Raw genomic sequence first — 114246 nt, 5'->3', positions numbered from 1 at the left:
GACGGCCAGGCCCCGATGGGGCTGGGCGCGGTCCTGCTCATCATCGGTGTCTTCGTGCTGACCCCGCTCCTGTCCCGGCCGCTGATCGCGGCCGCCGCCCCGCTGCTGCGCGGGTTCGGCGTCGCCGGGAAGCTGGCCCGGCAGAACTCGGTGCGCAACCCGCGCCGTACCGCAGCGACCGCCTCCGCGCTGATGATCGGCCTGACGCTGATCACCGGGATGACGGTGATGGCCGGCAGCCTGCAGAAGTCCATCGACAAGATGGCCAGCTCGGCGATCCGCGCGGACTACGTCGTCTCGATGGCCAACGGGAACGCGCTCTCGCCCGACGTGGCACGGAAGGTCGCGGCCGCCGACGGGGTGACCGAGAGCAGCCCGCTGCGCAACGCGGCCTCCCGGATCGACGGCGACACCGAGTTCCTGACCGGCGTCAACGGCTCGGCGATCGGCAAGCTGACCGACCTCACGGTGGACAGCGGGACCTTCAGGGTCGGCGGCTCGGACGTGGTCGTCGACGACGACACCGCCACCTCGCACGGCTGGAAGGCGGGTTCGGCCTTCACCGTGCACTACGAGGACGGCAAGGCGCAGCGGATGACCGTCGCCGGGGTCTACCAGGGCAACGAGATGATCCGCGGGATCATGATCGACAACGCCGTCCTGACCCCGCACCAGAAGGACCCGGCCGACATGCAGGTCATGGTCAAGACGGCGGACGGCGCGTCGGCCGCGGCCAAGGACGGCCTGGAGAAGGCCCTCGGCTCCAACCCGGCGATCAAGGTCCAGGACAAGCAGGACCTGTCCGACTCCATCGCGAAGGCGTTCACGCTGATCCTGAACATGGTCTACGGCCTGCTCGCGATGGCGGTGATCGTCGCGGTCCTCGGTGTCATCAACACCCTGGCCATGTCGGTCTTCGAGCGGCAGCAGGAGATCGGCATGCTCCGCGCGATCGGCCTGGACCGCAAGGCGGTCAAGCGGATGGTCCGGCTGGAGTCCCTGGTCATCTCGCTCTTCGGCGGGGTGCTGGGCCTCGGCCTCGGCGTGTTCTTCGGCTGGGCGGCCGGGCGGCTGGTCGGCGCGAAGATGCCCACCTACGAACTGGTCCTGCCCTGGGACAGGATGGCGCTCTTCCTGGTGCTGGCCGGCCTGGTCGGTGTCCTGGCGGCGCTGTGGCCGGCCCGGCGCGCGGCCCGGCTGAACATGCTGGCGGCGATCAAGTCCGAGTAGCCGCGGCCACGGCGAAGGGGCCCCGCACGGGAGGTGCGGGGCCCCTTCGCCGTCCTGCCGGCCTACGGGTTCCAGGTGCGGGCGCGCAGCGGCAGCCCCGATCCGCCGGGCTCGGGGGTCCGGACGGCCAGGACCTGGTTGACGCCGATCCGGTTGCGTTCGAAGGCGAGGGCGGAGGCGGCCATGTACAGCCGCCACACCCGGGCCCGGCCGGGGGTGGTGAGCCGTACCGCCCGTGCCCAGTCGGCCTCCAGGTTGGCCACCCAGCGGCGCAGGGTGAGGGCGTAGTGCTCGCGGATCGACTCCACGTCACGGACCTCGAAGCCGGCCCGCTCCAGCTGCGTGACGGTGGTGCCGACCGGGGCCAGCTCACCGTCGGGGAAGACGTACGCGTCGATGAACCGGTCGACGTGGTACGCCTCCTCGTCGCGCTGCGGGCGCCGCGCGATCTGGTGGTTGAGCAGCCGGCCGCCGGGCTTCAGCAGCGCGTACAGGTCCTTGGCGTACTCCAGGTACTTCGCCGCGCCCACGTGCTCGGCCATCCCGATCGACGAGATCGCGTCGTACGGCCCGTCCCGGACGTCCCGGTAGTCCTGGACCCTGATCTCCACCCGGTCGGTCAGACCCTCGTCAGCGACCCGTTTACGGGCGTACACGGCCTGCTCCTGGGACAGGGTGATCCCGACGACGCTCACGCCGTGCTCGCGGGCCGCGTGGATCGCCATCGAGCCCCAGCCGCAGCCGACGTCGAGCAGCCGCTGACCGGGGCTCAGACCCAGCTTGCGGCAGACGAGTTCCAGCTTGTCGCGCTGGGCGGTCTCCAGGGTGCCGCCGTCCTCCCAGTACGCGCAGGAGTACACCATCGACGGCCCGAGGACCATCTCGTAGAAGTCGTTCCCGACGTCGTAGTGGTGGCTGATGGCCTGTTTGTCGCTGCGGCGGGTGTGCAGATGGCCGCGTCTGCGCATCTCCTCGCGGGGCGGGGTGGGCGGCAGCGGCGGACCGGCGAGCCTCAGCAGCTCCCGGACGGCGGCCCGCACCTCGGGGTCGCGCAGGGCCTGGCCGAGGGTACGGCTGTCCTCCCCGCGTTCCCAGATCAGCCCGGACATCTGCGCCAGGGCGCCGTACAGGTCGCCCTCGATGTCGAGGTCGCCGGCGACCCAGGCCCGGGCCAGGCCCAGTTCGCCCGGCTTGAACAGCAGGTAACGCAGGGCACGGCGGTTGCGGATCACGATCGCCGGGGCGTCCGGCGGTCCCGCCTGTGATCCGTCCCAGGCCCGCAGCCGTACCGGGAGCGGAACTCCCAGCACCTGCTCGGCAACACTCCTCAGCCGCGACGCGGCGTCGGCCATGGCGCACACCTCCAAGACGACGATCCCGGATGCCGGTTACCACGTAAACACCGTGAGGGCAGCATCGCAGTCCCGCAAAGGAGTTACGACTGGGCAAAACAGCTGTAGCGGCCACGCAGTTGCGGGCGGGCCCGGGAACGCCGAAGGACCTCCCGCACCACGGATGGCGGGAGGTCCTTCGGACGGTACGGCGGCCCGGGGCCGAGGCCTGCGGGCCACGGCCGGGCGGCCCACGGCCCGGAGATCCGGGCCGGGAGGCCCTGGCCCTAGGAGGCCTTGGCCTTCTCCTCGGTCTTCGGGGCGGCGACCGGAGCCGGCTTGGCGGCCTCGTAGAACTCCTCGCGGGGGTTCTCCATGGCACCCAGGGACACGACCTCGCGCTTGAGGAACATGCCGAGCGTCCAGTCGGCGAAGATGCGGATCTTGCGGTTCCAGGTCGGCATCGCCAGACCGTGGTAGCCACGGTGCATGTACCAGGCCAGACGGCCCTTGACCTTGATCTTCGTCTTGCCCAGGACGATCATCGCGACGCCCTTGTGCAGACCCAGACCGGCGACCGCGCCCTTGTTGGCGTGGCTGTACTCCTTCTGCGGGAAGCCCCGCATGCCGGAGACCACGTTGTCGCCGAGGACCTTGGCCTGACGGAGCGCGTGCTGCGCGTTCGGCGGGCACCAGGCGTTCTCGACACCGGCCTTGCGGGCGGCGACATCCGGCACCTGGGCGTTGTCGCCCGCGGCCCAGATGTAGTCGGTGCCCTGCACCTGGAGGGTCGGGGCGGTGTCCACGTGGCCGCGCGGGCCGAGCGGCAGACCGAAGCGGGCGAGCGCCGGGTTCGGCTTGACGCCGGCGGTCCACACGATCGTGTTGGAGTCGACCTCCAGGCCGTTCTTCAGCACGACGTGGCCGTCCACGCAGGAGTCCATCGAGGTGGAGAGGTAGATCTCCACACCGCGGCTCTCCAGGTGCTCCTTGCCGTAGAGGCCGAGCTTCGGGCCGACCTCGGGAAGGATCTTGTCGGCGGCGTCGACCAGGACGAAGCGCATGTCCTCACGGGACACGTTCTTGTAGTACTTCGCCGCGTCGCGGGCCATGTCCTCGACCTCGCCGATGGTCTCCGCGCCCGCGAAGCCGCCGCCGATGAAGACGAAGGTGAGCGCCTTGCGGCGGATCTCCTCGTCGGTCGTGGAGTCGGCCTTGTCCAGCTGCTCCAGGACGTGGTTGCGCAGCCCGATGGACTCCTCGATGCCCTTCATGCCGATGCCCTGTTCGGCGAGGCCGGGGATCGGGAAGGTGCGGGAGACCGCGCCGAGCGCGATGACCAGGTAGTCGAAGGGCAGCTCGTACGCCTCGCCCACGAGGGGGGCGATCGAGGCGACCTTGCGGTCCTGGTCGATGGTGGTGACCCGGCCGGTGAGGACCTCCGCCTTCGGCAGCACGCGTCGCAGCGGGACGACGACGTGCCGAGGGGAGATGCTGCCGGCGGCGGCTTCGGGGAGGAAGGGCTGGTAGGTCATGTACGACCGGGGGTCGACGACCGTGACGGTCGCCTCGCCGTAGCGCATCTTCTTGAGGATGCGCCGAGCTGCGTACAGGCCTACGTACCCACCGCCTACTACGAGGATCCTGGGACGCTCCGTGGTGCTCATGGGATCGAGTATCCACCCGCCTCAGGGGGGGCGCTCGTGCGCCCCTTCACAAGGTTGCACAGGGGTCGTGCTACACTCCGCGACCCACGTGACCCAGGTCATGGTCGGCGGCGGGAACCGACTTCCGATACGACCCGTTGTCAATGCCGTGTGAGCTGCTCCTCCGGGCATTCGGGGTACCCCCGCGGCACCGGATGTCATCCGCGCGAACACCTCCCGAAACACCTCTGAAACGCTCTCCTGAGCACGCGTTCGCGGCTGTTGAGCCCCCGAACGGGCCAACAGGACCCCCTGGATCCCCCACCTGCACCGAATTCCTTGTGAAGAACTTCACGAAGTTTTCCGGCGGGGTGTCGTGGCACGGCGTGTCACACCCCCTCCAGCCCGCTCACCCGCCGCCCCGCACGCTCATCCGAGGAGGTCGGACGGGGTGGCGGGGCGGCCGCGGGAGGGTCAGGCGAGGGACCAGGCGATGCCGTCGGGCATGTCTTCCAAACCGTCACTCGGCGCGGGTGCGGTCCAAGCATGGGGTGCCTCTTCCTCCGGGGCCCAGATCGGGACTGCGCGGCATCGCGTCTCGTAGCGAGAGGGCCGCGGCCAGACGACCACGTAACGGAGGACCTTGCGGAGGATGAGGTTACGCGACAGGGCCGTGTACGTCGGCCACTCAGGCAGCACGCCCACAACCAAGGGCTTGAAGTCCTGCTGAGTCGGTACCTCGTCTTCCTCCCTCTCTTCTTCTATCTCGGCGAGCTGCGCGAGGACCTTGTCGCGCTCCGCCTCGATGTTCTTCCGGGCAGCGTCGTACGCCTCTTCCGGGTACCGCTCCGGGTGCACGGCGTAGTCGGTGACGAGCCGCGTAAGGGCGGCTTGCCACTGTGCGTGTTCCTTGGTGAGGCGGGCCCGTTCAACGGCAGGGTCGGGACCTTCCGCCGGCGGGGGCACGCTGACGTCGGTTGCCGCCGGCAGCACGTCAATGTCGCCGGCGATCTTGGCGAGGAACTCGTCGACTTCCTTCAACAGGTCGCCGTACGTCCCCTTGGCCCCAGTGCAGGCACCGCCCGCATCGGCACGGGCACACCGCCAGTAGACGCCGCCCCCACTGCTCTCGTGGCCGGTCATCGAACCGCCGCAGAGCGCACAGCGCACGAGGCCGGTAAGGTCCCAGGCCGCCACGCGGGAGCGCGGTGGCGTCTTGGCGACTGCTCGTCGCCGTTCTCGATACTCCTCCCATAGTTCGTCGGCGTCTCGGTCGATCTCGTGGTTGATGATCGGATCGTGCGCGCCGCGGAAGTAGCGCCAGTGCTGACACTTGCTCCCCTGCTTGTCCTTCTTGGGGCAGTCGCAGGAGTCCCTCACGCGCAGCAGGCCGGCAGGAAAGCCGCTGTCCATGTAGCGCAGCAGGCTGTCGGCCCGCCACGGGTTACGTCGCCCCGTGAGGTGGCCCTGCTCGTTCACCATGCGCGCGAGCTCGATGAATCCTGTTCCGTCGATGTACGCGAGGTAGAGCTCGGGCAGGAGCGGCGCGGCGTTCGGGTCAGCGGTGTACTTCTCCTCTTGCAGTCGCCAGCCGGCGGGGGCCGTCGGGTCGGGCACGCGGCGGGGTGTCCACAGGTACCCGAATCGGGGCCGGCCGGCCGAGGGGAGGCCGAGGCCGAGTCGGTGCGCGTGGACCTCGGTCCACTGTTCGCCGGCGCGGTCGCTCTCGAACGCCGAGAACTCAAGGATCATGCCGCGCTGAAACCGACCGATGGCCGTGCCGGCGTCGACTGGCTCGGTTGCCGATTCGAGCCGGCCCCCTATGTCTTCCAGTCGCGCGAGGTTGATGGCGTTGCCGGTCCGGTTGCGGCCGAAGCGGCTGTACCGCCATACGGCGATGCCGGCAGCGATCCGGCCCTCTACCGCCTCAATGCCCTTCATGATCTTGCGGCGGAAGTTGCGGCCGGTGGCGTCGAGGTCGCTTATCCATCCGATGATGCGCTTGCCGTTCCGGCGGGCCCAATCGCGGATGGCTGTCTTCTGTAGTTCCGGGCTGATCTTCTCCTCGTTCCAGCTCGACACCCTGATGTACCCAACGAACGGTTCGAGGGTGTCGAGGTCGACCGCGCCCCGGAAGGTGCCGGGGACGTCGAGTCGGGTCGGGTTCTCTATCTCGTCGACGTAGCGCAGCAGGTGCGCTCTGGATGGGGCCTTGTACTTCAAGTGCGTCCCTTCGTCATGGGAGCGCCGGTGCGCTGCCCCCGTGGCAGCGCATGGCGACCCCGGGCAGGGTCGTGCGCTGCGCGTTGGCCAACCTCACGCGCTGCGGCGCGCGTTGGGGCGGAGCTCATGAATGGTGGCTCCGGGCCCTCCGTCGCCGTTGGCCGGCGGCGGGACGAGGAGACCTCGCGCTGCGTGTTCGAGTCCGAGTCGGTACCCCTCACGACGGATGGCGTCCTTCTCTGCCTCCGTGATGCGGGTGGTACGTCGGACCCTGGCGAGGATGACGAACGGCACTGCGCCAGTGGCGATGCCCGCCCCTACGTCCGCGAGCCTGTCGAAGTCGCCCACGAGGTTGCCGAGCGCGACGACCGCGAGGCCGGTGGCGAAGGCGATGTGAGCTGCGACGGCTGCGAACTTGTCTCGGGACATAGGGCGGTGCCTTTCTCTGACTCTCTAACTGCTGCTGGTGCGCTGGTCGTCTCCGTCGTCCCGGGTGGGGCGTAGGGCGTTGACCATTGCGACGAAGGCGGCGACGGCCTGCGGCTCGGAGATCCCGAGTTCGGTGGCTGCTTGTTCGGCGCTGATCGGGTCGGGGGTGATGGGGCGGGCGGCTGCGGCGAGTTCTTCCTGCGAGGCGACGCCGGAGCGCACGAGGATCTCGCCAAGGGTGAGGCCGAGGGCCTCGGCGAGGACTTGCAGCGTGCGCAGATCGGGGAGGCCGTCAGCGCGGAGCAGGCGCGACACGGTCGCAGGGCTGATGCCTGAATCCTTGGCGAACCGCTGTTGTCCGCCGCGCTCGGAGTAGCCGCGGGCACTGAGCTGATCGCGCAACCACCGAGCGAACGTCTCGGGGGTATGAGGTGAGGGCCTGTCTTCTGTCATGCGTGAAAGATATCGCGCATGAAAGAAAGAAGCAGCACCGCCCCACGGTTGGCATAGTCCACCTCCCCCACTTTGGCGCACGCCGGCCTGTCTGGCTCGAAACCGGCTCGAACACCCGCTCGAATGAGTGTAGGGGCCCGACATCGTTCTGTCACTTCTGTAACGAGAACCTCACGGCTTGTCATGTACGTACGCGTGTTCGAGTCACGCATACGGTGACTCGCTTCACCCGTGAAAGGTTGCACGACGCCGTGCGATTTCACGTGTGAAACGAACGTGCTACGTTTCTTGCACGAGAGAACGAAATCTCTCGTGAAAGGAACAGCTATGTCCTACACCCCTGCCGCCCTGCTCGCCGCCGCCCACGAGGCCGGCGACCAGACCCCCGCCGACATGGCCCGGCGCATGAACGTGCCCTACCTCGCCGCGTACCGCTGGGCGACCGGCCGCAACGCCCCCGGGCCGGCCGGCCTCGCCGCCATCGAGCGCACGTACGGGCTGACCCCGGCCGACCTGATGCGAGAGGCGGTCGCCGCGTGATCACCACCCGCGAGCAGGCCCTCGTCGAGGCCCGGCGGGCGGTCGACGCCGCCCGAGCGCGCCGTGACGCCCTCCCGATCCGTGAAGCCGCACGGCAGGCCGCGGCCGGATCGCTCCGCACCCCCGACGAGGTCGAGCTCATCCTGCGCCGCCTGCACCGAGCTGCCCCTGCCCCCGCCCCGGCTGCGCCGGCAGCCGAGGCCGCATGAGTCCGGAGAGACCACGATGACCCGCCACACCGCCGCCGAAGCCGTCCGCGCCGTGATCGTCGCCCGAGAGCTGCGCCGCCTGGCCGGCGACGTCGACGCCGTGCAGACCACTCCCGTCTACACCGAGGCCGGCCCGCGGGGGCCGCGCATCGCCGTGCGCGTCCACCTCACCGACGTGTTGCGCCTGCCGCTCGCCGCGGACGCCGACACCCACCGCGCCGCGTACGGCGTTCTGCGCCGCGCCTTCCCCCACGCCCGGTGGGCCGAGGACGAGCACCGGTACGACGTCCGCTCGGGTGCCCTCGCGCAGGTCGCCCTCGACGAGCCGGCCGGCCTGCGGTGAGCCCCGACACCGTCCTCGTGGCGGTCGCCGTCGCGTACGCCGACGACCCCGACACCCTCGACGCCCTGCTGCGCGAGCTCGCCGAGGCCGCGCAGCACCGCGACCACGCCGCCGGCGACCCGCGCGCCACCGACTACGGGCGCGAGCTCGCCGCCGCCGCGTGCGACCGCGCCGGCGAGGACCTCGCCGCCGTCCTCGACCTTCCCGCACCGAACGGAGCCACCCTGTGACCGTCCTCCCCTTCGAGCGCCGCACGGCGCCGGCCGCGGCCGGCCCGTCGGACCTCACCCGCGAGCAGGTCGCCACGCTGCTCGCCCCCATCAACCCCAGCCGCGTGCAGAACTTGCGGGGGCAGTCCCACCTCGAAGCGTGGGACGTGCGCCGGTGGCTCAACCGCGTTTTCGGGTTCGGTGGTTGGGCTGACGAGACGCTCGAACTGGCCTGCGTGGCACAGGTCGAGATCAACCCGGGCCGCTGGACGGTCATCTACCGGGCGCAGGTGCGCCTCACGGTGAAGACGACCGACGGGCGCCTGCTCACCACCTACGACGACGCCGCGATGGGCGACTCGCGCAATCAGCCGGCCCTCGGCGACGCGCACGACCAGGCGATGAAAACCGCCCTGTCGCAAGCTCTCAAGCGGTGCGCGCACAACCTCGGCGACGCGTTCGGCCTCAGCCTCTACAACGACGGGAGCCGGCAAGCGGTCGGGCTGTGGTCCGCCGCGCACCCGGCCCCCAAGGACGACGACGCGCCGGCCGTGCCGGACGACGCGCCGGTGAAGCCCGAGCCGGCGCCGGCCGCCGACCAGCCGGCCGCGGTCGAGCAGGACACGCCCACCGCGCAGGTGCGCCGCGGCCGGCGTGCGGAGCCGGGCCCGTGGGAGCAGCAGCCGGCCCCCGCCCAACAGGGCGGCCCCTCCCGCGACTTCCTCGCCGAGGCGCGTAAGGCGAGCAGCCGGCAGCAGTTCGACGCCGTGCGGGCCGCCGCAGTCGCCGAGGGGGCGCCCGAACACTACCTCGCCGATCTCGACGGCATCGCCGCACAGCGCGAGCAGGACGCGCAGCAGGGCAAGCAGCCGGCGAAGAAGGCCGCGGCGCGCCGGCCGGCCGCGAAGAAGGCGCCGGCGAAGAAGGTCGCCGCGTCCAAGCAGGCGCCGCCGCCGGCGTCCGGCCGGCCCGAGCACGAGGTCGCCGTCGCCGACGTCCTCTCGGTTGGGCAGTCTCTCGGGCTGACCCGCGAGCAGGTCGAGGAGATCGTGCGGGCGGAAACCGGTAGCACGCTGGCCGAGGCCGATACCGAGCAGCTCGTCGCGGTCGTGGCCGACCTGCGCGCCGCCACCACGGAGGTGGCCGCATGAGCGCCGAGCAGACCCCCGAGGCCCCGAAGTACACCCCGTCGCAGATCAAGGCCGCCACCACCCGCGAGGCCGTGCTCAAGACGCTTCTTGACCAGGTCAAGGAGGCGTACGAGACCGCGCGCACCGACGTGCAGTCGATGCTCGACGAGCAGCAGAAGACGACCGGCGGGACGAAGTTCGAGGCGACCCTGCCCGACGGGACGAAGGTCGCCGATATCGGCCTCACCGGCGGGGAGCCGGCCGCGCAGCTCGTCGACGAGCAGCTGTTCGTCGCTTGGGCGCGCGAGCGGTACCCCGAGCACTCGGTCACCAAGCTGGTGAAGTCCGTCCGGCCGGCGTTCGTCGAGCTGCTGCTCGGCCAGATGACCGCGGCCGGCGTCGCGCAGGTCCTCGACGAGGACACGGGCGAGTTGCTCGACGTCCCCGGGGTGGCCATCAAGGCGACCCGGAAGCGCTCGCACTCCGTACGGTTCGCCCGCCGCAGCAAGGCGCGCGCGGACGGGCGCGAGCTCATCGCCGCCGCCTGGCGTGCCGGCGCGCTCGCCGAGCACGTGCTGCCGGCCCTCGCCCCGGCACAGCCGGCCGGCCATGACGAGGGGGGCGCCGCGTGAACCGCCGACTCGTCCGCGGACTTGACCTCTCGCTCACCGGGGCCGGCGTCGCCGGCGCCGGTTGGGCACAGACCCTCGGAAGCAAGGGCAAGCGCAGCGACACCTACGCCATGCGCCGCGCCCGCCTCGACCGCCTCGCCGGCCGGATCGTCGAGACGGTCGGGCCGGCCGAGCTCGCCGTCGTCGAGGGTCCGGCGTACAGCCGCGGCGCCGGCGCCGGCACGTGGGACCGGGCCGGCCTGTGGTGGCTCGTCGTCGACAAGCTCGCCGCGCGCGAGGTGGCCGTCGCGGTCGTCTCTCCCACCGCCCGGGCCCGGTACGCCACTGGCAACGGGCGGGCCGGCAAGCAGGCCGTACTCGACGAGGCCGGCCTGCGGTACGGGGTGGCGCTGCGCAACGACAACGAGGCCGACGCGTACGTGCTGGCCGCGATGGGGCACGACTGGCTCGGCGACCCGCTCGCCGAGGCGCCCGAGTCGCACCGCGCCGCGCTCGCCCGTGTCGAGTGGCCCGAGCTGCTGCCGCCGCCGGCCGTGCAGCTCGGCATCGGGGGCGCCGACCGGCCGTACCCCGAGACGGTCGCCGCGCCCCCTCGGCGCCGGCGCCGGCGCAAGCAGCAGCCGGCCGAGGGCCCGCTCGTCGGCCCCGGGCAGCTCGATGCGCTCGCCGAAGGGGTCGCCGCGTGAAGTGCCGGCACTGGATCGGCGACCGCCGCCGTTACTGCCTCATCCCCGGGGCCCGTCCGTACATCCAGGGCCCGCGCTGCCCCCTGCACACCCCTTCCGCCCTCGCCGGCCGGCCCGAGCCCGGAACGCTGCCGGCGACACCGCGCGAGGCGCCCCCCCGCCGCGGGCCCGAGCGCATGAACGTTTCGCCCGACCGCGGCCCGGCGCCCCGCACGGCCGCGGTCCCCCGCACTGGACTTGTAGGAGCACCACCCCCGTGACCTGGTTCAAGATCGACGACACGGCCCACTCGCACCCCAAGGTGCTCAAGGCCGGCAACGCCGCGGCCGGCCTGTGGCTGCGCTGCGGCGCCTACGCCGCGCAGCACCTCACCGAGGGCACGGTGCCCGGGGTCGTGGCGCAGCTGTACGGCACCCCCGCGCAGTCCCGCAAGCTCGTGGCCGCCGGCCTGTGGCACGAGCACGGCCACCGCTGCACGCGCTGCCCCCAGCCGGCGCCCGGTGACTTCCGGATGCACGACTTCCTCGTCTACAACCCGACCCGCGCGAAGGTCGAGGGCGAGCGCCGCAAGGCCGCGGACCGGCAGGCAAGGGGCCGCGAACGGCAGGCGAAAGCGCGCGAAGACGAGGCGAACGCGCACGGTTTCGTCGACGAACCGCCGCCCTTTGGCGACGAAAGCGGCTCGGAACGCGACGCGTTTCCCGGCTCCGCCGCAGGTCACAGGCACCCGTCACACCGTGACGCGCCGGACCCGTCACGGTGGTCCCGTCCCGACCCGACCCGACCCGCTGACAGTGGCGGGGGTAATAGAGAGAGTGCCGGCCGGCCTGCGCGAGCTTCGGGCGCTGCTGCCTCTTCTCTGCCCCCCAGTTGGGAGCCCGACGAGCAGCTGCTCGGCTGGGCGATGGTCGCCGGACACATGCAGCGCCTCGGGCCCGACGGACTCGACCACGCCACCGCCAAGTGGAAGGCGTACCGGGCTGACTCCGCCCCGCGCACCCCGGCGCAGTGGGCCGCCGACTGGCAGCAGTGGGTCACCCGCGAGCGGCTCGACGAGCCGGCCCCCGCCGGCCCCCCGCGCCTGCGCGCCCTTCCCGGCGGCGCCGACTCCGCCTCGTCCCGCTCACGGGCCGACCAGCACGCCGACGCCCTCGCCGCTGCCCTCGCCGACTTCACTGGACAGGAGACCACCGCATGACCCCGCAGGAAGTCGCCGCGCTGCTCGCCTACATGGGCCGGCTCGACCCGCGCAGCGTGCGCACGGATCGGGCCGAGGCCCGCGACCAACTCGCGCAGTGGGCCGAGCTGCTCACCACCGTCCCGGCCACGACAGCGAACGGGTGGGACGCCGCCGAGGTGATCCGCCGGCACGTGACCACCTCGCCGTACCCGCTGCTGCCCGTCGACCTCACCCGGGCGTGGAACGCACACGCCCGAGCCGTCCTCGGCCAGCACGTCGACCCCACACCGGCCGCGGACCCGGACGACCCGGTGTCGTGGCGCGCCGAGCTGCTCGGCACCCGGCACGCGGTCGCCGCCGGCACCCGGCCGCCCAACGAGCAGCGCGAGCTCACCGGCGCCATGCACGAGGACGTCGCCGCGCGCCTGGCCGAGCTCGGCCGGTACATACCGCCGGCCGTCGAGGACGTGCTCGACGAGTTCCGTCCGCGCAAGGCTGCCCGGCGCGCCGCCATCAAGGCCGGCCGGCCCGACGCCCTCGCCGTTCCCTGCGCGTACTGCAAGGCCGAGGCGAACGCGCAGTGCACCCGCGGCGCCGTCGGCCCGGACCGGCGGCGCGGCCCCCGGGCCGAGCGCCGGACCCCGCACCCGTGCCGTGTGGAGGCCGCCGCCGCTCGTCTCGTTGAGGGGGTGGCCGCGTGAAGCGCCGCGCCGGCCTCGGCCGTGACCGCACGATGAACACCAGCGGGTACCGGATCACCGGCACGTGGCCGACACGCTCGGGCCGGCCCGCGGTGAAGCCCACGCAGGACAAGCGGGCCCGCGACCGCATCGCCCGCAACATGGCCGACGCCGGCGCGCACGTCGTCGTCGAGGAGCACCTCGGCCACGGGGTGTGGGGGGTGCTGTACGAGCTCGACGGGCCGGCCGAGGCCGCCGCGCGCCGGCAGGAGCAGCTCGACGCCGAACTCGCCGCGCAGGCCGAGCGGCGCGAGGCCCTCGCCCGGGCGGAGCAGGAGCACCTCGACGACGAGGAGCGCGAGCAGGTCGAGCGGCTCATGCGGCAGGCGCCCACGAGCAGCAGGAACCGAGGCCGCGTCGCCTGCCGGCACGTTGCTGGTGGCCGCGGCATCCGGTAGCCCCGCGAAGGTGGGGCGACAGGGTCGACCCCTACCCGGTAGATTTCACACGTAAACCGAAAATGCGGTTTGCTTTCACACGAGAAACAGGAGTGCCGTTGTCCGGCGAAACCATCGTGACCGTGGTCGGGAACCTCGTCGACGACCCCGAGCTGCGGTTCACCCCGTCCGGCGCCCCGGTCGCCAACTTCCGCATCGCCTCGACCCCGCGCGTCTTCAACCGCGAGGCGAACGAGTGGACCGACGGAGAGTCGCTGTTCCTCAGCTGCTCGGCGTGGCGGCAGCTCGGCGAGAACGTCGCCGAGACGCTCACCCGCGGCGCCCGGGTCATCGTGCAGGGCCGGCTCAAGCAGCGCAGCTATGAGGACCGCGACGGGGTCAACCGCACGGTGTACGAGCTCGACGTCGAGGACGTCGGCCCCAGCCTGCGCAACGCCACCGCCACCGTCACCAAGACCCGCAGCACCAACCAGCAGGGCCAGCAACGCCCCCAGCAGCGCCGCACCAGCCAGCAGCCCGCGGGCGGCGACGCGTGGGCGACCAACGGCCAGCAGCAGCACCGCTACGCCGACGAGCCCCCGTTCTAACCCGCCGCCGCGACCGGTCGAACCGCCCCCCGCGCGCGTGAGGCCGGCCGGCCCCCCTTCCCGTCCACCTCGACCCGGAGCACTCGCCATGACCGCCGCACAGCGCCGCACCGTCCACCTCACCCGCACCGAGCACACACTGCCCCTGCCGGCCTCGCTCGTCGACGTTGCCGACACCCTCGACACCGTCCGGGCCGAACTGTCCACCGCCGGCCGGCCGTTCGGCGAGGCCGAGCTGCGCGTCACCGACGGGGCCCTCGTCGCCTCGTACGACTCCCCGCGCGTGGCCCGGGTCGCCCCATGAGCACAAAGGCCGGCCACGCCCCGGCACCCGCCCCCGTACCGCACGCACCGGAAGGCCGACCGCACATGACCACCCGCCGCAGCCGGCGCGCCGAGCGCGAGACCCTGCTCGCCGCGCGCCGCGACTCCCTGCTCGTGCTGCTCTCCCGCGTCCAGCGCGGGACGCCGCTCACCGCCGACGAGGGCGCGCTGCTGCGTACCCACGTCGAGGCCGAGCTGCGCGACAGCGACCAGTACCGGCGCACCGCCGGCGGGGCGCAGGCCGCCGCGGCGCAGCTGCGCTCCCGGATCACCGCGGCCGAGGCCGCCATCGTCGAGACGGAGCAGCGCACCGAGGAGGCCGAGGGCACCGTCGCCGCGCTGCGGGCCGAGCTGCGCGACGTACGCCTGCGGCGGGACGACGCCCGCGCCGGCCGCGACGACGCCGAGCGTGCCCTCGACCGCGAGCGTGCCGGCCGGCGTGAAGCCGAGGAGAGCGCCACCCGGTTCGCCGGCTACCTGGTGGCCGCACAGAACGCGTGCGGTGCGCCCAACTGGCCGGCGCTCCCGGAAGCGATACGGGCCGGCGCCGGCGAGGCCACCGTCGAGCGGGCCCGGTACCGCATGGCGTGGCGCAGCGCGCGCCGGCGGGCCCTCGCCGCCGAGGCCGCCCTCGCCGCCGAGCTCCCGTTCGTCGAGCAGGCCGCATGACCCCCGCGGGCGCGCCGGCCACCCGTCAGCCGGCGCGCCCCGCCCCGCACCCGCCCCGCCGCACCACAGGAGAGCAGCCCACCGTGCAGCCCCTCGCCGTCACCCGAGCCGTTGAAGACCTCGCCACCATCCGCGAGCAGTGGGCCGAGCTGCTGCTCGCCATCGAGACGCCGCCGGCCGCAGCGTGGCCGCCCCGGCAGCTCTCGCACACGATGCGGGCCGCCGACGAGCAGCTCGTCGTCGAGGAGCGCGCCCCGCTCACCCTGCGCGAGCACCCCGCCCCGCTCAACCTCGACGCGCTCGACGCCGGCCTCGCCATCGAGCGGACGCTGTTCGACCTCGCCGATACCCTCGCCGCCGCCGTGCAGCACGCCGAGCTCGACGACCCGCGCCGCTGGAACTACCGCAGCCCCACCTCGCCCGGGTCCCGGGCGCACGGTCTGCACTGGGCCGCGGTGTGGGTCGAGGGCCGGCTGCTCGCCGAGGACACCGCGCCCGAGCAGCTGCTCGACGGCACCCTCGTGTCGGCCCCCTTCGGAGAGTTGCCCGGGCACCTGGTGCACGAGGCCGCCCGGGCGGTCCGCGGGTGCGCGCGCCGGCTGCTGCGCGTGCTGGAGCTCGACGCGCGCGAGACCCCGCTCGGCCGGCCGTGCCCGTGGTGCGCCGGCGACCTCGTGCTGCACACCGAGGCCGGCCACGAGCCGTACGTCACGTGCTCGACCGGGCCGGCCTGCGGGGCGCCCGTGCCGCTCGACGACGAGGAGCGCCACCGCGTGTGGGGGTGGCACGACCTGCTCGACCTCGTCACGGCGCTGCAAGAGGCCGGCGAGCAGCGCGCCGCCGCGTAGCCCCCGCGCACCCCGGTGAGGTCAACTCGCCGCACAGGGCCCGGTGTTGGGTGCCGGGCCCTTTCGTGCGCCCTCTTGTGTACTGAGTACAGTACGAGGTACAGTCACAGACGTAACGCCGGACTGCACCCGGCACCGAGCACCACCGAGGGAGCAACCCCCATGAACGCAGCACGCTTCACCATCCCGCCGTACCCGACCGACGAGGAACACGTGCCGCTCCCGTGCGACGTGAACCTCGCCGAAGTCGTGCGGGCCGACGAGGTCCGCGAGGGTGACCTCGTCATCGGCAGCGCCGAGGAGCAGTTCGGCGTCGCCTTCCACAACGACCACTACCGGGCCGCCCCCGTCACCTACGACCGCAAGTGCGGTTGCGGGGTGTGCTACCTCTCCGCCAACGAGCAGGGCCCGGTCGTGAACCTCTCGGATGACAACCACTGGGGCGCGTGCGACTCGATGCCCGCCAACTGGCTCGTCGTCGTCATCCGGGCCGAGCACCTCGCCTGATCACCCCTCGGGGGCCGCTCGCCCGAGCGGCCCCCACCCGGCCGGACTGCACCCGGCCCCAACCTCACGGGAGCAACCCCCATGTCTCAGCTCATCCGCTACGCCATCAACGCCCGCCGCGGCGCCTACCACTACGCCATGACCGTGGCCGGTGGAATGCTCGTCCTGCTGTGCGGGCGCAGCATCGACCGCATGTCGCCCCTGCCGGTCCCCGGCTCCCGCATGACGGAGTGCCGCAGCTGCGCGGCCCGCAAGCAGGAGCAGCAGGAAGCGGCCGAGGCTCGCGTCGTCGAGCTCGCCGAGCAGATGCTCAAGGCCGTGGACCGGTCCGCGCTCGTGCCCGTGCGCATCCCCGCCGGCGAGCTGCGCGCCGGCGACCTGTACGAAGACCCCGACTTCAATACGTTCTGCTTCATCACCGAGGCCACGGTCGCCGACGGGCGCGCGACGTTCACCCTGTACTCGGTTGAGTCGGGCGTCGCCCACATCGGGTGGGGGCAGCTCGCCGACTACCCCGTGACCGCGCTGCGCCGGCCGGCCGACGTCGACCCCGCGGACGCGACCGCCGGCACCTGGCGGGAAGACTGGATTCCCGCCGAGCCGGCCCCCACCGACGGAGCGCTGTTCGAGCTCGGCGCCGCCGGCCACGAGCAGGGCGCCCTCTTCTCCTGACCACTACCGCCCGCCCCGCACCCGCGGGGCGGGCCCGTCCTACGAGAGGCACCACCATGAGCAGCGACGAACAGAGCTACGAGCGCGGACGCTCGTACTCGTCCGTGGAAATCTCCCGGATGATCAAGCGCGGGGGCGAGCAGCGTCTCACGCCCACTCCCGCGGCGCAGAGGTTCGCCGAGCAAATGCTCGCGTCCGTGGCGCAGTTCGAGGCCGAACGCCGGCAAGAGATCCGGGCCGCCGCGCACGCCGAGGCCGAGCTGCTCGCCGGCGAGGTGGCCGCGGACTACGAGCAGCCGCCCGTCGAGGCCGAGCTCACCCTCGCCGAGGCCGGCCGTATCCGGCGGGCCGCCAAGGTCGCCGAGGCCGCGCTGCCCCGCCTCGTCGTCGAGGCCGACGCCGAGGGCATGAGCGCCGCGAAGATCACGGAAGAACTCGCCGTCACCCCGTCGTACGTCTACCGCATCTTGCGCGAGTGGGTGCTCTACGAGTGGCGCCTCGACGTACACGACAGTGAGGCGGGCGCCGACTGGCAGTCGTGGGAGGCCGGCGAGGAGATCGTCGAGCGGAAGAACGTCACCCCCGCGGCCCTCGCCGAGCGCATCGTCGCCGAGGCCGGCTCGGGCCCCCGCGAGCACCGCGCCCGCGTGCTCATCTGGGAGCGCGCTCCCGGCCCCGACGAGGAAACCGTGCACTCCAGCGAGTACGCCCCGGACGCCGGCCCCGAGCAGTAACCCCAGACATAGGCCGGCCCGCCTCGGCGACTGCACCGCCGGACGGGCCTAACCACACGGGAGCAACCCCCGAATGGCTACGCACAACCCTACCTACCCCGCGGCCGGCGCCGGCGCGAGCACCACCTCGCGCGGGCCCGTGGCCGCCGCCGTCCTCGTCACGGCCTGCTTTGCCTTCCTCGCCTTCCGCCTCTCCTTCGAGGCCCTCACCGCCCTTGCCGACGAGCACGGCGTCGCCGGCGACGTGGCATGGATGTTCGCCGTACTCGTCGACGGGGGCGCCGTCGTCGGCACCGTCGGAGTGGTCGCCGCCAAGCGCGCCGGCCGACCCGTCGCCGTCTACTGGGTGACGGTCGCCTCGTTCGCCGGCGTCTCCCTGGCGTTCAACGTCGCCCACAGCGACGGCACCCCGCTGGGCGTCGCCATCGCGGTGGTGCCGCCCGTCGCGCAGCTCGTCGCCACCGAGCTACTCGTGCGGATGCTGCCGGCCGGCGACACCGTCACCGCCGTGGACACCGTCGCCCCCGCCGTCGCCCGCGCTGTCGCCGCCGCCGACGCCGCCCGCACCGCCGCCGCCGGCCTCGACGCCGCCCGGGCCGCCGCGGTCAAGGCCGCCACCGTCGCCACCGACGCCGCCGGCCGCGCCGAGCAGGTCGCCGTCAGCGTCGCCACCGTCGCCGCGCCGCCGCTCGCCCTGGTCGACCTCGCCGCCGCCGTCGCCGCCGTCGACGAGCAGCCGGCGCGCACCGTCGCCCCGACCGACGCCCCGGCGCCGTTGCCGCTCGCCGCCGTGTTCACCGCGCCGCCGCTGCCGACGCCGTCGCCGGATGACGACGAGCCGGCCGGCGACGGTCCGGGCGACGACGAGGTGACAGTCGCCGGCGACGTCCCGGCGGACGCCGTCGCCGCGTACCGCCGGCTGCGCCGGACCAGCGGGCAGCGACCGACGGCCGAGGCGCTCGGGCAGGCGCTCGGCCTCAAGCGCACCCGCGGCAGCGAGCTGCGGACCGCGGTCGAGCAGGCCCTCGGCATACGAGTTGCCGCCGTTATCAAGTCGTGATCTAATGGGCGGCGCCTCCGGCGTGCCCGGAAACTCAAGACTTGCGCCCCTCGGCCCACCCCCCCCGGCCGAGGGGCGCTCGCATGTCCGGGAGGTGATCCGATGGCCGCGCAGATCACCGACGAGGACCGCGAGCAGGTGCGCACGCTGCACGCTGCCGGCCGCTCCCGGAACGCCATCGCGCGCGCCATCGGGCGCAGCAGCTCGACCGTGTCCAAGATCGCCCGCGAGGAAGGGCTCAGGTTCGAGGGCGGCGCCCGCGTGGCACCGGCCACCGAGGCGCGACGCCTCGACCTCGCCGAGACCCGCCGGCAGCTCATCGACCGGTTGTACCGCCGGGCGTCCGCCAACCTCGACCGCGTCGAGGCCGACGAGTACGTGCGCGTAGAGCTGTTGCCCGACGGCACCACCGCCCGGGTGCGCAGCGAGGACCCGCCGGCGCAGGACGAGCGCCACCACTCGCAGGCCATCGGCTCATACCTGACCAGCGCCGCCCGCCTCGCCGAGATCGACGCCGGAAACAGCACCGGCGAGGTGCGCTCGATGCTGACCGACCTTGCCCGCGGCCTGCGCGCAGCGTTCGCGGACGACGAGGGCGAGGGGGGCGCCGACGGGGGGTGAGGCGTGCTCGACACCCTGCCCCTGTCCCGCAAGCAGCTGCGCTCCGTCGCACAGGCGACGTGCCGTATCTGCATATGGCACGGCGCGGTGCGCTCGGGCAAGACGATTGCCTCGCTGCTCGCCTGGCTGCTCGCCGTCGCCGAGGCCCCCGCGTCCGGCCTGCTCGTCATCGCCGGCCGCAGCTTGCAGACCATCGAGCGCAACGTGCTCGAACCCCTGCAAGATCCCTCGTTGTTCGGGCCCATCGCCGCGCAGGTCCGTCACACCCGAGGCGCCACCACCGCCACCGTCCTCGGGCGCACCGTCCACCTGATCGGTGCGAGCGACGCTCGGGCCGAGGGCCGGCTGCGCGGCCTCACCGCCTCGTTGGCCTACGTCGACGAGGCGACCCTGATCCCCGAGGCGTTTTGGACTCAGCTACTCGCCCGGTTGAGCGTCCCGGGGGCCAAGCTCTACGCCACCACGAACCCCGACAGCCCCCGGCACTGGCTCAAGGTCGGGTACCTCGACCGGGCCGGCGAGCTCGACCTGCGGCAGTGGCATTTCAAGCTCGCCGACAACCCCTCGCTTTCGCCGGCCTACGTCGCCTCGCTCGCCGCCGAGTACGTCGGCTTGTGGAAACGCCGGATGATCGACGGGGCTTGGGTGGTCGCCGAGGGCGCCATCTACGACATGTGGGACGAGGGCCGGCACGTCGTCGACGAGCTGCCCGTCATCCGTCGGCACTGGCTTGGCGTCGACTACGGCACCGCGAACCCCTTCTCGGCCGTGCTGCTCGGCCTCGGCGACGACGACCACCTGTACGCGGTCGCCGAGTGGCGCCACGACTCGCGCGCCGTGCGCCGGCAGATGACCGACGCGCAGTACAGCGCCGCCGTCCGCACGTGGCTGGCCGGCCTCGGCGTCGAACCCGAGTGGACGTTCATCGACCCGAGCGCCGCCTCGTTCTCCACGCAGTTGTGGAACGACGGACACCCGGGCGTGACCCGGGCCCGGAACGAGGTCCTCGACGGCATCCGCTCGACCTCGACCGCCCTCGACTCCGGACTGCTGCGCGTCCATCGCTCGTGTGAGGGGCTGCTCGCCGAGCTGCCCGGTTACGCATGGGACCCCGCCGCCGCCGACAAGGGCGAAGACCGGCCCATCAAGCGCGACGACCACTCGGCCGACGCCCTGCGGTACGCCGTGCACAGCAGCGCGCACGAGTGGCGCCACCTCATCCCCGCCCCGCCCATCGAGGAGGTGACGCCCCGTGCCGCTGCCTGACAACGGCGCCGCCTGGCCGCCGCCCAACCTCGCCGGCCTGTACCGCGAGATGCGGCTCGACGACGCTTGGTACTCCGGAGACCGCCGGCGCCTGGCCGAGGTCTACCGCACCGAGGCGCAGCGCCGGAAGGACGGCCGGCGCCGGCTGTGGGCCCGCAACCGGCCGACCCCCGGCCCGCGGCACGACGGCCGGCTGCACGTGCCTCTGCCGGCCGATATCGCCACCACGAGCGCCGATCTGCTGTTCTCCGAGCCGCCCACCTTCACCGTGGTGGACACCACCGCGCAGGCCCGCCTCGACGAGATCACCGACGCCGGCGGGGTATCCAACACCCTGCTTGAGGCCGCGGAAGTCGGGGCCGCGCTCGGCGGAGTGTTCCTGCGCGTCACCTGGGATGCCGACCTTGCCCGCCGGCCGCTGCTCACCGCCGTGCACGCCGACTCCGCCGTGCCCGAATTCCGTTGGGGGCAGCTCGTCGCCGTCACCTTCTGGCGCGAGCTCGCCTCGGACTCCGCAACCGTGTGGCGCCACCTCGAACGGCACGAGCCGGGCCGCATCGTCCACGCGCTCTACGAGGGCCGCGACGACAACCTCGGCACCCGGACGCCGCTCACCGAGCACGCCGAGACACAGCAACTCGCCGCGTCCCTGGGCGAGGCCGGCGACAGCATCGAGACCGGCCTCGACGTCCTCACCGCGGCGTACGTGCCCAACATCAAGCCCAACCGCCGGCACCGCGGCTCCGCGTTCGGGCGCAGCGACTACCAGTCGGCACACGACCTGTTCGACGCGCTCGACGAGACATGGTCGTCATGGCTGCGCGACATTCGCCTCGCCCGGGCGCGGCTCATCGTGCCCGACGGATACCTGCGCGACCACGGCCCGGGCCGCGGCGCCTCGTTCGACGAGGACCGCGAGATTTGGCAGGCGCTCAGCATCCCGCCGTCGGAGACGGGCGGGGCCGGCATCACCCTGTCGCAGTTCGCCATCAGGGTGGACGAGCACGAGAGGACCTCGGCCGCGCTCATGCGGCAGGCCGTGCAGCTCGCCGGATACGCCGCGCAGTCCTTCGGCCTCGGCGACACAACCGCAGCCACCGCCACGGAAGTTGTCGCCCGCGAGCGCCGCTCGATGATCACCCGCGACAAGAAATCGCGGTACTGGGCGCCGGCGCTCGCCGCCATGCTGCACGTGATGCTGCGCCTTGACCGGCAGTGGTTCACGCCCTCGCTCACCGTCGACGACGTGCCCACCGTGGCGTTCGGCGACTCGGTGTCCGAGGACCCGCAGTCGGTCGCGCAGACCCTCTCCCTACTCGCGCAGGCGCAGGCCGTGAGCGTCGACACCAAGGTGCGCATCCTGCACCCGGATTGGGACGACGTCGCGGTGCGCGAGGAAGTCGACCGCATCCTGACCGAGACCGGCGCCGCGGTCGAGGACCCCATGCAGGCCGGCGCCCTCGCCTGATCACACGGAGGGGGGCGCCGTGCCGATCCACCCGGGCATGGTCGAGGACCTCTCGGCCGGCGTCCGCGACCTGTACGCGGACGCCGAGGCACGGTTGCTGGGCATCGTCGCGCGGCAGCTCGCCGCCGGCCTTGAGGCGCCGGGGTGGGCCGCGGCCAAGCTGCGCGACGTCCAGCCGCTACGGCGGGCCGCGCAGGCAGTCGTCGACGCGCTCGGCTCGGCCGTACAGCTTGAGGTGTTCGACGTGGTCGCCGAGGCGTACAACACGGGGGCGCAGGCCGGCCTCGCCGAGCTCGGCGCCCTGTCCGACGTGGACCGCCGGCGCATCGCCGAGTCGACGCCGGCCACCCGCGCGGTGGACCGCATCGCGCACGAGACGGTCGAGCTCGTCACACAGACGCACCGCGGCATTCTGCGCGGCGTCGAGGACGGGTACCGGCAGGTGATCAGCGAGGTATCGGCGACGCCGGTACTGGGCATCGACACCCGCCGGCAGGCCACGCAGCGCGCCCTCGAACGGTTCGCCGACCGCGGTCTGCGCACGTTCGTGGACCGGTCCGGCCGTGCGTGGTCCATGACCGCGTACGGCGAAATGGCCGTGCGCACCGCCGTGGGGCGGACCGCGGTCGAGGCGCACGGCGACAAGCTGCGCGCCGCCGGCCTGTCCCTGGTGATCGTCTCCAACGCTCCGCACGAGTGCCCGCTGTGCCGGCCCTACGAGGGCGAGGTGCTCGCGCTCGACGGCCCGGACGGGGCCCGCACGGTCGAGGCCGAGCACGCCACCGAGGACGACCGCACCGTGCGCGTGCACGTCGCCGGCAGCCTCGACGAGGCGCGCCGGCACGGCTTCCAGCATCCCAACTGCCGTCACTCCGTGGCCGCTTACCTTCCCGGGGTGACCCGCCGGCCCGTCGAGCACTCCACCGACCCCGACGGGTACGAGGCCACGCAGAAGCAGCGCGCCATCGAGCGCGGCATACGCAAGTGGAAGAACCGCGCCGCCGCCGCGACGACCCCCGAGGGCAAGCGGGCGGCCGAGGCGCGGGTGCGCGCGTGGCAGAAGAAGCAGCGCGACCACCTCGCCGCGCACCCCGAGCTCATCCGCAAGCGGGTGCGCGAGCAGCCGGGGGCCGGCAACCTGCCGACCACCGCGCCGGTGCCCCCGTCCCGCTCGGTCCAGGCTGCGCGCGTGCGGGCCGGCGACGAGCGCACCCTGCCCGAGCTCACCGACGAGCAGCTCGCCGACGCCTACGGCTCCCGCCACCTCGACGACCGCGACCTGCGGCGCGTCGAGGCCGAGGCCGACCGGCGCGACGAGCAGCAGTTGCTCGACCGTGTCCGTCCCGCCGGCCGGCTCGCCGAGGACCTCTCGCAGTTCTCCGACGACGAGCTCGCCCGCGCGTACGCGCACCTGCCCGACGCCGACATGCTGCGCGTCATGGCCGAGATGGACCGGCGCGACCTCGACGCGTCGCTGCCGGGGGCGCGCCGGGACCTCATCGGCATGTCCGACGAGCAGCTCGCCGCCCGGGCCCGCAATGCCGACGAGGCCGAGCTCGCCGCCCTCGCGGCCGAGGCCGACCGCCGGCAGCTGCTCGCCGCCACCTTCCCCGCCGGCCGGCTCGTCGAGGACCTCTCGGCCGTGGCCGACGACGTCCTCGGCTGGGCCATCCGCTACGCCACCCGCCCCGGGGAGGCCGAGCGCATCGCCGACGAGCTCGACCGCCGGTACCCGCCCGCGCCGCTGCCCGAGGCCGCCGGCGCGCACACCGTCGAGGGACAGCTCGCCGACCGGGCCGCCCTCGACGAGGCCCTCGCCCCGGCCGGCGACCCGGACGACTGGGGGGCGCTCGCCCTCGACGTCGACCCGTACGCCGGCATGTCCGCCACGGAACGGTGGATCGCCGAACGGGAGGAAGCGGCCGAGTCCGCGCGCGCCGCGTACACCCGGGCGCAGATACGGGAGATGTACCGCGAATACGTGTGGGCGCAGCTGCTCGCCGCCGAGGAAGCCACGAACGGGTATCTCCTCAACCGCGCCGCGCGCGCGGCCGGCGTCGACCCGGCCTCGCTGTTCACGGGGCCGGCGCACGTCGCCTACGCCCGGGCGTCCGAGGACCTCACTCGCTGGTGGCAGGACCACCCGCGCACTACGCTGGCCGAGTACACAGAGCAGATCACCGGCGTGCGCAGTGAGGCCGCGGAGACCGCGCGCAAGTCCCGCACCGACCGGCAGAACCGACTATGAGCGGGGGGCGACATGGCCGAGCGAGGCGACCTCGTGCGCGCGCTGACCGCCGGCCGTGAGGCCGGCGTGAACGGTGCCCCGGTGAGCTCGTGCCCGTACCCTGCCGGCGACCTCCGCCGCTCCGCGTGGGTGCGCGGGTACGCCAAGGGCCGGCCACTCCCCGACGAGGAGTAACCGCCCCGCTTCCGCTCCAACTCCCCTTCTGGGCCCGCCACATGGCGGGCCCTTTTTCATGCCCGCACACCGCCACGGAAGGCCCCACAGCCATGCCCGAGAACCCGACCGACCCCGCAGGCGCCGGCGGCAACGGCAACGACCCGACCGCCGGCAACGGCGCCCCGCCGGCGGAACCGCCGGCCGGCGGGGGCCCGAACGCCGGCGGCACCGGTGCCTCGCCGGCCGGCGCCCCGCAGGCCGAGCAGCAGCTCGCCGAGGCCGCGCAGCGCGCCGACGAGGCCGCGGCCGAGCGTGACCAGCTGCGGGCCGCGCTGGACGCCGTGAACAAGGCCCTCAACCCCGAGGGCGACGAGGGCGAGCAGGACCCCGCCAAGCTCGCCGCCGCGGTCGCCGAGCGCGACAAGCAGCTCGGCGACCTCTCCGCGCAGCTGCGCACGGCGCAGGTCGAGCTCGCCGCGTACAAGGCCGCGGGCAAGGAAGGCGCCCGGCCCGACCGGCTGCTCAACTCCCGCTCGTTCGTCGACGCCGTCGCCAAGCTCGACCCGGCCGGCGACAAGTTCGGCGAGCAGCTGCTCGCCGCCATCAAGACGGCCGTTGACGCCGACCCCGACCTGTACCGGGCCTCGCCCGCCGCCCCGCCGCGCGGCGGTGGCGAGTTCAACGGTGCGCCGGCCGGCGACCGCCGGGCCGCCTCCCTGCACGACGCCATCGCCGCCCGCATGGGCGGCTAACCGACTGGAGATCCACCCATGCCCATCACGCTCGCCGACGCGCGGCTCAACACGCAGGACGACATCGACACGCAGGTGATCGACGAGTTCCGCAAGAGCTCGTGGCTACTCGACAACCTCACCTTCGACGACGCCGTGTCCCCGGCCGGCGGGGGCGCCACCCTCACGTACGGGTACACCCGCCTCGTCACCGAGCGGGGCGCGCAGTTCCGCAAGCTCAACACCGAGTACAGCAAGGCGCAGGCCAAGCGGCAGCGGTACTCCGTCGACCTCGGCCCGCTCGGTGGCGCGTTCGAGATCGACCGCGTGCTCGCCAACCTGGGCGCCGCGGCCACCAACGAAGTCACCTTCCAGATGGGCCAGACCATCAAGGCCGCCCGCGCGTTCTTCTCCGATCAGGTCATCAACGGCGAGCGCGTCGAGACCGAGGGCGAAGAGATCGGGTTCGACGGACTCGACGTCGCCCTCGCCGGCTCCACCACCGAGATGAACGCCGGCTCGGTCATCGACTGGACCGGCGCCACCCTCGGCGACAACCGCGGCGCCGCGAACGACGCCCTCGACCTGCTCGACGAGTTCCTCGCCACCCTCGACGGCACCCCCTCGGCCCTGCTCGGCAACAAGAAGACCATCGCCCGGGTGCGCTCCCTCGCCCGCCGGGCCGGCTACTACGACCGCACGGCCAACGCGTTCGGCCAGAACATCGAGTCGTACAACGGCGTGGTGCTCGTCGACCTGGGCGCCAAGGCCGGCAGCGAGGCCCCCGTGATCCCGGTCGAGTCCCGCGACGTCGACGGGGCCGGCAGCGGCGCGGCAGTCGCCGGCCTGTCCGACCTGTACGCCGTCCGGCTCGGCCTCGACGGTTTTCACGGCGTCTCCACCGTCGGCGGGCAGCTCGTGCGTCAGTGGCTCCCGGACTTCTCCACCGCCGGCGCAGTCAAGACGGGCGAGGTGGAGCTCGGCCCCGTGGCCACCGTCCTCAAGGCCACCAAGGCGGCCGGCGTGCTGCGCAACATCAAGGTGCAGTAGGAGGCCCCGCACATGGCGTACGCCATCACCGCCCCCACTGAGGGGCACACCGGCACCGTGGCCGGCGTCAAGTTCACCAACGGCCACGCCGAGGCCGACGAGCTGCCCGTCGGGGTGCTGCTGTACTTCCAGCGCCGCGGGTACGCCGTCGAGGACCTCGACGACAAGCCACCGCGGAAGAACAGCGCCGGCAACGGGAATGGCCCGCAGGACTCCAAGCCTGCGGGCCGTTCGCATTCCCGCACCACGAAGAAGGAGTAAGCCCCGTGGCCGGCCGCACCTACGCCACGCCCGAGCAGCTCGCCGCGTGGACCGGTCAGCCGGCACCCGACGGGGCCGAGCGGCTGCTCGCCCGGGCGAGCGAAGATATCGACTCCGCCCTGCTCACCGCGGTGTACCGCGTCGACGACGACGGAGACCCCATCGACGAGCGCCTGCGGGCCGCGCTCGCCGACGCCGCTTGCGCACAGGTCGAGTACCAACTCGCCGCCGGCGACGACGGCACCGGGGCCGGCGGGCAGTGGGACTCCGTCAGCATCGGCGGAGTGAGCCTGTCGGGCCGCTCCGGTCGCCGCGCCGGCGCGTCCGGCGTCGACCTCGCCCCGCGCGCCGACCGGGCGCTGCGCCGGGCCGGCCTCGAACCGGGCTACGTGTTCCCGTGGTGAGCCGCGTACCGGCGTACCTGCTGCGCCACCGGATCACGGTCGAGCCGTACGCCGGCGACTCCGCGTACGGCCCCCAGTACGGGCCGCCCGTCCCCCTCGTGCCAGCCCTCGTCAACCCCGCCCCGCGGCTGTTCCGCACCGCCGACGGACGCGACGTCACCGCCGCCGCAACCCTGATCGCCGCGCCGGATCTCGACTGCCCGCTCGGGTCCCGCATCACCCTGCCGGACGGCCGCACCACCACCGCGGTGGCGGTCGCCCACCACACCGCCCCGGGCCTGCCCGTGCCGGCCTGTACGGAGGTGACCTGCGAGTGACCCGCACCCCCCGGGCCCGCGTCCGCTTCAACGGCGAGCAGGTTCTCGGCCGTGCCCGCGAGGGCGCCCTGCGCGGGCTGCTGCTGGGCGCCGAGCACCTGCTCGCCGCGTCCCGCTCCGAGGTCCCCATCGACGAGGGCACCCTCGAACGATCCGGCGCCACCTCCGTGGACGACGCCAACCTCGTGGCCGCCGTCTCCTACGACACCCCGTACGCCCGCCGCGTGCACGAGGACATGTCGGCTCGGCACTCCCCGGGCCGGAAGGCGAAGTTCCTTGAGGACCCCGCCCACCGGGAGGCCGGCACCGTCGGCGAGATCATCGCCGCGCAGGTACGGCGGTCCCTCCGTGGCTGACCTGCTCGACGGCCTCGCCCGCCACCTGGCCGACGCCGGCCTGCTCACCTACGACCCGGCCGGCATCGCCGGCGACACCTTCGCCGAGACGCTCCCGCCCGAGCCGGCCGAGGCCGTTGGCCTGTGGCTGTACGGGGCTGGCGAGCAGGACTCGCGCAACGGCTACGACACCCGGCAGCTACAGGTGCGCGTGCGTGGCACCGCGGACCCCCGCGTATCCCGCCGGCGCGCCGAGGCCCTGTACGGGGCCCTGCACGGCCTCGCCGGCATCGAGCTGCCCGACGGCACGTACCTGGTGCTGTCCGTCGCGCAGCAGACCCCCACCCCGCTGGGCCCCGACTCCGCGGGCCGGCACGAGCACGTCGTGAACTTCCGCCTCGACGTCGACAACCCCACCACTCACCGCCCCGAATAGGAGGCACCCCTATGTCGCGTCCCATCGACGCGCGACGTTGGCTGTTCGAGGTGCTCGACGCCGACGCCGACACCGAGACGTGGCTGCCCATCGCCGGCCTGACGTCCTTCACCCACAACCCCGGAGAGAACGAAGAGACGGCCGAAACGGTCGCGTTCGACTCCGACGGGTATTACGAGCAGGACGTCATGCAGCGCGGCGCCACCATCGAGGTGGAAGGGCAGTACCGCATCGACAAGACCACCGGCGCGCAGGACCCCGGGCAGGCGTACGTCGATACCGTCTGGGCGTACCGGCTCGGCATCGACTCGCGCAACACCGTGCGGTGGCGCCACCAGACCCAAACCGCGTGGGTCGTGTGGGAAGCCACCGTCACCCCGGGCGAGCAGGGCGGCGAGACCAACGACAAGACGTCGTGGTCCGCCTCGTTCACCCGCTGCGGCAAGCCCACCACCGCGACCGTGGCCGGGGGTGGCGCGTGATCGAGGAGACCGACGAGCAGCTGCTCGCGCCGGCCGACTTTGACGCGTTCTTCGCCGAGCAGGCCGAGGCCGCCGAGCGCGTCTCGCTGACCCTGTTCGGGCGCGAGTATGTGTTGCCCGAGTCGCTGCCGCTCATGTTCACGTTGCAGATGGAGCGCGTACAGAACAGCTCCGACCCCGGCGACATACGCAAGATGCTGGCCACCCTGTACGGCGCCGACGCCCTCGACACCTGGGCCGAGGCCGGCATGACCGACAAGCAGCTCGGCATTGTGCTGATCTACTCCGCCGGCAACATCCGCAACCCCGGCTCGGTGTCCATGCAGCGCGCCGCCGAGCTGTACGCCGAGCAGGAGAAGGGAAAAGCCGCGGCGCCGAACCGGGCGGCTCGGCGCGCGACGACCAAGAAGACGGGGAAGAAGAAGGCGGGTTCTGGCGCGCGGTCCTGACCAACTGGGCCGCCGTCGAGTCCGACCTCGCCCGCGAGTACCACCTCGCGCCGGCTGACCTCGCCGCCCTCACCACCCGCCGGTTCCTCGTCCTCGTCGGTGGCCTGCCGGCCGAGTCCCGGTTCGCTACCGCCTGGAAGCGCACCCCGCGCGCCGTCGAGGACCCCGCAGAGATCGCAGCTATCACCGGCATTCCCGCCGGCACGACCGACGGGAGGTGACGCGCCGTGGCCCTCACCGTGGCCGAGCTGCTCGCCACAGTCTCAGTCGACGAGTCGGGCGCCGAGTCCGGCCTCGCCCGGGCCGAGGCCGCCGTCGTCGCCGCGGCCGAGGCCATCACGCAGGAAGCCGCGCGCGCCGGCGAGCAGGCCGGGCAGCGGCTCGGCGACGGGGTCGCCGACGGAGCAGAGGAAGGCGCCGGCGAGGCCGGCGGAGTCCTCAAAGAGAAGTTGGGCGCCCTCGGTTGGGCCGCGGTCGGTGCCGGCATCGGCGCCGCCGTCATGGCCGGCGTCGGGGAAGCGATGGAGCAGCAGAAGGGCAACAGCCTGCTTGCTGCTCAGCTCGGCGCCAACCCCGCACAGGCCAAGCGGCTCGGGCAGGCGGCCGGCAACCTCTACAGCCAGGGCTACACGGACAGCGTCGAGGACGCGAACGAGGCCCTCAAGTCGTTGTGGCAGCAGGGCCTCGTGCCGGCGGACGCCACGCAGAAGGAACTCGAAAAGGTCGGCGGCCGGCTCTCGCAGGTCGCGCAGATCATGGGCGAGGACGTCGGCCCGACTGCAAATGCGGTCGGACAGATGCTCAAAACCGGAATGGCGAAGAACGCTGAGGAAGCGTTCGACATTCTCGTCAAGGGCACGCAGAACGGCGCCAATAAAGCCGAGGATCTGCTCGACACTTTCAACGAGTACGGCACCCAATTCCGCGACATGGGAATTGGCGGCAAACAGGCAATGGGCCTCATTCAGCAGGGGCTCAACGCCGGCGCGCGTGACGCCGATATCGTCGCCGACGCATTCAAAGAGCTGAATATCCGCGTCAAGGACGGCAGCGCGGCCGACGGCATCAAGGCTCTTGGGCTCAACGCCGACCAGATGGCCGCCGCGTTCAACAAGGGCGGGCCGGCCGCAAATGCCGCGCTCGATCAGCTGATGGACCGACTTCGGTCCGTCAAGGACCCTTCCGAGCGCTCCAAGTTGGCGTTTCAGCTCTTGGGCTCGCAGGCCGAGGACCTCTCGGGCGCCCTGTTCGCCCTCGACCCGAGCTCGGCCGTATCCGCGCTGGGCAAGGTCGACGGGGCCGCGAAGAAGGCCGGCGACACGATGCGCGACAACGCATCGACCAAGGTCACGATGTTCACGCGCTCGCTGCAACAGGGGTTCGTCAACGTCCTGGGCTCCGCCGTCATCCCGGCACTGACCACCGCCGGCGGATACCTCGACGACTTCGGGACCGGCATCGCCACCGCCGCCGGGTTCGTCACGAAGCACAGTACGGCGTTCAGCATCGCCGCCGGCGTCATCACGCTGGTGATGCTGCCGGCGTTGATCGCGCTGGGCACGCAGGCCGTCACCACCACCGGCACGGTGGTGGCCGGCTGGATCACGCAGGGCACGGCCGGCGTCGCCGCCGGCGCCCGGTTCGTCGCCACCAACGCCATGATCGTGGCGGGGTGGATCGCACAGGGCGCCGGCGCCACCGCCGCCGCGGTGCGCACGGTCGCCGCGTGGGTCCTCATGGGTGCACAGTCCATGATTCAGGCCGCCCGGATGGCCGCCGCGTGGGTGCTCGCTATGGGCCCGGTCGGCTGGATCATCGCCGCGGTGGTCGCGCTCGTCGCGCTCATCGTCGCCAACTGGGACACCGTCGTCAGCGCCACAAAAACGGCGTGGGAATGGGTGTGGGGAAAGATCAAGTGGGTTGGGCAGATGCTGCTCGCCTTCTTTTTGAACTTCACCCTCGTCGGCATCATCATCAAGCATTGGGATTCCATCAAGTCGGGCACGCTCCGAGTCTGGAATGCCATTGTCAATTGGGTGCGCGGCATTCCCGGGATGATCGTCAATTTCTTTTTGAACTGGACGCTCCCCGGGCTGATCATCAAGCATTGGCAGTCCATCAAGGACGGCACCGCGCGCAAGGCCGGCGAGCTCGTCTCGTACGTGCGCGGGTTGCCCGGCAGAATCGTTTCCGCGGTCGGCAGCTTGGGCCACCTGCTGTACGACAAGGGCACCGACCTGATTCGAGGTCTGTACAACGGCGTTCGCAGCATGGGCGGTTGGCTGAAATCACAGCTGATCTCCTTTGCCAAGAACATGATTCCCGGGCCCATCGCCAAGGCACTCGGAATCCACAGCCCAAGTCGCGTCATGGCGCGTGACATTGGCCGCTGGATTCCCGCCGGCGTGGTCAAGGGCATCCGCTCAGGCGCCGGCGCGGTGGCGCGCACCATGCGCACGCTCGTGCCCTCCCCGTCCCTGCCCGGTGTCGGCGACCTCGCCGCGACCGCTGGCTCGTACGGCTCCGCCGGCGGCTACGGCGCGGCCGGCGGCAGCTCGCCGTCGGTCCACATCGAGCACTGGCACGGGGGCGAGCAGACGCCCGAGGAAAACGCGTCCGCCCTCGCGTGGCGCATGAAGGCGAGGGGGTGAACCGGTGGCCATCGGCGACCGCGTGACCGCGCCCGGGCACGTGCAGCTCGGCGAGCTGCTGCTCGGGCGCGGCACCCCCTATCGGTGGGGCACCCTCACCGGCTGGGGCGACCTCCCCGCCCTCGACAACGGCTCGGTGAACCGGTCCGACGCGCACGGCGCGATTCTCGGCCGGCTGCTCGCGCAACCTCGCGTGATCACGGTCGAGGGCATCGGCATCCGGGCCCGGGCCGACGAGCTCGGCTCAGTGGTGCAGCAGCTCGAAGACACCACCGCGGTGACCGATGACGAGATACCGCTCGTGGTGCAGCTCGACGAGCGCGGCCCCCGGCTGGCGTGGGTGCGCGCGACGGCCCGGGCCATCCCGGTTGAGCGCGGGTACACCGTCGGCAGCATCGCCGGCGCCGCACTACAGCTGACCGCGACCGACCCGCGCCGGTATGAGCTGCTGGAGCGCTCGGCCGGCACCACCCTGCCGAGCGCCGAGCCGGGCCTCGACTGGCACGAGAACGGGGCACAGCAGCAGCTACCCGCCGAGCAGTCCGCCGGCCTCGCCTCGGCCTCGTCCTCGTTCTGGGCCATGTCCGGCATGACGCTGGGCAGCAGCGCCGGCGCGCTCACCGTCACGGTGACCGCGGCCTCGGCCGGCCTCGCGTGGACGTCCGGCCCCGGGTCGTTCTCAGGCTTCCCGGTCGCCGCCGGCCAGCCGGTGACGTTCCTTGCCGACGCGCCGCCACTCGGCTCGGTGCTGCTGCTGCACTGGCTCGACGACGCCGGCACCTACGTAGGCAGCTCCAACGGCGTACGAGGCCGCGTGACCGGCACCGCGCCGGCCGGCGCCACACAGGTGCGCCCGGTCATGAACTGGGCGAGCATCCCCTCGCCGGCCACCGTCGCGGTGGGCCCGTCGCGCCTGCTCGTCCCCGGCCCCGACGAGGACCTCGTCGAGCCGTACGACTTCGGCCCCCCAGGCAGCACCGGCACCATGACCGCGACCAACGCCGGCAACGCGCCGGCGCACCCGCACGTCGAGTTCCGCGGCCCGGTCATCATGCCGAGCCTGACCAACACCGCCACTGGCGACGTCCTCGAATACGACCTCGCCCTCGCCGCCGGCGACGTGCTCACGGTCGACACCGCCGAGGGCACGGTCACGCTCAACGGAACCGCCAGCCGGCTCTACACCGCGACGTCCCGCTCGGCGCCCGAGGAGTCGTTCGTCCTGTGGCCCGGGACGGCCGACCTCGTGTACCGGGCCGCGCCCGAATCCACCGACCCCGCCGCGCTCGTCACCGTTCGGTGGCGCTCGGCCTACTGGTAAGGAGGCGCCGCCGTGACCGTGCGCGCCGCGTGGCTGCTCACCGGACCCCCGGACGGGCAGACACGCTCCGACACCCGCCTCGCCCCGCTCGGCACGATGGTGCCCGAGGGCGAGCTCACCTCGCGCGACGGGGTCATTGCCGGCGGCGCCCCGCTGCTGGCTACCGGCGTCGCCGCCATGCAGGTACAGCTCGGCCCCGGCCGCGCCCTCGTACAAGGCACCACCGCGCAGGGCGCCTATCCGGTCGCCGTGACCGTCCCCGAGACGCTCACCGTGGCCGACGGAGACGCGCAGTATCCGCGTATCGACTCCGTCGTGCTGCGCGTGTACGACGGGCTGTACGACCAGTCGAAGACGACCGCCGTTGCGGTCGAGCTCGTCAAGGGCCAGCCGGCCGCGGCGCCGGCCGAGCCGGTACTGCCGGCCTGCTCGCTGCGCCTGTGGTCCATCACGGTGCCGGCCGGCGCGTCCGCCGGCAACGGCGGGATCACATGGGCGAGCGCACTTGCGGACCGCCGGCGCTTCACCGCCTCGTACGGCGGGGTGATCCCGCGCGGCTGGGGGACGAGCTTCACCGGCGCGTATGACGGGCAGTTCCGCGACAACGCCGGCGTGCTGGAACGCTGGAACGCCACCACCGCCAAGTGGGAGACCTACCGGCCCCCGCTTGCTGTCGAGTCGGCGACGAGCGGGTTTGCGGTGGCCAGCGGCTACACCCTCAGCAGCTACTCGGCCCGCCGTACCGGGGGCCTGTGCACGCTCGTGTTCGAGGTAGCGCGCAAGGGCGCACAGCTCGACGTGCCGGCGGCCGGCAACATCAACGACGAGACCATTGGCACCGTGCCGGCCGGATGGCGCCCGTTCGCCGACCTCGAACTGTCGGTGTCCGACGGCTACGGCGAGGGCGCGGCCCGGCTGAGTACGGCCGGCGCGCTGATCCTGCGGACGTGGACCGGCAACGGCGCCTTGCGCAGCGACCGGTACCTGCGGACGTCGGCGACGTTCATCCTGGCTTGACGAGGGGGTGCGCGTGCTCTCGCCCCCGTACCGGCTGCTGCTGTGCGACCTGCGATCCGATCAGGTCCTCGACGCGCTGCCCGTGCAGCAGCTCTCCCTCGACGACTACATAGGCAAGCCGGGCGCCATGTCCGGGACCATCCCCATACCCAACGCAGCCATAGCAGCGCGCGCCCGGGCCGCCATCGTGCCCGGGCGTACGGCTGTGTGGCTGGAGCGGGGGCGCGAACTGTGGTGGGGCGGGGTGCTGTGGACCGCCGCCGTACAGAGCGACGACCGCGGCAACCTCTCGGTCGGCGTACAGGCCGGCACCTGGGACACCTACCTGTCGCACCGGATGCTGTACGACACCCTGACCGCGACCGCAACGGATCAGTTCGATATCGCCCGGGGCCTGCTCGACTACGTGCAGAACACCCCCGGCGGGGATATCGGCATCACCTACGACACCGCCGTGTCCGGCGTGCTGCGCGACCGCACGTACAGCCGGTACGACCTCCCCCTCGTGCGCGACCTGCTCGACCAACTCGGCAACGTCGAGGGCGGGTTCGAGTGGCGCATCGCTTCCTTCCGCGATGCCGACGGGCGCCGGGTCAAGCGGTTGCAGCTCGGCGCGCCGACCATCCGCACCGGCAACGCCGAGATCGTGCTCGACCACCCGGGCCCGGTCATGTCCTACACGTGGCCCGTCGACGCCACGGTGCGCGCGAACGCGTGGCAGAGCCGCGGCGCCACCGACAACACCAACCAGGCCGCCGACTCCGTCCCGCTCACGAGCACGTTGCAGCTCGCCGAGCAGGACGTCGCCGAGGGGTGGCCGAGGCTCGACGGCAGCAGCGACTACACCACGGTTGAGGACCGGCCGACCCTCGACGGGCACGCCGCCGCCGACCTCGCCGCGGCCCGCGCCGGCACCGTCATCCCCGAGGTGTCCATCGACATGAGCCGCGCCCCCGTCTCGCCGGCCCTGCTCGGCGCGAGCGTGCGCCTGCGCGTGCGGGACCTGTGGCACCCCGAGACCCTCGACGCCCGGTACCGGGTCGTGGGCCTGTCCATCACCCCACCCGAGCGCGGCCGGCCTGAGTCGGCGCGCCTGTACTTGGAGGCCGCCTAGTGGCAGCAGTCCCGCAGGATCTACTCGACCGCGTCCGGGCCCTTGAGCGGCAGGTGCGCGAGCTGACCGGCCGCGCGCAGATCCGGCCGGCCTTGAACCAGATCCTCAACGGCAAGGTGAGCATCGGCGAGGGCGGCACTCTGGAAGTGCGCGGCCCTAACGGCGAGTTGGCGCTGCGTACCGGGCAGTGGTCCGACGGCACGTACGGCACGTACCTGGGCCGCGACGACGGTAGCCCCGCCTGGACCGTCGGGGGGTCGGGCACCGACACCGACAACATGGTGCGCATGTGGGCGCGCGACCCCGAGTCCGCCTCGCGCGTGATCGTGATGGATGACGCGTTCAGCGACCGGTTCCTCGGCCGGCCCTGGCTCCCGCTCCCGCTCTACCCGACCGAGCGCCAGTCGTACGACGGCACCACCTATGACACCGCGTGGGCCGGCTCCGGATCGGTGCACAACGCCGTCGCCGTCATCAACCTGACCACCTACGCCAACACCGGCGGGGGGCAGGTCCGGGTCATGTGGACCCGCCCGGGCGGCAGCGAGGAGACCCTCGCCGAATACGACTGTCCGGCCAACACGTGGACGGCCCGCACCATCGAGCAGCCGCTCGACGGGGTCGAGTTCCTCGGTTGGGTGCAGTGGCGCATTCAGCACCGCAACAAGAGCGCAGGTCAGAACGTCGAAACGCGCATCTGGAACGCCTACACCCGCAACACGTACACCGCCGACGAGGCGCCCGACCTTCCCTCGCGCACCCCCGGCAGTGGCGGCACCCGCGCCATGCCGGCCGCGCAGTCCGCCGTCGTGGACACGCCCCCCGCTCCGCCGGCCGAGCCGGGCCTGCGCATCGTCGACGAGTAAGGAGCCGCGCGCACCGTGCTGCCCGAGTCCATCCCCACCGTGACCGTCACCGGTCGCTTTCTCACCCCCGACGGTAAGCCGCTGTCCGGCTCCGTCACCTTCCGCGCGCCGGCACAGCTGACCTTTCCCGAGGCCGACGTGATCCTCGGGGGCCCGGTCGCCGCGCAGCTCGACGCGCAGGGCGCCATCGCCGTGACCCTGCCGGCCACCGACGCGCCCGGCATGGACCCGTCCGGCTGGGCGTACACCGTCACCGAAGCACTCGCCGGCGTCCCGACGGGCCGCTCGTACTCCCTGCTGCTGCCCGCGGAGTCGCCGGCCGTCGACCTCGCCGACGTCGCCCCCACCGACCCCACCAAGCCCACGTACGTGGCCGTACGGGGCGACTCCGCGTACGAGGTGGCCCTCGCGCACGGGTTCGTCGGCACCGTCGAACAGTGGCTCGTCTCCCTCGTCGGCCCGCAGGGCGCCAAGGGTGACACCGGGCCGGCCGGCAGCCGCGCCTACACCGGCACCACCACGCCCGCCGGCACGCTCGGCGTCGATGGCGACCTGTACGTGCAACGCGAGTCGACCACCTTTCTCGGCGTGACCAGCGAAACCCTGTCCGTCTGGCAGCGGGCCGGCGGAGCGTGGACACAGCAGGTCCCCAACGTGCGCGGCGCCGCCTGGTACCTCAACACCACGAGCACCCCGAGCACCAGCACGAAGCCGGGCGACCTGCTGCTGCGCACCGACACCGGCGACGTCTTCCAACGCAACGCCAGCGGTTGGGGCTCGGTCGTGGGCAACCTCAAGGGCCCCAAGGGAGACACCGGCACGGCCGGCTCGACCGGCGCCACCGGTACGGCCGGCAAGGACGGGGCGCCCGGGGTCGTGCAGTCCGTCAACGGCAAGTCGCAGGCCGCCGTCGTCCTCGCCGCGGCCGACGTCGGCGCGCTCGCCACCAGCGCGGCCGGCGCCGCCGGCGGGGTGGCCACCCTGGACGCCTCCGGGAAGGTGCCGGCCGCGCAGCTGCCGGCCGCATCCGGCGGGGGCGCCGTCTCGTCCGTCAACGGCTACACCGGGGCGGTGGTCCTCGCAGCCGGCGACGTCGGGGCCGCGACCGCATCGCACACCCACACCGCGGCGCAGGTCGGCGCCCTCGCCACCACAGCGCGCGCCGCCGCCAACGGGGTGGCCCCGCTCGACTCCGCGTCCGACGTGCCGCTCGCCAACCTGCCCGACCTCGCCATACCGGCCATGTTCGCGCCGGCCGACCTCGGCCTCAAGGCATGGGCGTTCGACCCCGTCACCGCCGTGTCAACGACCGCGTTCACGGGCAACGCCTCGTTGCGCTTCACCGCGGTGGTACTGCGCCAGACCACCACCGTAAGCAAGATCGTGTTTCAGGTCGGCGGGTACGCCGGCACGATGAACGCCGGCTCGTGGGCCGCGGTCTACGACAGCGCCGGCGCGCGCAAGGGCGCCACGGCGGACATGGCCGGCGAGGCAGTCATACCCGGGGTGCACAACGCCGGCGGCGCCGCCGTCACGGCCGCACTCACGTCCAGCGTGAGCCTGCCGGCCGGCCTGTACTACATCGCGTACGTCTTCCGGTACTCGGCCAGCGACGGGCCCATGCTCTTGCAGTTGGAGAACGGCGCCGGCGCCCCGCCCAACGTCTTCGGCCCCTCGAACGTGAAGCGGTTCGGGGTCTACACCGCCACCGTGCCGACCTCGCCGCCGGCCTCCATCACCCTCGCCAACATCGACAACGGCGCTAACCGCTACTGGGCGGGCCTGGCCTGACCCTCGCCGCCCCGCCGTTCCCCTGCACGCCCCGAGCCATCCGGCCGGGGCCTTTTTTCATGTCTGGAGACACCCATCATGGCAACCCCGTTCACCCCCGACCGGCTGCTCGCCGTACTGCGCGCCGAGGGCCTGAACGTCATCGAGTACCGCTCGTGGCGCACTCACGACCGAGCCGGCCACGGCGGTTGGGGCCCCATCAACGGCGTGATGATCCACCACACCGCCAGCAGCGGCACCGACAACTCGGTAAGCCTCTGCTACGAGGGGTACGCCGCGCTGCCCGGCCCGCTGTGCCACGGCGTCATCGCCAAGAACGGCGACGTCTACCTCGTCAGCGCCGGCCGCGCCAACCACGCCGGCACCGGCGACGACGACGTGCTCGCCGCCGTTGTCGCCGAGCACAAGCTGCCGGCCACCAACGAGAACAACACCGACGGCAACGTGCACTTCTACGGGTTCGAGTGCGTGAACCTCGGCAACGGCGCCGACCCGTGGCCCGAGGCGCAGCTGCTCGCCATCGAGAAGGCCGGCGCCGCCATCTGCCGCGCCTACGGCTGGAGCGCGGCCAGCGTCATCGGCCACAAGGAGTGGACCAACACCAAGGTCGACCCGCGCGGGTTCTCCATGACCACCATGCGCGAGCGCATCGACCGCCGCCTCGCCGCCAAGCCGGGCACCCCGCCGGCCACCCCGACGTACGAGCCCTTCCCCGGGGTCGAGTTCTTCAAGAGCTACCCGAGCTCGCCCATCGTCACCGCGATGGGAAAGCGGCTCGTCGCCGTCGGCTGCTCGGCCTACCACTCCGGGCCCAGCGCGCAGTTCACCGCGGCCGACCTCTCCTCGTACGCCAAGTGGCAGCGCAAGCAGGGGTACACCGGCAAGGACGCCGACGGATGGCCCGGCCGGAAGTCCTGGGATGCCCTCAAGGTCCCCAAGGTCAAGTAGCCCAACCCGCCGGCCCGCGCCCGCGGGCCGGCCCCCTCCGAAGGAGACACCCCAGCATGAGCCCCGAGAACCGCCGCACCATCCGCACCGTTCTGCAAGGCGCCGTCGCGTTCGCCCTCGCGCTGCCGGCCATCGTCGACGCCGCAGGCATCCCCGAGTCCCTCCCGTGGGTGGCCGGCGCCCTCGTCGTCGCCGGCGCCCTCACCCGCGTGATGGCGCTGCCGGCCGTCGAGTCCCTGCTCGACCGCGTCGGCCTCGGCCTGCGCAACGACGAGGAGGCACCGGCCGAGTGAGCACCTCGATACCCGAGGGGTCCGTCGTCGTCACCCCGACCGAGGTCTACGCCGAGGTACGCGCCACGCACGACGAGGTCAAGTCCGTGTCCCTCAAGCTCGACGCCCTGCCCATCGGTGACCACGCCCGGACCCTGGAAGACCACGAGAGCCGCATTCGCAACCTTGAGCGGGCCCGTTGGCCGCTCCCGTCCTTGGCCGCCCTCGTCGCCCTCGCCTCCCTCCTCGTTGCCCTGTACGGGCAGTGGAACTGACCTGCGCCCCTGCTCGGCCTCGGCCGGGCAGGGGCGTTGTTGCCGTTTCGGGGGGCGGGCCCACCTCTGTGCGTCCTGCGATACGGTCGCGGAACACCCGAGTTGAGAGGGGCAACCGTGGCCGACTACCTCGCCGTACTGACCACGACGGACGCCAAGGAGAAGGCGGAGAAGCTCGCCGCCTCGGCCGTCGAGAAGCGTCTCGCCGCCTGCGCGCAGATCGACGGACCCGTGACGAGCGTGTACCGGTGGGAAGGCAAGATCGAGACTGACGCCGAGTGGCGCGTGCTCTACAAGACGACCGCCGCGCGGTTCGACGAGCTGTCGACGCACATCAAGGCCGTGCACGACTACGACACTCCCGAGATCATCGCTACCCCCATCACCGGCGGCAGCGACGAGTACCTCGCGTGGCTGGATGCGGAGACGTCGAGCTAGCCAAGCGCGGCGACCAGCTCGCCGCGGAGCTGCCCCGCCACGCTGTTGGTGGCGGGCAACCTCGCGGCGAGCGCGCCGAGCCGCTGTCGGCCGAGCGTCGCCTCACCCTGCCGCGTCACGGTGAGGGCCTCGCGCGCCACCTCGGCCCCACGCTCGAATTCCCCTTGCACCACGTAGGCCGTCGCCACGTCGCCAAGGATGACGGCACGAACCTTCAAGTCATCGGGGGTGAGGGCAGCGAGGGCCGCATCGCTCACCCTGCCGAGTTCCGGGTGCCCCAGCCTCCCGTACGTGGCCACGGTCATACTGTCGAGCCGGGCCTGCGAAAAGAACTTCACCCACGGCTGTTCACCTGTGGGGTTCGCGTAGTCGAACACGGCGTGCGCCCGCTCAATGGCGCGCAGAGCGCCGTCTCGGTCGCCGGCCGTCGCCCTCTCCTCCGCTTCGCGGGCAGACAGCCACGCCCGCGCGGTAGCGGCCCCCGGCCCCCTGACGTACTGCTGCGCCGCTGCGAGCATCCCGGCAGCCTGCCGAGGGTCCGTTGCCGCGTAGCTCTCGTACGCCATGACGAGGGCAAGCACGGCCGGTTCTCCGGACTCGCGCGCCGCCCTGCGTGCTACGTCGTAGTAGCCGGCCGCTGCTGCTGAGTCGCCCAAGTCGTATGCCACCCATCCGGCAAGCGCGGCCGTCTCCCCAGCCAAGGCGACGAACGGGCGAGGGTTGGTCGCCGAGTCGATCAGCAGAGACAGCGTGTTGACCTGCGCGAGAAGGTCGCCGTACACCTGGCTTGCTGGCTTCTGCGTCTCAGCGTCGAACAGGTCTGCGGATCGACGCGCCATGATTGAGACTGAGTCCCCGTCCGGCCGGCCTTGCCCGCTTAGGGCGTGCGCCAGCCGGCCCCACGGCTCAGCCACAGCGCCGGCCCCGACTGCGGCGGCGCCCAAGAACTGTCGCCGTCTCACCGAATCAACCTCCGTCCCGTAGGTTCCCTCAAACGAGGGAATGTCAACACCTACGGTAAGAGCCTTCCCCGTTTCGACGGTTCGGCGTCGCTTCGTCCGACTCAGCGCCGCAGCTCTGTGCAACAGGTCGGGATCAACGCCGTACACCGCCGCTAACCGAAACCTCGCGGGCCTCCCTGGCACTCGCACCCCGCGCTCGAACCGACTCACGTCCTGACCAGACATGGCGGAGTCCGCGGCCAACCTGCCGCAAGCCTCGGCGATCTCGGCTTGCGTACGCCCATCCTCGAAACGGAGCCGGCGCAGCAGCTCGCCGACGTCTTCACCCGTGTGTGGCACCCGGGCCCCCTTCGTGTCTGGCCTACATTCTGGCCTATCGAACGGCCTAGAGAGTGGCTGATGTGTCCCTCTCTCCACGGGAGTTCCCTGGTTTGCATGGCGTGACGAATTTGCACGACCGGCTGTCACGCTGCCCACAGCCACCAAGGGGAACCATGAAATTGGCCGTCTGGACTGCACCCGCCGCCTTTCAGGACCCGCCGCCCGCCCTGGAGTTCACCGGGATGCCGCCCGAGCCGGTTGGGGCTGCCGGATGAAGTCCCTCACCGCCTACGGGTTCATGGGCTTCGTCTGCGCGCACCGCATCACGGTTGGCGCTGTCGTCCTCGACGCCGACGAGTGGTCCATCGTGAACGAGGTCCTCGACGAGCGGCTGCACAAGGGCGCGCCAATCGTCACCTTGAGCACGCAGCCGCTCGACAGCCCCGACGGGCCCGAACACTTCCTTCACGCCCGTCCGGGCGACTCCCTGCTCATCTGCGCCGACGAGCCGCCCGAGCACTGCGGCGAGCACGCGACGCCCCGACCCTTCACCCCGTCGGCCGATTCACCGGCCTCGGGCGGCACGAGGTGATCACAGTGCCCGAACGCCGATTCTCCGCCGCCGACACCTCCGTGCCCGGCGCCCGCACCTTCGCCCGAGACACGCTCACCGAGGCGGGTGTCGCCGAGCAGCTCGACGACGTGCTGCTGCTGGTGTCAGAACTCGCCACCAACGCCGTCCGGTACGGCACCGGGGCCGGCGATGCGTTTCTGCTCCGCGTCGACACCGACGACGACCGGGTGCGCGTCGAATGCCACGACCCCCGCCGGCGCCGGCCGATCGTGCGCCACCCGAGCGATGACGACCCCCGCGGGCGCGGCCTGCTGCTCGTCTCCATCATCGCGTCGCGCTGGGGAGTTGACCCTCGCCCCTTCGGCAAGAACGTGTGGTGCGAGGTGGACCGGAAGTGCTGATGAACCTCACGGGCACGGCAACCACCGCCCCGGTGGGTGCCGGCACCCTCGCCCGAGTACAGGCTGCAACCTGGGTCGAGGACACCACAGCCGGCCCCGTCGCGCACATGGTGCTCGTGCACCCCTTGCCGCGCGCGCTGGTCGAGTCCGAGGTGACCATCGCCCGAGACATGAACGCCCTCGCCGACGCCCTCACGCTCCCCGCCGCCGGCCCCAACGTCCGCATCCGCGACGCCGGCCCCCGGCTGACGCTGCGCGACCGGACCCCGCGCCTAACTCTCGACGGGACCTCGTACAGCTACGTCGGGGCGCCCGTCTCTCCCGAATGGCGCGATGCCGTCACGGCCGGCACTCCCGTGTGCCTCTCCGTGGCGCTCGCCGCGCTCCCCCCTGGAAGCCCACACGCAGCCGTCTCCCGCTTCTTCGACGTCTGCCTGCTCTCCGGCCACCTCCGCATGGGGACGGTCGCTCTCAAGCACACCTAGCACCCCGCACCGCCGCGAAGTTCCACCCATCTACCGAGGGGAACAAGGGTGACCACATACCCCGTCTCACCTAACACGGTCCTCGCCAACGCGCTCAACGCCGCCGAGGACGTGCTCACCCCGCGAGTCCTCGACTCCGCGCCCGAGCGCGTCGTGTTCGTCGTGGGGACGCAGATCAACGGGGCCCCGCACATCGGCACGTCCCTGGTGCAGTCCCTCACCTTCGCCACCGCGGCCCGGGTCCGGGACAAGTTCGGCATCCCGGCCGAGGTCCAGTTCGGCGCACTCGACAACGCGCCGTACGCCATCGTGACGGACAAGGAGACTGGCCACCGCTACCAGCGGGCCTACGCGCAGGCTCTCGGCAAGCAGGGCATCGTGCGACAGGTCGACGAGCTGTACCGCCCCCTGTTCGCCGCGCTGTCCCAACGGCTCAGCGTCCCGTACTCCGTCGAGACATACAGCGAGCAGCAGGCCGGCGAGCACTTCCGCCGCACCTGGCTGCGAGCTCTCCCGCGGATGGACGCCGCGCGCTGGCACATCGCCCCGTCGTCCGGCGTGGCGCACGTTCGCGTGCCCTGCCCGAGGCCCGGCTGCGGCTGGGCCGAGAAGGACGCCGAGCGGACCCTCGTCCGGTCGATCAGCAGCGAGCAGGCGAAGGTCGCGGCCGTCTGCCTTCACCACGGCCCGTACGAGGTCACCATCGAGCCGGCCGGCGAGGCGTACCTCGACCTCTCCACTCTGTACCGAAACCTGATCAAGGAACTCGCGGCCACGGGCAGCACCGGCACCCTGTACGTCATGGTGAAGGGTGGCGACTGGGTATTCGGCTCACAGCTCGTCGACGGCGCCCTACAGGCACTCGGCCTCACCCGCGGGCAACTCCCCGCGCGGCTGTTCTGCCCCATGATCCTCAGTGACACCGGGGCCAAGCTGTCCAAGTCCCTCATACGCGAGGGACTCGCATCCTTGCCCGAGGGCGCCGCCCCCTGGATGCTCGACACCCGGGAGTGGCCCGGATCGTTGCACGAGTACGTCGACCGACTGCTCGGCATGGCCGCGGTCGTCCTCTCGGACCCCCGGCACTTCTTCCGCTCGTACTCGGCCGGCGAGCTCGCCCGGCTGATGACTGCACCGACCCCTAGGAGCGTTTCCGCCCCATGACGGACACCGCCGCTCGCGTCCGCGAGCTGAACCTCTTCCGGCGATACTTCGACCTCGTCGCCTCCGGGCAGAAGACGACCGAGGTACGGGTGAAGTACCCGCACCTCGCCGACCTCGCCGCCGGCGACGTGATCCGCTTCCGGATCAAGGGCACCGACGAGACATGCGACGTGTCCGTGAAGCAGGTCACCGAGTACCCCGACTTTGAGGCCCTGCTCGACGGCGAGGGGCCGGCGAACGTCAACCCGACCGCCACCCGCGAGGAACAGCTCGCCAACATCCGCAACATCTACTCGCCCGAAAAGGAAGCACTCGGGGCCCTCGCAATCAAGATCGAACTACTCACCCGCTGACGCCGGCCGCCCGCCCGGGCCTGGACCGGGCAACAGAACGCCCCCGAGGAGATCACTCCCCGGGGGCGCCGCTGTATCACCGCAGGTCAGCCCTCGTCTTCCTCCCGTTCGGCGTCGAGTGCCGTTTTGTAAGCGATGCCGTCGAGGATGTCGTGCTCGCTCACCACGACCTCCGCCGCGCCGATCCGCTCCATGATCGCCAGGAGCACGAGGGCGCCCGCGCCGATGACGTCGACGCGCCCGGGGTGCATCGAGGGGATGGCGGCACGCTCGGCGTGCGTGGAGGTCAGCAGCCGCTCGGTGATCTCCCGGACCCGCTCGTAGGGGATACGGGAGTGGTGGATGGCCGCGGAGTCGTACTCCGGCAGGCCCTGGTGGATCGCGGAGAGGGTGGTGACGGACCCGGCGAGGCCGACCAGGGTGCGCGCCTCGCGCAGCGGCACGGTCTGCTCCGCGAGGTCCAGGGCCCGCTCGATGTCGGCCCGTACGGCGGCGGTCTCCGCCTCGGTCGGCGGGTCGCTGACCCGGCCCTCGTGCACCAGGTGCCGTTCGGTCATGCGGACGCAGCCGACGTCCACGGACCGCGCGGCCCGCACCGACGTGTCGCCGACGACGAACTCGGTGGAGCCGCCGCCGATGTCCACGACGAGGAAGGGCCTGGCGAGGTCGTCCCGGCCCGCCAGTTCCCGCGTGGCCCCCGCGAACGAGAACTCGGCCTCCTGGTCGCCGCTGATGACCTCCGGCTCGACACCGAGGATGTCCAGCACCCCGCGCACGAACTCGTCGCGGTTCTCGGCGTCCCGGGAGGCGGAGGTGGCCGCGAACCGCAGCCGCTCGGCGCCGTACTCCTTGATGACGGCCGCGTACTCCCGGCAGGCGGCGAAGGTCCGCTCCAGCGCCTCCGGCGCGAGCCGCCCGGTCCGGTCGACGCCCTGCCCGAGCCGGACGATCACCATCCGCCGGTCCAGGTCCACGAGTTCGCCGGTCGCGGGGTCCGCGTCGGCGACGAGCAGCCGGATGGAGTTGGTACCGCAGTCGATGGCGGCGACACGGGTCACTGGCCGTCCTCCTCGGCAGAGGTCACGCACGCGCCCTTGGCCCACCACTCGGGCAGCAGGGCGATCGCCTCGTCGCCGAGCGGGTTCACGCCGGGGCCGGCGGCCAGCGAGTGCGCCACCAGCACGTGCAGGCACTTCACCCGGTCCGGCATCCCGCCGGCGCTGGGAAAGCCCGCCAGCACCTCGATCTCGTCCCGGCGCCGTACGTAGTCCTCGTGCGCGGCCCGGTAGGCCGCCGCCAGCTCCGGATCGCTCTCCAGCCGCGCCGTCATCTCCTTCATCACGCCGTTGGCCTCCAGGGTGCCGATGGCGGACGCGGCCTTCGGGCACGTCAGGTAGTACAGCGTCGGGAACGGCGTGCCGTCCGGCAGCCGGGGCGCGGTCTCCACGACGTCGGGCTGACCGCACGGGCAGCGGTGCGCGATCGCCCGCAGCCCGCGCGGCGGCCGCCCGAGCTGCTGCTGGAAGGCCTCGACGTCGGCGTCGGTCGGCTCGGTGCGCGGAGTGGAGGGCGGAGGCGTGTGCATGACTGTGTTCTGTGCGGCTTTCTGTCGGTTCACTGGTCGGACGCGTCGGACTTGTCGACGCCGTCCCAGACGTTCGCGTACCACGGCCGGTCGGCCGCGCCGAGGTAGGCGTGCGCCTGCTGGGCGGCAGCGGGGTCGATCACGATGTAGCCGGTCTCCCCCGGCATCACGTAGTGCAGCCGCTGCCGGATCTGCTGCTCGGCGTACGCGTCGTCCTGCCACCGGGCCTTGACGTCCCGCAGCTGCTCGACCCGCTGCCTGGCCTGCTTCTGCTGACGCTCCTGGTCGGCGATCTCGGCACGCTGGGAGACGTACTGGCGCATCGGATAGGCGAGCGCGACGATCATCGTGCACAGCACGATCGCGAGCAGCGCGGCGCGGCCGGTGAGCCGCGAGCGGCGGGCCTGCCGCTTGGTCTGGGAGCGGTAGACCCGGGCCGCCGTCTGCTCGCCGAGCAGTTTCAGCCTGGTCGCGGTGGAGAACCGGTCCCGGTCCCTCACGGCCATGTCCCCGCCTCCCGTTCACACGCGCGTACGTCCCCGCACACGGTACGGGACCGGGTACGGGGACGTACGTACGACTGGCTAAGCCTTACCCTCTACGGGCCCTACGGCTCAGCCCTTGAAGCGCGGGAAGGCGCTGCGGCCGGCGTACACCGCGGCGTCGTCGAGGATCTCCTCGATGCGCAGCAGCTGGTTGTACTTGGCGACGCGCTCGGAGCGGGCCGGGGCGCCGGTCTTGATCTGGCCGCAGTTGGTGGCGACGGCGAGGTCGGCGATGGTGACGTCCTCGGTCTCGCCGGAGCGGTGGGACATCATGCACTTGAAGCCGTTGCGCTGGGCCAGCTCGACGGCGTCCAGGGTCTCGGTGAGCGAGCCGATCTGGTTCACCTTGACGAGCAGGGCGTTGGCGGCGCCGTCCTCGATGCCGCGGGCCAGGCGCTCCGGGTTGGTGACGAACAGGTCGTCGCCGACGATCTGGACCTTGTCACCGAGCTTGTCGGTGAGGACCTTCCAGCCGGCCCAGTCGTCCTCGAACAGCGGGTCCTCGATGGAGACCAGCGGGTAGGAGGCGACGAGCTCCTCGTAGTACTCGGTCATCTCGGCGGCCGAGCGGGACTTGCCCTCGAACTCGTACTTGCCGTCCTTGTAGAACTCGGACGCGGCGACGTCGAGCGCGAGCGCGATCTGCTCGCCGGGGACGTAACCGGCCTGCTTGATCGCCTCCAGGATGAGGTCGAGCGCGGCGCGGTTGGACTCCAGGTTCGGGGCGAAGCCGCCCTCGTCGCCGAGACCGGTGGACAGGCCCTTGTTCTTCAGGACCTTCTTCAGGGTGTGGTAGACCTCGGCACCCCAGCGCAGCGCCTCGGAGAAGGACTCCGCGCCGATCGGGGCGATCATGAACTCCTGGATGTCCACGTTGGAGTCCGCGTGCGAACCGCCGTTGAGGATGTTCATCATCGGCACCGGCAGCAGGTGCGCGTTGGGGCCGCCCAGGTAGCGGAACAGCGGCAGGTCGCTGGCCTCGGAGGCGGCGTGCGCGACGGCGAGGGAGACGCCGAGGATCGCGTTGGCGCCGAGCGAGCCCTTGTTGTCGGTGGCGTCCAGGTCGAACATGGCCTGGTCGATCAGGCGCTGCTCGGTGGCGTCGTAGCCGACCAGCTCCGGGCCGATCTGCTCGATGACGGCGAGGACGGCCTTCTCGACGCCCTTGCCGAGGTAGCGGTTGGGGTCGCCGTCACGGAGCTCGATGGCCTCGAAGGCGCCGGTGGAGGCGCCGGAGGGAACGGCGGCACGACCCGTGCTGCCGTCGTCGAGGCCGACCTCGACCTCGACCGTGGGGTTGCCTCGGGAGTCCAGGATTTCCCGGGCTACGACGACGTCGATGGACGGCACGAGCATCTCCTTCTTGGGATGTGACGCTGGTTGTGCGGGCGCACGCGGGCCTTGTCGGCCCTTGCTCAGCCTTGCGACTAGAGCCTAACCGTCCCGGACCCGTCATCCGGCCTACCGACCGGCCCGTGGACACACTGACGGTACTCATTGTTCATGTACGGAACAAAGGGGGGTCCGATGAAGAACGGGAGAAGAGCGGGTCAAGAAGAGGACCGCGGGCGGCGGCCCGCACACGAAAACCCCGCCCCGGTGCGTACGGGGGAGAACGCACCGGGGCGGGGGTCCATGGGGGACGGGGGCGGCCTGCCGCCTACTTGAGGTGCAGCATCTGGCCCGGGTAGATGAAGTCGGCGTCGTCGACGATGTCCTTGTTCAGCTTGAACAGCGTCTGCCAGCCACCCTTGACCTTGTGCTTCTCGGCGATCGAGCTGAGCGAGTCGCCCTTGACGACCTTGTACTCGCCGTCGCCCTTCTTCACCTTCTTGCCGGTCGGGGTGGTGACCGTCTTCTTGGCGGCCGGGCGCTCGGCGGAGCGGGAGGCGGCCTGGCTGTCGGTCGAGCGGTCGGCGGTGCTGCCGCTCGACGAGCTGCCGGAGGAGCTGGAGCCGCCGTTGTAGGCGGCGCCGGACAGGCCCGTGCCGCAGACCGGCCAGGCACCCTTGCCCTGCGCGGCGAGGACCTTCTCGGCGATCTCGATCTGCTGCGCCTTGCCGGCCTGGTTGGCCTGCGCGGCGTACTGCGTGCCGCCGTACGCGGCCCAGGTGGAGGCGGAGAACTGCAGGCCGCCGAAGTAGCCGTTGCCGGTGTTGATGGCCCAGTTGCCACCGGACTCGCACTGGGCGACGGCGTCCCACTCGGAGGCGGTGGCCGCGGAGGCGGTGCCGGTGGCCATCAGCGGAGCGGCGATGGCGACGCCGGTGACGCCGGCGAGCGCGGCGACGCGGGTGGCCTTGGACGGACGACGGTGCTTGCCCTTGCCGGAAAACAGCATGGAGGATCCCCTCACCGACGCCTGCGAGGTGAGCTGTCGGGTTCGGGCCGAATGAGTTGCCCGGCCGCACACCTCACGGTGCGCGGCTCCACCCCTAGCCGGACACGGCGGTCTCAACCACCGGTCCCGGCACCTACCTTGGGTCCCCCGCTCCTGCCTACGGCGCTTGACGCGACGACTGTTCCCGGGCGGCCGCTGGCAGGACTCGGCGTTGCGACAACCGGGGCTCGTGGTGACGAGCGGCCTTGACCGTAAACAGGCGATCAGGTGAATTTCAAAGATGATCAGGGCCTTTGAGACTCATCCCACACTTTCACCAAAACGGACATTCAACTCGAAGCGGGGCGTCAACTCCCGCCGACACCGGTCCTATTCGGCGCCGAGCTTCAGGGTCTGACCGGGGGCGATGTCGTTCGGGTCGGTGCCGATGTCGGCCTTGTTGGCGGCGTAGAGCGCACGCCATCCGCCGTCCAGGTCAAGGGAGTCGGCGATGGAGGCGAGCGTGTCGCCGTCCCGCACGGTGTAGGTGTCCGCGCTCCGGGAGGCGTGACGGCCGGAAGAAGTCCCACTCTGACCGTTTGTCACGCTTTCGTCCGCCGAGCCGCCGCGGTGCTTGCCGCTGCTGCCGATCGCACCCGTGTCGACGAGGTCCCAGGAACTGCCCGTCTGCCACGAATTGTCCGAGTCGTCGGCTTCCGGAACGACCGGGTTCTCACTCGCCTTCGAGGTGTCCGAGCCGCCGGATCCCTTTTCGGCCGTCTTCGAGGAGGCGGCGGGAGCGTCCTTGCCGGAATCTTCGCTCGCGCTCGGCGACGGCGTGGCGGACACGGAGTCCGAGGGGTCCGCCGAGGAGTCGGAGGGGCCGGAGTCCGAGGGGGCGGATGAATCCGATGAACCAGAAGAAGAGGACGAATCCGACAGCCCGGTGGGCGCGTCGGAGGAGCCGGACGCGTCGTCCGAGCCGTCGGCGCCCGTGTCGACGTTCACCGAGGCGTCGTCCGAGGAGAGCCCGGCGAGCAGGGCGCAGGTCCGCCAGGGCTTGGTGCCCTGGTCGGCGAGGATCTTCTCGGCGACGGCGATCTGCTGCGAACGGCTCGCCTGGTCGGGCGTGCCGGCGTACTCCTGGCCGCCGTACCGGTCCCAGTCGTCCTGGGACATCTGCAGGCCGCCGTAGTACCCGGTGCCCTCGTCCATGCTCCAGGAGCCGCCGCTCTCGCACTCGGCCACCCGGTCCCAGGTGCTGCCGTCGGCCGCGTTGGCGCTCGCCGCACCGAGGAGCGGGATGGCGATGGCCGAGCCGGTCACGCCGGCTGCCACAAGGAGTGCCGGAGCCTGACGGGGGCGACGGTGACGACCGTTCCCGGAGAGCATGCGGAGACCTTTCGAGCGACAGCGGTGACCGGCACGACGGTCCTGCCGGCGCGCCGCACTGATGGGTGAACGTATAGGCAGACGATCACTTGTCACAAGTTAATGCCGCGTAGATCACGTGAAGATCACATAGTTGAACCCTGGTCATCTTTGGCGGAGATGGGCTCGGCGGGGGTGAACTCCACTGGGAGCGTGCGCAGTCCGCGCATGATGAGGCCGCCGCGCCAGCGCAGCTCGCTCTCCTCCGCCGCCAGCCGCAGGTCCGGCAGCCGGGTGAGCAGGGTGGCGAGCGCGCTCTGCCCCTCCAGGCGGGCCAGCGGGGCGCCGAGGCAGTAGTGGATGCCGTGCCCGTACCCGAGGTGCTGGTTGTCCCGCCGTGCCAGGTCGAGGGTGTCCGGCTCGGCGAACCGCTCCGGGTCCCGGTCCGCGGCGGCGAGCACGACCAGGACCGGGTCGCCGCCGGCGATGCGCTGCCCGCCGACGTCGAGCGGCTCGGTGGCGAACCGCCAGGTGGCGAGCTCCACCGGCCCGTCGTAGCGCAGGAGTTCCTCCACCCCGGTCTCCAGCAGCCCGCGCTCGCCCGCGGCCAGCGACTCTTGCAGGCGGCGGCGCTGTTCCGGGTGGGTGAGCAGGGCGTACGTGCCGTTCCCGATGAGGTTGACCGTCGTCTCGAAGCCGGCGAACAGCAGGATGAAGGCCATGGCGGCGGCCTCGTTCTCGGTGAGGTGCTCGCCCTCGTCGGAGGCGCGGATGAGCCCGGAGATGAGGTCCTCGCCGGGGGCGGGCTCGGCGGTCAGCGCCTCGCGCTTGCGGTGGATCAGCTCGGCCAGGTAGCCGCGCATCTTCTTCACGGACCGGGCGACCCCGCCCCGCGGTCCTCCGCCGTGCCGGATCATCATCCCGGCCCAGTCCCGGAAGTCGTCCTGGTCCTCGCGCGGGACGCCCAGCAGGTCGCAGATGGCGTAGATGGGCAGCGGGAAGGCGAACTCGTGGATGAGGTCGGCCTCGCCCCGCTCCGCGAACCCGTCGATGAGCCGGTCGGTCAGCTCCTGCACCCGGGGCGCGAACTCCGCGACCCGGCGCGGGGTGAAGGCCTTGCTGACGAGCCGGCGCAGCCGGGTGTGGTCCGGCGGGTCGATGTTCAGCAGATGCGTCATCAGCTCGGCCTTGCGCTCGCCCGGGATCCCGGTCTTCCCCTTCGCGTGCGCGGGCTCGTCGTGATGCGCCGGGTTCTTGGACAGCCGGGCGTCGGCCAGCGCCTGCCGGGCGTCGGCGTAGCGGGTGACCAGCCACGCCTCGACCCCGCTGGGAAGCCGGGTGCGGTGCACCGGCGCGTGCTCCCGCAGCCACGCGTAGGCGGGATAGGGGTCGGCGGCGAACTCCCAGGTGAAGAGTTCGGGGGCGGCGGTGGCGTCGGAGGCGGGCTGGTCGGTCACCTCATGACGGTATCCGGCGGCGTGCACCGCCCGAGCCACGCGGCGTCGGTCCCGGCCGGGAGGAGCCGACCGCTCCGGGCAAGCCCGCCAGCCCCGTCCGTGGCGGTCCCCTACGCGTCCACGCCTTCCGCCGCCCGTACCGCGTCCCGGTAGGCGCGGGCCGCCGCGCGCAGAGCCGCCTCCGGGTCGACGCCCTCCGTCTCGGCCCGTACCGCCAGGGCGAGCAGTTCGTACCCGATGCCCCGGTCCTGCGGGAGGGGCACCTCCAGGCCCGCCGTGTGCACGCGGGAGGCGAGCTTGGCGGCCAGGGCGAGACCGGGCTGGGCCAGGGGCACCCCGTCCGTGACGGACGCGCGGCGCTTCTCGATCGCCTTCGTGCGCAGCCAGTGCTCCTTGACCTCCTCCGGTGTCGAGGCCGTCTCGTCGCCGAAGACGTGCGGGTGGCGGTGGATGAGCTTCGTGACGATGCCGGCGGCCACGTCGTCGACCGAGAAGGGGGCCTCGGGGTCCTCCTCCGCGATGCGTGCGTGGAAGACGACCTGGAGGAGCACGTCGCCCAGTTCCTCGCGCAGTTCGTCGCGATCGCCGGCCTCGATCGCCTCGACGAGTTCGTAGGCCTCCTCGATGGCGTACTTCGCCAGCCCCTCGTGGGTCCGCCGCGAGGACCAGGGGCACTCCCGGCGGATGCGGTCCATGACCTGGACGAGGTCGAGGAGCCGGGCGCCCGGCAGGTCGTAGGAGGCGGGCAGCAGCTCCAGCTCGGGCATCGCGACCCGGCCGGAGCCGGCCATGCGGGCCAGGCCGTCGGTGAGGGCCGGCTCGCCCTCGCCCGTCGCGACGACCACCACCGTCCGGCCGCCGGCGCAGGCGTCGACCAGTTCCTCCGCGGTGGGCGCGGACTCGTCCACGGTGGCGCCGGCCTCGCGCAGGTAGGGCAGCTGCGGGTGCGCGCCGTCCGCGCACAGCACGCGGTCCGCCGAGCGCAGCGCCTGCCAGGCGGGCCAGGACAGCAGGCCCGGGGCGACCCGGTGGCTGGTGGTGAGCAGGACGATCCGGCCGGGGCCGGGGACGGGAGGGACGGAAGGCCGCGAGCTGGTGGTGTTCACGATCCGAACGTAACGCACCCGCGCCGCCCGCCCCGGGCGTTGTCCACAGGCCGGGGGTGATCAGATGCTCGTACGACCATCGGCGTCCGGCCCGCCCGTCCTACGCCGTCACCTGACCGTCCCGCGCCCCTACGCCATCGCCCGGCCCGTCCTACGCCGTCGCCTGGGTCCCCGACGACGTGACCTCCCGTACCCACGGCGTCTTGGCGTCCACCCGGCTGCTCTTCTCGACGTCCCAGGCGCCGTAGCGCGGGTTGAGGTCGACGTGGAGTTCCTCGGAGGCCTTGGACAGGGCCTTCCAGAAGGCGGGCTGGGTGGTGTCGGTGCCCAGCTGCTTGGCGAGTTTCTGCGCTTCCAGCTGGAGGCGCAGGTTGTCGTCCAGGCGCTTGGGCGCGATGCCGTACTTCTGGAGCCAGGCGTTCTGGAGCGCCGCGGAGCCGCCGGCCTGCTGGGCGAGGCCGTTGCGCATCTGCTGGATCTCCTTGCGGGTGACGCTGATGCCGTTGTCCTGGGCGGCCCGGTGCAGCACCTGGTCGAGGACCATGTTGTGCAGCGTGTCCCGGGTCAGGCTGCTGGTGGCGGCGAGCACCTGCTGGTACTGCTGGTCGTCCGGCACCGCCGCGCGCTGGGCCTGGCGCACCTCGTTGACCCGGGTCTCCAGCTGGGCGACGGTGATCCGCCGGCCGCCGACGACGGCCGCCGCGCCCGGGTGCGCCTCGCTTCCGCAGGCGGCGAGGAAGGGGACCGCGGTGGCGATCGCGGCGGACAGGACGAGCGCGGTGCGACGGCGGCGGTGCAAGGATGCCTCCCGAGGAGATTGTGCGACGGTGCACAAAGTCTTGCGGTGATCGATGGTAGGCAGTGGGCAAGCTCTGGCCAACCCATTCGACCAACGATTCACACGCGCATCCGGCACCGCCGCGCCACCCTCCGCAAGGGTTTGCGGTACGGACCGCCGCGGCGGGCGGGCTCAGCCGGTGATCGCCACCGGGGCGTCCCAGGCGTCGCGGTCCACGGTGATCGTGTAACCGCCGCGGGTCTCCTTGCTGTTGACCATGTACTGGTGCGCCCGGCTGTGCCCGGTGAACTGGGTGGCGCCGAAGGGCCAGTCGGCCGTCGTGGTGTTTTTCTTGTCCCACAGCGCGTACCAGAGGTTGCCCGGCAGGTCCGTCTTGTCCTTGGCGTTCGCGATGGCCTTGGCGCTGGAGCTGGTGAAGCCGTAGTAGCCCGCGCGGTAGGTCTTGGCGCGCAGCTGCTTGTCGAAGGAGCGCACGTAGGTGAGCACGGCGTCGTTGCACGCCGTGTTCGTCGTGTCGTACGCCTCCATGTCCAGATAGATCGGGCTGCCCGCCTTCATGCCGAGGGCGGCGGCCTTGGCGACCGCGTCGGTGGCGTCGGCGGTGCCGAGGGAGGCCGCGTTGGCGGTGGTCATCTTCTCCGGGCTGGAGCCGGTCTGGCAGGACGGCTGGGCGCCGACGTAGAGCGGGATGAGCTTCCAGCCCGTCGCGGTCACGGACTTGACCCAGGAGGCGGTGAGGTTGGGCTGCGCGCAGCCGCGGTTCTTGCCGCCGACGTAGACGGCGGCGGCCCCGTAGAGGCCGCCGTACCATGCCTTCATCGCGGCCGCCGAGGGCGCGGCGCAGGTGTCGAACGCGCGGCCGGTGTAGGTCTTCTGAGCGGGCCAGGCGGTGGCCGCCATGGAGGTCTGCGCGGCGATCCCGGCCCCGGCGACGACCGCGGCCCCCGCGACGCCCCACGTGATGTATCTGCGCTTCTTGGACTGCCGATGGCTGGACATGCCGGAACCCCACCCCTGAAATCTCTGTGTCTGTGCTGTGCGAAGGACCCTGCGGACAGCAGGTGCAGTATGAACGGTGGGCGGACTAGCCCCGCACCTGCCCCAGCCATTGCAGCGTCCGCCGGATCTCTCCGGCCATCGGATGGCCGGGCCCGTGGAGCCGTTCGACGTCGAACAGCAGCCGGGTGAAGGTCTCCTGGCCGGCCGGGCGGTCGCCGAGCGCGAGCAGCAGGTGCCCGATCCGGCGCCGTACGTCGTGCGCGAGCTGGGGGTCGCCGGCTACGTACTGGTTCTCGTAGTACGGCAGCAGCGCGCGGTACTCGGCGAGCGCCGCGGCCGGTTCGCCGAGCTGTTCCAGGCACTGGGCGGTGTCGTAGCGGAACCGCAGCGACTGCGGGTCGGCCTGCCCGGCCTCGGCGGCGCGTTCGCCGGCGAGCCGGTGCAGTTCGGGCAGCGCGCGCCGGTACTGGCCGTCGTCCATCAGGGTGGCCGCGTACTGCTTGCGCAGGGTGCGGACGACCGTGGAGTGCTCGCCGTGCTGGTCGGCGGCGACCGGCAGGATCGCGCCGAGGATGTCGACGGCCTGCGTGATGCGTCCCTCGCCGAGCAGCCGCTTCACCTCGTCGACGGCGGTGGCGACGTCGGGTCTTCCGGGCACGGCCGCCACCGGGGCCGCGGGCTGGGGCGCGGGCAGCCGCGCGCGGTCCGGCCAGGGCGCGTGCGGGCGCAGGAAGGGGCGGGTGGGGTCCAGGGGCGCGCCGGTGTGCATGCCGCGCGGGGGCAGCAGCGGGACGAGGTTCTCGTACACCTCCTGCGCCGAGTCCGGCCGGTGCTGCGGGTCCTTGGCGAGCAGCCGCAGGACCAGCGCCTCCAGCGGCTCGGGCACCTCGGGGCGGAGCCTGCGCACCGGCACCGGCTGCTCGTACAGATGGCGGTGCAGCACGCCGAGCGAGGTGGAACCGGCGAACGGCACCTCTCCGCTGAGCAGTTCGTGCAGCAGCACGCCGAGCGCGTACAGGTCCGTGTACGGTCCGACCGCGCCGCCCATGGCCTGCTCGGGCGCCATGTAGGCGGGCGAGCCGATGGGCGTGCCGGTGTGCGTGAGGCGGGTGCTGTCGGTCTCCATCACGGAGGCGATGCCGAGGTCGAGGACGGTGATGGTGCCGTCCTGCTTGACCATCAGGTTGCGCGGCTTCAGGTCGCGGTGGACGATCGGCACGGCGTGCACGGCGCTCAGCACGGCGCACAGCTGCGCGGCCACCGCGACCGCCCACGGCCAGGGGTACGGGTCGTGCTCCGCGAGGTGCCCGGCGAGGTCGGTGCCGTCCACGTACTGCATGACGAGGAACAGTTCCTCGCCCTCGGTCCCCGCGTCGTGCACGGTGACCAGGCCGGGGTGGTCGACCTGCGCGGTGACCCTGCACTCCCGCAGGAACCGGCGGCGCAGTTCGTCGGCGTCGGCGCCGGCCACCTTGTCGGGGCGCAGCAGCTTCACGCCCACGCGCCGGTCCAGCCGCTGGTCGTACGCCGTCCAGACCTGGCCCATGCCGCCCTGTCCGATGAGCGTGGACAGCTGGTAGCGGTCGGCGACGACGCGCCCGGGCGCCACGGTCACCTGCCGCCCTCGCCGGTGCCGTCGTGCTTGCGCAGGTAGTCGCTCAGCTCGTCGAGTTCGGCCCGCACCTGCTCGATCCGCGCGGGCGCCGGACGCTGCGGCGGCGCGGGTATCGGCGGCTGGGAGTGCGGCGGCCGGGCGACGGGCGGCACGGTGTGCGGGGGCGGGGTGTGCGGCGGCTGCGCGCCCATCGGCGTCGTCACCGTGGTGAACGGGGAGGAGGGCTGCGGATAGCCGTACCCGCGCGCCGCCTGCTGCGCCGCGTACGCCTCGCGCTGCCGCTGGAAGTGGCGTACGTCGGCGGCGAGGTAGTAGACGACGGTGGCCAGGAGCGCGCCGAACAGCAGCGTGATCCCCAGGTAGCCGCCGACCGTGTGCACGTCGTCGCCGGGCTCGGTGGCCAGCAGCACGATGCTCAGGATGTCGGCCGCGGCGACCGCCACCAGCAGGCCGTAGTCCGCGGATCTTCGGGTCACCGTGGCCAGCCGCAGCATCATCACCCACGCCAGGAAGCCGACGCTGAACAGTCCCATCGCCACGAACACCACGCGCAACAGGACCAGTACCGCGTCGTGCGGCGGCCGCTGCACCGGCTGCGCATGGCCCTGGCCTTGCATGATCGCTCCTGTTTTGCCTGAAATAGGGCGTACGTGCCCGCCCGGTGCGTCCGCCAGCGAACGGCACCGGTCGTGCGGTGGTCGCTTCGAGCATATGGCCCGACACCGACGTGCGGTCCGGGTTGTATCGAACCGTTGTGTGGCGATCGCCGGACGCGGCCCCGCACCGAGGGGTGCGCGGTGCCGTAGGGGCGCGCGGGGAGCATGCGCGCGCACCCCGGCCGCGGTGGACCGGGGTGCGCAGGGGGCGTCGTATCAGCGGGTCTTGAACCGGGACGGCGCCTTGGTCGGGTTGCCGCCCGTGGGGAGTTTCTGGCCGGGGCAGCTCGCGAGGACCTTCTTCATGGCGGCCTTCTCGGCGGAGGTCACCCACAGCCCGTACTTCTTCTTCACGGCCACCTGCGCCGCGACGTAGGTGCAGCGGTAGTCCTTGGCGGGCGGCAGCCAGGTGGCGGTGTCGCCGTCGCCCTTGCCGCGGTTGGCGCTCGCGTTGACGGCGAGCAGGTTGAGCGGGTCGTTGGCCAGGGCTATGCGCTTGCTGCCGTCCCAGTACTTGGCGCCCGTCTGCCATGCGTCCGAGAGGGCGACGAGGTGGTCGATGTCGACCAGGCTGCGGCCGCGCTTGTAGGTGACGTTCTTGCCGGAGTAGGGGTCCGGGTCGAGCACACCGGAGGAGACCTTGCAGTCGCCGTCGGTGAACTTCACGTCCTTGAGGTCCCGCTTGAGTATGTCGTCCCGGGTGTCGCAGGAGTTGGAGTCGGTGTCCGCCCAGGCGGAGCCGAACTTCTCCCGTGTGTAACCGGTCTTCGGCGCCCGGCCCTTGACGGTCAGCGAGTCGGCCGCGCTCATGGCCGCTCCCCCGCCGCCCGTCGCACCCTGGGCTCCCGGGCTCCCCTTGTCCTGCAGGTCCTTGCAGCCGGCCACGGCGAAGACCACGACGACAGCGATGACCGCCCCGCCCCTAAGACGCGCCACGTGCGCCCCCTCTTCCTTCCTCTTTCCGCCCCCACGCGGACGGATCTCTCCTGGCTCACGGTATCCGCCGCGCGGTTCACGCCGAACGTGCCCTAAAAGGGATGAACGACTATGAACTTCCCTTTATCGGAACCCTTCTGACGCACCGGGAGAAGCCCGGGCGGTACGCCTTCGCGCCCGCTCACACCACACCGCGGCCACACGCCGTACCGCACGCCTTGCCGCTCGACGACGCGTCAAACCGGCCGGGCGGACACCGGGCCGGGAGCGACGGGCCGTGCGCGGCGTACGGCGGCCCGACCGCGGGCCGCGGGGCAACACGGCGCAGGGGGCGGGAGTTCGAGCCGGGCGAGGCGGTGCGAGGGAGGCCCGGCGGCCGCCCGGTGCTCACCCGGTGATCGCCCGGCTGTGGCACCGGCGTGACGGCGCCGGGTGCGGGTCCCGGCGGCCGGGCGGCCGGGCGGTGGCTGCCGGACACGGCGAGGGAGCGCGCAGCGGCCACCGGACCCGGCGGAGGAGCGCGCACGGCCGGGGTGGTCCCGGCGGCGTGGCCGTGACCGCCCCGGTCACCGGACGGCCCGGGTCACCGGGTGCGGGGCCGGGTGGTCCCCTATCACCGGACGCGAGGCCGCGTGAGCCCCGGTCCCCGGACGCAGGGCCGCATGAGCCCCGGTCCCCGGACGCAGGGCCGCATGAGCCCCGGTCCCCGGACGCAGGGCCGCGTGGGCCCCGGCCGCGTTACGAACCCAGCACCGACGCCAGGAACTCCCCGACCCAGCTCAGCAGATCCCGTCCGACCAGCGGCTTCCCGCCGACCTTCGCGGTCTTCGGGCGCGGCACCAGCACCTGGTGGACGCTCGGCTTGATGACGGTCCCGGGATACAGCCGCTTGAGCCGCAGCTCCTGCGACTCCCGCAACTCGACCGGGGCGAAGCGGATGTTGGTGCCCTGGAGGACGATCTCGCCGACCCCGCAGGCACGGGCGAGCATCCGCAGCCCGGCGACCAGCAGCAGGTTCTCCACCGGCTCGGGCAACTTGCCGTAGCGGTCGGTGAGTTCCTCGCGGACGGCCTTGATGTCCTCTTCGGAGTTCGCGGAGGCGATGGCCCGGTAGGCCTGGAGGCGCAGCCGCTCGCCGGGCGCGTAGTCGTGCGGGACGTGCGCGTCGACGGGCAGCTCGATCTTGACCTCCAGCGGCGGCTCCTCCTCGATCTCGCCGGTCTCCAGCTGCCGCCGGTAGTCCGCCACCGCCTCGCCGACCATCCGGACGTACAGGTCGAAGCCGACGCCCGCGATGTGGCCGGACTGCTCGCCGCCGAGCAGGTTGCCCGCGCCGCGGATCTCCAGGTCCTTCATCGCCACGTACATGCCCGCGCCCATCTCGGTGTGCTGGGCGATGGTGGCGAGCCGTTCGTGCGCGGTCTCGGTGAGCGGCTTCTCCGGCGGGTAGAGGAAGTACGCGTACCCGCGCTCGCGCCCGCGCCCGACCCGGCCGCGCAGCTGGTGCAGCTGGGACAGGCCGAAGGTGTCGCCGCGCTCCACGATCAGGGTGTTGGCGTTGGAGATGTCGATGCCGGACTCCACGATCGTCGTGGAGACCAGCACGTCGAACTTCTTCTCCCAGAAGTCGACGACGACCTGTTCCAGCGCCGATTCCGACATCTGGCCGTGGGCGGTGGCGATCCGCGCCTCGGGGACGATGTCGCGGAGCCTGGCCGCCGCCCGGTCGATCGACTCGACCCGGTTGTGGATGTAGAAGACCTGGCCCTCGCGCAGCAGTTCGCGGCGGATGGCGGCGCCGATCTGCTTCTCCTCGTAGGGGCCGACGAAGGTGAGCACCGGGTGCCGCTCCTCCGGGGGCGTGGTGATCGTGGACATCTCGCGGATGCCGGTGACCGCCATCTCCAGGGTGCGCGGGATCGGGGTCGCGGACATGGTGAGCACGTCGACGTTGGCGCGCAGCTTCTTCAGCTGCTCCTTGTGCTCGACGCCGAAGCGCTGCTCCTCGTCGACGATGACCAGGCCCAGGTCCTTGAACTTGGTCTCCGAGGCGAACAGCCGGTGGGTGCCGATGACGACGTCGACCGCGCCGTCCCTCAGCCCCTCCAGGGTGGCCTTGGACTCCGTGTCGGTCTGGAAGCGGGAGAGCGCCTTCACGCTCACCGGGAACTGCGAGTACCGCTCGGAGAACGTGCCGAAGTGCTGCTGCACCAGCAGGGTGGTGGGCACCAGGACGGCGACCTGCTTGCCGTCCTGGACGGCCTTGAAGGCGGCCCTGACCGCGATCTCGGTCTTGCCGTAGCCGACGTCGCCGCAGATCAGCCGGTCCATCGGGACCGACTTCTCCATGTCGTCCTTGACCTCGGCGATGGTGGTCAGCTGGTCGGGGGTCTCCGCGTACGGGAAGGCGTCCTCCAGCTCGCGCTGCCAGGGCGTGTCCGTGCCGAACGCGTGCCCGGGCGCGGCCATCCGCGCGCTGTAGAGCTTGATCAGGTCGGCGGCGATCTCCTTGACGGCCTTCTTGGCGCGCGCCTTGGTCTTCGTCCAGTCCGCGCCGCCCAGGCGGTGCAGGGTGGGCGCCTCGCCGCCGACGTACTTGGTGATCTGCTCCAGCTGGTCGGTCGGGATGTACAGCCGGTCGCCGGGCTGGCCGCGCTTGGCGGGGGCGTACTCGACGACCAGGTACTCGCGGGTGGCGCCCTGGACGGTGCGCTGCACCATCTCGATGTAGCGGCCGACGCCGTGCTGCTCGTGGACGATGTAGTCGCCGGGCTCCAGGGTGAGCGGGTCGATGGTCTTGCGGCGCCGGGCGGGCATCCGGGCGCCGTCCTTGCCGGCCGCCTTCTGCCCGGAGAGGTCGGTCTCGGTGAGCACGGCGATTCTGAGCGCCGGGTCGACGAAGCCGTAGTCGATGGAGCCGCAGGAGACGTGCACGACCGAGGGGCTCAGCTCGCCGAGGTCGACGTCCAGGCGGGCCGCGATGCCCTCGCCGCCGAGCACCTCGACGGTGCGGGAGGCGGGGCCGTGGCCCTCGGTGACGTACACCGTGCGCCAGCCGTCGGCGAGCCAGCCCTTGGTGTCGGCGAGTGCCTTGGCGGTGTCGCCGCGGTAGGTCTCGGTGGCGTGCATGCCGAGCTTGAGGGTGTCGTCGGACAGCTCCTCGTCGGCGGCGAACGGCGACACCGACCACCACATCATGTCCAGCTCGCGTGCGCGGTCGCGGACGTCCGCGATCGACCACAGGGAGGCCGCGCCGACGTCGATGGGTGCCTCGCCGCCGCCCGCGGTGGCCGCCCAGGACGCCTGCAGGAACTCCTGCGAGGTCGCGACGAGGTCGGCGGCGCGCGTGCGGACCCGCTCCGGGTCGCAGACGACGGCCATCGACCCCTTGGGCAGCACGTCGAGCAGCAGCTCCATGTCGTCGACCAGGACCGGGGCCAGCGACTCCATGCCCTCGACGGCGATCCCCTCGGCGATCTTGTGCAGCAGCTCGCCCAGCTCGGGGTGCTGTTCGGCGAGGGCACGCGCGCGGTCGCGGACGGACTCGGTGAGCAGCAGCTCGCGGCAGGGCGGCGCCCACAGGCCGTGCTCGGCGACCTCCAGGGAGCGCTGGTCGGCGACCTTGAAGTAGCGGATCTCCTCGATGTCGTCGCCCCAGAACTCGACGCGCAGGGGGTGTTCCTCGGTGGGCGGGAACACGTCGAGGATGCCGCCGCGCACGGCGAACTCGCCGCGCTTCTCGACGAGCTCCACGCGCGCGTAGGCGGCGGCCGCGAGGGCTTCCACGACGTCGTCGAGATCGGCGCTCGCTCCGCTGCGCAGCGCCACGGGTTCCAGGTCGCCGAGGCCCTTGACCTGCGGCTGGAGCACGGACCGTACGGGCGAGACGACGACGGAGACCGGGCCGGTCTCGGGGTCGTCCTGGCTCGGGTGGGCGAGGCGGCGCAGCACGGCGAGGCGGCGGCCGACGGTGTCGCTGCGGGGGCTGAGCCGCTCGTGCGGGAGGGTCTCCCAGGAGGGGTACTCCACGACGCCCTCGGACGGCAGCAGGGTGCGCAGGGCGGCGGCCAGGTCCTCGGCCTCGCGGCCGGTGGCGGTGACCGCGAGCACGGGGCGGCCGGTCTGACGGGCGAGGGCGGCGATCGCGAAGGGGCGGGCCGCGGGAGGGCCGACCAGGTCGACGTGCATGCGGTTGCCGTCCGCGGCCGCCTTGATCGCTTCGGCGAGTGCGGCGTCCTTGACGACGGCGTCGAGCAGACCGTGCAGGCTCATTCAGGGCGGCTTTCGTCCGGGGTTCTTCGGGGGGCTTTTCGAGGGGCGTTTCGGGGGCGGGCAACGCGAAGTGCCCGGTGCGGGCTGCGACCGGGGGGTATCCAGCGTACGACTACGCGGGCGCGGCTGCCGGGGCTGTGGACAACCTCCGTGGCCCGGTGGGGCGCGACGCGTCGCGGTGGCCGTACCAGGGGACTCCGCCCCCTGGCCCCCGAAGCCTATGCCGCCCGCCCTCCCGCTCGCGCACTCGTGGAGCGACGACGCGCCCGGCGCCGGGAGACCTTCAGGTCTCCCGGCGCCGGGCGTTCCCCCGCAACCCCCGTGTGCGGTGGTCTCTGTGATCGGCTCAGTCGGTCGCGATCGCCTTCAGGACGTTCATGCGGCCGGCCCGGAACGCCGGGACCAGGGCCGCGAACAGGCCCACGAAGGCCGAGCCGATGAAGACCCCGATGATCGTCGGCCACGGGATCTCCAGGACCTTCAGGCCCTGCAGGGCGAGCAGCTTCTGCGCGGTGGCGCCCCAGCCCATGCCGAGTCCGAGGCCCAGCAGGGCGCCGAAGAGGGCGATGACCACGGACTCCATGCGGATCATCCGGCGCAGCTGGCGGCGCGAGAGGCCGATGGCGCGCATCAGGCCGATCTCCCTCGTCCGCTCGACCACCGACAGCGCCAGGGTGTTCACGACACCGAGGACCGCGACGATGATCGCCAGTGCGAGCAGCCCGTAGATCAGGTTCAGCAGCTGGCCGATCTGGTCCTTGAGGGCCTGCTTGTAGTCGGTCTGGTCGCGGACGGTGTACTGCGGGTAGTCGTGCAGCGCGGACTTGAGCGACTTGTACGCGGCGTCCTGCTGCCCGTCCTTGGCGGTGGCGAAGACCAGGTCGTCCAGGGGCATCCGGTCGGCCGGCACGTACTTGGCGAGCGTGGCGATCGACGTGTACTTGGAGCCGGCGTCGATGAGGCCGTCGCTGCTGGTGATCGCGCGGACCGTCAGGCGGGCCGTGCGCCCTTCCTTGAACTTGACGGTGATCTTGGAGCCGAGGTGGATGCCGTGCGCCTTGGCGAACTTGTCGTGCACGGACATCGAGTCGGGCAGGTAGGCGTTCTTGAGGTCACCGGCGACGGTCTTGGTCCGCAGGTCGGTGGCGTAGGTCGGGTCGGCCGCCGTGATGTCGGTGTCCTTGAGCGTCTTGCCGTCGGGGGTGGTGTAGTCGGCGGTGGTGACCCGGTACTCGGTGACCCGTGCGAGCCCCGCCGTGTCCTTCACCGCCTTGACGGCCTGCGGGGTGATCCGCTGGCCGCTGTCGGACTGGATGATGAAGTCCGTGCCGACGGTCTTGTCGAGCTGGTCGCTGGCGGAGGCGACCATGGAGGAGCCGACCACCGAGAGGCAGGCGACCAGCGCGAGCCCGATCATCAGGGCGGCGCCCGTGGCACCGGTGCGGCGCGGGTTGCGCAGCGCGTTGCGTTCGGCCATGCGCCCCACGGGGCCGAACATCCGCAGCAGGACGGCGCCCAGGACCCGGACGACGGCGCCCGCGAGCAGCGGGCCGATGACGACGAACCCGATCAGCGAGAGGACGATGCCCAGGCCCAGCCAGGCGGCGCCCTGGGACGCCTTGTCGGCCTGCGCGGCCAGGTAGAGGCCGTAGCCGCCGCCGGCGGTCAGCAGGAGGCCGAGGACGGCCCGTACGGCGCCCGCCCTGGCGTCGGCGGGGGCGCCCGCGTCCCGGAGGGCGGCCATCGGGGAGACCTTGCCGGCCCGCCGGGCGGGCAGGTAGGCGGCGAGGACGGTGACGACGACGCCGAGGACCAGGCCGAGCACCGGGGTCGTCCAGGCCACCGTCAGGTCGCTGGTCGACAGGTGCATGCCCATCGAGCCCATGAGTTTCATCAGCCCGACCGCGATGCCGACGCCCGCGCCGACGCCGAGGACCGAACCGACCACGCCGAGCAGCAGCGCCTCGACGAGCACGGACCGGTTGACCTGGCGGCGGCTGGAGCCGATGGCCCGCATCAGGCCGATCTCGCGGGTGCGCTGGGCGACCAGCATCGAGAAGGTGTTGATGATCAGGAAGATGCCGACTAGGAAGGCGATCCCGGCGAAGCCGAGCATCGCGTACCTCATGACGTCCATGAAGCTCTCGACGTCCTTCTGGTTGGCGTCGGCGGTCTCCTTGGCGGTCTGCACCTGGTAGCCGGTGCCGAGTTCACCGATCACGTTCTGCTTGAGCCGGGCGTCGGTGACGCCGGGGGCGGCGGTCACGTTGACGTCGGTGAAGACACCGCCGCGCCCGACGAGGGTGCGCTGCGCGGTCTTCGTGTCCAGGTAGAAGATCGCGGCACCGGGGTTGGTGACGGTGAAGTCGGCGATGCCGGAGATCTTCGCGGTGTGCGTGCCGACCGCGCTGATCACGCCGATCTCGTCGCCGAGCCCGAGGTGGTGCTTGTCGGCGGTGTCGGCGTCCACCATGATCTGGCCGGGGCCGGCCGGCGCCGCACCGGAGGTGATCTTCATGGTGCGGGCGTCGTTGGAGTTCCAGCTGCCCACGATGGTCGGCGCCCCGCTGGACGGCGACAGGCTGTCCTTCTTGGCGTCGACGACGGTCACGGACGTCGAGAACACCGTTCCCTCGGCCGCCTTGACGCCGTCCGCGGCACGGACCTTGCCGACCACCGCGGCCGGTATGACCGGCGGCCTGCCGTTCTCGGAGGTCGTCTCACCGGTGTCGGAGGCGCCCTTGGCGCTGACCGTCACATCGGACGAGGTCGCCGCGAACAGCTTGTCGAACGTCGTGTTCATCGTGTCGGTGAACACCAGGGTGCCGCACACGAACGCCACCGACAGCAGCACGGCCACGGCCGACAGGGCCATGCGTCCCTTGTGCGCGAAGAAGTTGCGCATCGAGGTCTTCATGACGGTCATGACGTACGCCCCCGCGCGTCGAAGTCCTTCATGCGGTCCAGGACGGTGTCCGCGGTCGGCTTGAACATCTCGTCCACGATCCGGCCGTCGGCCAGGTAGAGCACGCGGTCCGCGTAGGAGGCCGCGACCGGGTCGTGCGTGACCATCACGATCGTCTGGCCCAGGTCGTCGACGGAGCTGCGCAGGAAGCCGAGGACCTCCGCGCCCGCGCGCGAGTCGAGGTTTCCGGTCGGCTCGTCACCGAAGATGATCTCAGGGCGGGCGGCGAGGGCGCGCGCCACGGCCACGCGCTGCTGCTGGCCGCCCGAGAGCTGCGTGGGCCGGTGCCTGAGCCGGTCCGCGAGCCCCACGGTCTCCACCACGCGCCGCAGCCACTCCTGGTCGGCCTTGCGCCCGGCGATGTCCATGGGCAGCGTGATGTTCTCCAGCGCGTTCAGCGTCGGCAGCAGGTTGAAGGCCTGGAAGATGAACCCGATCCGGTCCCGGCGCAGCTGCGTGAGCTTCTTGTCCTTCAGACCGGTGATCTCGGTCTCGTCCAGGTAGATCTGACCGCTCGTCACGGTGTCGAGCCCGGCGAGGCAGTGCATCAGGGTGGACTTGCCGGACCCGGAGGGGCCCATGATCGCGGTGAACTGACCCCGCGTGATGTCCACGTCGACGTGGTCGAGCGCGACGACCCGGGTCTCTCCGGACCCGTACGCCTTGACGACCTGCCGCGCTCGCGCGGCAACGGCCGTACGCCCTCCAGTACCCCCGTGCCTGGGAATGGTCACAGCCGATGTCACGGTATGTCTCCTAAGTCGGTCAGCGAACGGCGGCACGACGCCGCGTCCTGCTGCGAAGCGTTCGGTACGACGACGAGTCTCGCGGTGGGCGGGTCCGCTCCGCTCTGGTGCGAAGCCCCGTCTTTCCCGGGGGAAAACCCCACCCCCGGCGGTTCGGTCAACCGCCCCCCGGCGGCGTAAAGCCAGGTTAAGGACGGCGGGGGTGCCGTCTCGTCCTCCGGCGGTACGACCCCTCCCCGAGCCCTGGTACGGAGGACCCCCTAGGGGAAGTCCACCGCCGGGTGGAGCCCTTCTCCGGGTCCGGCTCCACCCCCGGACGCGGCCGGCCTCCCCCCTCGTGGGGCGCGCGGGCCGGCGGACGCGCACTCCCGCCAGGTCGGGGGCGGATGGGAAGCTGTCGCACGCGACATAGATGCAGGGGGAACGTATGAGGAGGGGATCCGGGGTGGAGCACACGAAGCCCGCGATACGCGCGGCCGGGCCTGACGCCGCGACGGGCCGGCGGGGCGCCGTGGTGGCGGCGCTGATGCTGGCGATGGCGCTGGCCGCGCTCGACTCCACCGTCGTCTCCACGGCCGTGCCGCAGATCGTCGGCGACCTCGGCGGGTTCTCGGTCTTCTCCTGGCTGTTCTCCGGCTATCTGCTCGCCGTGACGGTGACGCTGCCGGTGTACGGCAAGCTCTCCGACACCTTCGGCCGCAAGCCGGTGCTGGTCGCCGGGGCCGTGGTGTTCCTGCTGGGGTCGCTGCTGTGCTCGCTCGCCTGGAACATGGCCGCGCTGATCGCGTTCCGGATCGTGCAGGGCCTCGGCGGCGGCGCGCTGCAGGGCACCGTGCAGACCCTGGCGGCCGACCTGTACCCGCTCAAGGAGCGCCCGAAGATCCAGTCGAAGCTGTCCACGGTGTGGGCGGTGTCCGCGGTCGCCGGGCCGGGGCTCGGCGGGGTGCTGGCCACCTACGCGGACTGGCGGTGGATCTTCCTCGTCAATCTGCCGATCGGCGCCGCGGCGCTCTGGCTGATCGTGCGTCACCTGCACGAGCCGGAGCGCGCACCGCGCACGCGCCCGCGGGTGGACTGGGCCGGCGCGCTGGCGGTCTTCGCGTGCGGGGGCGTCCTGCTGACGGCGCTCGTCCAGGGCGGGGTGGCGTGGGCGTGGTGGTCCGCGCCGTCGTGTGCGCTGTTCGCGACCGGGCTCGCGCTGGTGGGGGCCGTGGTGTGGATCGAGCGCAGGGCCGCGGAACCGGTCATCCCGGGCTGGGTGTGGCGCCGCCGCACGATCGCCGCGGTCAACCTCGCGCTCGGCGCGCTGGGACTGCTGATGGTGGCGCCCACGGTCTTCCTGCCCACCTACGCGCAGTCGGTCCTCGGCCTCGCGCCGGTGGCCGCCGGGTTCGTGCTGTCGGTGTGGACGCTGAGCTGGCCGGTCTCGGCGGCGCTGAGCCAGCACGTCTACCGGCGGATCGGTTTCCGCGACACCGCGCTGCTCGGCATCGGCGCGGCCGCGCTGATCCTGTTCGCCTTCCCCTTCCTGCCCTACCCCGGTGCCGCCTGGCAGCCGACGCTGCTCATGCTCGTCCTGGGCGGCGCGCTCGGCCTGTTCCAGCTGCCGCTGATCGTCGGCGTGCAGTCGACGGTGGGCTGGGCGGAGCGCGGCACGACCACCGCGTCGGTGCTCTTCTGCCGGCAGACCGGACAGACCATCGGCGCCTCGGTGTTCGGCGCGATCGCCAACGGGGTGCTCGCCTCCCGGCTGGGCGGCGCCGGCGACCTCGACTCGGTCACCCGCGCGCTGGACGACAAGGCCGCCGCCGAGACCACGCGGCACGCGATCGCGGACGCGGTGCACGCCGTGTACCTCGGCGCGGGGTGCGCGGCCGCACTGGCGTTCCTGGTCCTGCTGTTCGTGGCCCCGCGGCGCTTCCCGGTCCTCACGGACTGACCCGGCCCCTGTCGACACGGCCCCCGCGAGCCCGCTCCCGCCCCTTGGTTAACGCGGGTAACACCCCTGGTCAGACCGGCTCCGCGCGGGTAAGCGCATACCGCCCGGCCAGTTGACGGAAAAGGCCGCGAGCCCCGGCTACTTGCGAGTAGGGTGCGTGACCCCGCTCCCTCCTCTCCCTGCGGTCCGCCGCCACGGACCCGAGCCACGCAAGGAGCACCGGGATGTCCCAGGACCCTTCCCCGCCCGAGCCGTCGTACCTCACCTACCCCTGGCAGCCACCACCGCCGCGGCCCCCGGAACCCCGTCACGTGCCGCACCGGGCGCCGGTCGGCCACCACAGCGACCTGCGCGTGCTGCGCGGCGCCTACCGCCTCCAGCGGCGCACCGCGACCCTCACCGCGCTCGGCTACTTCACGCTGTTCCTGGTGCTGTCCGCGTTCGCCCCGAACCTGATGACGAGCACGGTCGCCGACGGGGTGCCCGCGGGACTGCTCCTCGCCGTCCTCCAACTGCCCGTCACCTGGCTGGCGATCGCCCTGTACGAGCACACCGCGCGCCGCCGCGTCGACCCGCTCGCCGACCGCATCCGCAGGACCGCCGAACTGGACGCCAGGCGAGGGGCCGCGCGGTGACCGGCTCCGGCGGCCCCGCACCGTCGGTGCCCCCGGCCGCCTCTGTGTCCTCGGTGTCCTCGGTGTCCGAGGTGTCCCTGGTGGCCTTCACCGCCGTCGCCACCCTCACCCTCCTGCTGTGCGTGCTGACCGGACCGGACCGCGACGACCTCGACGCGTTCTACACCGGCTACGGCTCCCTCTCCCCGCTGCGCAACGGCCTGGCCATCGCCGGCGACTACATCTCCGCCGCCGGCGTCCTCGGCACCGGCGGCGTGATCGCCCTGTGCGGCTACGACGGCGTCGTCCTCGCCCTCAGCACGGCCCTGTCACTGATGCTGCTGATGTTCCTGCTGGCCGAACCCCTGCGCAACGCGGGCCGGTTCACCATGGGCGACGCGCTGGCCCGCCGGATGCCCGGCCGGTCCGTACGGATCGCGGCCTGCGCGGTGACCATCGCCGCCCTGCTGCCGCTGATGCTGGTCCAGCTCGCCGGCGCCGGCCAGCTGATGGCGTTCGTCCTCGGCTTCTCGAACGAGTCCGTGCGGACCTGCTGCGTCATCGGCCTCGGCGCGCTGATGATCAGCTACGCGGCCATCGGCGGCATGAAGGGCACCGCCCTCATCCAGATCCTGAAGATCGTCATGCTGCTCGGTTCCGGCACCGCCGTCGCCCTGCTGATCCTGCACCGCTTCGCCTGGGACCCCGGCGCCCTGCTCGCCGCGGCCGCCCAGGGCAGCGGCGCCGGACCCGCCTACCTGCACTCCGGCCTCCAGTTCCGCGCCGGACCCGCGCCCCGCCTGGACATGATCAGTTCGGAGCTGACCATCGTCCTCGGCGGCGCCTGCCTGCCGCACGTCACCATGCGCATGTACGCGGCCGCCGACGCCCGCCAGGTCCGCCGCTCGATGTCCTGGGCCGTGTCGGGCGTCGCCCTGTTCGTCCCGATCCTCAGCGTCGTCGGCTTCGGCGCCACCGCCCTGGTCGGGCGTGCCGCCATCACCGCCGCCGACCCGCAGGGCAACACCGCCTACCTGCTGGGCTCGCGCGCCGCGTTCGGGACCCACGTGTCGGCGGCGGGCACCCTGCTCTTCACCACCGTCACCACGGCGCTCTTCCTCACCCTGCTCGCCTCCGTCGCCGGCATGATCCTGGCCTGCGCCAACTCCCTGGCCCACGACGTCCTCGCCGGCCGCGGCCGACAGCTCACGGCCCGGCGCGAGATGAGACGCGCCCGCGTCTGCGCGCTCGCCACCGGAGTCCCCACGGTCCTGCTCGCGACCCTGGTCCAGCACCACAGCCTGCAGCCGCTGGCCACCCTCTCCTTCTGCCTCGGCGCCTCCGCCCTCGCCCCGGCCCTGGTCTACGGCCTCTTCTGGCGCCGCTACACCCGGACCGGCCTGCTGTGCACCCTCGTCGGCGGCACCCTCACCGTGCTCGTGCTGATGCCGGGCACGAACCTGGTCTCCGGCACCCCGGGCGCCGCCTTCCCGCACGCCGACCTCAACTGGTTCCCCTTCACCACCACCGGGATCGTCTCCATCCCGGCCGGCTTCCTCCTGGGCTGGCTGGGCACGGTCATCTCCGACCGACGCGGGGCGGCCGAACAGCGCCGCCAGTACGAGGCGGTGGAGAGCAGGATCCTCGCGGGCACGAACCGCCGGGGGACCTGACAGGGAGGCGGTGGGCGGGGAAGCGGTGGACGGGAAGCGGGGGGGGCAGGGGGCGGGTGCTACTCGGCGGTCGCCCGGCCCGTCAGGGTCATCAGGCTGTCCCGCATGTGGTCCATGTGCGCCTGCACGTCGTCCCAGGTCTCCCCGTGCTCGCGCAGCACCCGCTCGGTGTCCCGCGCGATGCGCTCCTCCCGCGCCCGCGCCTCCGCGAGGATCTCCTCGGCACGCACCTGCGCCGCCTCCTGGGAGCTGTGCTGCCACTCCTCCGCCTCGGCCACCGCACGCGTCGCCTCGGCCAGCGCGGCCTCCGCGCGCGCGAGGCGGTCGGCGGTCTCCGTTTCGAGGGAGGCGGCGCGCGCCGCCTCCTCGCGGTCCTCCTCGCTCCACCGCTCGGCGTGCTCCGCGGCCTGCTCGGCGAGCATCGCGGCGGTGCGCTGCCGCATCTCGCGCAGCGCCGCGAGGGCCTCGCCGCGCTGCTCCTTCACCTCCAGCCGGGCGGTGATGCGGATCTCCTCGGCCTCGGCCTGCGCGGCGAGCAGCAGATGACGGGCCCGCTCCTCGGTGTCCGCGCGCAGCGCGTCCGCCTCCTCGCCGGCCGTGCAGCGCTCGTTCTCGGCGGACTCCGCCGCCTCCACGACCCCTTCGGTCAGCGCGCGCCGGGCGCCGTCGCGCAGCGCCGCCGCCTCGTCCGTCACCAGCCGGAAGATCCGCGCCGCGCGGTCCCCGAGCAGCTCGTAGGTCTGCGGCGGAAGCTGCTCGACGACGGCACGCACCCGCGCGAACTCCGCCTCCATGTCCTTGGCGAGCACGGTGAGCCGCGCGGCCCGCTCCCACGCGTCGTCGCGGTCCTGCGAGAGGGCCACCAGGAACGTGTCGACCTGGTCGGGGCGGTAACCACGCCCCCGGCCGGTCACGAAGTCGTACGGCGGCACCGATGCGCTGCTCACCCTGGAACCCCTCTCCGCCGGACCCGCACGAAAATGATGATTTCGCGCACATCTTGATGGATAGGGCGTAAGTGTTCATAACGCGACACTCCGCAGAGATGTCACGGCCCGCACGCCACGCCGAGCGGCATCGCACGCCAGAACGCGCACACGCGTGAGGGCCGGCCCGGCTCACCTGCCCGGACCGGCCCTCACCGGCTGTTCCTACCCGCGCGCTACAGCAGCCCGTCCCACATCTGCTCCAGCAGCACCGACCACCAGCTCTCCGGCGACCCGAGCGCCGCCGGGTCCAGGGAGGCGAGCTGGGCCTGGAAGTCGATGGTCCAGCGGCCCGCCTGCTCCTGGTTCAGGCCGAACCTGAGCCGCCACATCCGGCCCAGCAGCGCCAGGCAGCGCGCGAACTCCGGCAGCCCGGTGTTGACGAACTGCGGCGGCACGGACGCCCCGCCCGGCCCCGCCTCCACCGGCACGGCCACGATGTTCGCGGTGCCGTACTGCACACACAGGGCCTTGCCGAAGTCGGTGCCCATCACCAGGTACGACCCCGCGTCCGGCGCCGGCCGCACCCCGCGCTCCTGCGCCAGCTCCGCCAGCGTCGGCACCGGACGGCCCGGCTGGGCCTGCGCCCAGAAGAACGGCCCCATGTCCAGCGGCAGTCCGGCCGCGACCAGCAGGTGCGCCACGATCGGCGGCACGCCCTGCCGCGACACCGCCGCCTGCTCGAACCGGAACACACCCGGCCCGAACGCCGCGCCCAGCTCCTGCGCGATCGCCTCCGGCGGGGCCGGCGGCGCCGCCTGCACCTGCGGCAACGGCGCCCGCACCGGCGCGGGCCGGGCAGGACCCGCCGCCACCTGGTGCAACTCGCCCTGGTGCGCCAGCAACTCGCGCATGCCCTGCTGCCGGCTCGCGTGATCCGTCCCGTACGGCGCGATGCTCGCCAGGCGTGCCTGCGGCCACTGCTCCCGGATCATCCGCGCGCAGTAGGCACCCGGCAGCTCGCAGGACTCCAGCTCCGTGTGCAGCTCCAGCACCTGGTCCGGCGGCACGTTCATCGCGCGCAGCTCGTGGTAGATCTGCCACTCCGGGTGCGGCGTGCCCGGCGCCGAACGCCGGATCAGCTGCTGCTCGGAACCGTCCTGCGCCCGGTAGCGCAGCACCGCCTGGTAGCCGGGGCCCACGGTCGGCAGGCCCTGCTGCGGGTAGCCGTACGCGGGCGGCTGCCCCGGTCCGGGCTGTCCGGGCGGCGGCATCGCACCGGCCGGCATCGGCGGCGGCATCTGCGGGGCGCCCGGCGGCATGCCGGGGGCGCCCGGAGCAGCGGGTACGCCGGGAGCGGGCGGGGGAAGCGGCGCGCCGGGAGCACCCACCGGAGGCCCGGCCAGCACCGTCTCCGCGTGATGGACCGCGCCCTGCGCACCACCGGCGGAGCCCTGCGCACCCGGCGCGGGAGGCATGCCGGGGGCACCCGGAGGCTGCGGCGCGCCCGGCGCGAACGGCGCACCAGGGGCGGGCGGCGGCGGCTGCACGCCGGGAGCCGGAGGCACACCAGGGGCGCCCGGAGGCTTGGGCACGCCCCCGCCCAGCGCGCTCGGATCGGCCAGCACCGTGGCCGACCGGTGGACGTCACCGGGAGGCGTACCGCCCGGCGCACCGGGCGGGCTGGGGACGCCCGGCGGAGTCGGCCCGCCCGGCGCCCGCACCGGACCGCCGGGGCCTTCGGGGCCGCCGGGACCCTGCGCCGACACCATCTGCGTCGGCGCGTACCCGCTCGCCGGAGCACCCGGAGCACCCGGAGCACCCGGAGCGACCGGCTGAGGCGTACCCGCCGGACGCGCACCCGGCGCGCCCGGAACACCCGGCGGCGGAGGCGGCGCACCGGCCCCGCCCCGCGCCTTGCGCGGCGGAGGCGCGGCCCTGCTCGTCGCCGCGTCCGCTATGTCACTCGCGTTCGGCGGCAGCGGACGGCCCGGACCCGCCGGACCCGCCGCGGGCCGCGGCCCGCCCTGCGCACCCTGCGGGTAGCCGTACCCCGGAGCCGCAGGCTCCTGCGGATAGCCGTAGGAAGACGCCGGCGGAACCGACGCCGCGGGCGGCACGGGCGGCCCGTCCGGAGCAGGACCGCTCGGAGCCGGACCGCCCGGAGCAGGCGCGCCCGGAGCCGCCGCCCCCTGCGGACGGCCGTACGGCTGCGTGTCGGCGCCGCCTTGCGCAGCCGGCCCGTCCGGGTCCGCCACCGCCGGAGACACCGCCGTACGCGGCAACTGGCTGCCGCCCGCCATCAACGCCGTCTCCGCATCCCCCAGCACCCCGTTGTCGGAACCGCTCAACGGCGGCGCGAACACCGTCGCCGGCAACGGAACCGAACGGTCCTCACCGGCATCGGCGTTCGTGTCGGTGCCCGCCCAAGGAGTCGCACCGGCAGGCACGTCGGCCGCGCCCGGCGCACCCGAGCCCTCGCCGCCCCCCGCCGCCGGCCACCCGGACCCGCCGCCGCCCGCGGGCACACCCGCCTGCGTCTGCGCCAGCTCCGCCGGCCCCGCACCGGCAGCCGCGGACTCCCCGTCCGGCTCACCGTCAGACGACCCCGACGACCCCGACGCCCCCTCGCCCCGACGATCCGGAATCCCCAGCTTGTCCGCCGCCTCCTGAAGCCACTCCGGCGGACTCAACAAGAACGACGTCTGATTCAGATCGACCCGCTGCGCGGCCGCCGGGACCGCGTCGGCGACCTCCTCCTCACCGCCGTACTCCTCCTCGTACCGGCGGATCACCTCACCCACCGACAACGCCGGCCACAGCGTCGCGTCCCCGGAATCCTTGGCGATGACCAGCCGCTGCCCGCCCGCGTCCGAACGCGGACCCTCCGCGCGGTCCTCACCCCACACCACGAACCCGAGACCGAACTCCCGCACCCGCACCTCACGATGCTGGTACGACGGCACATCGCCGTTGATCCACTCCTCCGCGCGCTCCTGCGCCTGCGCGAACGTCACCATGCCGAAACTCACTCCCCCGAGCCAACAGAGACGGCACGGGCGAAACCGCCGTCCACCATCAGATCCGCCACCGTCTCCAACTCCGGCGGAGAACCCGCCAGCCGGGACAGGAACGCGTCGAAGTCCTCACCGCACGGCAGCAGCAGCCGCTCCACCCGCTCGGCCGGCGGCCACCCCGGATCCACGTCCCGCACATCGTCGTACGCGCAGAACCACACCGAACCGAGCCGGTCGCCCCGCACCTTCACCGCCAGCAGACCACCCTGCACGAAACACACGCCCAGGTAGTCCTTGGTCAGATGGTCACGCAGGCACTTGTTGACGTACACCAGATCGTTCACCGCCGCCTCGTCGCGCACCGTGAAGAACGGCTGGTCCAGCAGCAGACCCAGCTCGGCGTCCAGCGCCGTCCCCACCGGCGCGCAACCGCCCGCCGCCTTCAGGAAGGAGCGGTACGCACCCGGCAGCCGGTACCCCAGGTCCTCCTCCACCCCCTGAACCTGCGACTCCGACACCGCCACGCCCGACTTCGGCAGCCCGACATGAGCCGGACGCGTCTCCTGCAACGGCCGCGTGCCCCGCCTGGCCTGGTCCACCCGCGCCGTCGCCACCCCGCCGTGATGCCGCAGCAACGCCTTCACCTCGACCGGAACCAGCTCCAGCCGCCGCGACCCGGCGACGTGATGCCACGTCCAGCCGTGCGGCGTCGCCACCGCCGGCACCGTGTCCCACAACTCGTGGCCCGACGCCGACAGCACCGCGTTCGCCGACACGTAGTCCGTCAGCCGCAGCTCGTCCACGCCGAAACCCTCCGGCGGATCCGCGATCTCCGCCGCCGCACGCGCGTAGGGCGAGAAATCGGGGTAGCCGTGCTCATCGACACGCACCCCCCGCGGATGACGTGCCGCCCGGACCGGATCCGGGAAATGCACGACCTGCCCGGCATAGGCCGCGTTCGGCGGCCCGGCCTGCCCACCGGCCTGGCGGCTGGGCGGCGCCCCCATCCCGAGCCGACCTGTCGTCATGACGGTTGCCCCCTGCGGCACTCTGTACGAACCGGACCACACCCATCAGCGCGCCCCGGCCCGTAACCGGCTTTCTCTCCCACGTCCCAGACGCGTCGACCGCGCCCATCGCGGTGCCGACAGCCTATGCGGTACACGAACCCCGGTCACCGGGCCTCCGCTTCCGTGACCAGCCGTCACCCCCGCGTGACAGCCTGCCCCGCCCCGGGCGTGTCGGACCGCCCCAGCTACCGCACACGCCACGGGATTTGGCAGTCTGTGACTTTCGGGGGGATGCCCGGGAGGGGAAGACGATCATGAACACCACGCAGACGGGACCGCACACCGCCGTGCCCGGCGAACGACACGGCGCCACCAGCGGCGACCCGCGCATCGGCTGGAGCAGCACCGAAACACCTCCCGCGCCCACCCTCCTGTACCGCCGCGACGGCATCCTGCCCACCGTCGCCGCCGCCCTCTCCGTCCGCGGCGCCACCCTCACCGGCACCGCGGCCCGCGGCGACCAGCCGCCCCCGCTCCACCCCCTGGTCCAGGAATTCCTCGACACCCTGCCCAGCGCCCAACGCGACCGCTCCACCGGACGCTGCGCCGAAGCGATCCTCGTCTCACGGCACATCGCCTCCGCCGACGGCGCCCGCAGCAAACGCGCCGCCCGCAAACCCATGACCAACGGCGAAGCCCGCAAAGCCCTCAAACAGGCCAAGCTCACCGCCCGCCGCATACGCGAGGACGGCGACCCCCTGCACGGCAGCTTCGCCGCCCCCTGCCGGGCCTGCACCGCCCTCACCGCCCACTTCGGCGTCCGCGTCGTCGACCCCACCACCGGCGACTGACCCCCCGCAGCACACGAACACAGCACCCGCACCCGCACCACACACGAACGAAGGGCAGATGCACCCCGACCGCACCTCCACCACGCGCTTCTCCGTGCCCGTCGACGCAGCCCTGCGCGCCGCCGGCTGGCAACCCGGACGCTGGGACATAAAACAGGCCGAGGTCTGGGCCGACGCCCTCCGCGAACACACCTCACCCGCAGGACACCGCCACAGCGTCTTCCCCGCAGCCGTCGAAGCCTGGGCCGAATTCGGCGGCCTGCACATCACCCCCACCGGCCCCGGCCGCCAGATCGCCCCCGCAGCCCTCCACCTCGACCCCCTGCACGGCCTCCACCTCGCCCGCACCCTCGGCGACCTCGGCCGCGCCCTCGACACCGAGGTCTGCCCCCTCGGCGAGGAGACCGAGACCCGCTCACTCCTCGCCATCGACACCGAAGGCCGCGTCTACACCCTCGACCACACCGGCGACTGGTACGTGGGCCCCGACATCGACCACGGCCTCACCACCCTCATCGCAGGCGTCGAACCCCGACGCCTCACCACCCACACCTGACCGGCCACACCCCACCACCGGCCGCCCCGCCCACGGCTCACACCGCCGGAATCACCGCCGACACCCGGAAACCACCCGCATCCGTCGGCCCCGACACGAACACCCCGCCCAGCCCCGTCACCCGCTCCCGCATCCCCACCAGACCGTTCCCACCCGACGGCAGACCCGCCGAGCCCGCCGAGCCCGGCTCCGGCGGCGGCTCGTTCTCCACCTGCATCGCGATCTCCGCCACCCGGTGCGCCAACCGCACATGCGTCTTCGCACCCGCCGCATGCTTGTGGACGTTCGTCAGCGCCTCCTGCACCACCCGGTACGCCGTCTGCTCCACCGCGACCGCGTACGACCGCACATCCCCCTCCACCGACAGATCCACCACCATCCCGGCCGCCGCCGACTGCCCCACCAACTCCTCCAGCTCCGACAGGTGCGGCCCCTCCTCCTCGGCCACCCGCGAAGCAGCCGCCGCCGCAGCCGCCCCCACCGCCGCCAACGGCACCGACACCACCGGCACCGCCTCCGACGCCGCACGACCCCGGCCACCGTCCCCGGACCGCAGCACCCCGAGCATCTCCCGCAACTCCGTCAGCGCCTGCCGCCCCATGTCCCCCACCAGTGCCGCGTTCCGCACCGCCTTCTCCGGATCCTTCCGCGCCACCGCCTGCAGAGCCGCCGCGTGCACCACCATCAGACTCACCCGGTGCGCGACGACGTCATGCATCTCCCGCGCGATCCGCGTCCGCTCCTCGCCCCGCGCCCACTCCGCACGCTCCTCCGCGCGCTCCGCCAGCAACTGAAGCTCCCGCTCCAGACTGTCCGCACGCTCCCGCAGGCTCTCCATCAGCCGCCGCCGCGCACCCACGTACAACCCGAGCAGCACCGGAGGCGCCGTCAGCCCCAGCGAGGTCGCCAGCGCCGCGAACGGGACGAACCAGTCCCCCATCGTCAGGTCACCGCGCGCCATGCTCTGCCGCACCCGCACGAACGTCACGATCAACGTGCCCAGGAACGTCATCCCGGACAACGCCACGATGATCCGCCGCGGCACCTCGGCCGCGGCGAGCGTGTAGAGGCCGACGATGCCCATCAGGAAGCCCATCTGGGCCGGCGTGATCGCTATCGACACGAGCACGACGGCGATCGGCCACTTCCTGCGCAGCAACAGCACCGAACCGGCCAGCACACCGAACACGATCCCCGCCGACGCCGGAACACCCGCGTCCCGCGCGAACGGGATCCCCTCCGCACCGCACTCCAGCGCCGACACCGCCGCCAGCCCCGCGTCCAGCACCGCACTGCGCCACCGCGACCACCACCACGGCCCTGCCAAGGCCGTCGCGCGGTCTGCCCCCGTCGTGGTCATGCGTCCAGCCTACGGGCGCGGGGGTGGGCTTTTCCGGTGAGTTTCGTCTACTGACCCACACCACCCTCCGTAACCGAACACCACCGAAACCCGCCGCTATCCCTCGAACTGGTGAACCAGCTCCGTTCCCGCCCGGAGCCGCGCATTCCGCCCGGACGGTATGCACATGGCACATGCGCACGGCAGATACGCCGACTTCGAGGGACTGCGGGAGCGGGCGCTGGCACTGCGCCGGGCCGGCCACAGCCTCCGCCAGATCCGCGACGAACTGAAGGTCTTCAACAACGACATCCTCCACCGCCTGGTGAAGGGCGAACCCCCACCGGAATGGACGAGGCGCCCGAACGCGAAGGACGACCTGCGAGCCCGGGCGCGGGAACTGAGGCTGCAGGGGTGGACCTACGACCGCATCGAGACGGAACTGGGCTGCTCCAGGAGCTCGGTCTCCCTGTGGGTCCGGGACCTGCCACGCCCGGAGCCCCGGTATACGCCGGAAGAACAGCTGGCCCTCATGCAGCAGGGACTGGCAAAGCGCCGCGCGATCGACGACGAGAAGCGCCGGGAGACCAGGGCCGAGGCCTGTCAGGAGATCGGTGAACTGGCCGACCGCGACCTGTTCCTCGCGGGTGTCGCGCTCTACTGGGCCGAAGGTTCGAAAAGCAAGCCGTACGACCGACGGGAGCGGGCGGTCTTCGTCAACAGCGACCCGGGGGTGATCCGCGTCTACCTGGCCTGGCTCGACCTTCTGGAGGTGGACCGCGAGAGCCTGGGTTTCAGGCTGCTCATCCACGAATCGGCCGACATCGAAGCGGCGCACCGCTTCTGGGCGGGAATCGCAGCCGTCGACCCGGCGGTCTTCGCCAGGCCGACGCTGAAGAAGCACAACCCGAAGACGGTCCGGAAGAACACCGGTGACGACTACCACGGTTGCCTGGTCATCGGGGTAGCCCGCAGCGCGCGCCTGTACAACCGGATCGAAGGCTGGTGGAGGGGAATCGTGGCCCAGGCCGAGGCACGTCTCCGGTAAGGTCTGGAGCGCTGTCCCCCGTGGTGTAACTGGCAGCACACTGGTTTTTGGTACCAGCAGGACAAGGTTCGAATCCTTGCGGGGGAGCCACAGCACACAAGACCTCGGTTCGGGCCCTGACAGCACCGTCAGGGCCCGCTCCCATGTCCCCCGTGATACGCCCCGGTATCCTTCGGATGTCCCCACCTCTCCACAGCCGAAGGGCACATCCGTGAGCGCCATTCGCCCGGCAGCCGTCGTCGTTCTCGCAGCGGGTGAGGGCACCCGTATGAAGTCGGCCACACCGAAGGTCCTGCACGAGATCTGCGGCCGCTCCCTGGTGGGCCATGTGCTCGCCGCCTCCCGCGAGTTGAACCCCGAGCACCTGGTCGTCGTCGTCGGCCACGCGCGCGAGCAGGTCGGCGAGCACCTCGGTGCGATCGACCCCGCGGCCCGTACGGCGGTGCAGGAGAAGCAGAACGGCACCGGGCACGCCGTGCGGATGGCGCTGGAGGAGCTGGGCGGCGCGGTCGAGGGGACGGTCGTGGTGGTCTGCGGGGACACTCCGCTGCTGACCGGTGCGACCCTGGCGCGGCTGGCCGAGACGCATCACGGGGACGGCAACGCGGTGACGGTGCTGACCGCCGAGGTGCCGGACGCGACGGGTTACGGCCGGATCGTGCGGGACGAGGCCTCCGGTGCGGTGACGGCGATCGTCGAGCACAAGGACGCCTCGGCGGCGCAGCGGGCGATCCGGGAGATCAATTCGGGTGTGTTCGCGTTCGACGGGCAGTTGCTGGCGGATGCGCTGGGCAAGGTGCGTACGGACAACAGTCAGGGCGAGGAGTACCTGACGGACGTGCTGGGGATCCTGCGTGAGGCCGGGCACCGGGTGGGTGCGTCGGTGGCGGCGGATCACCGTGAGATCGCGGGGATCAACAACCGGGTGCAGTTGGCGGAGGCTCGTCGGATCCTCAACGACCGGTTGCTGGAGCGGGCGATGCTGGCGGGTGTGACCGTGGTGGATCCGGCGACCACGTGGATCGACGTGGCGGTCACCTTCGAGCAGGACGCGGTCGTCCTGCCGGGGACGCAGTTGCAGGGTGCCACGCATCTCGGGGAGGGCTGCGAGGTCGGGCCGAACAGCCGGCTGAGGGACACCCGGGTCGGTGCGGGGGCGCGGGTGGACAACACGGTGGCCGATTCGGCCCATGTGGGTGCGAACGCGTCCGTGGGACCGTATGCGTATCTGCGGGCGGGGACGCGGCTGGGTGCCAAGGGCAAGATCGGTACGTACGTGGAGACGAAGAACGCCCGGATCGGGGAGGGGACGAAGGTTCCGCATCTCTCCTATGTGGGTGACGCGACGATCGGTGAGTACTCGAACATCGGCGCGGCGAGTGTGTTCGTGAACTACGACGGTGAGAGCAAGCACCACACGACCGTCGGGTCGCACTGCAAGACGGGTTCGGACAACATGTTTGTGGCGCCTGTCACGATCGGGGACGGGGCGTACACCGCTGCCGGGTCCGTGATCACGAAGGATGTGCCGCCCGGTTCGCTGGCCGTGGCCCGCGGCCAGCAGCGGAATATCGAGGGCTGGGTGGCCCGGAAGCGCCCGGGGAGTCCGGCGGCGAAGGCCGCTGAGGCGGCTTCCCGGCAGGGCGTGAGCGAGGACTGACCGGAAACAGGTGCGCCGAAGACGTCGTACCGTGATAAGTGCACACCCGCACCTAACCAGCTGTTTCGGCCTGTCGCGCCTGGCGCGGAGGGCCGCTGGACTTCCAGCTGTACGGCTGAGACACCTCTGAGGAGACAGTGCTGTGACCGGGATCAAGACGACCGGCGAGAAGAAGCTGATGTTCTTCTCCGGCCGCGCCCACCCCGAGCTTGCCGAGGAGGTCGCCCAGCAGCTGGGTGTCGGGGTCGTCCCGACGAAGGCCTTCGACTTCGCGAACGGTGAGATCTACGTTCGTTATCAGGAGTCGGCTCGCGGTGCCGACTGCTTCGTGATCCAGAGCCACACGGCTCCGATCAATCAGTGGATCATGGAGCAGCTGATCATGATCGATGCGCTGAAGCGCGCGTCGGCGCGTTCCATCACGGTGATCGTGCCGTTCTACGGTTACGCGCGGCAGGACAAGAAGCACCGGGGCCGTGAACCGATCTCGGCGCGGCTGATCGCGGATCTGATGAAGACGTCGGGTGCGGACCGGATCCTGACCATCGATCTGCACACGGATCAGATCCAGGGTTTCTTCGACGGTCCGGTGGATCATCTGTTCGCGTTGCCGCTGCTGGCGGACTACGTGGGCGGGAAGGTGGACCGGAACAAGCTGACGGTGGTGTCTCCGGACGCGGGCCGGGTGCGGGTGGCGGACCGGTGGTGCGACCGGTTGGGTGCGCCGCTGGCGATCGTGCACAAGCGCCGGGACAAGGACGTGGCGAACCAGGTGACGGTCCACGAGGTGGTGGGCGAGGTCGAGGGCCGGGTGTGTGTGCTGGTCGACGACATGATCGACACGGGTGGCACGATCTGTGCGGCGGCGGACGCGTTGTTCGCGCACGGTGCCGAGGATGTGATCGTGACGGCGACGCACGGTGTGCTGTCGGGTCCGGCTGCGGACCGGTTGAAGAATTCGCGGGTGAGTGAGTTCGTGCTGACGAACACGCTGCCGACGCCGGGTGAGCTGAGCCGGGATCTGGACAAGATCACGGTGTTGTCGATCGCGCCGACGATCGCGAGTGCGGTGCGTGAGGTGTTCGAGGATGGTTCGGTGACGAGCCTCTTCGACGAGCAGTGAGGTTTCTGCACCGGTCGCGCTAGCCGCCGTTGAAGATCCTTTTGGTCCGGCCTTCCTCGCCGAGTAGACTGCCCAGGTTGCTCGGCGAGGGAGGCCGTACCTGTTCGCAGGTGCCGGCTGTCCGTTATCGACGCGCTCTTCGTAGCAGGCCGTTCGTGGCCGGGTGACCACGTCCGTTCTCTTTCTACGAGGAGTGATCACCATGTCCGAGGTGAAGATCGCCGCCGAGTCGCGCACCGAGTTCGGCAAGGGCGCCGCCCGCCGTATCCGTCGTGACAGCAAGGTCCCCGGTGTCCTGTACGGCCACGGTTCGGACCCGATCCACCTGACCCTGCCGGGCCACGAGCTGCTGCTCGCGCTGCGTACCCCGAACGTCCTGATCTCGCTGGACATCGACGGCAAGACCAACGAGCTGGCGATCCCGAAGTCCGTGGTCCGTGACCCGATCAAGGGCTTCCTGGAGCACGTCGACCTGCTGCTGGTCAAGCGGGGCGAGAAGGTCACGGTCGAGGTTCCGGTGCAGACCGAGGGCGAGCTGGCCCCGGGCGGCAACCTGCTGGAGCACGTCCTGAACGCGCTTCCGATCGAGGCCGAGGCCACCCACATCCCCGAGGGCGTCACGGTCTCCGTCGAGGGCCTGGAGGCCGGTGCCTCCGTCCTGGCGAAGGACATCACCCTGCCGTCCGGCGTGACGCTGGCCGTCGAGGAGGACGCGGTCGTCCTGCAGGTCCTGGCCGCGCAGGCCGAGGAGCCCTCCGAGGGCGAAGAGGGCGAGGCGGCCGAGGAAGCCGCCGAGGCCTGATCCTCACCGTCGTTTCATCGTCCGTCAGCCGCTGCTTCCTCCCGGAGGCGGCGGCTGGCGCGTATCAAGGAGACATGGACGTGACCACCTCCGCGGGCACCTCTGCCGCCAACGCTCCCTGGCTGATCGTGGGTCTCGGCAATCCGGGGCCGGAGTACGCGATGAACCGGCACAACGTCGGTTTCATGGTCGCGGACCTGCTCGCCGGGCGGATCGGGGGGAAGTTCAAGCGGGCCGGCAAGGCGCAGGCGCAGGTCGTGGAGGGGCGGCTGGGGGCGCCGGGTCCGGCGAGCCGGCGGGTGATCCTGGCGAAGCCGATGTCGTTCATGAACCTGTCGGGGGGGCCGGTGAACGCGCTGCGCGACTTCTACAAGGTGCCGGTGGCGAACATCCTCGCGGTCCATGACGAGCTGGACATCGACTACGGGGTTCTCCGGCTCAAGCTCGGTGGCGGGGACAACGGTCACAACGGGCTGAAGTCGATGACGAAGGCGATGGGTGCGGACTATCACCGGGTGCGGTTCGGGATCGGGCGGCCGCCGGGCCGTATGCAGGTCGCGGATTTCGTGCTGAAGGATTTCTCCTCGGCGGAGCGCAAGGAGCTGGACTACTTCGTGGACCGGGCGGCGGATGCCGTGGAGGCGCTGGTCACCGAGGGCCTTGAGCGGGCGCAAAGCTCGTACAACTCCTGACTTGTCGCCCACCGCAGTTGACCGGCCGTAGGGGTATGGCCAATGATCCCGGCCATGCCTGCTGCCTCGGTCTCCTCCTCCCGTACGGCCCCGGTCGCCGCCCTGCGGTTCGGCCGCGTCGTGTCGATGGGCGCGGTCGCCGTGCTGATCCTGGTCGGCGGGGTGTGGGCGTCGTGGAGCACGGCGCAGGACGTGATGCTGACGAAGGGCAAGGAGCGGGGCACGGTCGAGGTGACCGCGTGCGGTGAGGACACCTGCACGGGCCCGTTCAGGCCGGTCTCCCCGGGGGCGTCCGCGCGGTCCCGGGCGGTGATCGACAAGTCGGTGGCGGTGCGCAAGGGGCAGACCTACGACGTGATCGTGAAGCCGGGCACCGGCACCGTGGTGCGCTCCGGTCCCGCCGGGGTGCTGTTCGCGTGGGTGCCGCTGGGCGGTGCGCTGCTGCTGGCGTCGGTGGTGGTGGCCGGCGGGCTGCGGCTGCGGCGGCTGGCGTGGGGGCTCGGGGGGCTCGGGATCGCGCTGCTGACGGCGGCCTTCTTCGCGGTGCAGTGAGCGCGTACGGCCGTGCCCCCGGACCGGTGGTCCGGGGGCACGGCCGTGTGCGGTGGTGCCGGTCAGCCGGTGTTGCGCAGGCCGGCCGCGACGCCGTTGACGGTCAGGAGCAGGGCGCGGGCGAGGAGCGGGTCGGGTTCGGCGCCCGAGGCGGCCTCGTCGCGCTGCCGCTTGAGGAGGGTCACCTGGAGGTAGGAGATCGGGTCCAGGTAGGCGTCCCGGATGCCGAAGGTCTGCTTGAGGACCGGGGTGGCGTCGAGGAGTTCGCGCTCTCCGGTGATCTTGAGGACTTCGGCGACGGTCAGCTCGTGCTCGGCGCGGATGGTGTCGAAGACGTGCTTCAGTTCGTCGGGGACGAGGGTGTCGACGTAGTGCTGGGCGATCCGCAGGTCGGTCTTGGCGAGGGTCATCTCGACGTTGGAGACGAAGTTGCGGAAGAAGTGCCACTGTTCGTGCATCTCGGCGAGGACGGTGTCCAGGCCCGCCTCGCGCAGGGCCTCGAGGCCGGAGCCGACGCCGAACCAGCCGGGGACGATCTGCCGGGACTGGGTCCAGCCGAACACCCAGGGGATGGCGCGCAGGCCGTCCAGCGAGACGCCCGAGCCGGGGCGGCGTGAGGGCCGCGAGCCCAGGTGCAGGTCGGCGAGCTGGTCGACCGGGGTGGAGGCGAGGAAGTACGTCGGCAGGTCGGGGTCCTCGACGAGCCGGCGGTAGGCGGCGTGGGCGGCCTCGGAGACGACGTCCATGGCCGCGTCCCAGCGGGCGAGGGCCTCGTCGGACTGGCGGGGTGCGGTGTGCAGGGCGGAGGCCTGGAGGGTGGCGGCCACCGTCAGTTCCAGGTTCTCGCGGGCCAGGGAGGGGATGAGGTACTTGTCGGAGATGACCTCGCCCTGTTCGGTGACCTTGATCTCGCCCTCCAGGGTGCCCCAGGGCTGGGCGAGGATCGCGTCGTGGGAGGGGCCGCCGCCGCGGCCGACGGTGCCGCCGCGGCCGTGGAAGAGGCGCAGCCGTACGCCGTAGCGGTGGGCCACGTCGCGCAGGCGGCGCTGGGCGCGGTGGATCTCCCACTGGCTGGTGGTGATGCCGCCGAACTTGGAGGAGTCGGAGTAGCCGAGCATGACCTCCTGGACGTCTCCGCGCAGCGCGACCAGGCGCCGGTAGGAGGGGTCGGAGAGCATGTCCTCCAGGATGGTGTCGGCGGCCTTGAGTTCGTCGGTGGTCTCCAGGAGGGGGACGATGCCGATCCTGGCCCAGCCGGCGTGCAGGTCCATGAGTCCGGCCTCGCGGGCGAGGACGGCGGCGGCGAAGACGTCGTCGGCGCCCTGGCACATGGAGATGATGTAGGACTCGACGACCTCGGGGCCGAAGATCTCCAGGGCCCGCCGGACGGTCTGGAAGACCCCGAGGGTCTTCTCGCCGGCGGCGTCCACGGGTGCCGGGGTGGGTGCGAGCGGGCGGCGGGACCTGAGTTCCTTGGCGAGGAGCCGGGCGCGGTACTCGCGGGGCATGTCGGCGTAGCGCCAGGATTCCTCGCCGAGGCGGTCGAAGAGCTGGCCGAGGGCGTGGTGGTGGGCGTCGGCGTGCTCGCGGACGTCCATGGTGGCGAGCTGGAGGCCGAAGGCGGCCAGGGTGCGGATCGTCCGGGCCAGGCGGCCGTCGGCGAAGAGTCCGCCGCGGTGTTCGCGCAGGGAGGTCTGGATGATCCGCAGGTCGCCGAGGAGTTCGGCGGTGCCGAGGTAGTCGTAGCCGGGCTGGTGCGGGGTGTCGGTGGCCAGCCGCTGCTTGGTGTTGACGAGCTTCTGCCGGATGCAGGTGGCCTTGAGCCGGTAGGGCTCCTCGGCGTTGAGGCGCTTGTAGCGGGGGCTGATCTCGGGCAGCAGGTCCAGGTCGGCGCGCAGGGACTCCAGGAGTTCCTCGGTGGCGCCGGTGTAGCGGATGGAGTTGGAGAGGAAGCCGCGGAGTTCGTCGATCATCTCCAGGGCGTCGTTGATGCCGTGTTCGTGCTGGAGGATGAGGATGTCCCAGGTGACCTGGGGGGTGACGTTGGGGTTGCCGTCGCGGTCGCCGCCGATCCAGGTGCCGAAGGTGAGCGGCCGGGTGTCGTCGGGGAGCTTGACGCCGACCCGTTCCAGTTCGGCGGTGAGGTCCTCCAGGACGTCGCCGACGGCGTCGGCGTGCAGTTCGTCCAGGTAGTAGATGGCGTTGCGGGCCTCGTCGGCGGGCTCGGGGCGTACCACGCGCAGTTCGTCGGTCTGCCAGACGAGGTCGATGTTCTCGGCGAGGCGGATGTCGGTGCGGCGGCGGTCCGACTCGATGACCGGGGTGTCCAGGAGCGCGGCGATGCGCCGGAGCTTGTTGAGGACGGAGCGGCGCGCGGCCTCGGTGGGGTGCGCGGTGAAGACCGGGCGGACGTTGAGGTTCTGGACGGTCTGGCGCAGGTGCTCGGCGTCGGCGTCCTTGAGCCGGTCGGCGGTGCGGGCCAGCAGGCCGCCCTCGGCGGCGCGGCGGGTGCGCAGTTCGCGGCCGCGGTGGACCTGCTCGGTGACGTTGGCGAGGTGGAAGTAGGTGGAGAAGGCGCGGACCAGCTTGGCCGCGGTCTCCAGTTCGATGCCTCGCAGCAGTTCGGCGGCTGCGTCGCCGTCCTCGCGGGTGAGGCGGCGGACCTTCTCGACGAGGTCCAGCAGCTCGGGTCCTTCCTGCCGGACGAGGGTCTCGCCGAGAAGGTCACCCAGCCGGCGGATGTCGGCGCGCAGCTCACTGCTGGTCGTGGTGGTCTGGTCGTCGGCACTGCTCACAGGTGCGGCTCCTTGCAGTGTTGAAGCTCGTCTGGAGGGGACCCGTCCGTCGGCCGGGCGGCAGGCGGTGCCTGTCCGCATGGCGGCCGGACATCCGGGAAGGAAACAGAGCGGACCGCGCTGTCCGACCGACTCCAAGGATAGGTGTCCATGAGGACGCGCAGGCTCTGGGGCTCTTGCCGCGAGACGCCTCGCTGCCATACTTACGTCGCCGTAGGTTACGGAACCGTAGGGAAGTCTCTCCGTCGTCCCGTCCGGTCACCGCGGATCGGCACCTGTCTCAGCCCTCGACCCCCCAGGGGACGCGCATGACCTCGTCTAGTTCCGATGTGATCGACGACGCCCACAAGCCGGCCGACGCTGCCACGGTGTCCGCCACGCTGGGCGGCGAGAAGAAGGGTTCGGTCGAGCAGTTCGCCCTGCTGCTGTTCATCGTCGTGCCGTTCCTCGCGCTGCTGGCCGCGGTGCCGCTGGCGTGGGGCTGGGGCGTGAGCTGGCTCGACCTGGGCCTGATGGTGTTCTTCTACTTCCTGGGCTGCCATGGCGTGACGATCGGTTTCCACCGCTATTTCACGCACGGCTCGTTCAAGGCGAAGCGGCCGCTGCGGATCGCGCTGGCGATCGCGGGTTCGATGGCGGTGGAGGGGCCCCTGGTGCGCTGGGTGGCCGACCACCGCAAGCACCACAAGTTCTCCGACGCGGAGGGCGACCCGCACTCGCCGTGGCGGTTCGGCGAGACCATGCCGGCGCTGATGAAGGGCCTGTGGTGGGCGCACATCGGCTGGCTGTTCGACGAGGAGCAGACCCCGCAGGAGAAGTACGCGCCGGATCTGATCAAGGACCCGGCGATCCGGGCGGTCTCGCGGCAGTTCATCCTCTGGACGGCGCTGTCGGTGGGGCTGCCGCCGCTGATCGGCGGTCTGGTGACCTGGTCCTGGTGGGGCGCGTTCACCGCGTTCTTCTGGGGTTCACTCGTGCGGGTGGCGCTGCTGCATCATGTGACCTGGTCGATCAACTCGATCTGCCACGCGGTGGGCAAGCGGCCGTTCAAGTCGCGGGACAGGTCGGGCAACGTGTGGTGGCTGGCGGTGCTGTCCTGCGGTGAGTCCTGGCACAACCTGCACCACGCCGACCCGACGTCGGCGCGGCACGGGGTGGAGCGAGGCCAGGTGGACTCGTCGGCGCGGATCATCCGCTGGTGCGAGCAGCTGGGCTGGGCGTACGACGTGCGGTGGCCGTCACGCTCCCGTATCGATTCGCGCCGCAACACCGGGGAAGGCGGCTCCCGGCGAGGGTCGGAGACCGCCGAGGCGGCATGATTGACGGCGTGGCGACCGACTCCAGCACCCCCAGTCCCGAAAAGCCGCGGCGGGCACGTCGCACCCGGATGACCGGTGCGGAGCGCCGCCAGCAGCTGTTGGAGATCGGTCGCACCCTGTTCGCGGCGAAGGGGTTCGAGGGCACCTCGGTGGAGGAGATCGCGGCGAAAGCCGGGGTGTCCAAGCCGGTGGTCTACGAGCACTTCGGCGGCAAGGAGGGCCTGTACGCGGTGGTCGTGGACCGGGAGATGCGCCGGCTGCTGGACATGGTGACCGGTTCCCTGACCGCCGGGCATCCGCGGGAGCTGTGCGAGCAGGCCGCGTTCGCGCTCCTGGACTACATCGAGGAGTACACGGACGGGTTCCGGATCCTGGTCCGGGACTCGCCGATCCCGCAGTCCACGGGGTCCTTCGCGTCCCTGATCTCGGACATCGCCACCCAGGTGGAGGACATCCTGGGCCGCGAGTTCAAGTTGCGGGGCTTCGATGCCAAGCTGGCGCCGCTGTACGCGCAGGCGCTGGTGGGCATGGTGGCGCTGACCGGTCAGTGGTGGCTGGACGTGCGCCGTCCGAAGAAGGCGGAGGTCGCCGCCCACCTGGTCAACCTGGCCTGGCACGGTCTGGACGGCCTGGAGCCGAAGCCGCGCCTGATAGGGCACCGCAAGGCCTGACCGTCCCGCGGCCGGGGTGTGCCGCGGGCCCTGTGCCGGGCGGTCCCGCCGGGGTCAGCGGACCGGTTCGAGGAACTCCAGGCGGTTGCCGACGGGGTCCTCGCAGTAGAAGCGGCGGTGGCCCGGCAGGTTCCCGTCCCAGGCGACGGGTGTGCCGTGGGCGGTGAGGCGGGCCGCGTAGGTCTCGATGCCGGTCACGAGCAGGCCCGGGTGGGCCTGCCTGGCCGGCCGGAAGTCCTGTTCGGTCCCCAGGTGGAGACTGACCTCGCCGGCCCGGAACCAGCAGCCGCCGCGGGCGGCGAGCGCGGGCGGTTTGGGGACCTCCGTCATGCCCAGGGTGCCGGTGTAGAAGGCCCGCAGCCGGTCCTCGGAGCCGGGCGGGGCGGCGAGCTGGACGTGGTCGAGGGCGGCGATCATCGGCTGTCCTCCCTGCGGGCGACGGCGAAGACGCGGCGGAACGGGAACGGGGTGCCGTGCGGGCCGGCCGGGTAGGCCTCGCGCAGCGCGGTCCGGTACTCGGCGAGGAAGGCGTCACGGGCCTGCGGATCGTCGGCGAGGGCGGTGAGGACGGGACGCAGCCCGGTGCCCTTGACCCAGTCGAGCACCGGGTCCTCGCCGGTGAGCAGGTGGACGTACGTCGTCTCCCAGACGTCGGCGGCGCAGCCGAGCCCGGTCAGCCGCTCCAGGTAGGCCTCGGGGGCCAGGACGGCGTCGTCGTGGCGGAGTACGTCGGCGAGGCGGCCCCGCCAGCGCGGGGACTCGGCGAGGGTGCGCATCAGGCGGTGGCTGGGCGCGGTGAAGTTGCCGGGGACCTGGAAGGCGAAGGTGCCGCCGGGGGCGAGGCCGGCGATCCACTCGGCGAACCGCTCGGTGTGCCCGGGGATCCACTGGAGCGTGGCGTTGCTGACGATCAGGTCGTAGGGCCGCTCGGGCGTCCAGGTGCGGACGTCCGCGGGGGCGAAGTCCAGACTGCCGCCGCCGGCCGTGGGGCCCTGGTACTCCACGGTCGCCTTGTCGAGCATCTCGGGCGAGTTGTCGTAGCCGGTGATGCGGGCGGCGGGCCAGCGTTCGGCGAGCAGGGCGGTCATGTTGCCGGGTCCGCAGCCGAGGTCGGCGACGGCCGGGGAGTCGCCGGGGAGGCCGGGGATCCGGGCGAGGAGGTCGGTGAAGGGGCGGGCGCGGTGGCCGGCGTGCCGGAGGTACTGGGCGGGGTCCCAGGCAGGAGTGGTCATGGGTGCCACTTTCCCCGCCCGAATATCTCGATGTCAAGAAGCTCGACATCAAGAGACTTCATGTCGACACAACCACTACACTGATCGCCATGGAGGACGAGGTCGATCGGCTGGTGGCTGCGTGGCGCCGGGAGCGCCCGGACCTCGACGTGGAACCGCTCGAGGTGCTCAGCCGGGTGAGCCGGCTGGCCCGGCACCTGGACCGGGCGCGTCGGCTGGCCTTCGCCGAGCACAGCCTGGAGCCCTGGGAGTTCGACGTGCTGACCGCGCTGCGCCGCGCCGGGACGCCGTACCAGCTCTCCCCCGGACAGCTGCTGACCCAGACCCTGGTGACCTCCGGGACGATGACCAACCGGATCGACCGGCTGGCCAAGAAGGGCCTGGTGGAACGGCTGCCGGACCCGAGCGACCGGCGGGGCGTGCTGGTGCGGCTGACCGAGGAGGGCCAGGACCGCGCGGACCAGGCCCTGGCCGGACTCCTCGACCAGGAACGGGCGATCCTCGCCGAGCTGTCCCGCTCCCAGCGCGCCGAACTGGCCGCCCTGCTACGCCAGTTGACCGCCCCGTTCGACAACATCCCCGGCTGAGGGGCCGGTCAGGTCGACCGGGCCGACTCCGGCCCGGCGGGCCAGCGCCACCGCGGCCAGGGTGGAGTGCACGCCCAGTTTCCCGAGCACGTTCTGCATGTGGGTGCGGACGGTGTGCGGGGACAGGAACAGGCGCTCGGCGACCGCCTTGCGCCCCAGGCCCGCCACCATGCACCGCAGGACCTCCCGCTCCCTCGGCGTGAGGGACTCCACCAGCCGCTCGCTCTCGGTGCGGTGCTTGCGCGCGGCCGTCAGCTCCCGCAGGACCCCGGTCAGCAGGGCGGGCGGCAGGTGCGTCTCGTCGCGCAGCACCCCCCGGATGACGTTCAGCAGCCGGGACAGCGAGCAGTCCTTGGCGACCCAGCCGCAGGCACCGGCCTGCAGGGCCAGCGCCGCGCGCCGCGGGTCGTCCTTCTCCGCGAGCACGACGACCCGGACGGCGGGATGGGCCGAGCGGACCCCGGCGACCAGGGACATCCCGTCGACCAGCCCCTCCTCGTCACCCTCCTGCACCGGCACCGCCGGGCGCCCGCCGGGCAGTTGGCCGCCCAGATCGGCGTCGACGAGCAGCACATCGAAGCGGCGGCCCTCGGCGACCGCGCGCTCCAGGCAGCGCAGCGCCGCCGGACCGCTCCCGGCCGCGGACACGTCGACGTCGGGCTCGGCGGCCAGCGCCGCGGCGAGCGACTCGGCGAAGATGCGGTGGTCGTCGACGACCAGAACTCGGATACGAACCACGAAACCCCCTTCCCCAGGCTCTTCACGAGCAGGGGATGCCCCGAGCCCAAGGTGCTCAGAGCGACGATCACACGGACACGGCACCCGTGAGGGGGCCGAGCCGCACGGCCGCCGCCGTGCCTGAACTGCTACCCCCGTCGCGGGTGCCGTACCCGACGTGTCTCGCCCCCTGATCAGCACCGGCCCCCACCGGTACTGCTCCTCAGGGTACGGACGGGGGCCGGGAGCGGAAGGCAATTTGCAGAACTGCCCGGCCGACGCGTTTATGGTGTGCCGCATGTTTCGTATTGAGGCGGAAGTCGACAAAGAACGGCGGGAGCTGCTCCGCACCAGGCTGCTGGACGACAACACGGCGGCCTCCCCGGTCCTCGCGGCCCTGCGCGGCACCCCCGAGGAACGCCAGGTGCCCCTGCACGTCTGGGCGACGGACGAGGCCTCGGGCGGCCTCGCGGGCGGCCTGGTCGGGCACACCTGGGCGACCTGGCTGCACGTCACCTATCTGTGGGTGGACGCGGGCCTGCGCGGCGCGGGTCTGGGCGGCCGGCTGCTGGCCGAGGCGGAGCGCATCGCCGGGCGGGAGCGCGCCTGCACGGCCGTGCGGCTGGAGACCTGGGACTTCCAGGCGCCGGACTTCTACCGCAAGCAGGGCTACGAAGTGGTGTGCGTGGTCCCCGACTATCCGCCGGGGACCACGGAGTACACCCTGGTCAAGCGGCTGGGCTGAGCCTCAGACCGCGCGGCGGGCGCCCGCCGACGGCACCGCCTCGAACGTCCGGGGCGCCGTGAAACCGGCCGCCGCGAACGCCTCCTCGACCGCCTTGGTGATCGTGTCGACGTCGGAGGCCTCCGCGAGGACGATCGCCGAGCCGCCGAAGCCGCCGCCGGTCATCCGCGCCCCCAGCGCGCCGCTCGCCAGGGCGGTGTCCACGACCAGGTCCAGCTCCGGGCAGGAGATCCGGAAGTCGTCGCGCAGCGAGGCGTGGCCCTCGGTGAGCACCGGGCCGATGGCCCGGGTGTCGCCGGCCTCCAGCAGGGCGACGACGCGCTCCACCCGGTGGTCCTCGGTGACGACGTGGCGGACCAGGCGCCGCACCTCCTCCTCGTCGCCGAGCCGGTCCAGCGCCGCGCCGAGGCCGTCGTAGGCGACGTCCCGCAGCGCGTCCACGCCCAGCAGGGCCGCGCCCTTCTCGCAGCCGGCCCGGCGCTTGCCGTACTCGCCGCCGCTGTGCGCGTGCTTGACCTGGGTGTCGACCACCAGCAGGCGCATGCCCTCGGCCGCCAGGTCGAAGGGGATCTGCTTCTGCGAGAGGTCCCGGGTGTCCAGGAACAGGGCGTGCCCGTGCTCGCAGCACGCGGACGCCGTCTGGTCCATGATGCCGGTCGGCGCCCCGACGTAGACGTTCTCCGCGCGCTGGCACAGCCGGGCCAGCTGCCAGCGGGCCAGGCCCAGTCCGTGCAGGTCGTTCAGCGCGAGGGCGATCACCACCTCCAGGGCCGCGGAGGAGGACAGGCCGGCGCCGGTCGGGACGGTGGAGGAGAGGTGCACGTCGGCGCCGCCGACCGGGTGGCCGGCCTCGCGCAGTGCCCAGACCACGCCCGCCGGGTACGCCGTCCACTCGTGGTCGGTGCCCGGTTCCAGGGCGTCCGGGGCGAGTTCGACGACTCCGCCCTCGATGTCGGCGGAGTGCAGGCGCAGCACGCCGTCGGTGCGGCGGGAGACCGCGGCCGTCGTCACGTGCGGCAGCGCGAACGGCATCACGAAGCCGTCGTTGTAGTCGGTGTGCTCACCGATCAGGTTGACCCGGCCCGGCGCCGACCACACTCCTTCGGGCGCCGTCCCGTAGAGCTCGGTGAATTCGTCCCGGACCCGCTGTGCCGCGTCCACGTCTGCCCCCACTGGTGCCCCCACTAATGCTCCCTCGACACGTGCTGCGCGAACTCCCAGGCGTCCGCGACGATCCCCGCGAGGTCCGCGCGGGTCGGATTCCAGCCCAGCTTCTCGCGGGCGGTGGCCGCGGAGGCGACTAGGACGGCCGGGTCGCCGCCCCGGCGCGGGGCCACGACCTCGGGGATCGGGTGGCCGGTGACCTGTCGGACGGTCTCGATGACCTCGCGGACCGAGAAGCCCTCGCCGTTGCCGAGGTTGCAGATCAGGTGCTCGCCGGGGCGGGCGGCCGTCAGGGCCAGCAGGTGCGCCTCGGCCAGGTCGGCGACGTGGATGTAGTCGCGGACGCAGGTGCCGTCGGGCGTCGGGTAGTCGTCGCCGAAGACCGAGACGGCCTCGCGGCGGCCCTGCGCGACCTGGAGGACCAGCGGGATCAGGTGCGACTCGGGGTCGTGGCGCTCGCCCTGCGCGCCGTAGGCGCCGGCCACGTTGAAGTAGCGCAGGGAGACCGCGCCCAGGCCGTGGGCGGCGGCCTCGCCGGTGATCATGTGGTCGACGGCGAGCTTGGTGGCGCCGTACGGGTTGGTGGGCTTCGTCGGGGCGGTCTCGACGATCGGGACCTGCTCCGGCTCGCCGTAGGTGGCCGCGGTGGAGGAGAAGACGAGCTTGCGCACGCCGGCCTCGCGCATGGCGGCCAGCAGCGCCATGGTGCCGCCGACGTTGTTGTCCCAGTACTTCTCGGGCTTCACGACCGACTCGCCGACCTGCGAGGACGCGGCGAAGTGCAGCACCGCCTCGTAGGAGGAGTCCAGCCACTTCGCGGCGTCGCGGATGTCGCCCTCGACGAAGGACGCGCCCGCGGGGACGCCCTCGCGGAAGCCCGTGGACAGGTTGTCGAGGACGGTGACCTCGTGGCCCGCCTCCAGCAGGTGCTGGGACACCACGCTGCCGACATAACCCGCCCCGCCCGTCACCAGGTACTTCATCAACTCGCTACCTCTCGCAGTCGCTCGGCCGCGCGCTCCGGCGGCACGTCGTTGATGAACACGTTCATGCCGGATTCGGAACCCGCGAGAAACTTCAGCTTGCCGGACGTGCGGCGAATGGTGAAAAGCTCCAGGTGCAGCGCGAAATCGTCGCGCGAGACACCGTCGAACTCCTCCAGCGTCCCGAACGGCGCCTGGTGCCAGGCGGCGATGTAGGGCGTGGGAGGCTCACCCTCACCGAAGATACGGTCGAAGCGCCTCAAGAGTTCCAGATAAACCTGAGGGAACTCCGAGCGCGCCGCCTCGTCGAGTCCGAGCAGGTCGGGGACCCGGCGCTTCGGGTACAGGTGGACCTCGTAGGGCCAGTGCGCCGCGTAGGGCACGAAGGCGGCCCAGTGTTCACCCTCAAGGACGACGCGCCGGTCGGCGAGTTCACGCTCCAGGACGGCGTCGAAGAGGTTCTCCCCGCCGGTCGCCTCCTTGTGCGCCGCGAGTGACCGCAGCATCAGTGCGGTGCGAGGGGTGGTGAAGGGGTAGGCGTAGATCTGGCCATGGGGATGACCGAGCGTCACGCCGATCTCCTCACCGCGGTTCTCGAAGCAGAACACCTGCTGGACGGAGGGGAGATGGGACAGTTCCGAGGTCCGGTCGGTCCACGCGTCGAGGACCAGCCGCGCCTGCTCCTCGGTGAGGCTCGCGAAGGACGCGTCGTGGTCGGAGGTGAAGCAGACCACCTCGCAGCGGCCGGAGTCGCCGGCCAGCGAGGGGAAACGGTTCTCGAAGACCACCACGTCGTACGACGAGTCCGGGATCTCGCTGAGGCGGTCGCCCCGGGTCGGGCACAGGGGGCACTGGTCGGCCGGCGGGTGGTAGGTGCGGCCCTGCCGGTGCGAGGCGATGGCGACCCGGTCGCCGAGGAGCGCGTCGCGGCGGATCTCGGAGGTGGTGTGCGTCCGCTCCAGCGGCCGGCGGTCCACCGCGTCCCGGACGGTGTCGTCCCGCAGGTCGTAGTAGATGAGCTCGCGACCGTCGGCCAGCCGGGTCGAGGTCTTCTTCACTGCGGACTCCCGAAATTCGCGCGTTGTTCGAGTCAGCCAACCATCAAACAGAACCGAACACACCAAAACACAACTCACCAGGTGAGTCAACATCGCAATCAATCAAGGTGAGACAACAAAAGTGTTGAATTCTTGGATGCAGAACCCCACCAATGCTCCCGTTTCCCCCACATATCTCGCCGAGGAGCTGCGGCTTCCCACCAACGGCCTCGACTACGCGATCCTCGCGATCTACTTCGTGGTCGTCCTCGGCATCGGCTTCGCGGCCCGCCGCTCGGTGAAGACGAGCCTCGACTTCTTCCTCTCCGGGCGCTCACTGCCCGCGTGGATCACCGGGCTCGCGTTCATCTCGGCGAACCTGGCCGCCACCGAGATCCTCGGCATGGCGGCCAACAGCGCGCAGTACGGCGCGTACACCGTGCACTGGTACTGGATCGGCGCCATTCCGGCCATGGTCTTCCTCGGCCTGGTGATGATGCCCTTCTACTACGGGAGCAAGGTCCGCTCGGTCCCCGAGATGCTGCTGCTGCGCTTCGACAGAGCCGCACACCTGCTGAGTTCGATCCTGTTCGCCTTCGCCGCCATCCTCATCGCGGGCGTCAACCTGTACGCCCTCGCGATCGTCGTCGAGGCGCTGCTGGGCTGGCCGCAGTGGGTGGCGATCGTGGTGGCCGGCGCGTTCGTGCTGGCGTACATCACCCTCGGCGGCCTCTCCTCGGCCATCTACAACGAGGTGCTCCAGTTCTTCGTGATCCTGGCCGCCCTCATCCCGCTGTCCGTGCTCGGCCTGAAGAAGGTCGGCGGCTGGGACGGCCTGGTCCACAAGCTCGACGCCACCCACGGCCACAACTTCACCTCCGCCTGGGGCGGCACCGGCATCGGCAGCGTCAACCCGCTCGGCGCGAACTGGCTGACCATCGTCCTCGGCCTCGGCTTCGTCCTCTCCTTCGGCTACTGGACGACCAACTTCGCCGAGGTCCAGCGCGCCCTGTCGGCGAAGAACCTCTCCGCCGCCCGGCGCACCCCGCTGATCGCCGCGTACCCGAAGATCTTCATCGTCTTCCTGGTGATGATCCCGGGCCTGGTCGCCGCCGCGCTGGTACCGAAGATCGGCACCTCGGGATCGGACCTCCAGTACAACGACGCGATCCCCTACCTGATGTCCCAGCTGCTGCCCAACGGCGTGCTCGGCATCGCGGTCACCGGTCTGCTCGCGGCCTTCATGGCCGGCATGGCGGCCAACGTGTCGTCCTTCAACACCGTGTTCACCACGGACATCTGGGCGAAGTACGTGGTGAAGGACCGCGAGGACGCCTACTACGTGCGCTTCGGACGGCTCATCACCGTCATCGGCGTGTGCGCGTCCGTCGGGACGGCGTTCCTCGCGTCGTCGTTCTCGAACATCATGAGCTACCTGCAGACGCTGTTCTCCTTCTTCAACGTGCCGATGTTCGTCGTCTTCATCGTCGGCATGTTCTGGAAGCGGGCCTCGGCGAAGTCCGGCTTCTGGGGACTGCTCGCCGGCACGGTGACCGCGATGGTCAACTACTTCGTCCTCTACAAGAAGGACATCATCGGCATCCCCTCCGACCAGGGCGCCAACTTCGTCTCCGCGATCGCCGGCTTCGTCGCCGGTGCGGTGGTGATGGTGATCGTGTCCCTGTTCACCGCGCCCAAGCCCGAGGCGGAACTGGCGGGCCTGGTCTACGGCACGCGCTCCCCCGGCGCGGCCGAGGCGCCCGCCCCCGGCGACGAGGCCTGGTACCGGCGTCCCGCGCTGCTCGGCTGGGGCGCGGTGGTCCTCGCCGCCCTCTGCTACATCCCGTTCTCGTTCTGACCCCGGCCGCGGGAGAATAATGGAGAAACCATGACCGACGACATCCAGCGGGAAGTCACCGACCTGGAGAGCAGGTCCACGACCGCCGCACGCATCTTCGACCTGCGGCGGATCATCGGCGGCCTGTTCGTGGTGTACGGGATCATCGTCACGATCACCGGGATCACGGACTCGCAGGCCGAGATCGACAAGGCCCAGGGGATCAACATCAACCTGTGGACCGGGATCGGGATGCTGCTGCTGGGAGCGGTGTTCCTGGTGTGGCTGTGGCTGCGGCCCACCCCGCCGGCGCCGCCGGTGGAGGGGACCGAGGAGTAGATGGCCCGTCGCCGCGGGGGCGTGGACCGTGTCCACGCCCCCGCGGCGGCTAGCGGATCTCGCCGCCGTTGCCGACGGGGCCCGCCCTGTCCAGCAGGCCCGTCCGGGCGGCCAGCGCCGCGGCCTCCAGGCGGGACCCCACGCCCAGCTTCATCAGCACCCTCTGTACGTGCGTGCGCGCCGTGCTCGGGGCGATGCCCATGCCCGCGGCGATCAGGCGGGTGTCCTCGCCGTCGGCGACCCGGACCAGGACCTCGACCTCCCTCGGGGTGAGCATCTGGAGCAGGCGCTGGCCCTCGTCGTCGGGCTGGGCGGCGGGGTTGAGCAGTTCACCGAAGGCGCCCTGGAGCAGCGCCGGGGCCACGGCTGCCTCACCGGCCCGCGCCTTCATGATCGCCCGCTCCACGCCCTCTATCCGCTCGTCGTGCCGGACGTACCCGGACGCGCCCGCGGCGAAGGCCGCCGCGATGCCCCGCGGCGACGGCACCGGGCCGAGGACCAGCACGGCGACCTGCGGCCGCTCCCGCTTGATCTTCACCACCGGGTCGAACATGCCCGGCTCGGCCGGGGTCGCGGTGCCCAGCAGGCACACCTCGGGCGCGCGCGTGATGACCAGTTCCGCCGCGCCCGCCGCCGGAGCCGCCGCGGCGAGCACCCGGTGGCCGCGCAGTTTCAGTGCCGAGGCCAGCGCCTCCGCGAGCAGCCGGTGGTCGTCGACCACCATGAGCCGCACTCCCATAGAGCAACCCCCCACTCCCCCCAATGGATGCCCCACTATGGATGCCCACTGGTCCGCATGGACAGAGGGCCCCCCGGCACCTCGTCCTTCATGCCCCCGGAAGCTACACGCTTGTTCGACGTCGCGCTGCCCCTACTGATGAGAAGTGCCCCGGATATGAGGAATCCCTGGCTTTTCTGGTATTCGCGGCGGAAGCGCGCCGTCAGCCGTCCGTGCCGAACGCGGCGACCAGGTACTCCTTGGACGACGTCGACGAACCGATGGCGTGGGCGTACACCGCGGACAGGTACAGGCGACCCCGGGAGTAGAGGACCTCGGCGTACGCCGGGGCCATCGCGGTCTCCAGGGCCTTGACCTGCGCGGTCGCCGGGTTCTCCAGCAGCTTGGTCTCCTTGAACGAACTGCCGTCGATACTGACGACCTGAGCGCCCTTGTTGTACGGCGGGTTCTTGTACGCGATCACGTTCGGACCGTCCATGCGCAGCGGGGTGATCGTGTAGTTGTCGCCGGCGTCGGCGCGCTGGCCGGTCTGCTTGCCGGTGCCCAGGTCGAAGGCGACGATCTCGTTGGTCTTCGAGAACTGCCCGCCGCCGTCGTGCTCCTCGGTCGGCAGGTAGAGCCGGTCGTTGCCGACCACCACTCCCTGGCACTTCTCCACCTGGTAGATGCCGTCGCAGCGGGCCGCGTAGGAGCTGCCGGGCGTGGAGATGCGGGTGCGTAGCTTGCCGGTCGTGTTGTCGATGGAGAAGACGTCCGAGAAGCCGCTGCCGTCGCCCGCGCTGTCGTTGACGTCGGCGGCGACCACCAGCGGGTCGGTCGACACGACGCTGGCGTAGGGGATGCCGGAGCTCATCTCGTACTCGGAGGCCACCTTGCCGGAGACCGGGTCGATGGTCTGGATGTGCAGCTGGGCGGTGTCGCCGCTGCCGCACTTGCGGACCGCGACCAGCTTCGCGCCGCCGCCGTACCCGGCGTCGTAGCAGGTGTCGGTCGGCTTCGGCTGCCAGCGGACCTTGCCGGAGGCCAGGTCGAAGGCGGCGCCGCCGCTGGTGCCGCCGACCGCGACTGTCTGCTGAGCGACCGTCACGTTGTTGAAGTTGACCGGCACGTCACCGGACTTGATCGTCTGCGTCCACAGTTTCTTACCCGCGTTCAGGTCGATCGCGGCGACCTGGGTGCAGCCCGCGGAGGAGCCCTTCGGCGGCATCTTCGGCTGGAAGACGACGGCCGTCCTGCCGTCCGAGCTGACGTGCCCGGTGGCGTAGCAGACCGGGCCGGGCAGCGGGACGGTCCACAGCCTGGCGCCCGAGGAGGGGTCGTAGCCGGTGATCCGGGCGACACCGGTCTTCGCGTACACCGTGCCGGTCAGCCAGGAACCGGAGGTGACCGTGGTGTCGGCCGCCGTCGGCATCGGGACCTGGAAGAGGACCTTGGCGGCCGGGTCCGAGGGCACCTTCTCGCTGCCTCCGCCGCCGCCCTTGCCGTCGCCGGAGCCCTTGGTGCCGCCCGTGCCTCCCGTGTCGGCGCCGGCGGTGTCGTGCTTCCCGCCGCCGCCCGAGGACTTGGAGTACCAGATGCCGCCGCCGACGATCAGCGCGATCGCGGCGACCGCGGCGACGATGATGTACAGCGAGGCGTTGGTGCGGCCGGGAGCGGTGGCCGGGACGGGCACCGTGGGGGCACCGCCCGGGTAGCCGTAACCGGGCTGCTGCGCATAGGGGTTGGCGTACCCGGGCGGCTGCTGGGCGTACGGGTTCGCGGCCGGGGGCGGCGCGGGGTAGCCGTAGCCGGGCTGCGGGGGTTGAGGCTGCTGCGGGTAGCCATAGCCGGGCTGCGGGGGCTGGGGCTGGGGCTGCTGCGGGTAGCCGTAGCCGGGCTGCGGGGACGGCGGCGCGGGCGGCTTCGGCGGTTCGGCGGGAGCGCCCGAACCGGGCTGCTGCGGGGGCTGGTTGGGCGGCGGCGGAGGCGGCTGGGTCATGACGGGTACCTCGGGGGAAGGCTCGGGAGCGGACGGGGAAGGGGCGTGACGGGTCCGCTCAGTTGCCGAAGGCCATCATCAGCTTCTCCTTCGCGTCGTCGCTGCCGGTCAGCCGCGTGGAGGAGAGGTAGAAACGCCCGTCGACCCAGGCGACCGCGCCGTCGTAGAAGCCGTCCTCGATGCCGGCGGTGTGCTGCGGGTTCTGGAGCAGCCTGGTGGCGGTGTGGGCGGAACCGGTCGTCGGGACCGACACGACCTGGCCGCCCGAGTCGTACGACGGCCGTACGTAGGCGACGAGTGTGCCGCCCTCGGTCTCGACCGGGTACATCGACTCGTCCGTCGGGGACTTCACCCGCCACTCCGCCTTGCCGTCGGCGAGGCTGATCGCGACGATCTCGTTGGCGCCGCTGTTCTTGTCCGTGGGCAGGTAGAGGGTGTTCGCGTCGACGGCGACCCCCCGGCAGCCCTGGAGGTCGCGGGCGAGGAGCGCCCAGCCGCACTGCGGTGCGAACTTCTCGTCGACCTTCACCTCGGAACGGAAGGCGCCCTTGGCGTCCAGGGTCGAGATGTTCCAGGCCTTCTTGTCCTCGTTGGTCATGTAGACCACGAGCGGGTCGACGGAGTACGTCCGCTGGACCGACCAGCCCTTCTTGACCGGCCGGGTCCACCTGACATGGCCGGTGGCCGGGTCCAGCTCCGATATCTCGTCGTGCTGGTTGCCGCCGCCGGCCCCGCAGGAGGCCACCTCGACCAGCCGGTTGGTGCCGCCCGCGAACCCCGAGGGGAAGCAGGACGCGCCGTACTCCTTCTTGTCGTACAGCTTGTGGCCGCTGGCCAGGTCGTACGCCGTGCCGGACTGGGAGCGGCCCACCATCAGCGTCTTCCCGCTGACCGTCAGCTCGATGCTGAGCGCGGAGTCGAACAGCCCGCCGTCGGCGACGGTCGCGGTCCAGCCCTTGCGGCCCGTGTCGAGGTCGACCTCCTGCAGCTGGTTGCACTTGGCCCGGTCGCTGGTGCCGTTCATGGACGCCACGACGACCTTGCCGCCGGCCGACTGGACCGGGGTGACCGCGCAGATCTTCTGCGGGAACGCGATCGGGGTCCAGGCCGGCTCGCCGTCCGCCACCCGGTAGCCGAACAGCTGCTTGTACGCCGCCTTGACCGCGGTCTTCCGGGTGATCCACATGCCGGGTGCGTCCGCGCCGGAGGCCGGTGCGTCGGGCGCCGACTTGTACCAGAGCACCTTGGCCTCGCCGGGCTTGCGGCCCGCGTTGAGGTCGTCCGGGTCCGCGCCGCCGTCACCGCTGCCGTCACCCGGGTCGACCGGGTCGGCGCTGCCGGAGGCCTTGGGGTCGGCGGACCGGTGGGCGACCGGCTTCTCTCCGCCGCCACCGCCGCCGCCGCTGGTCACCGCGTACACGGTGCCGCCGACGACCAGCAGCCCCGCCACGGCCGCCGCGACGATCACCCAGGGCTTCCCCCTGAACGGCCCGCCGCCACCGGGCTGCGGAGTGCCGCCCGGTGTGCCCGGGTACTGCGGCAGATAGCCGTAACCCGGCTGCGGCGGCTGCCCGTAGGGGCCGGGCTGGGGCGGCTGCCCGTAGGGGGCCGCCGGTGACGGCTGCCCGTACGGTCCTGCCTGCTGGGGCTGCCCGTAGGGGCCGGGTTGCGGCGGCTGCCCGTAGGGGCCGGGCTGCCCGTACGGTCCCGGCTGCTGCGGGTGGCCGGGTCCCGGCCGGGGCGGCTGGGCGGGAGGCGGCGGCGCGCCGAAACCACCCTGCGCGGGCGGCTGCTGCGGCGCGCCGAAGCCGCCCGGCTCCGGCGGCTGACTGGGTGGCTGAGTCATCAGCGATCTTCCCCCGTTACTGATTTTTCGCCACGCCCCCGGGCCCCCGACGGGCCCCGGGCCGTGCGCGGACTGCTCTCAGACCGACCTTTCTACCACCCGGCACCGACAGCGGACCGGCCCCCATCAGCCCCTGTGCCCAAGGAAGAACCGCCCTGTGATGCGCCCGTTACGCGCCTTCACGCCGCCTCCACGCCACGCCCGCACGGCGGTTTCGCGCCGCCGGTCCGGCCCGGTTACGCGTCCTCGGCCAACTCCAGCCAGCGCATCTCCAGTTCCTCGCGCTCCCCGCTCAGGTCGCGCAGCTGGGCGTCGAGTTCGGCGACCTTGGCGAAGTCGGTGGCGTTCGCGGCGATCTGATCGTGCAGCTTGGTCTCCTTCTCGGAGACCCGGTCCAGCTGACGCTCGATCTTCTGGAGCTCCTTCTTGGCGGCGCGCTGGTCGGCGGCGCTCCGCTCGGCCGTCGGAGCCTTCGGGGCCACGACGGTGGCGGCGGCCGCCTCCTCCATCCGCTGCCGCCGCTCCAGGTACTCGTCGATGCCGCGCGGCAGCATCCGCAGGGCGGCGTCGCCGAGGAGGGCGAAGACGCGGTCCGTGGTGCGCTCCACGAAGAACCGGTCGTGGGAGATGACGATCATCGAGCCGGGCCAGCCGTCGAGGACGTCCTCCAGCTGCGTGAGGGTCTCGATGTCCAGGTCGTTGGTGGGCTCGTCGAGGAAGAGGACGTTCGGCTCGTCCATCAGCAGGCGCAGCAGCTGGAGGCGGCGGCGCTCACCGCCGGAGAGGTCGCCGACCGGCGTCCACTGCTTCTCCTTGTTGAAGCCGAACGTCTCGCACAGCTGCCCGGCGGTCATCTCGCGCCCCTTGCCGAGGTCGACGCGCTCGCGGACCTGCTGGACCGCCTCCAGGACCCGCGTGTTCGGGTTCAGTTCGGCGACCTCCTGGGAGAGGTAGGCGAGCTTCACGGTCCGGCCGACGGCGATCCGGCCGGCCGCCGGCTGCTCCTCGCCCTCGGTGCGCGCGGCCTCGGCCATGGCCCGCAGCAGGGAGGTCTTGCCGGCGCCGTTGACGCCGACCAGGCCGATCCGGTCGCCGGGGCCGAGCTGCCAGGTGACGTGCTTGAGCAGCACCTTGGGGCCGGCCTGGACGGTCACGTCCTCCAGGTCGAACACGGTCTTGCCGAGCCGGGAGGAGGCGAACTTCATCAGCTCGCTGGTGTCGCGCGGCGGCGGCACGTCGGCGATCAGCTCGTTGGCGGCCTCGACCCGGAAGCGGGGCTTGGAGGTACGGGCCGGGGCGCCGCGGCGCAGCCAGGCCAGCTCCTTGCGGACGAGGTTCTGCCGCTTGGTCTCCTCGGTGGCGGCGATCCGCTCCCGCTCGGCGCGGGCGAAGACGTAGTCCGAGTAGCCGCCCTCGTACTCGTAGACGTCGCCGCGCTGCACGTCCCACATGCGGGTGCAGACCTGGTCGAGGAACCAGCGGTCGTGGGTGACGCAGACCAGCGCCGAGCGGCGCGTGCTCAGGTGGCGGGCGAGCCAGGCGATGCCCTCGACGTCGAGGTGGTTGGTGGGCTCGTCCAGGACCAGCAGGTCCTGCTCCTCGATGAGCAGCTTGGCGAGCGCGATCCGGCGCCGCTCTCCACCGGACAGCGGTCCGATGACGGTGTCCAGGCCCTTGGGGAAGCCGGGCAGGTCCAGTCCGCCGAAGAGGCCGGTGAGGACGTCCCTGACCTTCGCGTTGCCGGCCCACTCGTGGTCGGCCATGTCGCCGATGACCTCGTGCCGGACGGTGGCCGCCGGGTCGAGGGAGTCGTGCTGGGTGAGGACGCCCAGGCGCAGGCCGCCGGAGTGCGTGACGCGGCCGGTGTCGGCCTCCTCCAGCTTGGCGAGCATCCTGATGAGGGTGGTCTTGCCGTCGCCGTTGCGGCCCACCACGCCGATGCGGTCGCCCTCCGACACGCCGAGCGAGACGCCGTCCAGCAGGGCACGGGTGCCGTAGACCTTGCTGACGTTCTCGACATTGACCAGGTTGACGGCCATTTCACTCCTGCGCACGGGGACGGTCAGCCTCCCAGCGTAATGCGCGCCGGGCGGCCTTCCCGCCGCGAGCCGCCCGCCGGGCGCCGGGCGGATGTCCGCCCGTCCGGCCGGTTCCGCGTCACCCGGAGCCGGCCGCCCGCCGCGCCGCCCGCTGTTCGTACCGCCACACCGCGGTGAGCATCCAGGCGTCGGGCCACCGGTCCCGGTCCACCGGGCCGATGTGCCGTTCGGCCTCCACACAGCGCGGGTCGTCCTGGTGGGCGAGTCCGGACACGGCGTGGATCCGGGTCGGCTGGTCCTCCTCGTGCACCAGTACGGCCAGCGCGTCCGCGATCCGCGGGTCGTGCCCCCGGTACTCCGCGAGCCAGGTGCAGGCCGCCGACCGCACGCGGGGGTCGTGGTCCCGGGCCAGCGCGAGCACCGTCCGCAGGCTCTCGGGGCGCACCAGCAGCCGCTGCTCGTCCAGCTCCAGGGTGTGCGGCACCATGCGGCGCACCCGGGCGTCGGGATGGGTCAGGTACGACCGTCCCAGTGCCTCGGTCTGCGGGCTCCCCTCCTCGGTGAGCGCGTTGAGGACGGCCTGGAGCACCTCCGGGTCGCGTTCCTCGCGCGCCCAGGGCAGCAGCACCGCCGTGCCGCGCCCGTCGAACGGGGAGGGGGTCCGGGCCAGCGGCGGGCCCAGCAGGAGGAGCAGCAGCAGTTCGGCCGCGAACAGCCGCCGGAGCCGGTCCGCGCTGCGGCCGGCCTCCACGGCGGCCGCCCAGGTGTCCTCGTCCCCGCGGACGCTGAGCGTGTGGACCGCCTGCGACCAGACGGCGTGGTCGGGGGCGCGGCGTGCCAGGGCCCGCGCGAGCAGGTCCTCGAAGGGGGCGCGTATCCCGAAACGCGCCTCCAGCTCCGTGAGGATCCCGTCGTGTCCGTCCCGCGCGGTCAGTCCGCCCACGGCGACCCGCTCGTAGATCCGGTAGCCGTCGCGGTCCACGACCGGCTCCCGGACCGCCGGGCCGTGGTCGCCGCTCCGGCGCCGCAGTTCCGCCTCCGGGCCCGCCGCGGCCCATCGCCTGGCCCGCTCCAGCAGTGCGCGCCGTACGTCCGGCGGGAAGCGCACCGGCTCCCGCAGGAGCGCCGAGACCATCTCGATCGATCCGCCGTCCACGGCCCGCCCCACCGGCGTGCTCCCGTCGGACAGCGCCGCGAGCGGGTCGGCTCCGGCGTCGGTCAGTGCGTGGACGACCTCCTCGTCGCAGGCCGCGACGGCCACGCAGAGCAGCGGGGCCCCGGTGTCCGGGTCGGGCGTGTCCGGGTCGGCTCCGTCGTCCAGCAGCCGCCGGACTCCGTCCGCGTCCCCGTTCCGTACGGCGGCGACGAGTTCCTGGGCGGTCATGCGCGGGCGTCCCCCGTTCCCGTGGCCGGACCCGTGCGGTCTGCGGCGGCGGGATCCTAGTGCGGTCGCGGGACGCGGGGCACGCGGATTATCACGCGGGGCACGCGGACGACGCGGGCGCAGGGCCGGGCGCCGGGCCTCCCCGCCGGGAGCGCGCTCACCGCGCGGGGGCCGGTGCGCCCGGTCGCCGCGTCGTTCAGGCGTCGGCGGGGGCGGTGGCGCCCCGCGGTGACGGCAGGACCCTCGCGCCGGGTGCCGGGGCGGTCGCGGTGCGCACCGACCGGCAGGTGCCGGAGGTACGGAGGGCCTCGGCGACCTTGGTCGCGGACTCGGGGTCGCGGACCAGGAACGCCGTCGTGGGCCCGGAGCCGGAGACCAGCGCCGCCAGGGCACCGGCCGTGCGGCCCGCGTCGAGCGTCCGCGCGAGGTCGGGGAAGAGGGAGAGCGCGGCGGGCTCCAGGTCGTTGGAGACGGCGGCGGCCAGCGCGTCCGGGTCGCCCGCGGCGAGCGCGTCGAGCAGGTCGCGGGAGGCGACGGGCTCGGGGACGGCGCGGCCCTCGGCGAGCCGGTCGAACTCGCGGAAGACGGCCGGGGTGGACAGCCCGCGTCCGGCCATCGCGAACACCCAGTGGAAGGTGCCGCCTACCTCCAGGGCGGTGAGCCGTTCGCCGCGCCCGGTGCCGAGTGCGGCGCCGCCGACCAGGCTGAAGGGCACGTCGCTGCCCAGGTCCGCGCAGATCGCGAGCAGTTCGGCGCGCGAGGCGCCCGCCTGCCACAGCTCGTTGCAGGCGAGCAGCGCGCCCGCCCCGTCCGCGCTCCCCCCGGCCATGCCGCCGGCGACCGGGATGTCCTTGGCGATGTGGATGCGCACGGCCGGTTCGATGCCCCGGCGCTCGGCGAGCGCGAGCGCGGCGCGCGCGGCGAGGTTGGTGCGGTCCAGCGGCACCTGGTCGGCGTCCGTGCCGGCGCAGGTGACGCTCAGCTCCTCGGCCGGCTCCACCGTGACCTCGTCGTACAGGCCGACGGCGAGGAAGACGTTGGCCAGGTCGTGGAAGCCGTCGGGGCGGGCGGCGCCCACCGCGAGCTGGACGTTGACCTTGGCCGGGACGCGTACCGTGACGCTCACTTGCCGGACTCCTCTGTCAGGGACGCGGCCTCTGCGATCCGCGCGAACTCCTCCACCGTCAGCGACTCCCCGCGTGCCTGCGGCGAGACCCCGGCGGCGACGAGTGCCGCCTCGGCTGCCCCCGCCGACCCGGCCCAGCCGGCCAGGGCCGCCCGCAGGGTCTTGCGCCGCTGCGCGAACGCGGCGTCGACGACCGCGAAGACCTCGCGCCTGGACACCGTCGTCTTCAGCGGCTCGGCGCGCCGGACCAGGGAGACGAGCCCGCTGTCGACGTTCGGCGCGGGCCAGAAGACGTTGCGGCCGATGGCTCCGGCCCGCTTGACCTCGGCGTACCAGTTGGCCTTGACGGAGGGCACGCCGTACACCTTCGAGCCGGGCGCGGCGGCGAGCCGGTCGGCGACCTCGGCCTGCACCATCACCAGCGTCCGCTCGATGCTCGGGAAGGTGTCGAGCATGTGGAGCAGGACGGGGACGGCGACGTTGTAGGGGAGGTTCGCGACGAGCGCGGTGGGCGGCGGTCCGGGCAGCTCGGCGACGTGCATCGCGTCGGAGTGGACCAGCGCGAACCGGTCCGCGCGCGTGGGCATGCGCGCGGCGATCGTCGCGGGGAGCGCGCCCGCCAGGACGTCGTCGATCTCGACGGCGGTCACCCGGTCGGCGGCCTCCAGGAGCGCGAGGGTGAGGGACCCGAGTCCCGGCCCGACCTCGACGACGACGTCGTCCGGGCGGACTCCGGCGGTGCGGACGATGCGGCGGACCGTGTTGGCGTCGATCACGAAGTTCTGGCCGCGCTGCTTGGTGGGGCGTACACCGAGCGCCGCCGCGAGTTCACGGATGTCGGCCGCGCCGAGGAGGGCGTCGGGGAGGGGGCTGCTGCTCACGGGACAAGGGTACGGGCCGCCGGGAGGCCTCCCGCCGGTCACCCGTGCAGCCGCGCCCCGCAGTGCGGCCAGGGCGTGGAGCCGCGTTTGGTGTAGAGCTTCTTCGCCCGGAAGGTCTGCTCCTCGGCGGGCGCGTCCTGCGGGCGTCCCTTGCCGCCGAGGCTGTGCCAGGTGTGGGAGTCGAACTGGTACAGCCCGCCGTAGGTGCCGGAGGGGTCCACCGCGGCCGGGCGCCCGCCGGACTCGCAGGCGGCGAGGCCGTCCCAGTTCAGGCCGTCGGCGCCCTTCACGGAGTCCGGGTGCGGCTTGGTGCCGACCCTGACCAGCTGGGTGCGCGGCTTGCGGACCACCTCGGCCTGCTCGCGGCGGGGCCGCTGCCGGACCCCGTTGACGGTCCGCAGGTAGTAGGTGACCCGGCGCAGGCCTGGCCGGCCCGCCCGCTCGACGACCTCGGTGCCCCGGAACACCGTGGGGTCGGGTCTGCGCCGCACCTCGAAGGGGACGGTCTCCTCGCGCACCTCCCGGTTGGCGGTGACGCGCAGCACGGTCACCGTCTGTCCGTCGCGCGGGAAACCGGCCTGCGGCACGGAGGTGGTGTCCTGCCCGTGCAGGGTGACGCCGGCCTCCTCCACGGCCTCGCGGACGGTCGCCGCGTTGGTGCGGATGGTGCGGGTCCGGCCGTCGGCGAGGATCGTGACCGTGCGTTCGGTGCGGACGTCGAGCGCGAGGCCGGCGCGCCCGATGCCCCGGGAGCGGGTGGCCGACAGGTACGCGCCCTCGGCCCGCACGCCCAGCTGGGCGAGGGCCCCGTCGACGGTGCGTGCCGTCGTCCACACCTCGCGCTGCCGGCCGTCCAGGGTGAGGCGCACGGGGCGGCCGTAGCGCACGGCGACCTCGTCGCCGCTGGCCAGGACCGCGCCGCCGGCGGGCGCCACCACGTCGTGCGCTCCCACCCGTACGCCTTCGTCGGAGAGCAGTTCGGTCACGTCGTCGGCGAACGTGTGCAGGACGCGCGGGCGGCCGTCGACGGTCAGCTCGATCGCCTTGTCCTTGGCGAGGAACGCGGTGGTGCCGCCGGCCAGGAAGGCGACCACCAGCGCCTGCGGCAGCAGCCTGCGCACGGCGGACTCGGAGCGCCGGCCGTACCGGGGCTTGCGGCGGCGGGCGGCGCGCCGCCCGGATCCGGCGCGTGCCTCCGGTCCGGGCGCCTCGCCGTCGGGCAGGTACCCGCTCCGCCGCGGCGGCTCCGGGTCGCCGGGCCCGCCCGGCGCGGGCGCCTGCCCCTGCGTCCGGCCCGCCGGGGCGGCCGGTGCCGGGAGTTCGTAGGCCGGCCGGTAGGTGTCACCCCCGTAGGCGGCCACGCCGTATCCCTGCGTCACGGCGTCGTGCACGCCGGGTGCGTCGGGCACGCCCGACGCACCATGGGGGTCGTACGCCTCAAACGTCTCGTACTGCGGTGTGCTCACGCCGACACGCTCCAGGGGGCCCGCGGGCCAGAGGGGTCCGGATCGGGCACCAGAACCTAGCGGAGGCCCGGTCACTCTCCAAAGCGGCGCGACTACGGACGGTCGCAACCGGGCCCGAGGTCCATCCGGGCCGGCGTTATACGGCGGTTATGATCGATGCACGCTCAGTAGTCGAAGGCGCGGGCGGTGTTCGCGCCCAGGGCCGTCGCCAGCGCATCCTCGTCGATGCCCCGGACGGCCGCCATCGCGCGGACCGTGACCGGAATGAGATACGGGGCGTTGGGCCGTCCGCGGTACGGCGCCGGGGTCAGGAAGGGCGCGTCGGTCTCCACGAGGACCAGTTCCAGCGGGGCGACGGCCAGTGCGTCGCGGAGGTTCTGGGCGTTCTTGAAGGTGACGTTGCCGGCGAAGGACATGAAGTAGCCCTCGCGGGCGCACACCTCGGCCATCGCGGCGTCCCCGGAGTAGCAGTGGAACACCGTCCGCTCGGGGGCGCCCTCCTCCTTGAGGATGCGCAGCACGTCGGCGTGGGCGTCGCGGTCGTGGATGACGAGGGTCTTGCCGTGCCGCTTGGCGATCTCGATGTGGGCGCGGAAGGAGCGCTCCTGGGCCGCCTTGCCGTCCGGCCCGGTACGGAAGTTGTCGAGGCCGGTCTCGCCGACGCCCTTCACCTGGTCCAGGCCGGCCAGCCGGTCGATCTCGGCGAGCGCCTCGTCCAGCGCGGCGTCACCGCCGGGCACCCGCGCGCCCTGCCGGGACCCGGCGCCGCCGGGGTCCCCGTGCACGATGCGCGGGGCCTCGTTGGGGTGCAGGGCCACGGTGGCGTGGACGTGGGCGTGGGCGGCCGCCGTCTCGGCCGCCCAGCGGGAGCCCGCCAGGTCGCAGCCGACCTGGACGACCGCCGCCACACCCACCGAGGCGGCCTTCGCGAGGCCCTCCTCGACGGTGCCGGACTGCATGTCGAGGTGAGTGTGGGAGTCGGCGACCGGTACCCGGAGGGGTTCCGGGAGCGGCGGCGCCGTGTTCTTGTCGGCCGCGGCGGAGAGGTTCGCGGAGGCGTTCGCAGGCATGCCCCGATCCTACGAAAGGGGCACGCCACGAGGATCCGCAGGATCCGCGGCCGGCTCAGCTCGCCTTGCGCTGGAACGGATGCAGGAGATCGGACAGGTGCCACTGGTGGGACGCCTTGGCCTGCGCGGAGGCGTCCGCAACCGCCGGTGCGGCGCAGTCCTCCTCGGTCCGGCCGTCCGGCACCGCGCGCCGGGACGACTGCTGGGCCGCGCTGTGCACCGACGAGACCTGCCCCGCGCGCATGATCCTCAGGACATGGCCGTCGCAGTTCTGGCACGAGGGCCGGCTCAGCGGAGACGGGACGACCTGGCCGTTCGCCACATACATGACGAACTCGTGGTTCTCCGCGTCCGTGTGGTGCTCTATCTCGTACGACTGCTCCCAGCCGTGCCCGCATCGCATGCAGGCGAAGGAATACGACTCGTGGACGACGGCTGTGGCCGCACCGCGGAGGCCGGTCTGCCCTGCGATCTCACTCATGCCAGCTCCTCTTGTCCGCTGGACAAGCGCCTCCGGCTGCTGGGACTCCCCCCGGAATCCCTTGGAGGCGAGGGACGGGAACGTCCCTGCTGACCAGTGGACGCCTTCACCGGCGCGAATGCGACGGACCTGCCGACTGTTGGAGGCGATTTGGAGTCTGCTTGCCAAATCGGCCCTGCCGGACAGGGCTGGGCTTTGCGTTTCCGTCCCTTGCTTTACCCGGCCGTGGGGCGCGCGCTCAGAGGAGAAGCGCCCCGCTCAGAGGACACATCGCCGCAGGTCAGGGGCGCGTGCTCAGAAGAAGCGCGACCCGCTCAGGGATCACGGTGCGCCCCTTGCCGGCTCCGGGGCACGGGGCGCCGTGCCAGGGGCGGGGGGAGCCGCGCACCAGGCGCCGACGTCCTGCGCACGCGTACACAGGAGCAACCCGGACGGCGCCGCCGTCAGCCGCCGGTGCTCTTGGCCGCCACCACCGCGTCGAAGACGACCCTCTTGGGGATCCCCGCCGCCACCGCCACCGCCGCGATGGCCTCCTTGCGGCGCTCGCCCGCCTCCTCCCGCACCCGCACCCGGCGCACCAGTTCCGCCGCGTCCAGTTCCTCGGGCCCGCGCTCGGGCGCGCCCTCGACGACGACGGTGATCTCGCCGCGCACCCCGTCGGCCGCCCACACCGCGAGTTCGGCGAGCGGGCCGCGCCGTACCTCCTCGTACGTCTTGGTCAGCTCGCGGCAGACGGCGGCCCGGCGTTCGGCGCCGAAGACCTCGGCCATCGCGGCGAGGGTGTCGTCGAGGCGGTGCGGGGCCTCGAAGTAGACGAGGGTGCGGCGCTCCCCGGCGACCTCCTGGAGCCGGGAGCGGCGTTCGCCGGCCTTGCGCGGCAGGAATCCCTCGAAGCAGAACCGGTCGACGGGCAGCCCGGACAGCGCGAGCGCGGTGAGCACGGCGGACGGTCCCGGGACGGCGGTGACCCGGATCTCCTTCTCCACGGCCGCGGCGACCAGCCGGTAGCCGGGGTCGGAGACGGAGGGCATCCCGGCGTCGGTGACGAGCAGCACGCGCGCGCCGCCGACGAGTTCCTCGACCAGCTCGGGCGTGCGGGCCGCCTCGTTGCCCTCGAAGTACGACACCACGCGGCCCTTGGGCGTCACGCCCAGCGCCTGCGTGAGCCAGCGCAGCCGCCGGGTGTCCTCGGCCGCGATCACGTCGGCGCCGGCCAGCTCGGCCGTGAGCCGGGGCGGCGCGTCCGCGACGTCGCCGATGGGGGTGCCTGCGAGGACAAGGGTTCCAGTCACCCCTCCATCCTCGCAGCCGCCGACGGCGGCGCCGTCCCCCGGCAGACGCGGCCGCCCGATCGCAAAGGAACCCGTCTCGGAGCCCCATTGCACGGGACTCACACAGAACGGTTCCCTACGATGGCGCGGTGACCAGTACCGCGTCCTCCACGGACACCCGGCAGGGCCAGGCAGCGCTCGACGAGCGGCCGACGTGGCAGCAGCGGCTGCGCAGATTCGGCTATCAGGCGAGTCCGGCGCACACCGGCGGGGGCACCGGCGCCCCGGCAGGGGCGCCCGCGGACGTCGTCGACCGCCTGGTCCCGCCGTACGCCGCGCCGTCGCCCCGGCTGTGGCAGGGTCTGGGCGTGCCGCCGGTGCTCGCCGAGCGGATCACGCGGTGGTCCGGCTGGGGCGGTCCGCTCCTGGTGACGCTGATGGCGGGGCTGCTGCGGTTCTGGAACCTGGGCAGCCCGAAGGCGGTGATATTCGACGAGACGTACTACGCGAAGGACGCGTGGGCGCTCGTCCACCGCGGTTTCGAGGTCAACTGGGACAAGAACGCCAACGACCTGATCCTCCAGGCGAACGGCCATGTCACGGTCCCGGCGGACGCGGCGTACGTCGTGCACCCGCCGGTCGGCAAGTACGTGATCGGGCTCGGTGAGCTGATCTTCGGCTTCGACCCGTTCGGCTGGCGCTTCATGACGGCGCTGCTGGGCACGCTGAGCGTGCTGCTGCTGTGCCGGATCGGGCGCCGGCTGTTCCGTTCCACCTTCCTCGGCTGCCTGGCGGGCGGCCTGATGGCGGTGGACGGGCTGCACTTCGTGATGAGCCGCACCTCGCTGCTGGACGGCGTGCTGATGTTCTTCGTGCTGGCGGCGTTCGGCTGCCTGCTGATCGACCGGGACCGGGCGCGGGAGAGACTCGCCGCCGCGCTCCCGGTGGACGCGGACGGCCGGGTCCGGCCGGACGCGCACGTCGCGAGCAGCACCTGGCTGGGCTGGCGGCCCTGGCGCTGGGCGGCGGCCGTGCTGATGGGGCTGGCGATCGGCACCAAGTGGAACGGCCTGTACATCCTGGCCGCGTTCATCGTGATGACCGTGCTGTGGGACATGGGCGCGCGGAAGGTGGCGGGCGCCGAACGGCGGCTGTCGCTGCCGTTCGTGATCGAGTCGTTCGTCTCCTGGGCGACGATGTGCACGGTCGCCGTGGCGGTCTACCTGACCTCCTGGATCGGCTGGATCCTCTCCCCGACCGACGGCAGCGGCGGCTACTTCCGCAACTGGGCGGCCACCGACGGCAAGGGCGGTGCCTGGACGTTCCTGCCGGACTGGGTGCGCAGCCTGTGGCACTACGAGCACGAGGTCTACCTCTTCCACGTCGGCCTGTCCTCGCCGCACACCTACATGTCCAACCCGTGGTCGTGGCTGGTGCTGGGCCGTCCGGTGTCGTACTTCTACGAGTCGCCGTCGCCGGGCGCGGACGGCTGTCCCTCGGGTGCCGGGGAGAAGTGCGCGCGTGAGGTGCTGGCGATCGGCACGCCGCTGCTGTGGTGGGCGGCCTGCTTCGCGATCCTGTACGTCCTGTGGCGGTGGGCGTTCCGCCGCGACTGGCGGGCGGGCGCCATCGCCTGCGGCATCGCGGCCGGCTACCTGCCCTGGTTCATGTACCAGGAGCGCACGATCTTCCTCTTCTACGCCGTCGTCTTCGTGCCGTTCCTGTGCCTGGCGGTGGCGATGATGATCGGGGCGATCATCGGCCCACCGGGCTCCAGCGACACCCGCCGCCTGGTGGGCGCGTCGGGAGCCGGCATCCTCGTCCTGCTGATCGCCTGGAACTTCATCTATTTCTGGCCCCTGTACACGGGCACGGCGATCCCCATCGACTCCTGGCGTTCACGGATGTGGCTCGACACCTGGGTTTGAGCCACATCCCTGATCTCTGTTCAGACAACAATCGGTCAACACCTGCCACAGGGCCCCCGCCACCGCCTACAGTGCGCCTCACAGAGAACTTTTGAACGCGTTCACAAAATGCGGAAAAAGTGCACGGGGAGGGGATTCGCACCATGCGCAAGGGGGTCAAGGCGGCCATAGCGAGCGGTGTGTGCATCGTGGTGCTGGGCGGGGCCGGGTACGGCGCCTACACCGTGCTGTCGACGCTGCACGACGGCGGTGCGCCGGCCGTAAGGACCGGGCCGCCCACCGCGGACGAGATCAGCGACACCACGTCGAAGTTCTTCACCGCCTGGGAGAAGGGCCGGTCGGCGACCGCGGCGTCGTACACCAACGACTCCGCCGACGCCGAGCCCGTGCTCTCGTCCTTCAGCGCCGTCGCCCACATCAAGGACGTGCGCATCACCCCGGGCAAGGCGACCGGCGCCACCGTGCCGTACAGCGTGAAGGCGACGGTGTCCTACGACGGGAAGTCGAAGCCGCTCGCCTACCGCAGCCGGCTGACCGTCGTGCGCGGCGAGACCACCCACCGCGCGCTCGTCGACTGGGACCCGTCCGTCGTGCACCCGGCGCTGAAGCGCGGCGACACGCTCTCCACCGGCGAGGCCGCGACCCCGCCCATCGAGGCGGTCGACCGCAACGGCACGGTCCTCAGCAAGGACAGCTACCCGTCGCTGGGCCCGATCCTGGACGAACTGCGCAGCCGCTACGGCGACAAGGCGGGCGGCACGCCGGGCGTGGAGCTGGTGATCCAGCACGAGTCCCAGGAGGCCGCCGACACCACGCTGCTGACCCTCGCCGCCGGGAAGCCGGGCAAGCTGCGCACCACGCTCGACGCGCGCGTGCAGGCCGCCGCCGAGACCGCGGTGACGAAGTACGCCGAGTCGTCGGTGGTGGCCGTGCAGCCCAGCACCGGCGACGTCCTGGCGGTCGCCAACCACCGTGAGGACGGCTTCAACGCGGCCTTCCTCGGCGAGCTGGCCCCCGGCTCCACCATGAAGATCATCAGCGCGGCCACCCTCATCGACACCGGGCTCACCTCGATGAACGGACCGGCGCCCTGTCCGCCGACCGCCACCTGGCAGAGCCAGACCTTCAGCAACCTCAAGGGGCTCCAGCCGGACGAACGCGCCACCCTCGCGGACAGCTTCGCGCGCTCCTGCAACACGGCGTTCGTGAAGTACGCGGACTCCGTCCAGGTCGACTCGCTCACCAAGGAGGCCGAGGACCGCTTCGGACTCGGGCGCAACGACTGGAAGGTCGGCATCCCGAGCTTCGACGGCCGCGTCCCCGCCTCCGGCGGCCCGGACACCGCGGCCAACCTCATCGGCCAGGGCCAGGTGCAGATGAGCCCGCTGAACATGGCGTCGGTGACGGCGACCGCGCTGACCGGAACCTTCCGGCAGCCGGTGCTCGTCGCGCAGAAGCTGGACGACCGTCCGCTGGCCAC

111 protein-coding genes, 1 tRNA gene and 1 riboswitch (2 of these 113 running past the window's edge) are annotated in these 114246 nt (G+C 72.1%); of the genes, 68 read left to right on the top strand and 44 right to left on the bottom strand.

What is annotated here, in order from left to right; all coding sequences use genetic code 11:
• Positions 1-1230: the end of an ABC transporter permease gene (locus ACIQOE_RS28980; RefSeq protein ID WP_401414646.1), read on the top strand. 1299 nt of this gene lie to the left of the window's left edge; only the last 1230 of its 2529 coding nucleotides appear in the window; the start codon falls outside the window, past its left edge; its stop codon occupies positions 1228-1230.
• Between the two features lie 62 nt (positions 1231-1292).
• Here ACIQOE_RS28980 and ACIQOE_RS28975 read toward each other — a convergent pair whose 3' ends face one another.
• The 5 genes from ACIQOE_RS28975 to ACIQOE_RS28955 all read right to left on the bottom strand — a co-directional run bounded on the left by ACIQOE_RS28975 (position 1293) and on the right by ACIQOE_RS28955 (position 7312).
• Positions 1293-2582 carry a class I SAM-dependent methyltransferase gene (locus ACIQOE_RS28975; protein WP_401414644.1) on the bottom strand — a complete coding sequence of 430 codons (1290 nt, stop codon included), beginning with the start codon at positions 2580-2582 and terminating at the stop codon, positions 1293-1295.
• 266 nt (positions 2583-2848) lie between these two features.
• Entirely contained in the window at positions 2849-4228 is a 1380-nt protein-coding gene (locus ACIQOE_RS28970; RefSeq protein WP_351935617.1) for an NAD(P)/FAD-dependent oxidoreductase, read from the bottom strand.
• A 453-nt stretch (positions 4229-4681) separates the two neighbouring features.
• Positions 4682-6430, bottom strand: a complete 1749-nt coding sequence (locus tag ACIQOE_RS28965) for a recombinase family protein (protein WP_401414642.1) — start codon at positions 6428-6430, stop codon at positions 4682-4684.
• A gap of 93 nt (positions 6431-6523) precedes the next feature.
• A complete protein-coding gene (locus ACIQOE_RS28960) occupies positions 6524-6859 on the bottom strand; it encodes a hypothetical protein (RefSeq protein WP_401414640.1) in 336 nt (111 codons plus the stop codon).
• Between the two features lie 24 nt (positions 6860-6883).
• Positions 6884-7312: a helix-turn-helix domain-containing protein gene (locus tag ACIQOE_RS28955; RefSeq protein ID WP_401414638.1), complete on the bottom strand. Its 429-nt coding sequence runs from the start codon at positions 7310-7312 to the stop codon at positions 6884-6886.
• 327 nt (positions 7313-7639) lie between these two features.
• On the opposite strand from ACIQOE_RS28955, the gene ACIQOE_RS28950 reads away from it, so the two are divergent.
• The 42 genes from ACIQOE_RS28950 to cutA all read left to right on the top strand — a co-directional run bounded on the left by ACIQOE_RS28950 (position 7640) and on the right by cutA (position 39697).
• Positions 7640-7852 (top strand): hypothetical protein, encoded by a 213-nt coding sequence (locus ACIQOE_RS28950; protein WP_401414636.1) that lies wholly within the window; start codon positions 7640-7642, stop codon positions 7850-7852.
• Positions 7849-8061, top strand: coding sequence for a hypothetical protein (locus ACIQOE_RS28945; RefSeq protein ID WP_401414634.1), 213 nt, complete (start codon positions 7849-7851; stop codon positions 8059-8061). Before ACIQOE_RS28950 ends, ACIQOE_RS28945 begins: the two co-directional genes overlap by 4 nt.
• Before the next feature lie 16 nt (positions 8062-8077).
• The gene (locus ACIQOE_RS28940; protein WP_401414632.1) at positions 8078-8404 is read left to right on the top strand and encodes a hypothetical protein; all 327 of its coding nucleotides are present in this window, start codon (positions 8078-8080) and stop codon (positions 8402-8404) included.
• Positions 8401-8634 carry a hypothetical protein gene (locus ACIQOE_RS28935; protein WP_401414630.1) on the top strand — a complete coding sequence of 78 codons (234 nt, stop codon included), beginning with the start codon at positions 8401-8403 and terminating at the stop codon, positions 8632-8634. The genes ACIQOE_RS28940 and ACIQOE_RS28935 overlap by 4 nt, the downstream gene beginning before the upstream one ends.
• Entirely contained in the window at positions 8631-9764 is a 1134-nt protein-coding gene (locus ACIQOE_RS28930) for a Rad52/Rad22 family DNA repair protein (protein ID WP_401414628.1), read from the top strand. The genes ACIQOE_RS28935 and ACIQOE_RS28930 overlap by 4 nt, the downstream gene beginning before the upstream one ends.
• Entirely contained in the window at positions 9761-10375 is a 615-nt protein-coding gene (locus ACIQOE_RS28925) for a hypothetical protein (protein WP_401414626.1), read from the top strand. Before ACIQOE_RS28930 ends, ACIQOE_RS28925 begins: the two co-directional genes overlap by 4 nt.
• Positions 10372-11061, top strand: coding sequence for a hypothetical protein (locus ACIQOE_RS28920; RefSeq protein ID WP_401414624.1), 690 nt, complete (start codon positions 10372-10374; stop codon positions 11059-11061). The genes ACIQOE_RS28925 and ACIQOE_RS28920 overlap by 4 nt, the downstream gene beginning before the upstream one ends.
• Positions 11062-11317: 256 nt before the next feature.
• Positions 11318-12259, top strand: coding sequence for a mucin-2 (locus tag ACIQOE_RS28915; RefSeq protein WP_401414622.1), 942 nt, complete (start codon positions 11318-11320; stop codon positions 12257-12259).
• A complete protein-coding gene (locus ACIQOE_RS28910) occupies positions 12256-12942 on the top strand; it encodes a hypothetical protein (protein ID WP_401414620.1) in 687 nt (228 codons plus the stop codon). The genes ACIQOE_RS28915 and ACIQOE_RS28910 overlap by 4 nt, the downstream gene beginning before the upstream one ends.
• Complete coding sequence (locus tag ACIQOE_RS28905) at positions 12939-13379, top strand: hypothetical protein (RefSeq protein WP_401414618.1); 441 nt, start codon at positions 12939-12941, stop codon at positions 13377-13379. Before ACIQOE_RS28910 ends, ACIQOE_RS28905 begins: the two co-directional genes overlap by 4 nt.
• A gap of 98 nt (positions 13380-13477) precedes the next feature.
• Positions 13478-13966 (top strand): single-stranded DNA-binding protein, encoded by a 489-nt coding sequence (locus ACIQOE_RS28900; protein ID WP_401414616.1) that lies wholly within the window; start codon positions 13478-13480, stop codon positions 13964-13966.
• A gap of 88 nt (positions 13967-14054) precedes the next feature.
• A complete protein-coding gene (locus ACIQOE_RS28895; RefSeq protein ID WP_401414614.1) occupies positions 14055-14270 on the top strand; it encodes a hypothetical protein in 216 nt (71 codons plus the stop codon).
• A 65-nt stretch (positions 14271-14335) separates the two neighbouring features.
• Complete coding sequence (locus ACIQOE_RS28890) at positions 14336-14959, top strand: hypothetical protein (RefSeq protein ID WP_401414612.1); 624 nt, start codon at positions 14336-14338, stop codon at positions 14957-14959.
• Positions 14956-15807 carry a hypothetical protein gene (locus tag ACIQOE_RS28885; RefSeq protein WP_401414610.1) on the top strand — a complete coding sequence of 284 codons (852 nt, stop codon included), beginning with the start codon at positions 14956-14958 and terminating at the stop codon, positions 15805-15807. Before ACIQOE_RS28890 ends, ACIQOE_RS28885 begins: the two co-directional genes overlap by 4 nt.
• Positions 15808-15969: 162 nt before the next feature.
• Complete coding sequence (locus ACIQOE_RS28880) at positions 15970-16314, top strand: hypothetical protein (protein ID WP_401414608.1); 345 nt, start codon at positions 15970-15972, stop codon at positions 16312-16314.
• Between the two features lie 81 nt (positions 16315-16395).
• Positions 16396-16986 (top strand): hypothetical protein, encoded by a 591-nt coding sequence (locus tag ACIQOE_RS28875; RefSeq protein ID WP_401414606.1) that lies wholly within the window; start codon positions 16396-16398, stop codon positions 16984-16986.
• 56 nt (positions 16987-17042) lie between these two features.
• On the top strand, positions 17043-17720 hold the full coding sequence (locus tag ACIQOE_RS28870) for a hypothetical protein (RefSeq protein ID WP_401414604.1): 678 nt from the start codon (positions 17043-17045) through the stop codon (positions 17718-17720).
• 73 nt (positions 17721-17793) lie between these two features.
• Positions 17794-18780: a DUF2637 domain-containing protein gene (locus tag ACIQOE_RS28865; RefSeq protein ID WP_401414602.1), complete on the top strand. Its 987-nt coding sequence runs from the start codon at positions 17794-17796 to the stop codon at positions 18778-18780.
• A 102-nt stretch (positions 18781-18882) separates the two neighbouring features.
• The gene (locus ACIQOE_RS28860; protein WP_401414600.1) at positions 18883-19401 is read left to right on the top strand and encodes a helix-turn-helix domain-containing protein; all 519 of its coding nucleotides are present in this window, start codon (positions 18883-18885) and stop codon (positions 19399-19401) included.
• A gap of 3 nt (positions 19402-19404) precedes the next feature.
• Positions 19405-20667, top strand: a complete 1263-nt coding sequence (locus tag ACIQOE_RS28855) for a PBSX family phage terminase large subunit (protein ID WP_401414598.1) — start codon at positions 19405-19407, stop codon at positions 20665-20667.
• Positions 20654-22135 (top strand): phage portal protein, encoded by a 1482-nt coding sequence (locus ACIQOE_RS28850; RefSeq protein ID WP_401414596.1) that lies wholly within the window; start codon positions 20654-20656, stop codon positions 22133-22135. The genes ACIQOE_RS28855 and ACIQOE_RS28850 overlap by 14 nt, the downstream gene beginning before the upstream one ends.
• A gap of 19 nt (positions 22136-22154) precedes the next feature.
• Positions 22155-24383: a phage minor capsid protein gene (locus ACIQOE_RS28845; protein ID WP_401414594.1), complete on the top strand. Its 2229-nt coding sequence runs from the start codon at positions 22155-22157 to the stop codon at positions 24381-24383.
• 12 nt (positions 24384-24395) lie between these two features.
• The gene (locus ACIQOE_RS28840) at positions 24396-24557 is read left to right on the top strand and encodes an Rmf/CrpP fold protein (RefSeq protein WP_401414592.1); all 162 of its coding nucleotides are present in this window, start codon (positions 24396-24398) and stop codon (positions 24555-24557) included.
• 92 nt (positions 24558-24649) lie between these two features.
• Positions 24650-25291, top strand: a complete 642-nt coding sequence (locus tag ACIQOE_RS28835; RefSeq protein WP_401414590.1) for a hypothetical protein — start codon at positions 24650-24652, stop codon at positions 25289-25291.
• Between the two features lie 18 nt (positions 25292-25309).
• Positions 25310-26320: a major capsid protein gene (locus tag ACIQOE_RS28830; protein ID WP_401414588.1), complete on the top strand. Its 1011-nt coding sequence runs from the start codon at positions 25310-25312 to the stop codon at positions 26318-26320.
• Between the two features lie 12 nt (positions 26321-26332).
• Positions 26333-26581 carry a hypothetical protein gene (locus ACIQOE_RS28825; RefSeq protein WP_401414586.1) on the top strand — a complete coding sequence of 83 codons (249 nt, stop codon included), beginning with the start codon at positions 26333-26335 and terminating at the stop codon, positions 26579-26581.
• Between the two features lie 5 nt (positions 26582-26586).
• Positions 26587-26985 (top strand): hypothetical protein, encoded by a 399-nt coding sequence (locus ACIQOE_RS28820; protein WP_401414584.1) that lies wholly within the window; start codon positions 26587-26589, stop codon positions 26983-26985.
• The gene (locus ACIQOE_RS28815; protein ID WP_401414582.1) at positions 26982-27302 is read left to right on the top strand and encodes a hypothetical protein; all 321 of its coding nucleotides are present in this window, start codon (positions 26982-26984) and stop codon (positions 27300-27302) included. Before ACIQOE_RS28820 ends, ACIQOE_RS28815 begins: the two co-directional genes overlap by 4 nt.
• The gene (locus ACIQOE_RS28810; RefSeq protein WP_401414580.1) at positions 27299-27658 is read left to right on the top strand and encodes a hypothetical protein; all 360 of its coding nucleotides are present in this window, start codon (positions 27299-27301) and stop codon (positions 27656-27658) included. The genes ACIQOE_RS28815 and ACIQOE_RS28810 overlap by 4 nt, the downstream gene beginning before the upstream one ends.
• On the top strand, positions 27651-28073 hold the full coding sequence (locus ACIQOE_RS28805) for a minor capsid protein (RefSeq protein WP_401414578.1): 423 nt from the start codon (positions 27651-27653) through the stop codon (positions 28071-28073). The genes ACIQOE_RS28810 and ACIQOE_RS28805 overlap by 8 nt, the downstream gene beginning before the upstream one ends.
• An 11-nt stretch (positions 28074-28084) precedes the next feature.
• Complete coding sequence (locus tag ACIQOE_RS28800) at positions 28085-28555, top strand: phage tail tube protein (protein WP_401414576.1); 471 nt, start codon at positions 28085-28087, stop codon at positions 28553-28555.
• Complete coding sequence (locus ACIQOE_RS28795; RefSeq protein WP_401414574.1) at positions 28552-29004, top strand: hypothetical protein; 453 nt, start codon at positions 28552-28554, stop codon at positions 29002-29004. Before ACIQOE_RS28800 ends, ACIQOE_RS28795 begins: the two co-directional genes overlap by 4 nt.
• A 227-nt stretch (positions 29005-29231) precedes the next feature.
• Positions 29232-31655 (top strand): phage tail tape measure protein, encoded by a 2424-nt coding sequence (locus ACIQOE_RS28790; RefSeq protein WP_401414572.1) that lies wholly within the window; start codon positions 29232-29234, stop codon positions 31653-31655.
• Positions 31656-31659: 4 nt separating this feature from the next.
• Complete coding sequence (locus ACIQOE_RS28785) at positions 31660-32976, top strand: phage distal tail protein (RefSeq protein WP_401414570.1); 1317 nt, start codon at positions 31660-31662, stop codon at positions 32974-32976.
• 12 nt (positions 32977-32988) lie between these two features.
• The gene (locus ACIQOE_RS28780) at positions 32989-33993 is read left to right on the top strand and encodes a hypothetical protein (RefSeq protein ID WP_401414568.1); all 1005 of its coding nucleotides are present in this window, start codon (positions 32989-32991) and stop codon (positions 33991-33993) included.
• A gap of 13 nt (positions 33994-34006) precedes the next feature.
• Complete coding sequence (locus ACIQOE_RS28775) at positions 34007-35107, top strand: hypothetical protein (protein WP_401414566.1); 1101 nt, start codon at positions 34007-34009, stop codon at positions 35105-35107.
• 53 nt (positions 35108-35160) lie between these two features.
• Complete coding sequence (locus tag ACIQOE_RS28770; protein ID WP_401414564.1) at positions 35161-35973, top strand: hypothetical protein; 813 nt, start codon at positions 35161-35163, stop codon at positions 35971-35973.
• A 15-nt stretch (positions 35974-35988) separates the two neighbouring features.
• Positions 35989-37764 (top strand): hypothetical protein, encoded by a 1776-nt coding sequence (locus tag ACIQOE_RS28765; RefSeq protein ID WP_401414562.1) that lies wholly within the window; start codon positions 35989-35991, stop codon positions 37762-37764.
• A 78-nt stretch (positions 37765-37842) separates the two neighbouring features.
• Positions 37843-38712: a peptidoglycan-binding protein gene (locus ACIQOE_RS28760; RefSeq protein ID WP_401414560.1), complete on the top strand. Its 870-nt coding sequence runs from the start codon at positions 37843-37845 to the stop codon at positions 38710-38712.
• Between the two features lie 56 nt (positions 38713-38768).
• Positions 38769-39005 carry a hypothetical protein gene (locus tag ACIQOE_RS28755; RefSeq protein ID WP_401414558.1) on the top strand — a complete coding sequence of 79 codons (237 nt, stop codon included), beginning with the start codon at positions 38769-38771 and terminating at the stop codon, positions 39003-39005.
• Complete coding sequence (locus tag ACIQOE_RS28750) at positions 39002-39259, top strand: hypothetical protein (RefSeq protein ID WP_401414556.1); 258 nt, start codon at positions 39002-39004, stop codon at positions 39257-39259. The genes ACIQOE_RS28755 and ACIQOE_RS28750 overlap by 4 nt, the downstream gene beginning before the upstream one ends.
• Positions 39260-39376: 117 nt before the next feature.
• Positions 39377-39697, top strand: a complete 321-nt coding sequence (cutA, locus tag ACIQOE_RS28745; RefSeq protein ID WP_401414554.1) for a divalent-cation tolerance protein CutA — start codon at positions 39377-39379, stop codon at positions 39695-39697.
• Here the strand turns inward: cutA and ACIQOE_RS28740 are convergent.
• Complete coding sequence (locus ACIQOE_RS28740) at positions 39694-40998, bottom strand: helix-turn-helix domain-containing protein (RefSeq protein ID WP_401414552.1); 1305 nt, start codon at positions 40996-40998, stop codon at positions 39694-39696. The genes cutA and ACIQOE_RS28740 overlap by 4 nt on opposite strands.
• Before the next feature lie 253 nt (positions 40999-41251).
• Between ACIQOE_RS28740 and ACIQOE_RS28735 the strand changes: the two genes are divergently transcribed.
• Genes ACIQOE_RS28735 through ACIQOE_RS28715 form a run of 5 tightly spaced genes read left to right on the top strand, consistent with a single transcriptional unit; the run spans position 41252 to position 43957 of the window.
• Positions 41252-41572: a hypothetical protein gene (locus ACIQOE_RS28735; protein WP_401414551.1), complete on the top strand. Its 321-nt coding sequence runs from the start codon at positions 41252-41254 to the stop codon at positions 41570-41572.
• Between the two features lie 5 nt (positions 41573-41577).
• The gene (locus tag ACIQOE_RS28730) at positions 41578-41955 is read left to right on the top strand and encodes an ATP-binding protein (protein WP_401414549.1); all 378 of its coding nucleotides are present in this window, start codon (positions 41578-41580) and stop codon (positions 41953-41955) included.
• Complete coding sequence (locus tag ACIQOE_RS28725; protein WP_401414547.1) at positions 41949-42440, top strand: hypothetical protein; 492 nt, start codon at positions 41949-41951, stop codon at positions 42438-42440. Before ACIQOE_RS28730 ends, ACIQOE_RS28725 begins: the two co-directional genes overlap by 7 nt.
• A 48-nt stretch (positions 42441-42488) precedes the next feature.
• On the top strand, positions 42489-43604 hold the full coding sequence (locus ACIQOE_RS28720) for a hypothetical protein (RefSeq protein WP_401414545.1): 1116 nt from the start codon (positions 42489-42491) through the stop codon (positions 43602-43604).
• Positions 43601-43957: an ASCH domain-containing protein gene (locus ACIQOE_RS28715; RefSeq protein WP_401414543.1), complete on the top strand. Its 357-nt coding sequence runs from the start codon at positions 43601-43603 to the stop codon at positions 43955-43957. The genes ACIQOE_RS28720 and ACIQOE_RS28715 overlap by 4 nt, the downstream gene beginning before the upstream one ends.
• Before the next feature lie 86 nt (positions 43958-44043).
• On the opposite strand, the gene ACIQOE_RS28710 is transcribed toward ACIQOE_RS28715, so the two are convergent.
• The 16 genes from ACIQOE_RS28710 to ACIQOE_RS28635 form a co-directional block, all read right to left on the bottom strand.
• On the bottom strand, positions 44044-45015 hold the full coding sequence (locus tag ACIQOE_RS28710; protein WP_401414541.1) for an exopolyphosphatase: 972 nt from the start codon (positions 45013-45015) through the stop codon (positions 44044-44046).
• Positions 45012-45542, bottom strand: a complete 531-nt coding sequence (locus tag ACIQOE_RS28705; protein ID WP_351320941.1) for a DUF501 domain-containing protein — start codon at positions 45540-45542, stop codon at positions 45012-45014. Before ACIQOE_RS28705 ends, ACIQOE_RS28710 begins: the two co-directional genes overlap by 4 nt.
• A gap of 29 nt (positions 45543-45571) precedes the next feature.
• A complete protein-coding gene (locus tag ACIQOE_RS28700) occupies positions 45572-46048 on the bottom strand; it encodes a septum formation initiator family protein (RefSeq protein ID WP_351935620.1) in 477 nt (158 codons plus the stop codon).
• Between the two features lie 108 nt (positions 46049-46156).
• Entirely contained in the window at positions 46157-47443 is a 1287-nt protein-coding gene (eno, locus tag ACIQOE_RS28695; RefSeq protein WP_351320945.1) for a phosphopyruvate hydratase, read from the bottom strand.
• A 304-nt stretch (positions 47444-47747) separates the two neighbouring features.
• Entirely contained in the window at positions 47748-48428 is a 681-nt protein-coding gene (locus ACIQOE_RS28690; RefSeq protein ID WP_401414538.1) for a transglycosylase family protein, read from the bottom strand.
• A gap of 3 nt (positions 48429-48431) precedes the next feature.
• A riboswitch (cyclic di-AMP (ydaO/yuaA leader) is annotated at positions 48432-48603 on the bottom strand.
• 194 nt (positions 48604-48797) lie between these two features.
• On the bottom strand, positions 48798-49799 hold the full coding sequence (locus tag ACIQOE_RS28685; RefSeq protein ID WP_401414536.1) for a transglycosylase family protein: 1002 nt from the start codon (positions 49797-49799) through the stop codon (positions 48798-48800).
• Positions 49800-49924: 125 nt separating this feature from the next.
• Complete coding sequence (locus ACIQOE_RS28680; RefSeq protein WP_401414534.1) at positions 49925-51235, bottom strand: cytochrome P450; 1311 nt, start codon at positions 51233-51235, stop codon at positions 49925-49927.
• 110 nt (positions 51236-51345) lie between these two features.
• Entirely contained in the window at positions 51346-52341 is a 996-nt protein-coding gene (locus tag ACIQOE_RS28675; RefSeq protein ID WP_365576190.1) for a nucleoside triphosphate pyrophosphohydrolase, read from the bottom strand.
• Between the two features lie 151 nt (positions 52342-52492).
• Positions 52493-53140, bottom strand: coding sequence for a SurA N-terminal domain-containing protein (locus tag ACIQOE_RS28670; RefSeq protein ID WP_365576192.1), 648 nt, complete (start codon positions 53138-53140; stop codon positions 52493-52495).
• A 171-nt stretch (positions 53141-53311) separates the two neighbouring features.
• Complete coding sequence (locus ACIQOE_RS28665; protein WP_401414531.1) at positions 53312-54139, bottom strand: glycoside hydrolase domain-containing protein; 828 nt, start codon at positions 54137-54139, stop codon at positions 53312-53314.
• 85 nt (positions 54140-54224) lie between these two features.
• Positions 54225-55712, bottom strand: a complete 1488-nt coding sequence (locus tag ACIQOE_RS28660; RefSeq protein WP_365563160.1) for a protein kinase domain-containing protein — start codon at positions 55710-55712, stop codon at positions 54225-54227.
• 38 nt (positions 55713-55750) lie between these two features.
• Complete coding sequence (locus ACIQOE_RS28655; RefSeq protein WP_351320960.1) at positions 55751-56371, bottom strand: hypothetical protein; 621 nt, start codon at positions 56369-56371, stop codon at positions 55751-55753.
• A 255-nt stretch (positions 56372-56626) separates the two neighbouring features.
• Positions 56627-57346, bottom strand: coding sequence for an HNH endonuclease family protein (locus tag ACIQOE_RS28650; RefSeq protein ID WP_351320962.1), 720 nt, complete (start codon positions 57344-57346; stop codon positions 56627-56629).
• 738 nt (positions 57347-58084) lie between these two features.
• Positions 58085-61618, bottom strand: coding sequence for a transcription-repair coupling factor (gene mfd, locus ACIQOE_RS28645; protein ID WP_401414528.1), 3534 nt, complete (start codon positions 61616-61618; stop codon positions 58085-58087).
• A 346-nt stretch (positions 61619-61964) separates the two neighbouring features.
• Entirely contained in the window at positions 61965-64544 is a 2580-nt protein-coding gene (locus ACIQOE_RS28640) for an ABC transporter permease (RefSeq protein WP_365563020.1), read from the bottom strand.
• A complete protein-coding gene (locus ACIQOE_RS28635) occupies positions 64541-65329 on the bottom strand; it encodes an ABC transporter ATP-binding protein (RefSeq protein WP_351320968.1) in 789 nt (262 codons plus the stop codon). Before ACIQOE_RS28635 ends, ACIQOE_RS28640 begins: the two co-directional genes overlap by 4 nt.
• A 412-nt stretch (positions 65330-65741) precedes the next feature.
• Between ACIQOE_RS28635 and ACIQOE_RS28630 the strand changes: the two genes are divergently transcribed.
• The 3 genes from ACIQOE_RS28630 (at position 65742) to ACIQOE_RS28620 (ending at position 69555) form a co-directional block, all read left to right on the top strand.
• Entirely contained in the window at positions 65742-67268 is a 1527-nt protein-coding gene (locus tag ACIQOE_RS28630; RefSeq protein ID WP_401414525.1) for an MFS transporter, read from the top strand.
• Positions 67269-67492: 224 nt separating this feature from the next.
• The gene (locus tag ACIQOE_RS28625) at positions 67493-67903 is read left to right on the top strand and encodes a DUF485 domain-containing protein (RefSeq protein ID WP_351320972.1); all 411 of its coding nucleotides are present in this window, start codon (positions 67493-67495) and stop codon (positions 67901-67903) included.
• Between the two features lie 44 nt (positions 67904-67947).
• Positions 67948-69555 carry a cation acetate symporter gene (locus ACIQOE_RS28620; RefSeq protein ID WP_401414742.1) on the top strand — a complete coding sequence of 536 codons (1608 nt, stop codon included), beginning with the start codon at positions 67948-67950 and terminating at the stop codon, positions 69553-69555.
• Positions 69556-69614: 59 nt separating this feature from the next.
• Here ACIQOE_RS28620 and ACIQOE_RS28615 read toward each other — a convergent pair whose 3' ends face one another.
• From ACIQOE_RS28615 to ACIQOE_RS28605, 3 genes are all read right to left on the bottom strand, one after another.
• The gene (locus tag ACIQOE_RS28615) at positions 69615-70502 is read right to left on the bottom strand and encodes a cellulose-binding protein (RefSeq protein WP_401414523.1); all 888 of its coding nucleotides are present in this window, start codon (positions 70500-70502) and stop codon (positions 69615-69617) included.
• 215 nt (positions 70503-70717) lie between these two features.
• Positions 70718-73501 carry an SUKH-4 family immunity protein gene (locus tag ACIQOE_RS28610; protein ID WP_401414521.1) on the bottom strand — a complete coding sequence of 928 codons (2784 nt, stop codon included), beginning with the start codon at positions 73499-73501 and terminating at the stop codon, positions 70718-70720.
• Between the two features lie 8 nt (positions 73502-73509).
• Positions 73510-74526, bottom strand: coding sequence for an SMI1/KNR4 family protein (locus tag ACIQOE_RS28605; protein ID WP_401414740.1), 1017 nt, complete (start codon positions 74524-74526; stop codon positions 73510-73512).
• A 296-nt stretch (positions 74527-74822) separates the two neighbouring features.
• Between ACIQOE_RS28605 and ACIQOE_RS28600 the strand changes: the two genes are divergently transcribed.
• Together ACIQOE_RS28600 and ACIQOE_RS28595 are read left to right on the top strand one after the other, a co-directional pair.
• A complete protein-coding gene (locus ACIQOE_RS28600; protein WP_351320982.1) occupies positions 74823-75359 on the top strand; it encodes a YwqJ-related putative deaminase in 537 nt (178 codons plus the stop codon).
• 58 nt (positions 75360-75417) lie between these two features.
• The gene (locus tag ACIQOE_RS28595) at positions 75418-75915 is read left to right on the top strand and encodes an SUKH-3 domain-containing protein (RefSeq protein WP_351320984.1); all 498 of its coding nucleotides are present in this window, start codon (positions 75418-75420) and stop codon (positions 75913-75915) included.
• Positions 75916-75952: 37 nt separating this feature from the next.
• Here ACIQOE_RS28595 and ACIQOE_RS28590 read toward each other — a convergent pair whose 3' ends face one another.
• Positions 75953-77275 carry a histidine kinase gene (locus ACIQOE_RS28590; protein WP_351320986.1) on the bottom strand — a complete coding sequence of 441 codons (1323 nt, stop codon included), beginning with the start codon at positions 77273-77275 and terminating at the stop codon, positions 75953-75955.
• A gap of 166 nt (positions 77276-77441) precedes the next feature.
• On the opposite strand from ACIQOE_RS28590, the gene ACIQOE_RS28585 reads away from it, so the two are divergent.
• The 7 genes from ACIQOE_RS28585 (at position 77442) to ACIQOE_RS28555 (ending at position 83131) form a co-directional block, all read left to right on the top strand.
• Positions 77442-78302, top strand: a complete 861-nt coding sequence (locus ACIQOE_RS28585; RefSeq protein ID WP_401414518.1) for a hypothetical protein — start codon at positions 77442-77444, stop codon at positions 78300-78302.
• 14 nt (positions 78303-78316) lie between these two features.
• Positions 78317-78392 (top strand) — tRNA-Gln (locus tag ACIQOE_RS28580).
• Positions 78393-78513: 121 nt separating this feature from the next.
• Positions 78514-79962: a bifunctional UDP-N-acetylglucosamine diphosphorylase/glucosamine-1-phosphate N-acetyltransferase GlmU gene (gene glmU, locus ACIQOE_RS28575; protein ID WP_399012658.1), complete on the top strand. Its 1449-nt coding sequence runs from the start codon at positions 78514-78516 to the stop codon at positions 79960-79962.
• A 142-nt stretch (positions 79963-80104) separates the two neighbouring features.
• Positions 80105-81085 (top strand): ribose-phosphate diphosphokinase, encoded by a 981-nt coding sequence (locus ACIQOE_RS28570; RefSeq protein ID WP_351320992.1) that lies wholly within the window; start codon positions 80105-80107, stop codon positions 81083-81085.
• A 202-nt stretch (positions 81086-81287) separates the two neighbouring features.
• Entirely contained in the window at positions 81288-81887 is a 600-nt protein-coding gene (locus ACIQOE_RS28565; protein ID WP_351320994.1) for a 50S ribosomal protein L25/general stress protein Ctc, read from the top strand.
• 74 nt (positions 81888-81961) lie between these two features.
• Positions 81962-82579: an aminoacyl-tRNA hydrolase gene (gene pth / locus ACIQOE_RS28560; RefSeq protein WP_351320996.1), complete on the top strand. Its 618-nt coding sequence runs from the start codon at positions 81962-81964 to the stop codon at positions 82577-82579.
• A gap of 42 nt (positions 82580-82621) precedes the next feature.
• Complete coding sequence (locus ACIQOE_RS28555) at positions 82622-83131, top strand: hypothetical protein (protein ID WP_362651429.1); 510 nt, start codon at positions 82622-82624, stop codon at positions 83129-83131.
• 62 nt (positions 83132-83193) lie between these two features.
• On the opposite strand, the gene ppc is transcribed toward ACIQOE_RS28555, so the two are convergent.
• The gene (gene ppc / locus ACIQOE_RS28550; protein WP_401414514.1) at positions 83194-85926 is read right to left on the bottom strand and encodes a phosphoenolpyruvate carboxylase; all 2733 of its coding nucleotides are present in this window, start codon (positions 85924-85926) and stop codon (positions 83194-83196) included.
• A gap of 308 nt (positions 85927-86234) precedes the next feature.
• Between ppc and ACIQOE_RS28545 the strand changes: the two genes are divergently transcribed.
• Positions 86235-87245 (top strand): fatty acid desaturase, encoded by a 1011-nt coding sequence (locus ACIQOE_RS28545; RefSeq protein ID WP_351321003.1) that lies wholly within the window; start codon positions 86235-86237, stop codon positions 87243-87245.
• Entirely contained in the window at positions 87242-87916 is a 675-nt protein-coding gene (locus ACIQOE_RS28540; protein ID WP_351321005.1) for a TetR/AcrR family transcriptional regulator, read from the top strand. Before ACIQOE_RS28545 ends, ACIQOE_RS28540 begins: the two co-directional genes overlap by 4 nt.
• 54 nt (positions 87917-87970) lie before the next feature.
• Here the strand turns inward: ACIQOE_RS28540 and ACIQOE_RS28535 are convergent, their stop codons facing one another.
• Together ACIQOE_RS28535 and ACIQOE_RS28530 are read right to left on the bottom strand one after the other, a co-directional pair.
• The gene (locus ACIQOE_RS28535; protein WP_362650512.1) at positions 87971-88333 is read right to left on the bottom strand and encodes a VOC family protein; all 363 of its coding nucleotides are present in this window, start codon (positions 88331-88333) and stop codon (positions 87971-87973) included.
• Entirely contained in the window at positions 88330-89148 is an 819-nt protein-coding gene (locus ACIQOE_RS28530) for a trans-aconitate 2-methyltransferase (protein ID WP_401414511.1), read from the bottom strand. Before ACIQOE_RS28530 ends, ACIQOE_RS28535 begins: the two co-directional genes overlap by 4 nt.
• 89 nt (positions 89149-89237) lie before the next feature.
• Here ACIQOE_RS28530 and tamR point away from each other — a divergent pair, with 89 nt between their 5' ends.
• The gene (tamR, locus tag ACIQOE_RS28525) at positions 89238-89735 is read left to right on the top strand and encodes a MarR family transcriptional regulator TamR (RefSeq protein WP_351321011.1); all 498 of its coding nucleotides are present in this window, start codon (positions 89238-89240) and stop codon (positions 89733-89735) included.
• Here the strand turns inward: tamR and ACIQOE_RS28520 are convergent.
• The gene (locus ACIQOE_RS28520) at positions 89694-90473 is read right to left on the bottom strand and encodes a response regulator transcription factor (protein WP_351321013.1); all 780 of its coding nucleotides are present in this window, start codon (positions 90471-90473) and stop codon (positions 89694-89696) included. The genes tamR and ACIQOE_RS28520 overlap by 42 nt on opposite strands.
• Before the next feature lie 277 nt (positions 90474-90750).
• Between ACIQOE_RS28520 and ACIQOE_RS28515 the strand changes: the two genes are divergently transcribed.
• A complete protein-coding gene (locus tag ACIQOE_RS28515; protein ID WP_351321015.1) occupies positions 90751-91197 on the top strand; it encodes a GNAT family N-acetyltransferase in 447 nt (148 codons plus the stop codon).
• A 3-nt stretch (positions 91198-91200) separates the two neighbouring features.
• Here ACIQOE_RS28515 and galK read toward each other — a convergent pair whose 3' ends face one another.
• The 3 genes from galK to galT are packed head-to-tail and all read right to left on the bottom strand — an operon-like array spanning position 91201 to position 94402.
• Positions 91201-92358 carry a galactokinase gene (gene galK / locus ACIQOE_RS28510; RefSeq protein WP_351321017.1) on the bottom strand — a complete coding sequence of 386 codons (1158 nt, stop codon included), beginning with the start codon at positions 92356-92358 and terminating at the stop codon, positions 91201-91203.
• A gap of 23 nt (positions 92359-92381) precedes the next feature.
• Positions 92382-93344 (bottom strand): UDP-glucose 4-epimerase GalE, encoded by a 963-nt coding sequence (gene galE, locus ACIQOE_RS28505; protein ID WP_401414508.1) that lies wholly within the window; start codon positions 93342-93344, stop codon positions 92382-92384.
• Positions 93344-94402: a galactose-1-phosphate uridylyltransferase gene (gene galT, locus ACIQOE_RS28500; RefSeq protein ID WP_351321021.1), complete on the bottom strand. Its 1059-nt coding sequence runs from the start codon at positions 94400-94402 to the stop codon at positions 93344-93346. Before galT ends, galE begins: the two co-directional genes overlap by 1 nt.
• A 136-nt stretch (positions 94403-94538) precedes the next feature.
• Here galT and ACIQOE_RS28495 point away from each other — a divergent pair, with 136 nt between their 5' ends.
• Positions 94539-96239, top strand: a complete 1701-nt coding sequence (locus ACIQOE_RS28495) for a sodium:solute symporter family protein (protein WP_401414506.1) — start codon at positions 94539-94541, stop codon at positions 96237-96239.
• Between the two features lie 30 nt (positions 96240-96269).
• The gene (locus ACIQOE_RS28490; RefSeq protein ID WP_351321025.1) at positions 96270-96557 is read left to right on the top strand and encodes a hypothetical protein; all 288 of its coding nucleotides are present in this window, start codon (positions 96270-96272) and stop codon (positions 96555-96557) included.
• Positions 96558-96606: 49 nt separating this feature from the next.
• On the opposite strand, the gene ACIQOE_RS28485 is transcribed toward ACIQOE_RS28490, so the two are convergent.
• The 11 genes from ACIQOE_RS28485 to rsmI form a co-directional block, all read right to left on the bottom strand.
• A complete protein-coding gene (locus ACIQOE_RS28485; protein WP_362650529.1) occupies positions 96607-97296 on the bottom strand; it encodes a LuxR C-terminal-related transcriptional regulator in 690 nt (229 codons plus the stop codon).
• Between the two features lie 202 nt (positions 97297-97498).
• Entirely contained in the window at positions 97499-99274 is a 1776-nt protein-coding gene (locus ACIQOE_RS28480; RefSeq protein WP_401414503.1) for a PQQ-binding-like beta-propeller repeat protein, read from the bottom strand.
• A gap of 58 nt (positions 99275-99332) precedes the next feature.
• A complete protein-coding gene (locus tag ACIQOE_RS28475) occupies positions 99333-101120 on the bottom strand; it encodes a PQQ-binding-like beta-propeller repeat protein (protein ID WP_401414501.1) in 1788 nt (595 codons plus the stop codon).
• A gap of 236 nt (positions 101121-101356) precedes the next feature.
• Positions 101357-103159 (bottom strand): ABC-F family ATP-binding cassette domain-containing protein, encoded by a 1803-nt coding sequence (locus ACIQOE_RS28470; protein ID WP_365563064.1) that lies wholly within the window; start codon positions 103157-103159, stop codon positions 101357-101359.
• 118 nt (positions 103160-103277) lie between these two features.
• The gene (locus tag ACIQOE_RS28465; protein WP_401414499.1) at positions 103278-104543 is read right to left on the bottom strand and encodes an ankyrin repeat domain-containing protein; all 1266 of its coding nucleotides are present in this window, start codon (positions 104541-104543) and stop codon (positions 103278-103280) included.
• Between the two features lie 196 nt (positions 104544-104739).
• Entirely contained in the window at positions 104740-105669 is a 930-nt protein-coding gene (locus ACIQOE_RS28460) for a 4-(cytidine 5'-diphospho)-2-C-methyl-D-erythritol kinase (protein ID WP_399012650.1), read from the bottom strand.
• Positions 105666-106550 (bottom strand): 16S rRNA (adenine(1518)-N(6)/adenine(1519)-N(6))-dimethyltransferase RsmA, encoded by an 885-nt coding sequence (gene rsmA, locus ACIQOE_RS28455; protein ID WP_401414496.1) that lies wholly within the window; start codon positions 106548-106550, stop codon positions 105666-105668. The genes ACIQOE_RS28460 and rsmA overlap by 4 nt, the downstream gene beginning before the upstream one ends.
• Positions 106551-106588: 38 nt before the next feature.
• Positions 106589-108016, bottom strand: coding sequence for a ubiquitin-like domain-containing protein (locus tag ACIQOE_RS28450; RefSeq protein ID WP_365563076.1), 1428 nt, complete (start codon positions 108014-108016; stop codon positions 106589-106591).
• Positions 108017-108180: 164 nt separating this feature from the next.
• Entirely contained in the window at positions 108181-109086 is a 906-nt protein-coding gene (locus ACIQOE_RS28445) for a TatD family hydrolase (RefSeq protein WP_365563078.1), read from the bottom strand.
• 55 nt (positions 109087-109141) lie between these two features.
• Positions 109142-109567 carry a hypothetical protein gene (locus tag ACIQOE_RS28440; RefSeq protein ID WP_351321045.1) on the bottom strand — a complete coding sequence of 142 codons (426 nt, stop codon included), beginning with the start codon at positions 109565-109567 and terminating at the stop codon, positions 109142-109144.
• Positions 109568-110010: 443 nt separating this feature from the next.
• On the bottom strand, positions 110011-110859 hold the full coding sequence (rsmI, locus tag ACIQOE_RS28435) for a 16S rRNA (cytidine(1402)-2'-O)-methyltransferase (RefSeq protein WP_351321047.1): 849 nt from the start codon (positions 110857-110859) through the stop codon (positions 110011-110013).
• A gap of 128 nt (positions 110860-110987) precedes the next feature.
• On the opposite strand from rsmI, the gene ACIQOE_RS28430 reads away from it, so the two are divergent.
• The gene (locus tag ACIQOE_RS28430) at positions 110988-112766 is read left to right on the top strand and encodes a dolichyl-phosphate-mannose--protein mannosyltransferase (RefSeq protein ID WP_399012649.1); all 1779 of its coding nucleotides are present in this window, start codon (positions 110988-110990) and stop codon (positions 112764-112766) included.
• Positions 112767-112909: 143 nt separating this feature from the next.
• A protein-coding gene (locus ACIQOE_RS28425) for a penicillin-binding transpeptidase domain-containing protein (protein WP_401414493.1) crosses the window boundary here: on the top strand, positions 112910-114246 show its 5' portion. The gene runs 274 nt beyond the window's last position; 1337 of the gene's 1611 nt are visible here — the first part of the coding sequence; the start codon lies at positions 112910-112912; its stop codon lies beyond the right edge, outside the window.

This window comes from Streptomyces sp. NPDC091282, from assembly GCF_044757385.1.
GTDB classification, from domain to species: Bacteria; Actinomycetota; Actinomycetes; order Streptomycetales; family Streptomycetaceae; genus Streptomyces; species Streptomyces gramineus.
This window is presented reverse-complemented; position numbering and strand designations above follow the sequence as displayed.

Coding starts and splice junctions, on each gene's coding strand:
- mfd (WP_401414528.1), bottom strand. CDS start 61,618: ATGAGCCTGCACGGTCTGCTCGACGCCGTCGTCAAGGACGCCGCACTC.
- ACIQOE_RS28540 (WP_351321005.1), top strand. CDS start 87,242: ATGATTGACGGCGTGGCGACCGACTCCAGCACCCCCAGTCCCGAAAAG.
- ACIQOE_RS28910 (WP_401414620.1), top strand. CDS start 12,256: ATGACCCCGCAGGAAGTCGCCGCGCTGCTCGCCTACATGGGCCGGCTC.
- ACIQOE_RS28825 (WP_401414586.1), top strand. CDS start 26,333: ATGGCGTACGCCATCACCGCCCCCACTGAGGGGCACACCGGCACCGTG.
- ACIQOE_RS28480 (WP_401414503.1), bottom strand. CDS start 99,274: ATGACCCAGCCGCCTCCGCCGCCGCCCAACCAGCCCCCGCAGCAGCCC.
- ACIQOE_RS28440 (WP_351321045.1), bottom strand. CDS start 109,567: ATGAGTGAGATCGCAGGGCAGACCGGCCTCCGCGGTGCGGCCACAGCC.
- ACIQOE_RS28690 (WP_401414538.1), bottom strand. CDS start 48,428: ATGCTGTTTTCCGGCAAGGGCAAGCACCGTCGTCCGTCCAAGGCCACC.
- ACIQOE_RS28485 (WP_362650529.1), bottom strand. CDS start 97,296: ATGGGAGTGCGGCTCATGGTGGTCGACGACCACCGGCTGCTCGCGGAG.
- ACIQOE_RS28555 (WP_362651429.1), top strand. CDS start 82,622: ATGATCCCGGCCATGCCTGCTGCCTCGGTCTCCTCCTCCCGTACGGCC.
- ACIQOE_RS28860 (WP_401414600.1), top strand. CDS start 18,883: ATGGCCGCGCAGATCACCGACGAGGACCGCGAGCAGGTGCGCACGCTG.
- ACIQOE_RS28600 (WP_351320982.1), top strand. CDS start 74,823: ATGAACACCACGCAGACGGGACCGCACACCGCCGTGCCCGGCGAACGA.
- ACIQOE_RS28535 (WP_362650512.1), bottom strand. CDS start 88,333: ATGATCGCCGCCCTCGACCACGTCCAGCTCGCCGCCCCGCCCGGCTCC.
- ACIQOE_RS28685 (WP_401414536.1), bottom strand. CDS start 49,799: ATGCTCTCCGGGAACGGTCGTCACCGTCGCCCCCGTCAGGCTCCGGCA.
- ACIQOE_RS28470 (WP_365563064.1), bottom strand. CDS start 103,159: ATGGCCGTCAACCTGGTCAATGTCGAGAACGTCAGCAAGGTCTACGGC.
- ACIQOE_RS28885 (WP_401414610.1), top strand. CDS start 14,956: ATGACCCCCGCGGGCGCGCCGGCCACCCGTCAGCCGGCGCGCCCCGCC.
- ACIQOE_RS28715 (WP_401414543.1), top strand. CDS start 43,601: ATGACGGACACCGCCGCTCGCGTCCGCGAGCTGAACCTCTTCCGGCGA.
- ACIQOE_RS28925 (WP_401414626.1), top strand. CDS start 9,761: ATGAGCGCCGAGCAGACCCCCGAGGCCCCGAAGTACACCCCGTCGCAG.
- pth (WP_351320996.1), top strand. CDS start 81,962: ATGGACGTGACCACCTCCGCGGGCACCTCTGCCGCCAACGCTCCCTGG.
- ACIQOE_RS28630 (WP_401414525.1), top strand. CDS start 65,742: ATGCAGGGGGAACGTATGAGGAGGGGATCCGGGGTGGAGCACACGAAG.
- ACIQOE_RS28840 (WP_401414592.1), top strand. CDS start 24,396: ATGGCCGAGCGAGGCGACCTCGTGCGCGCGCTGACCGCCGGCCGTGAG.
- ACIQOE_RS28755 (WP_401414558.1), top strand. CDS start 38,769: ATGAGCCCCGAGAACCGCCGCACCATCCGCACCGTTCTGCAAGGCGCC.
- ACIQOE_RS28595 (WP_351320984.1), top strand. CDS start 75,418: ATGCACCCCGACCGCACCTCCACCACGCGCTTCTCCGTGCCCGTCGAC.
- ACIQOE_RS28605 (WP_401414740.1), bottom strand. CDS start 74,526: ATGACGACAGGTCGGCTCGGGATGGGGGCGCCGCCCAGCCGCCAGGCC.
- ACIQOE_RS28940 (WP_401414632.1), top strand. CDS start 8,078: ATGACCCGCCACACCGCCGCCGAAGCCGTCCGCGCCGTGATCGTCGCC.
- ACIQOE_RS28475 (WP_401414501.1), bottom strand. CDS start 101,120: ATGACTCAGCCACCCAGTCAGCCGCCGGAGCCGGGCGGCTTCGGCGCG.
- ACIQOE_RS28585 (WP_401414518.1), top strand. CDS start 77,442: ATGGCACATGCGCACGGCAGATACGCCGACTTCGAGGGACTGCGGGAG.
- ACIQOE_RS28895 (WP_401414614.1), top strand. CDS start 14,055: ATGACCGCCGCACAGCGCCGCACCGTCCACCTCACCCGCACCGAGCAC.
- ACIQOE_RS28760 (WP_401414560.1), top strand. CDS start 37,843: ATGGCAACCCCGTTCACCCCCGACCGGCTGCTCGCCGTACTGCGCGCC.
- ACIQOE_RS28890 (WP_401414612.1), top strand. CDS start 14,336: ATGACCACCCGCCGCAGCCGGCGCGCCGAGCGCGAGACCCTGCTCGCC.
- ACIQOE_RS28960 (WP_401414640.1), bottom strand. CDS start 6,859: ATGTCCCGAGACAAGTTCGCAGCCGTCGCAGCTCACATCGCCTTCGCC.
- ACIQOE_RS28970 (WP_351935617.1), bottom strand. CDS start 4,228: ATGAGCACCACGGAGCGTCCCAGGATCCTCGTAGTAGGCGGTGGGTAC.
- ACIQOE_RS28875 (WP_401414606.1), top strand. CDS start 16,396: ATGTCTCAGCTCATCCGCTACGCCATCAACGCCCGCCGCGGCGCCTAC.
- galE (WP_401414508.1), bottom strand. CDS start 93,344: ATGAAGTACCTGGTGACGGGCGGGGCGGGTTATGTCGGCAGCGTGGTG.
- ACIQOE_RS28865 (WP_401414602.1), top strand. CDS start 17,794: ATGGCTACGCACAACCCTACCTACCCCGCGGCCGGCGCCGGCGCGAGC.
- ACIQOE_RS28495 (WP_401414506.1), top strand. CDS start 94,539: ATGCAGAACCCCACCAATGCTCCCGTTTCCCCCACATATCTCGCCGAG.
- ACIQOE_RS28445 (WP_365563078.1), bottom strand. CDS start 109,086: ATGCCTGCGAACGCCTCCGCGAACCTCTCCGCCGCGGCCGACAAGAAC.
- ACIQOE_RS28975 (WP_401414644.1), bottom strand. CDS start 2,582: ATGGCCGACGCCGCGTCGCGGCTGAGGAGTGTTGCCGAGCAGGTGCTG.
- ACIQOE_RS28700 (WP_351935620.1), bottom strand. CDS start 46,048: ATGGCCGTGAGGGACCGGGACCGGTTCTCCACCGCGACCAGGCTGAAA.
- ACIQOE_RS28610 (WP_401414521.1), bottom strand. CDS start 73,501: ATGGTGACGTTCGCGCAGGCGCAGGAGCGCGCGGAGGAGTGGATCAAC.
- ACIQOE_RS28465 (WP_401414499.1), bottom strand. CDS start 104,543: ATGACCGCCCAGGAACTCGTCGCCGCCGTACGGAACGGGGACGCGGAC.
- ACIQOE_RS28655 (WP_351320960.1), bottom strand. CDS start 56,371: ATGCAAGGCCAGGGCCATGCGCAGCCGGTGCAGCGGCCGCCGCACGAC.
- ACIQOE_RS28800 (WP_401414576.1), top strand. CDS start 28,085: ATGTCGCGTCCCATCGACGCGCGACGTTGGCTGTTCGAGGTGCTCGAC.
- tamR (WP_351321011.1), top strand. CDS start 89,238: ATGGAGGACGAGGTCGATCGGCTGGTGGCTGCGTGGCGCCGGGAGCGC.
- ACIQOE_RS28665 (WP_401414531.1), bottom strand. CDS start 54,139: ATGTCCAGCCATCGGCAGTCCAAGAAGCGCAGATACATCACGTGGGGC.
- ACIQOE_RS28735 (WP_401414551.1), top strand. CDS start 41,252: ATGAAGTCCCTCACCGCCTACGGGTTCATGGGCTTCGTCTGCGCGCAC.
- ACIQOE_RS28880 (WP_401414608.1), top strand. CDS start 15,970: ATGAACGCAGCACGCTTCACCATCCCGCCGTACCCGACCGACGAGGAA.
- ACIQOE_RS28530 (WP_401414511.1), bottom strand. CDS start 89,148: ATGACCACTCCTGCCTGGGACCCCGCCCAGTACCTCCGGCACGCCGGC.
- ACIQOE_RS28490 (WP_351321025.1), top strand. CDS start 96,270: ATGACCGACGACATCCAGCGGGAAGTCACCGACCTGGAGAGCAGGTCC.
- ACIQOE_RS28640 (WP_365563020.1), bottom strand. CDS start 64,544: ATGACCGTCATGAAGACCTCGATGCGCAACTTCTTCGCGCACAAGGGA.
- ACIQOE_RS28830 (WP_401414588.1), top strand. CDS start 25,310: ATGCCCATCACGCTCGCCGACGCGCGGCTCAACACGCAGGACGACATC.
- ACIQOE_RS28590 (WP_351320986.1), bottom strand. CDS start 77,275: ATGACCACGACGGGGGCAGACCGCGCGACGGCCTTGGCAGGGCCGTGG.
- ACIQOE_RS28835 (WP_401414590.1), top strand. CDS start 24,650: ATGCCCGAGAACCCGACCGACCCCGCAGGCGCCGGCGGCAACGGCAAC.
- ACIQOE_RS28870 (WP_401414604.1), top strand. CDS start 17,043: ATGAGCAGCGACGAACAGAGCTACGAGCGCGGACGCTCGTACTCGTCC.
- eno (WP_351320945.1), bottom strand. CDS start 47,443: ATGCTCGTGCCGTCCATCGACGTCGTCGTAGCCCGGGAAATCCTGGAC.
- ACIQOE_RS28950 (WP_401414636.1), top strand. CDS start 7,640: ATGTCCTACACCCCTGCCGCCCTGCTCGCCGCCGCCCACGAGGCCGGC.
- ACIQOE_RS28545 (WP_351321003.1), top strand. CDS start 86,235: ATGACCTCGTCTAGTTCCGATGTGATCGACGACGCCCACAAGCCGGCC.
- ACIQOE_RS28565 (WP_351320994.1), top strand. CDS start 81,288: ATGTCCGAGGTGAAGATCGCCGCCGAGTCGCGCACCGAGTTCGGCAAG.
- ACIQOE_RS28515 (WP_351321015.1), top strand. CDS start 90,751: ATGTTTCGTATTGAGGCGGAAGTCGACAAAGAACGGCGGGAGCTGCTC.
- ACIQOE_RS28625 (WP_351320972.1), top strand. CDS start 67,493: ATGTCCCAGGACCCTTCCCCGCCCGAGCCGTCGTACCTCACCTACCCC.
- ACIQOE_RS28955 (WP_401414638.1), bottom strand. CDS start 7,312: ATGACAGAAGACAGGCCCTCACCTCATACCCCCGAGACGTTCGCTCGG.
- ACIQOE_RS28705 (WP_351320941.1), bottom strand. CDS start 45,542: ATGCACACGCCTCCGCCCTCCACTCCGCGCACCGAGCCGACCGACGCC.